The 115,343-nt window shown below is 38.7% G+C and carries 99 protein-coding genes, 1 tRNA gene and 2 pseudogenes (2 of these 102 running past the window's edge); 29 read left to right on the top strand and 73 right to left on the bottom strand.

Annotation, left to right across the window (positions count from 1 at the left end):
• Nucleotides 1-573 carry the 3' portion of a patatin-like phospholipase family protein gene (locus ABIB40_RS07040; protein WP_354357403.1) on the top strand. Its footprint begins 201 nt before the window's first position, so only the last 573 of its 774 coding nucleotides appear in the window; its start codon lies beyond the left edge, outside the window; its stop codon occupies nucleotides 571-573.
• Between the two features lie 163 nt (nucleotides 574-736).
• Here ABIB40_RS07040 and ABIB40_RS07035 read toward each other — a convergent pair whose 3' ends face one another.
• From ABIB40_RS07035 to rnhB, 4 genes are all read right to left on the bottom strand, one after another.
• A complete protein-coding gene (locus ABIB40_RS07035; protein ID WP_354357401.1) occupies nucleotides 737-1,459 on the bottom strand; it encodes a 2-phosphosulfolactate phosphatase in 723 nt (240 codons plus the stop codon).
• A 103-nt stretch (nucleotides 1,460-1,562) separates the two neighbouring features.
• Entirely contained in the window at nucleotides 1,563-2,645 is a 1,083-nt protein-coding gene (gcvT, locus tag ABIB40_RS07030) for a glycine cleavage system aminomethyltransferase GcvT (RefSeq protein WP_354357400.1), read from the bottom strand.
• Between the two features lie 102 nt (nucleotides 2,646-2,747).
• The gene (locus ABIB40_RS07025; protein WP_354357399.1) at nucleotides 2,748-3,968 is read right to left on the bottom strand and encodes a glycosyltransferase family 4 protein; all 1,221 of its coding nucleotides are present in this window, start codon (nucleotides 3,966-3,968) and stop codon (nucleotides 2,748-2,750) included.
• 20 nt (nucleotides 3,969-3,988) lie between these two features.
• Nucleotides 3,989-4,597, bottom strand: coding sequence for a ribonuclease HII (rnhB, locus tag ABIB40_RS07020; RefSeq protein WP_354357397.1), 609 nt, complete (start codon nucleotides 4,595-4,597; stop codon nucleotides 3,989-3,991).
• Nucleotides 4,598-4,736: 139 nt separating this feature from the next.
• Here rnhB and ABIB40_RS07015 point away from each other — a divergent pair, with 139 nt between their 5' ends.
• Nucleotides 4,737-5,876 (top strand): alpha/beta hydrolase, encoded by a 1,140-nt coding sequence (locus ABIB40_RS07015; protein ID WP_354357395.1) that lies wholly within the window; start codon nucleotides 4,737-4,739, stop codon nucleotides 5,874-5,876.
• A gap of 1 nt (nucleotide 5,877) precedes the next feature.
• Here ABIB40_RS07015 and ABIB40_RS07010 read toward each other — a convergent pair whose 3' ends face one another.
• The 5 genes and pseudogenes from ABIB40_RS07010 to ABIB40_RS06990 form a co-directional block, all read right to left on the bottom strand.
• Nucleotides 5,878-6,240 (bottom strand): ABC transporter permease, encoded by a 363-nt coding sequence (locus tag ABIB40_RS07010; RefSeq protein WP_354357393.1) that lies wholly within the window; start codon nucleotides 6,238-6,240, stop codon nucleotides 5,878-5,880.
• Nucleotides 6,221-6,625, bottom strand: coding sequence for an ABC transporter permease (locus ABIB40_RS07005; protein ID WP_354357391.1), 405 nt, complete (start codon nucleotides 6,623-6,625; stop codon nucleotides 6,221-6,223). The genes ABIB40_RS07010 and ABIB40_RS07005 overlap by 20 nt, the downstream gene beginning before the upstream one ends.
• 44 nt (nucleotides 6,626-6,669) lie before the next feature.
• Nucleotides 6,670-6,987, bottom strand: a pseudogene (locus tag ABIB40_RS07000) (ABC transporter permease); the annotation flags it as partial.
• A gap of 32 nt (nucleotides 6,988-7,019) precedes the next feature.
• The gene (locus ABIB40_RS06995; protein WP_354357389.1) at nucleotides 7,020-8,156 is read right to left on the bottom strand and encodes a glycosyltransferase family 2 protein; all 1,137 of its coding nucleotides are present in this window, start codon (nucleotides 8,154-8,156) and stop codon (nucleotides 7,020-7,022) included.
• Complete coding sequence (locus ABIB40_RS06990; protein WP_354357387.1) at nucleotides 8,134-9,111, bottom strand: hypothetical protein; 978 nt, start codon at nucleotides 9,109-9,111, stop codon at nucleotides 8,134-8,136. Before ABIB40_RS06990 ends, ABIB40_RS06995 begins: the two co-directional genes overlap by 23 nt.
• 40 nt (nucleotides 9,112-9,151) lie before the next feature.
• On the opposite strand from ABIB40_RS06990, the gene ruvC reads away from it, so the two are divergent.
• Complete coding sequence (ruvC, locus tag ABIB40_RS06985) at nucleotides 9,152-9,739, top strand: crossover junction endodeoxyribonuclease RuvC (RefSeq protein WP_354357496.1); 588 nt, start codon at nucleotides 9,152-9,154, stop codon at nucleotides 9,737-9,739.
• A gap of 66 nt (nucleotides 9,740-9,805) precedes the next feature.
• Here ruvC and ABIB40_RS06980 read toward each other — a convergent pair whose 3' ends face one another.
• The 3 genes from ABIB40_RS06980 to ABIB40_RS06970 form a co-directional block, all read right to left on the bottom strand.
• Entirely contained in the window at nucleotides 9,806-10,663 is an 858-nt protein-coding gene (locus tag ABIB40_RS06980; protein WP_354357385.1) for a DUF4349 domain-containing protein, read from the bottom strand.
• 262 nt (nucleotides 10,664-10,925) lie between these two features.
• Nucleotides 10,926-11,144, bottom strand: coding sequence for a hypothetical protein (locus tag ABIB40_RS06975; RefSeq protein ID WP_354357383.1), 219 nt, complete (start codon nucleotides 11,142-11,144; stop codon nucleotides 10,926-10,928).
• 57 nt (nucleotides 11,145-11,201) lie between these two features.
• Nucleotides 11,202-11,972, bottom strand: coding sequence for a 5'-nucleotidase, lipoprotein e(P4) family (locus ABIB40_RS06970; protein WP_354357381.1), 771 nt, complete (start codon nucleotides 11,970-11,972; stop codon nucleotides 11,202-11,204).
• A 293-nt stretch (nucleotides 11,973-12,265) separates the two neighbouring features.
• Here ABIB40_RS06970 and ABIB40_RS06965 point away from each other — a divergent pair, with 293 nt between their 5' ends.
• Entirely contained in the window at nucleotides 12,266-12,655 is a 390-nt protein-coding gene (locus tag ABIB40_RS06965; RefSeq protein WP_354357379.1) for a VOC family protein, read from the top strand.
• A 67-nt stretch (nucleotides 12,656-12,722) separates the two neighbouring features.
• Here the strand turns inward: ABIB40_RS06965 and ABIB40_RS06960 are convergent, their stop codons facing one another.
• The 3 genes from ABIB40_RS06960 to ABIB40_RS06950 are packed head-to-tail and all read right to left on the bottom strand — an operon-like array spanning nucleotide 12,723 to nucleotide 16,048.
• Nucleotides 12,723-14,111 carry a GH1 family beta-glucosidase gene (locus ABIB40_RS06960; protein WP_354357377.1) on the bottom strand — a complete coding sequence of 463 codons (1,389 nt, stop codon included), beginning with the start codon at nucleotides 14,109-14,111 and terminating at the stop codon, nucleotides 12,723-12,725.
• Nucleotides 14,112-14,120: 9 nt separating this feature from the next.
• Nucleotides 14,121-15,197, bottom strand: coding sequence for a glycosyltransferase family protein (locus ABIB40_RS06955; protein ID WP_354357375.1), 1,077 nt, complete (start codon nucleotides 15,195-15,197; stop codon nucleotides 14,121-14,123).
• A complete protein-coding gene (locus ABIB40_RS06950) occupies nucleotides 15,194-16,048 on the bottom strand; it encodes a UDP-2,3-diacylglucosamine diphosphatase (protein WP_354357373.1) in 855 nt (284 codons plus the stop codon). Before ABIB40_RS06950 ends, ABIB40_RS06955 begins: the two co-directional genes overlap by 4 nt.
• 334 nt (nucleotides 16,049-16,382) lie before the next feature.
• Here ABIB40_RS06950 and ABIB40_RS06945 point away from each other — a divergent pair, with 334 nt between their 5' ends.
• The 8 genes and pseudogenes from ABIB40_RS06945 (at nucleotide 16,383) to ABIB40_RS06910 (ending at nucleotide 21,855) form a co-directional block, all read left to right on the top strand.
• Nucleotides 16,383-17,177: a hypothetical protein gene (locus tag ABIB40_RS06945; RefSeq protein ID WP_354357371.1), complete on the top strand. Its 795-nt coding sequence runs from the start codon at nucleotides 16,383-16,385 to the stop codon at nucleotides 17,175-17,177.
• Nucleotides 17,164-17,394, top strand: coding sequence for a hypothetical protein (locus ABIB40_RS06940; RefSeq protein ID WP_354357369.1), 231 nt, complete (start codon nucleotides 17,164-17,166; stop codon nucleotides 17,392-17,394). Before ABIB40_RS06945 ends, ABIB40_RS06940 begins: the two co-directional genes overlap by 14 nt.
• A gap of 111 nt (nucleotides 17,395-17,505) precedes the next feature.
• A pseudogene (locus tag ABIB40_RS06935) lies at nucleotides 17,506-17,616 on the top strand (hypothetical protein); the annotation flags it as partial.
• Nucleotides 17,617-17,637: 21 nt separating this feature from the next.
• Complete coding sequence (locus ABIB40_RS06930) at nucleotides 17,638-18,156, top strand: class I SAM-dependent methyltransferase (RefSeq protein ID WP_354357367.1); 519 nt, start codon at nucleotides 17,638-17,640, stop codon at nucleotides 18,154-18,156.
• Nucleotides 18,157-18,443: 287 nt separating this feature from the next.
• Complete coding sequence (locus ABIB40_RS06925; RefSeq protein ID WP_354357365.1) at nucleotides 18,444-18,767, top strand: helix-turn-helix domain-containing protein; 324 nt, start codon at nucleotides 18,444-18,446, stop codon at nucleotides 18,765-18,767.
• A complete protein-coding gene (locus ABIB40_RS06920) occupies nucleotides 18,764-19,762 on the top strand; it encodes a DNA cytosine methyltransferase (RefSeq protein ID WP_354357363.1) in 999 nt (332 codons plus the stop codon). Before ABIB40_RS06925 ends, ABIB40_RS06920 begins: the two co-directional genes overlap by 4 nt.
• Nucleotides 19,755-20,804, top strand: coding sequence for a DNA adenine methylase (locus ABIB40_RS06915; protein ID WP_354357361.1), 1,050 nt, complete (start codon nucleotides 19,755-19,757; stop codon nucleotides 20,802-20,804). Before ABIB40_RS06920 ends, ABIB40_RS06915 begins: the two co-directional genes overlap by 8 nt.
• Complete coding sequence (locus ABIB40_RS06910) at nucleotides 20,785-21,855, top strand: HNH endonuclease (protein WP_354357359.1); 1,071 nt, start codon at nucleotides 20,785-20,787, stop codon at nucleotides 21,853-21,855. The genes ABIB40_RS06915 and ABIB40_RS06910 overlap by 20 nt, the downstream gene beginning before the upstream one ends.
• Before the next feature lie 277 nt (nucleotides 21,856-22,132).
• Here ABIB40_RS06910 and atpG read toward each other — a convergent pair whose 3' ends face one another.
• From atpG to ABIB40_RS06870, 8 genes are all read right to left on the bottom strand, one after another.
• A complete protein-coding gene (atpG, locus tag ABIB40_RS06905) occupies nucleotides 22,133-23,020 on the bottom strand; it encodes an ATP synthase F1 subunit gamma (RefSeq protein WP_354357357.1) in 888 nt (295 codons plus the stop codon).
• Nucleotides 23,021-23,200: 180 nt separating this feature from the next.
• Nucleotides 23,201-24,775 (bottom strand): F0F1 ATP synthase subunit alpha, encoded by a 1,575-nt coding sequence (gene atpA / locus ABIB40_RS06900; RefSeq protein WP_354357355.1) that lies wholly within the window; start codon nucleotides 24,773-24,775, stop codon nucleotides 23,201-23,203.
• Between the two features lie 194 nt (nucleotides 24,776-24,969).
• Entirely contained in the window at nucleotides 24,970-25,509 is a 540-nt protein-coding gene (atpH, locus tag ABIB40_RS06895) for an ATP synthase F1 subunit delta (RefSeq protein WP_354357353.1), read from the bottom strand.
• An 86-nt stretch (nucleotides 25,510-25,595) separates the two neighbouring features.
• Complete coding sequence (atpF, locus tag ABIB40_RS06890; RefSeq protein ID WP_354357351.1) at nucleotides 25,596-26,090, bottom strand: F0F1 ATP synthase subunit B; 495 nt, start codon at nucleotides 26,088-26,090, stop codon at nucleotides 25,596-25,598.
• Nucleotides 26,091-26,176: 86 nt separating this feature from the next.
• Nucleotides 26,177-26,392 (bottom strand): ATP synthase F0 subunit C, encoded by a 216-nt coding sequence (gene atpE / locus ABIB40_RS06885; protein ID WP_354357349.1) that lies wholly within the window; start codon nucleotides 26,390-26,392, stop codon nucleotides 26,177-26,179.
• A 42-nt stretch (nucleotides 26,393-26,434) separates the two neighbouring features.
• Nucleotides 26,435-27,601 carry a F0F1 ATP synthase subunit A gene (gene atpB, locus ABIB40_RS06880; RefSeq protein WP_354357347.1) on the bottom strand — a complete coding sequence of 389 codons (1,167 nt, stop codon included), beginning with the start codon at nucleotides 27,599-27,601 and terminating at the stop codon, nucleotides 26,435-26,437.
• Nucleotides 27,602-27,615: 14 nt separating this feature from the next.
• Complete coding sequence (locus ABIB40_RS06875) at nucleotides 27,616-28,005, bottom strand: hypothetical protein (RefSeq protein WP_354357345.1); 390 nt, start codon at nucleotides 28,003-28,005, stop codon at nucleotides 27,616-27,618.
• A gap of 228 nt (nucleotides 28,006-28,233) precedes the next feature.
• Nucleotides 28,234-28,458, bottom strand: coding sequence for an AtpZ/AtpI family protein (locus ABIB40_RS06870; protein ID WP_354357343.1), 225 nt, complete (start codon nucleotides 28,456-28,458; stop codon nucleotides 28,234-28,236).
• Between the two features lie 108 nt (nucleotides 28,459-28,566).
• Here ABIB40_RS06870 and porW point away from each other — a divergent pair, with 108 nt between their 5' ends.
• The gene (gene porW, locus ABIB40_RS06865; RefSeq protein ID WP_354357341.1) at nucleotides 28,567-31,371 is read left to right on the top strand and encodes a type IX secretion system periplasmic lipoprotein PorW/SprE; all 2,805 of its coding nucleotides are present in this window, start codon (nucleotides 28,567-28,569) and stop codon (nucleotides 31,369-31,371) included.
• A 54-nt stretch (nucleotides 31,372-31,425) separates the two neighbouring features.
• Nucleotides 31,426-33,663, top strand: a complete 2,238-nt coding sequence (locus ABIB40_RS06860) for a transglycosylase domain-containing protein (protein ID WP_354357339.1) — start codon at nucleotides 31,426-31,428, stop codon at nucleotides 33,661-33,663.
• Between the two features lie 217 nt (nucleotides 33,664-33,880).
• Here the strand turns inward: ABIB40_RS06860 and ABIB40_RS06855 are convergent, their stop codons facing one another.
• The 11 genes from ABIB40_RS06855 to ABIB40_RS06805 form a co-directional block, all read right to left on the bottom strand.
• Complete coding sequence (locus tag ABIB40_RS06855; RefSeq protein ID WP_354357337.1) at nucleotides 33,881-34,681, bottom strand: hypothetical protein; 801 nt, start codon at nucleotides 34,679-34,681, stop codon at nucleotides 33,881-33,883.
• 381 nt (nucleotides 34,682-35,062) lie between these two features.
• On the bottom strand, nucleotides 35,063-35,335 hold the full coding sequence (locus tag ABIB40_RS06850) for a hypothetical protein (protein WP_354357335.1): 273 nt from the start codon (nucleotides 35,333-35,335) through the stop codon (nucleotides 35,063-35,065).
• 517 nt (nucleotides 35,336-35,852) lie between these two features.
• A complete protein-coding gene (fabG, locus tag ABIB40_RS06845; protein ID WP_354357333.1) occupies nucleotides 35,853-36,596 on the bottom strand; it encodes a 3-oxoacyl-[acyl-carrier-protein] reductase in 744 nt (247 codons plus the stop codon).
• A gap of 177 nt (nucleotides 36,597-36,773) precedes the next feature.
• The gene (locus ABIB40_RS06840; protein ID WP_354357331.1) at nucleotides 36,774-36,938 is read right to left on the bottom strand and encodes a GIY-YIG nuclease family protein; all 165 of its coding nucleotides are present in this window, start codon (nucleotides 36,936-36,938) and stop codon (nucleotides 36,774-36,776) included.
• A gap of 195 nt (nucleotides 36,939-37,133) precedes the next feature.
• A complete protein-coding gene (locus ABIB40_RS06835) occupies nucleotides 37,134-38,213 on the bottom strand; it encodes an agmatine deiminase family protein (RefSeq protein ID WP_354357329.1) in 1,080 nt (359 codons plus the stop codon).
• 96 nt (nucleotides 38,214-38,309) lie between these two features.
• Nucleotides 38,310-38,561 (bottom strand): four helix bundle protein, encoded by a 252-nt coding sequence (locus ABIB40_RS06830; protein ID WP_354357494.1) that lies wholly within the window; start codon nucleotides 38,559-38,561, stop codon nucleotides 38,310-38,312.
• A gap of 245 nt (nucleotides 38,562-38,806) precedes the next feature.
• Nucleotides 38,807-39,682, bottom strand: coding sequence for a carbon-nitrogen hydrolase (locus tag ABIB40_RS06825; RefSeq protein WP_354357327.1), 876 nt, complete (start codon nucleotides 39,680-39,682; stop codon nucleotides 38,807-38,809).
• Between the two features lie 241 nt (nucleotides 39,683-39,923).
• Nucleotides 39,924-40,487, bottom strand: a complete 564-nt coding sequence (locus tag ABIB40_RS06820) for a methyltransferase family protein (RefSeq protein WP_354357326.1) — start codon at nucleotides 40,485-40,487, stop codon at nucleotides 39,924-39,926.
• 18 nt (nucleotides 40,488-40,505) lie between these two features.
• Nucleotides 40,506-40,721 (bottom strand): cysteine-rich CWC family protein, encoded by a 216-nt coding sequence (locus tag ABIB40_RS06815; RefSeq protein ID WP_354357324.1) that lies wholly within the window; start codon nucleotides 40,719-40,721, stop codon nucleotides 40,506-40,508.
• A 20-nt stretch (nucleotides 40,722-40,741) separates the two neighbouring features.
• A complete protein-coding gene (locus tag ABIB40_RS06810; RefSeq protein ID WP_354357322.1) occupies nucleotides 40,742-41,221 on the bottom strand; it encodes a hypothetical protein in 480 nt (159 codons plus the stop codon).
• A gap of 56 nt (nucleotides 41,222-41,277) precedes the next feature.
• The gene (locus tag ABIB40_RS06805) at nucleotides 41,278-41,529 is read right to left on the bottom strand and encodes a type II toxin-antitoxin system ParD family antitoxin (RefSeq protein ID WP_354357320.1); all 252 of its coding nucleotides are present in this window, start codon (nucleotides 41,527-41,529) and stop codon (nucleotides 41,278-41,280) included.
• A gap of 267 nt (nucleotides 41,530-41,796) precedes the next feature.
• On the opposite strand from ABIB40_RS06805, the gene ABIB40_RS06800 reads away from it, so the two are divergent.
• Both ABIB40_RS06800 and ABIB40_RS06795 read left to right on the top strand, forming a co-directional pair.
• Nucleotides 41,797-42,453 (top strand): Fic family protein, encoded by a 657-nt coding sequence (locus ABIB40_RS06800; protein ID WP_354357318.1) that lies wholly within the window; start codon nucleotides 41,797-41,799, stop codon nucleotides 42,451-42,453.
• The gene (locus ABIB40_RS06795; RefSeq protein ID WP_354357492.1) at nucleotides 42,408-42,896 is read left to right on the top strand and encodes a Fic family protein; all 489 of its coding nucleotides are present in this window, start codon (nucleotides 42,408-42,410) and stop codon (nucleotides 42,894-42,896) included. The genes ABIB40_RS06800 and ABIB40_RS06795 overlap by 46 nt, the downstream gene beginning before the upstream one ends.
• Nucleotides 42,897-43,026: 130 nt before the next feature.
• Here ABIB40_RS06795 and ABIB40_RS06790 read toward each other — a convergent pair whose 3' ends face one another.
• The 6 genes from ABIB40_RS06790 to ABIB40_RS06765 form a co-directional block, all read right to left on the bottom strand.
• A complete protein-coding gene (locus ABIB40_RS06790; RefSeq protein WP_354357316.1) occupies nucleotides 43,027-44,412 on the bottom strand; it encodes a TlpA family protein disulfide reductase in 1,386 nt (461 codons plus the stop codon).
• 279 nt (nucleotides 44,413-44,691) lie between these two features.
• Nucleotides 44,692-47,076 (bottom strand): ribonucleoside-diphosphate reductase subunit alpha, encoded by a 2,385-nt coding sequence (locus ABIB40_RS06785; RefSeq protein WP_354357314.1) that lies wholly within the window; start codon nucleotides 47,074-47,076, stop codon nucleotides 44,692-44,694.
• Nucleotides 47,077-47,278: 202 nt separating this feature from the next.
• Nucleotides 47,279-48,250, bottom strand: a complete 972-nt coding sequence (locus ABIB40_RS06780) for a ribonucleoside-diphosphate reductase small subunit (RefSeq protein ID WP_354357312.1) — start codon at nucleotides 48,248-48,250, stop codon at nucleotides 47,279-47,281.
• Between the two features lie 426 nt (nucleotides 48,251-48,676).
• The gene (locus tag ABIB40_RS06775; protein ID WP_354357310.1) at nucleotides 48,677-49,057 is read right to left on the bottom strand and encodes a septal ring lytic transglycosylase RlpA family protein; all 381 of its coding nucleotides are present in this window, start codon (nucleotides 49,055-49,057) and stop codon (nucleotides 48,677-48,679) included.
• Between the two features lie 139 nt (nucleotides 49,058-49,196).
• On the bottom strand, nucleotides 49,197-49,697 hold the full coding sequence (locus ABIB40_RS06770) for a methionine-R-sulfoxide reductase (RefSeq protein WP_354357308.1): 501 nt from the start codon (nucleotides 49,695-49,697) through the stop codon (nucleotides 49,197-49,199).
• An 18-nt stretch (nucleotides 49,698-49,715) separates the two neighbouring features.
• Nucleotides 49,716-50,192, bottom strand: a complete 477-nt coding sequence (locus ABIB40_RS06765; protein ID WP_354357306.1) for a peptide-methionine (R)-S-oxide reductase — start codon at nucleotides 50,190-50,192, stop codon at nucleotides 49,716-49,718.
• 494 nt (nucleotides 50,193-50,686) lie between these two features.
• On the opposite strand from ABIB40_RS06765, the gene ABIB40_RS06760 reads away from it, so the two are divergent.
• Nucleotides 50,687-52,693, top strand: coding sequence for a DEAD/DEAH box helicase (locus ABIB40_RS06760; RefSeq protein WP_354357304.1), 2,007 nt, complete (start codon nucleotides 50,687-50,689; stop codon nucleotides 52,691-52,693).
• Nucleotides 52,694-52,855: 162 nt separating this feature from the next.
• Here ABIB40_RS06760 and ABIB40_RS06755 read toward each other — a convergent pair whose 3' ends face one another.
• The 3 genes from ABIB40_RS06755 to ABIB40_RS06745 form a co-directional block, all read right to left on the bottom strand.
• Entirely contained in the window at nucleotides 52,856-54,067 is a 1,212-nt protein-coding gene (locus ABIB40_RS06755) for a bifunctional 3,4-dihydroxy-2-butanone-4-phosphate synthase/GTP cyclohydrolase II (protein ID WP_354357302.1), read from the bottom strand.
• 108 nt (nucleotides 54,068-54,175) lie between these two features.
• Entirely contained in the window at nucleotides 54,176-55,609 is a 1,434-nt protein-coding gene (locus ABIB40_RS06750; RefSeq protein ID WP_354357300.1) for an LptF/LptG family permease, read from the bottom strand.
• Nucleotides 55,610-55,638: 29 nt separating this feature from the next.
• A complete protein-coding gene (locus ABIB40_RS06745; protein ID WP_354357298.1) occupies nucleotides 55,639-56,019 on the bottom strand; it encodes an START-like domain-containing protein in 381 nt (126 codons plus the stop codon).
• 196 nt (nucleotides 56,020-56,215) lie between these two features.
• On the opposite strand from ABIB40_RS06745, the gene ABIB40_RS06740 reads away from it, so the two are divergent.
• A tRNA-Met gene (locus tag ABIB40_RS06740) sits at nucleotides 56,216-56,289 on the top strand.
• 388 nt (nucleotides 56,290-56,677) lie between these two features.
• Here the strand turns inward: ABIB40_RS06740 and ABIB40_RS06735 are convergent.
• From ABIB40_RS06735 to ABIB40_RS06715, 5 genes are all read right to left on the bottom strand, one after another.
• A complete protein-coding gene (locus tag ABIB40_RS06735; RefSeq protein WP_354357296.1) occupies nucleotides 56,678-56,905 on the bottom strand; it encodes a hypothetical protein in 228 nt (75 codons plus the stop codon).
• A gap of 195 nt (nucleotides 56,906-57,100) precedes the next feature.
• On the bottom strand, nucleotides 57,101-57,832 hold the full coding sequence (locus tag ABIB40_RS06730; protein ID WP_354357294.1) for a tetratricopeptide repeat protein: 732 nt from the start codon (nucleotides 57,830-57,832) through the stop codon (nucleotides 57,101-57,103).
• Between the two features lie 150 nt (nucleotides 57,833-57,982).
• Nucleotides 57,983-60,037: a 1,4-alpha-glucan branching protein GlgB gene (gene glgB / locus ABIB40_RS06725; RefSeq protein WP_354357292.1), complete on the bottom strand. Its 2,055-nt coding sequence runs from the start codon at nucleotides 60,035-60,037 to the stop codon at nucleotides 57,983-57,985.
• A gap of 154 nt (nucleotides 60,038-60,191) precedes the next feature.
• Nucleotides 60,192-62,648 (bottom strand): glycoside hydrolase family 31 protein, encoded by a 2,457-nt coding sequence (locus ABIB40_RS06720; protein WP_354357290.1) that lies wholly within the window; start codon nucleotides 62,646-62,648, stop codon nucleotides 60,192-60,194.
• Between the two features lie 159 nt (nucleotides 62,649-62,807).
• A complete protein-coding gene (locus ABIB40_RS06715; protein ID WP_354357288.1) occupies nucleotides 62,808-65,663 on the bottom strand; it encodes a TonB-dependent receptor domain-containing protein in 2,856 nt (951 codons plus the stop codon).
• 190 nt (nucleotides 65,664-65,853) lie between these two features.
• On the opposite strand from ABIB40_RS06715, the gene ABIB40_RS06710 reads away from it, so the two are divergent.
• The 3 genes from ABIB40_RS06710 to ABIB40_RS06700 are packed head-to-tail and all read left to right on the top strand — an operon-like array spanning nucleotide 65,854 to nucleotide 69,649.
• Nucleotides 65,854-68,286 carry a penicillin acylase family protein gene (locus tag ABIB40_RS06710; protein WP_354357286.1) on the top strand — a complete coding sequence of 811 codons (2,433 nt, stop codon included), beginning with the start codon at nucleotides 65,854-65,856 and terminating at the stop codon, nucleotides 68,284-68,286.
• Between the two features lie 2 nt (nucleotides 68,287-68,288).
• A complete protein-coding gene (locus ABIB40_RS06705) occupies nucleotides 68,289-68,642 on the top strand; it encodes a hypothetical protein (protein ID WP_354357284.1) in 354 nt (117 codons plus the stop codon).
• A 23-nt stretch (nucleotides 68,643-68,665) separates the two neighbouring features.
• Nucleotides 68,666-69,649, top strand: a complete 984-nt coding sequence (locus tag ABIB40_RS06700) for a LuxE/PaaK family acyltransferase (protein ID WP_354357282.1) — start codon at nucleotides 68,666-68,668, stop codon at nucleotides 69,647-69,649.
• Nucleotide 69,650: 1 nt separating this feature from the next.
• On the opposite strand, the gene ABIB40_RS06695 is transcribed toward ABIB40_RS06700, so the two are convergent.
• From ABIB40_RS06695 to tyrS, 3 genes are all read right to left on the bottom strand, one after another.
• Nucleotides 69,651-70,100, bottom strand: coding sequence for an RES family NAD+ phosphorylase (locus ABIB40_RS06695; protein WP_354357280.1), 450 nt, complete (start codon nucleotides 70,098-70,100; stop codon nucleotides 69,651-69,653).
• A gap of 5 nt (nucleotides 70,101-70,105) precedes the next feature.
• A complete protein-coding gene (locus tag ABIB40_RS06690; RefSeq protein ID WP_354357278.1) occupies nucleotides 70,106-70,582 on the bottom strand; it encodes an Xre family toxin-antitoxin system antitoxin in 477 nt (158 codons plus the stop codon).
• Nucleotides 70,583-70,660: 78 nt separating this feature from the next.
• Nucleotides 70,661-71,944, bottom strand: coding sequence for a tyrosine--tRNA ligase (gene tyrS / locus ABIB40_RS06685; RefSeq protein ID WP_354357490.1), 1,284 nt, complete (start codon nucleotides 71,942-71,944; stop codon nucleotides 70,661-70,663).
• Between the two features lie 368 nt (nucleotides 71,945-72,312).
• Between tyrS and ABIB40_RS06680 the strand changes: the two genes are divergently transcribed.
• From ABIB40_RS06680 to ABIB40_RS06665, 4 genes are all read left to right on the top strand, one after another.
• Nucleotides 72,313-72,990: a hypothetical protein gene (locus ABIB40_RS06680; protein WP_354357276.1), complete on the top strand. Its 678-nt coding sequence runs from the start codon at nucleotides 72,313-72,315 to the stop codon at nucleotides 72,988-72,990.
• 97 nt (nucleotides 72,991-73,087) lie between these two features.
• Nucleotides 73,088-75,103, top strand: coding sequence for an NAD-dependent DNA ligase LigA (ligA, locus tag ABIB40_RS06675; protein WP_354357274.1), 2,016 nt, complete (start codon nucleotides 73,088-73,090; stop codon nucleotides 75,101-75,103).
• A 79-nt stretch (nucleotides 75,104-75,182) separates the two neighbouring features.
• Complete coding sequence (gene dapA, locus ABIB40_RS06670; protein ID WP_354357272.1) at nucleotides 75,183-76,061, top strand: 4-hydroxy-tetrahydrodipicolinate synthase; 879 nt, start codon at nucleotides 75,183-75,185, stop codon at nucleotides 76,059-76,061.
• Nucleotides 76,062-76,276: 215 nt separating this feature from the next.
• Entirely contained in the window at nucleotides 76,277-77,458 is a 1,182-nt protein-coding gene (locus tag ABIB40_RS06665; RefSeq protein ID WP_354357270.1) for a multiheme c-type cytochrome, read from the top strand.
• Between the two features lie 59 nt (nucleotides 77,459-77,517).
• Here ABIB40_RS06665 and ABIB40_RS06660 read toward each other — a convergent pair whose 3' ends face one another.
• The 18 genes from ABIB40_RS06660 to mraZ all read right to left on the bottom strand — a co-directional run bounded on the left by ABIB40_RS06660 (nucleotide 77,518) and on the right by mraZ (nucleotide 104,593).
• Nucleotides 77,518-79,071 carry a RagB/SusD family nutrient uptake outer membrane protein gene (locus tag ABIB40_RS06660; protein WP_354357268.1) on the bottom strand — a complete coding sequence of 518 codons (1,554 nt, stop codon included), beginning with the start codon at nucleotides 79,069-79,071 and terminating at the stop codon, nucleotides 77,518-77,520.
• Between the two features lie 11 nt (nucleotides 79,072-79,082).
• Nucleotides 79,083-82,271 carry a SusC/RagA family TonB-linked outer membrane protein gene (locus ABIB40_RS06655; protein WP_354357266.1) on the bottom strand — a complete coding sequence of 1,063 codons (3,189 nt, stop codon included), beginning with the start codon at nucleotides 82,269-82,271 and terminating at the stop codon, nucleotides 79,083-79,085.
• A 665-nt stretch (nucleotides 82,272-82,936) separates the two neighbouring features.
• Complete coding sequence (locus ABIB40_RS06650; RefSeq protein ID WP_354357264.1) at nucleotides 82,937-86,512, bottom strand: VCBS repeat-containing protein; 3,576 nt, start codon at nucleotides 86,510-86,512, stop codon at nucleotides 82,937-82,939.
• 311 nt (nucleotides 86,513-86,823) lie between these two features.
• Nucleotides 86,824-86,994, bottom strand: coding sequence for a BF3379 family histone-like protein (locus ABIB40_RS06645; RefSeq protein ID WP_354357262.1), 171 nt, complete (start codon nucleotides 86,992-86,994; stop codon nucleotides 86,824-86,826).
• A gap of 100 nt (nucleotides 86,995-87,094) precedes the next feature.
• On the bottom strand, nucleotides 87,095-88,336 hold the full coding sequence (locus ABIB40_RS06640) for an aminotransferase class I/II-fold pyridoxal phosphate-dependent enzyme (RefSeq protein ID WP_354357260.1): 1,242 nt from the start codon (nucleotides 88,334-88,336) through the stop codon (nucleotides 87,095-87,097).
• Between the two features lie 222 nt (nucleotides 88,337-88,558).
• Nucleotides 88,559-90,199, bottom strand: a complete 1,641-nt coding sequence (gene ftsZ / locus ABIB40_RS06635; RefSeq protein ID WP_354357258.1) for a cell division protein FtsZ — start codon at nucleotides 90,197-90,199, stop codon at nucleotides 88,559-88,561.
• Between the two features lie 128 nt (nucleotides 90,200-90,327).
• Nucleotides 90,328-91,683, bottom strand: a complete 1,356-nt coding sequence (gene ftsA / locus ABIB40_RS06630; RefSeq protein WP_354357256.1) for a cell division protein FtsA — start codon at nucleotides 91,681-91,683, stop codon at nucleotides 90,328-90,330.
• A 102-nt stretch (nucleotides 91,684-91,785) separates the two neighbouring features.
• Nucleotides 91,786-92,799, bottom strand: a complete 1,014-nt coding sequence (locus tag ABIB40_RS06625; RefSeq protein WP_354357254.1) for a cell division protein FtsQ/DivIB — start codon at nucleotides 92,797-92,799, stop codon at nucleotides 91,786-91,788.
• Nucleotides 92,792-94,147 carry a UDP-N-acetylmuramate--L-alanine ligase gene (gene murC, locus ABIB40_RS06620; RefSeq protein ID WP_354357252.1) on the bottom strand — a complete coding sequence of 452 codons (1,356 nt, stop codon included), beginning with the start codon at nucleotides 94,145-94,147 and terminating at the stop codon, nucleotides 92,792-92,794. Before murC ends, ABIB40_RS06625 begins: the two co-directional genes overlap by 8 nt.
• A gap of 15 nt (nucleotides 94,148-94,162) precedes the next feature.
• Nucleotides 94,163-95,278 carry an undecaprenyldiphospho-muramoylpentapeptide beta-N-acetylglucosaminyltransferase gene (murG, locus tag ABIB40_RS06615; RefSeq protein WP_354357250.1) on the bottom strand — a complete coding sequence of 372 codons (1,116 nt, stop codon included), beginning with the start codon at nucleotides 95,276-95,278 and terminating at the stop codon, nucleotides 94,163-94,165.
• A 36-nt stretch (nucleotides 95,279-95,314) separates the two neighbouring features.
• Complete coding sequence (locus ABIB40_RS06610) at nucleotides 95,315-96,502, bottom strand: FtsW/RodA/SpoVE family cell cycle protein (RefSeq protein WP_354357248.1); 1,188 nt, start codon at nucleotides 96,500-96,502, stop codon at nucleotides 95,315-95,317.
• A 13-nt stretch (nucleotides 96,503-96,515) separates the two neighbouring features.
• Nucleotides 96,516-97,907, bottom strand: coding sequence for a UDP-N-acetylmuramoyl-L-alanine--D-glutamate ligase (murD, locus tag ABIB40_RS06605; protein ID WP_354357246.1), 1,392 nt, complete (start codon nucleotides 97,905-97,907; stop codon nucleotides 96,516-96,518).
• Between the two features lie 56 nt (nucleotides 97,908-97,963).
• Nucleotides 97,964-99,211, bottom strand: a complete 1,248-nt coding sequence (gene mraY / locus ABIB40_RS06600; RefSeq protein WP_354357244.1) for a phospho-N-acetylmuramoyl-pentapeptide-transferase — start codon at nucleotides 99,209-99,211, stop codon at nucleotides 97,964-97,966.
• Nucleotides 99,211-100,665, bottom strand: coding sequence for a UDP-N-acetylmuramoyl-L-alanyl-D-glutamate--2,6-diaminopimelate ligase (locus ABIB40_RS06595; RefSeq protein ID WP_354357242.1), 1,455 nt, complete (start codon nucleotides 100,663-100,665; stop codon nucleotides 99,211-99,213). The genes mraY and ABIB40_RS06595 overlap by 1 nt, the downstream gene beginning before the upstream one ends.
• Nucleotides 100,666-100,722: 57 nt before the next feature.
• Nucleotides 100,723-102,822, bottom strand: coding sequence for a PASTA domain-containing penicillin-binding protein (locus ABIB40_RS06590; RefSeq protein WP_354357240.1), 2,100 nt, complete (start codon nucleotides 102,820-102,822; stop codon nucleotides 100,723-100,725).
• Nucleotides 102,812-103,234, bottom strand: a complete 423-nt coding sequence (locus ABIB40_RS06585) for an FtsL-like putative cell division protein (protein ID WP_354357238.1) — start codon at nucleotides 103,232-103,234, stop codon at nucleotides 102,812-102,814. Before ABIB40_RS06585 ends, ABIB40_RS06590 begins: the two co-directional genes overlap by 11 nt.
• Nucleotides 103,231-104,136: a 16S rRNA (cytosine(1402)-N(4))-methyltransferase RsmH gene (gene rsmH / locus ABIB40_RS06580; RefSeq protein WP_354357236.1), complete on the bottom strand. Its 906-nt coding sequence runs from the start codon at nucleotides 104,134-104,136 to the stop codon at nucleotides 103,231-103,233. The genes ABIB40_RS06585 and rsmH overlap by 4 nt, the downstream gene beginning before the upstream one ends.
• Nucleotides 104,129-104,593: a division/cell wall cluster transcriptional repressor MraZ gene (mraZ, locus tag ABIB40_RS06575; protein WP_354357234.1), complete on the bottom strand. Its 465-nt coding sequence runs from the start codon at nucleotides 104,591-104,593 to the stop codon at nucleotides 104,129-104,131. The genes rsmH and mraZ overlap by 8 nt, the downstream gene beginning before the upstream one ends.
• Nucleotides 104,594-105,145: 552 nt before the next feature.
• On the opposite strand from mraZ, the gene ABIB40_RS06570 reads away from it, so the two are divergent.
• From ABIB40_RS06570 to porD, 4 genes are all read left to right on the top strand, one after another.
• Nucleotides 105,146-106,069 (top strand): outer membrane protein assembly factor BamD, encoded by a 924-nt coding sequence (locus ABIB40_RS06570; protein WP_354357232.1) that lies wholly within the window; start codon nucleotides 105,146-105,148, stop codon nucleotides 106,067-106,069.
• A gap of 4 nt (nucleotides 106,070-106,073) precedes the next feature.
• Nucleotides 106,074-106,403, top strand: a complete 330-nt coding sequence (locus tag ABIB40_RS06565) for a DNA-directed RNA polymerase subunit omega (RefSeq protein WP_354357230.1) — start codon at nucleotides 106,074-106,076, stop codon at nucleotides 106,401-106,403.
• A 72-nt stretch (nucleotides 106,404-106,475) separates the two neighbouring features.
• Nucleotides 106,476-107,669 carry a bifunctional phosphopantothenoylcysteine decarboxylase/phosphopantothenate--cysteine ligase CoaBC gene (gene coaBC, locus ABIB40_RS06560; protein ID WP_354357228.1) on the top strand — a complete coding sequence of 398 codons (1,194 nt, stop codon included), beginning with the start codon at nucleotides 106,476-106,478 and terminating at the stop codon, nucleotides 107,667-107,669.
• A complete protein-coding gene (porD, locus tag ABIB40_RS06555; RefSeq protein ID WP_354357226.1) occupies nucleotides 107,666-108,559 on the top strand; it encodes a type IX secretion system protein PorD in 894 nt (297 codons plus the stop codon). The genes coaBC and porD overlap by 4 nt, the downstream gene beginning before the upstream one ends.
• A 339-nt stretch (nucleotides 108,560-108,898) precedes the next feature.
• Here the strand turns inward: porD and ABIB40_RS06550 are convergent, their stop codons facing one another.
• From ABIB40_RS06550 to ABIB40_RS06535, 4 genes are all read right to left on the bottom strand, one after another.
• Complete coding sequence (locus tag ABIB40_RS06550) at nucleotides 108,899-110,893, bottom strand: OmpA family protein (protein ID WP_354357224.1); 1,995 nt, start codon at nucleotides 110,891-110,893, stop codon at nucleotides 108,899-108,901.
• Nucleotides 110,894-111,020: 127 nt separating this feature from the next.
• Complete coding sequence (locus tag ABIB40_RS06545) at nucleotides 111,021-111,989, bottom strand: PorP/SprF family type IX secretion system membrane protein (protein WP_354357222.1); 969 nt, start codon at nucleotides 111,987-111,989, stop codon at nucleotides 111,021-111,023.
• Nucleotides 111,990-112,084: 95 nt separating this feature from the next.
• The gene (locus ABIB40_RS06540) at nucleotides 112,085-113,374 is read right to left on the bottom strand and encodes a T9SS type B sorting domain-containing protein (protein ID WP_354357220.1); all 1,290 of its coding nucleotides are present in this window, start codon (nucleotides 113,372-113,374) and stop codon (nucleotides 112,085-112,087) included.
• An 8-nt stretch (nucleotides 113,375-113,382) separates the two neighbouring features.
• A protein-coding gene (locus ABIB40_RS06535) for a phage tail-like protein (protein WP_354357218.1) crosses the window boundary here: on the bottom strand, nucleotides 113,383-115,343 show its 3' portion. The gene runs 475 nt beyond the window's last position; only the last 1,961 of its 2,436 coding nucleotides appear in the window; its start codon lies off the right edge, out of view; the stop codon is at nucleotides 113,383-113,385.

Here is a 115,343-nt window from a genome sequence, read left to right as displayed (position 1 = left end):
TTTTTTAGGCCCGCGCTGGGATCTTTGGGATTGGTAAATATCGAATCCACCAGTCTACTTTTTAAAGAATACTTGTTAAAAGATAATATAGAAGATTTAGACATCCCGTTGATTATTACTGCCGTAAATTTTAGCGAAGGCAAAGCGGTCCAATTTACCAAAGGCCCATTAATTAAGGCAATACACGCCTCTTGCTGCATCCCTGGTATTTTTAAGCCCGTAATGATTAATGACCAAATGTACGTGGATGGTGGGATCATCAACAATTTTCCCATAGAGCCATTAATGAATAAATGCGATATCATCATTGGCTCTTCCTGCAATCACCTAAATAAAGTTGATAAAATTACAGGCATTAGAAACCTTTTGAGTAGAGCAAGTGTAATGTCTATAAATCATGATATGGAACGGAAGGCGAAATACTGTAACCTTCTTATAGAACCTAAAGGTTTGGGTGCCATTAGCACATTCGATTTAAAACGTGCAGAAGACATTTACTGGATTGCTTATGAGGAAACGCTTGGTGTTATAAAAAACAACCCAGAAATTTATGCGCAGATTAAAGGAAAGTAGGTGTTGGGGTATAGGCGTTAGGTTATAGCTAATGTGCGATTTTGAGCAAGGAGCAAAGCCTAGATGTAGTCGGAGGTCCGAGGTCGGAAGTCATACAACTTCGCAGAGGATAACTAGGCCCAGTTAACCGATAACCACTAAACACTCTCTAACCACTAACCATTTAATCATTAACAATTAATCGTACCAGCTTCTCTCCTTCCAATACCGGGATAGCTTCGCAAATGTTTTGTTGCAGACAAAAAACAACGTCATCTTCTATGTCTAGCGCAGCGAGCCTATAGCTGTGAGAAGATTTTTTCAGATAACCGCGAAGATCATTTTTGGCGATTAGATAGAGGTCTTGGGCCGCTATGCTAGCATCATCGTATATAGTGCCGTTTTTGCGTAAAGCATTTACCACTGCGCCAGCAAAGAGTGTGTCTTCCAAATTAAATTGATTTTTCCATCCAGCACAAAGCAATAGCACATTGCCATGTAGGCTTTCTAAGTAATTGCAAAGCGGTTGAAGGTTTAAAAAAGAACCTATTAACACTTGTTTGGCTCTAGCCGCCGCCAATTGCAAAGCTCCCGTTCCGTTTGTGGTGGTTAACACAATGGTTTTTCCAGCTACTTTTTCTTCGGTATAACTAAAAGGAGAGTTTCCGAAATCGTAGCCTTCTACAACTTCTCCATTTCGTTCGGCTGCCAACAGAAATCCCCGATCTGCATAAGCCAAACACTCTTCTACCATGGCTACAGGAATAATTGCCGCTGCGCCATTGTCTATTCCAACAGTAATAGATGATGAAGCTCTTAAAATATCAATAACCACTACGGTACTTTCTTCAATATCGTGTAGATCTATCAGGGCTGGTGTTAGGCAAACTTCAATTTTTTTAGGCATACGGGAGGAAGGTTAGAGGTTAGAGGGGATAGGGGATAGGGTATAGGTTAGAGGGGATAGCGCGGAATAAAACCCTTGAGCCTTTCGCCTCACACCCTAAACCCTATTTATAAAAAGGGAATTTAACTACCTTGGCTTTTATAGGTGTGTTGCGGATGAGAATAAAAATCTCTGAATCTTCTTTGGAAAAAGCCTTTTCTACATAGCCCATACCTATTGCCTTTTGCAAGGATGGCGATTGAGTTCCAGAGGTTACTTTTCCAATTACATTTCCTTGTGCGTCTAAAATTTGGTAATCATGTCTGGGTATGCCGCGTTCTACCATTTCGAAACCGATAAGTTTTTGGCTCACTCCAGCTTCCTTTTGTGCAAGCAATTTTTCGGAATTTGTAAACGATTTAGAGAATTTAGTAATCCAACCTAAACCAGCCTCTATTGGCGAAGTTGTGTCGTCTATATCATTTCCATACAAACAAAAACCCATTTCCAATCGCAAAGTATCTCTAGCACCCAAACCAATCGGTTTGATGTTAAAAGGTTTTCCAGCTTCAAAAATGGCGTCCCAAATTTTATCGGCTTGTTTATTTTCAAAATATATTTCGAAACCACCTGCGCCAGTATAACCCGTAGCAGAAATAAGCACATTATCTACACCCGCAAAAGTCCCCTTTTTAAACGTGTAATAATCCATCGACGAAAGATCTATGTCGGTTAAGGTTTGTAAAGCATCAATTGCCTTGGGGCCTTGAACGGCTAGTAGCGACGTTTCATCAGATATGTTGTGCATTTCTACATTTTTGGTGTTAAAACGCTTAATCCAGTTCCAATCTTTCTCTATATTGGAAGCATTAACCACCAACATATAACTTTTTTCATCCAAACGATATACCAACAAATCATCTACAATACCGCCCTCTTCGTTGGGTAAACAAGAATATTGAATTTTGCCATCATGCAATTTGGCAGCATCGTTGCTGGTAACGCGTTGTATTAGATCTAAAGCATCCACGCCTTTTAAAATAAACTCTCCCATGTGGCTTACATCAAACACACCAACACTTTTTCTTACGGTAGCGTGCTCTGCATTTATTCCCTCTGGATAACTTACTGGCATATTATAGCCAGCAAACGGAACCATTTTGGCACCTAAGGCAATGTGCTTATCTGTTAAGGCGGTATTGTTCATACAAAAATTTATTTGCGGCAAAAATAGCAAGAAAAAATTAATGTTCAGGCAGCAAAGATTTTTAAGCCGCGGGCGCCATAAATTTATTGGAATAAACGCAGGTTAATTGCCCTTCTTCGGGTAATTTTCACTCAAATCTTCGTAAATCTTCATAATCTCCGAACATACGGGTCTAATTCTATGATATTTCTCAACCGTTTGTCTCGCATGGTCACCAATTTCCATCCAACGCTTAGGATTTATCATACACTGTAGAATAGATCGGTAAAACTCATCGGCAGTATCTGCTATCAAAATATCATGTCCGTTGGTATATTTAATTCCCTCTGCGGCGATGGTAGTGGCTATGATGCACTTTTTCATGGCCATTCCCTCAATAATTTTTACGCGCATGCCGGTACCACAAAGCAAGGGAACTATCATAATGGCTTTAGAATTGATAAATTCAATTGCATCAAACACTTCTCCTTCTACTATTACATTTTCAGAATCGTAATCGAAAAAATGCTTTTGCATGTTCTTACCAGCGATGTAAAAGCGAAGATCTTTGTTCAGTTTTTCTATATCGGGCCAAATATCATCTAAAAACCATTCCAAACCTTCTTGGTTAGGTCGCCAGTCCATCGCACCTAGGTGAAATAATGTTGGATAGCTGGTTTTACTTCTATCGACCACGTAATGATCTAGGTTTAACGCTACCGGGAAAACGGCTATGGGCACTTCACATCCAAAGCGCAAAATATTGTGCCTATCGGGTTCGCTTATGGCAAAAATATAATCAAAACGGTTAATGTGTGCGGTTTCGAAAGCTCGCAATCGTTGTGTTAAAAACGACAAATATTTGCGTCTTAAAAAAAATCCAGGCTGACCCGACAAACGCTCCCAAAGCAAAAACTCTATGTTGTGTGCACGATAAATAACCTTAGCACTGCTGTATTGCTTAATTAAATCGAGATAAGGCACGGTAAATAAGCTTTCCAACTGAATTACATCAAACGCATTTTCTCTTAAAATAATTTCTAGCTTTTTGGCTGCCTCATCTGTATAAAATCTAGAAACATTATACGATGTTTTACCGAAGAGATTTACCAAAGCATCTAAGGCTTTTACCCGATTGTCTACCGTTTGGGTATAAAATTTTATCTGCTTAAACACCGGATCGTAAATGTCGTCTACCTCTATATTATTTCTAATTGGGTTTAAACTAAACAAAGAAATTTCTGCACCTAGATCTAGCAAGCCTTTTATGGTGTTGTACACCACAATTGGATAGCCGCTTCTAGGTGGAAATGGGATTTGCTTTGTTATAAAAAGTATTTTCACTTGTGCTCAAAATACAAATTTTATGGCATTTTTTCGAAAAGATTTAATTGTGGGTCGCTTACATTAAAAGTTTTACGGTGGTAAGGCGATAAACCGATTTCGATAACCGCCATTCTATGCGCAACCGTTGGGTATCCCTTGTTCTTTAGCCAATGATATTGCGGATAATCTTCTGCCAAGGCACACATATAAGCATCGCGATGCGTTTTGGCCAAAATAGAGGCTGCAGCAATGTTTAAATATTTTCCATCGCCCTTAACAATGCAAGTATGCTCAATTTGCCTGTAGGCTTTAAACCTGTTGCCATCTATAACCAAATGTTCTGGTTGAGTGCTCAATTTCTCTATCGCCCTATGCATGGCTAAAAAAGAGGCATTTAGAATATTTATCTCGTCTATCTCTTGGTGATCGCAAGATGCAACTGCCCACGCAAGGGCTTCCTTTTCTATAATAGGCCTGAGTTTTTCTCTTTGCGCATGGCTTAACTGCTTAGAATCGTTCAATCCCTCTAATTGGAAATCTTTAGGTAAAATTACGGCCGCAGCAAATACAGGACCGGCCAAGCAACCTCGCCCTGCTTCATCACAACCGGCTTCTATAAATTCTTCTTGATAACAATTTAGCAACATTAATACAAATTTATAAATTACTTAGGCTTATTTTCCTATAAGAAGAGAAAGTAATGTATAATGATAATTCTAAATACTGATGAACAATTTAAAAAACTGTCGATAGCCAATAAACGTAAATCAATTAAAAACCAACGCCATGTTCCGCCTAATTATCATCATTTTCCTATTCCTTCTTTCGCTTGTTAACTTCATTCCTGCCCAATCAAAAGAACTTTGGTATGTAAGTATCCTTATTCCAGAGTTTCCCTATTTCTTTTTCCTGGCGATGATTCCTCTTTTATTTTGGAGCTACAAGAAGGAAAAGTATCGCGCAGCGTGTTTAACTTTTGGCGTAGCTGCATTCTTAATCTTCTGTTCGCCGGTGGTTAGAGCGTATAATGTGGGCAAAAACCTAAATTCCGAATTGGTAAACGCTTGTGGAGAAAAAGTAAACAATCTTAATGGTTTTAGAGAACATCAGCCTTTTAGCTTTTGGCAGATGTTTTTTGGTAATGGAGCAAAGGAAATTCCTTTTAAAACCTACCAATATGCAGTAAATGGTGGCGAAAAACTCAGCTTAAATTTTACACCATCTGCCATGCCGGGCGTTAGGCCATGCTTGTTTGTGGTGCACGGTGGCTCCTGGAAACGCGGCGACAACAGCGAAATTGCCGCCATGAATAATTATTTTGCAAATGCTGGCTATCAGGTTTCTACCATGAATTACCGCCTTGCGCCAAAATTTCATAGTCCTGCTACGCAAGATGATGTTAAATCTGCCTTTAAGTGGCTAAAAGCGCATGCTGTTGAACTGAAAATAGATACCAATAACTTTGTAATGCTGGGGCGTTCTGCCGGTGGACAAATTGTGGCAACTTCTGCCTACGTAAATACCGAGCCGGGTGTAAAGGGTGTAATGATTTTTTATGGGCCAAATGATATGTTTTGGTCGTACAAACACCCAGACAATCCATTAATTATGGACTCTAAAATGGTGCAACGAGATTTTTTGGGTGGCAGTCCAACTCATGTTCCCGACAGATACAAAGCTGAGTCGGCTTATCTATTTATAAATCGCAAAACACTGCCGACTTTGCAGGTACACGGCATGATTGATGCACATGTGCATTACGAACAATCGCTTAGAATGGCAAAAAAGTTAGATCAATTTGGTGTAAAAAACTTTCTGCTAAGCTTACCTTGGGCAACGCATGGTTGCGAATATAATTTAAACGGCCCATCTGGACAGCTTTCTGTGTATAGCATGGAGCGTTTTGCGTACGCTGTAACCCATTAATTTAAACCGTAACGTTTTGTGTTTTCACATCAAAGGCATCGCGTAAGCCGATGTCCACCACATTAAAAGCATAAACGGTAAGCATAATGGCAATTCCCGGAAAAAACGCCAAATAGACGGCATCCATAATAATGTAGCCATAATATTCTTTAATCATGCTGCCCCAACTGGGCTTTGGCGGTTGCGCGCCGAAACCCAAAAAAATAAGTCCGGTTTCCAGCAAAATGGCCGGGGCAAAATTTGCTGAAGTTACCACTAAAATTAGTCCTGCAATGTTTGGTAAGATGTGTTTAATGATAATTCTGGCATCGCCGAAACCCAAAGCTTTTGCTGCCTCTACAAACTCAATATTTTTTAAGGCCATCCACTTGTCCGCGGCCTAATCTTGCAACATCTACCCAAGTAGACAAGCCAATAGCAATAAAAATCTGCCAAAACCCCTTACCAAGCGCAAAAGAAATTGCTATAACAAGCAACAAAGAAGGCAAAGACCAAAGCACAATCATATACCAAGAAATAGCTGTATCTATTTTGCCGCCGTAATAACCCGAAATAGCGCCGAGCGAAATACCTATGGAAGGCGAAACAAGTACTGCAATTAATCCAACAGAGAGCGAAATACGAATGCCCAAAATCATCCTGCTTAACAGATTGCGCCCGTAAATATCTGTTTCAAACCAAAAAGTTTTTTGATAGATGTTCTGTCTTTTAAACTCATTAGCTTTCGCTTGCTCTCCAGAAATGGCCACACATTCGTTGCAGAGCTTTGCAAGGTTAAATTTATTTTCTTCGGCTACTTCTTCATGCCAAGATACTCCCTAACAAAAACAATGCTGTTTGCAAACCTGTAAGAAGAAATGGGAATGCACTTAAAACTGGGCTCTTGGCCATATAGCATTTTGTGGAATATGTCTCGTTTTTTGACCAAAGCATTTCTGCTGGTGATCACAAAACTAAAGCTACTACCGGGCTTTTTATTGGTAATTTGCAGATGCATATTGTTGGCAAACGGAGAATCATCTGGCATAATCAAATATCCCAAAACGCTTGTTAACATTAGCAACACAATAAAAATCAAGCCGCCAAAGGCCAACTTATTTTTCTTTAACCTATGCCAAACTTGCTATGATGGGGTTTTATCCATTATTTAACCATCCTATCTTTCCAATTATATTTTCCGCTGTTTCCGGCAATGCCGATGTAAACCATGTAAAATATATGCAAGATAGTTAAAATCGGACTCAACAAAAGCAATTTTCTTCGCTTAGCAAAAGAGGTAACTGGCACTAAAAAACACAGTTCTAAGGCGAATTTGGCTAAAAGTTGATAGCCCGCAATTAGAAAAAATTGAGAGAAAAACAAACCTAACACCACATTTGCTAAAATACTAAGATTGAACGTCCAAATTAAAATGCCAAGCAAAATAATGGCCTTATTCTTATACTTGGTGCTTTTAGACGCCCAACGTTTTCGCTGTTGAATAAACTGGCCCAGATTGTCTTTTGCGTCTGTGTACACCATTGCATCGGTATTTTTTAAAAAGCCAATGCCGTTAGGATATTTGGCTGCTATTTTATGCAGCAACAACTCATCATCGCCAGAGGCAAGATCGTCTATTCCTTTAAAACCACCTACTTCTAAAAATACCTTTTTTTGATAGGCAAGGTTTGCGCCATTGCACGTAGAAGGCATTTTGTTTCCAATGGTCGATGCGCCCATTCCAATTAAATACAAAAACTCTAGTGTTTGCATGCGCTCAAACAAGTTCCTCTCTTCAAAAAACATCACTGGCGAAGAAATCATTTTGAAACCTTTTTCTTCGTAAAGCCCCACGATGGTAGACAGCCACCTAGAACCCATGCTGCAATCGGCATCGGTGGTTACAATTAAATCTCCACAACTTAAACCAATTGCTGTTTCAATCGCCTTTTTTTTATAGCTATTTAATCGCTTTCCTGGATTTAGCTTCAATAATTTAATTCCTTTCGAGGCATAGCCTTCGACGATTTCTGCCGTGCGGTCCGTAGATTGATCATCTACAATAATCACCTCTATCAACGCTTTAGGATAATTCTGCGTGAGTAGCGCTTTTATGGTTCTCTCGATGTTTATTTCTTCGTTTCTGGCAGCGATGATTATAGAAACTTTTGTTTTCGGACTGTGGCTTCTCAACTGAAACACGGGCAACTTTACCCAGCCGATAATAAAGCTAAGCACAAGTATTACATAAATGAAGGTTAGACCGTTCGATAAAAATTTAAGTAGGTTTAGTATTTCCAAAGAAGTTAAGTTTGAATACGAAATAAGTTCCCAGTATTGCGGGGATTATAATATTTATCAACCAAATGCTAGCTGTGCAGGCAATAACTGCTACATGTGCATCAGTTATGTGTTTAAATAATTCTACAGCAGTAACGCTTCTTACGCCAACATCAAAAAGATCCAACGAAGGCAACGCCGATTGAATAAAAAACAAAATGCAGATCATCATCAGTACGTCCAGGTAATGTAATCCTGGGATCAACCACATAAAAAGGATGAAATATTGGGAAGTAAAAACTAAATAACGCGCCAAGCAATAAAGTAGAATTTTCAACAGTTCTAGCTTTCGATACCGCGCTAGCACGCTGTAGAACTTGCTGTATTTCCTCGTAAATTTAATAGATAATAAAATTCTGTTTAGCCATTTTATGTTAAAATAGAAGACAAGGAAGAACATGCAGAATATCGCAACTATACTTACCAAGGCAAAAAACATCAGGCTGTTTGTGGGATAAAATCGGTAAACAAAAAAGCATCCGGCAATAGCCCCAAAAACATTTGTTAACACCATTTGGCCAATATTCCCCACCGCCATGGCTACTACACCAACAATTCGCCGTTTAGGCGATAAGAAAAAAACTCTGCCACCATATTCTCCCAAGCGATTTGGGGTAAAGATGGCCAAAGTCAATCCACAAAAAACAGATTCGATAGACTGCCAAAAACTTAAACGCTCTATGTGCCTTATTAATCTCTTCCATTTCGCCGCCTCCAGCAACCAATTTACGAACATTAAAAAAAACACCAGACCAATAAAAAACGCAATTTCTTTGGGCGAAATATTGTTGAGCAAGCTCCAAAAATCGCTTAAATTTCTATTTGCAACAAGTTTTTGGTAAATAAACCAAAAGGCAAAAAGTACAATGGCCGACTTAAGAATTAAGGAAAGGATTTTTTTGTTCTTTACAAGCAAAATGGTCGTTCTTTTTGCAAATATGCTTAATATTGCGTTAATGTTGGGCGAAAAAAAGGAAAGGATTATTTTAGGTATCGATCCGGGTACTGCGGTAATGGGTTACGGAGTTATTGTAGAAAAAGGAAATAAAGCAGAGCTTGTTAGCCTGGGCGCTGTTAAGATGACTCATCTCGATGATCCATTTTTAAAACTTCAACGCATTTTCGAAAAAACTTTGGTGCTGATCGACCAATATCATCCAGATGTTTTGGCTATTGAGGCGCCCTTTTATGGTAAAAACATTCAGGTGCTGCTAAAACTTGGCCGAGCACAAGGAACAGCAATTGCGGCAGCGCTCTCTAGAAACATATCGGTAACAGAATATGCACCTAGAAAAATAAAACAATCCATCACCGGGAACGGAAACGCAAGCAAAGAACAAGTGGCAGCCATGCTACAACGCTTACTAAATTTTAAGGAAACGCCAGAGTTTTTAGATGCAACCGATGGACTGGCCGTGGCGCTCTGCCATTCTTACCAAAAAGTTGGTTCTGGAAGCAGCGGGAAATCTTACTCTGGTTGGGAGGCTTTTGCAAGCGACAATAAATCCAAAATAAAAGGCTTAGCGCCAAAATTGAAGAAATAAATTTTTGTTTTTACAAAAAGCTAAATGAGCTCAATCATTCTCGAAAAAACAATTGAGCCCGTTCAATCAGGCAATTTTACTTAGCCGCCTCCTCGCATTGTAATATTTAATTCCAAACATAAGCCCAAGAGCCATTAATATAAATACCCAAATATTGGCCAAAACAAGAATAATCTCTTTAAAAATACCCCAACCATCTACCACATTCAACCAAAGCCTATTAAAGAACGACGGCCGATAATCGGCTAAATTATCGTTTGCAACCATCATTGTTTGGATGGTGTTGTCTTGATAGAAGGCCAATGTAATGGTACTAAACTTTACGAGTTGATTTATTTGCATGTTTTCTATTTTCCGATCTACAGAATTATCGTTTAACACCAAAGCAGATTGTACGTCTACTCTTTTCTTTTTGGTTAACGCATCTATTTTTGTGGTTGCGTTAGCGTTATTCTGTGCCTTAAGTTTATTGGCCAAATAATTTAAACTTTGGTCATCCATTTTTAGAGATTGGCTATTGATAAAAACCGCCAATTTCGCTACAGAGTTTGTAAACTCATCTAATTGATCGGCCGGAATTTTGGCCGTTAAACTTCCTTCTGTTCTGTAAGCGGTAATTTCTTTCAAAGAATCTAGAGACTGCCGCACTTTTTCGGTTTTTCTAATGCTACTTTGTATTTCAAACCCTACCAGCTGGCCTCCCGCAGCTCTAATATCTTTTGAAAGCGCAATTTTAGTGGCTTGCACATCTTTTACTCTAAAGTTCATGTCTGCCGTTTTAATAATTTTTGCGACAGCTGTGGTATCGTCAAGCGCAAGATTCGCACTTTCCAAAGATTGATCTTGAGATTGACTTCCTCTTTTAGCGTTTTGGCAGCCAAGAACAGTCAATAGCATAGCCAAAGCAATTAAATTCCTTTTCATAATTTTTGATTAGAAGATTAAAATTTTAAAGAATTTCCTTCAAATGGCCATTAGAAGATAAGCCGTTTTAAACAATTGGCTTTTTATGGTTTAATACCCGTTTTCGGGATTGGTAACCCAAAAGAAATTTAACGTGAAACCGTTATGTAAAATAAGACGAACATAAACCTGTGATTAAGAGCATCTTTCTAAAAAAAATCCACAAATAAAGCCGAGCAAGTATTAACAAGCTCGGCTGTATTTTTATGTTTAACGCTAGAAACTACTCCGCGTTCAAAATCTTAAATACACTACGTATGGCAATAGCTGCACCGATAAAAAGAAAAATCCAAGAAATAAGTGAGAAGGTAAAGCTATCATGCACAAACCTAAAAAATGCACCAAATAAGCCAACAATTGTACCTACGATCAACCAAACGTAAATGTTCGGATTGTTCGCTGTTTTCATACTTTCTTTTTCGTACTTTGTTTCTTCTCTCATTACTTAATAATTTTACTGCGGTAAAAGTAACACTTATTGCCGATATTTTATAAAAAGCTAATAAGTTTTTAAGTGCTCTTCGCGTTGTTTCGCCTTATCGGCATCTGTTAGTTTTTTACCCAGATACAATGCCGATTCCCAATCGCCGTACATTGGGTTGGGTAGCAAAATAAATTTGTTTCCAAATAACGCTTGGTTTTGATCTACCTGCTCTTTGGTGTCCTTTCCCTCTCGATAAAATATATTGCTAAAATCGCTTAAATTATCACCACACAAAAGCAAAATGTTATAGTTTTTAGCAATGGTTTGCCTACGCAATTCTTTGTTTGACGACCCGGTAGATACCATCAAGTGCGCATCATCTGCAAATGGAAAACCAAATTCTTGCAGATTTTTTAAAGTTGCGGCATAATCCTTTTGGTTGCGGTTGCTCACGTAAAAAGTTTCGATGTTTTTCGAAGCAGCAAATTTTATAAAAGCCAAGGCTCCCGCAACCGTATCTGCCTGAGCCAAGCTTGTCCATTCCGCCCAATCTGCCGAGGTATAACTCAAACCCTTTTTAATTTCATGCCCCTGAAAAGCCGAATTATCCAACACCGTTTCATCTATATCTACCACCACACAATTGGGCAACTTACTCGTATCTGCCCATAAAGCCTCTTTTAAAGAAAGTTTTGCAAAATTAAATGCTTGGAAACACAGCGCCCGGTATTCGCCAGAAGTCTGTTGCCAAAGCACCGCATTCGTAAAATCTCTGGCTGGACTTTGTGCAAATGCAAAGCATGGCAGTAGCCCAATCAAAACTAAAAATGAATATTTTTTCATCATAAAAAACTGTCGCGACAAAGATAGCTGAAAGCTAAAAAATTCTAGTAAATAACTTCTTGTAATCTTAAATTTGGTTTCGAAAAATATTTTTTTTTAAACAGTTTTTGGGCGTTTTTACACGCTATCCACTAAATCTTTTATCCTACTAAAAAAGTAGGATAAAAGTATATCGCTCCTATCGTTAACGCACCGCATCTACCAAAAAAACATCGAACAAAATTATAAACCCTTAAATTTACTCGTTAATTTTAAACCGTTAAAGGTATTTTACACATTATTTAAAAAGAAACGTAATGACAAAAATAGACCCAATTATTGCAGTTAAAAATGTGCAAGAAAGCGCTCTTTGGTACTGCCACCTATTTGACTGGATAAATGCGCATGGGGGCAATAATTTTGCTGTTTTGGTTGATAAAAGCAAAAACGTGATGTTATGTCTGCACGAATGGGGAACACACGAACACCCAACCATGGAGGACCAAACCATACAAGCTGGAAACGGCCTCATTTTGTATTTCAGAACAGATGATATGGGCCAGTTTATGGCAAACATAAAAAAGATAAACTATCTCGTTGAGCAAGAAATCCATCAAAACCCAAACTCTACCAAGAAAGAATTTTCATTGAGAGATTTAGATGGGTATTATTTGATTGTTAGTGAAATGCATGATTATAAGGGATAAATTTGAATTATTATCGCCTTATTTTACACCATCTGGCTACAATTTAAAAAGCCTTTAAAGGACAAAGCTATTCTGATTCGGTGCTCATTTTGGAAAGACTATTTAAAGCTGCAGCGTCTTTTTTTCTTAAGAAATCAGCATACCAGTTCCCAGAAGATTTTACAGTTCTTTTTTGCGTCTGAAAATCTACATGCACCAACCCAAAACGGGGGCGATAGCCTTCAGCCCACTCAAAGTTGTCGAGGAATGTCCAAATAAAGTAACCAGCAACATTTACGCCCTCTTGCTTTGCACGTAACAATTGAGAAATATTATCTTTAAGGTATTGGGTACGTTTTATGTCGTGTATTTGCCCATTTTGTATCGTATCAGTAAAAGCTGCCCCATTTTCAGTTACCATTAAAGGAGGCATATTTTTATAACTACTAAATTTTTTTAAGACGTGATAAATAGACTCAGGATATACTTCCCAATTCATCAACGTAGTTTCTACATTTCTTTTATTAGCCTTAATTAATTTTGCTTTTAAATAAGGGTTAAAAGAGCTATGCCTTACAACCTCTCTTGTATAATTTTGCACGCCGATAAAATCCATATTAAAGACAAGATTTTTTTCATCCTCTGGTTTGATGAATCTTTCGATACGCCGCAATAATCTTAACTCGTTGGTAGGATAGCCCAAACCCAACAGTGGTTCTATAAAAAAACGATTTAATAAGGCATCTACCTTTTTTGCTGCTAAAATATCCCGCGTTGTGTTTCTATGCGGCTCTATGTGCGAACACGAAAAAGTAGTGCCGACATTACTTTGCGGTTGGAGCGATTTTATCAGTGCAGCAGCCATAGACTGGCATAACGCGGCGTGATGTGCAGCCGCTAAAAAATTACTAAGCCCTTTCTTTCCGGGCGCATGCACACCCAAAAAATATCCGGCCCCGGTAAAAACCATTGGTTCGTTTAAAACCATCCAGTTTTTTACCCGGTCTCCAAAATATTCGACACAACATGCCGTAAATTCAGAAAACCAATTGATAATATCTCTGTTAACCCATCCTCCTTTTCTTTGCAGTTCTTGAGGTAAATCCCAATGATATAAAGTAATCCACGGGGTGATGTTAAGCGCCAAACAAAGATCAATTATGCGGTTATAAAACGTTATGCCATCTTGGCTTACGGAGCCGATGCCGAGCGGAAAAATGCGGCTCCACGAAATAGAAAAACGATAGTTAGAGATGTTGAGTTCAGCCATCAGACCAATATCTTCTGCATAACGGTTGTAAAAATCACAGGCAACATCTCCTGTATGATTTTTAAAGATTTTTCCCCGTTTTTTTACAAATACATCCCATATAGATTCCCCTGTAAAACTAGAATTGCCCTTACCTTCAATTTGGTAAGCGGCGGTAGAAACGCCCCAGGTAAAATCATTTCCGAAGGCTTCGTTTGAAAGCAACATGCTAGCTTATTATTTGATGCAAAAATTGCCAAGGTGTATTTTAGCAACCTTCGTTTCGTTATGCAAATTATGCTCGGGAACTAAAGGCTGAGCAATTTTATTGAAATGAGTGTCAAAAATAGAATCAATTATGCTATGCGTAATATTTGGATAATCAACCTGAATAACACAGGCTTCTTGCACCCAGGCCAATATATCCCCGAGCCTCTCTATTTTTAATTTTTTTAAAACCGGTACTCCCATCTTTTTTAAAGCCGCTGCATTACACTGCTGCTCATATTGTCCTTTCATTGGTATAACCATTAACTTCTTTTTTAAAAACAGTGCTTCGGCAGGAGTTTCAAAACCGGCGCCACAAAGTACTCCAGTACAGGTAAGCATACTTTTTATAAAAGCTTCGTTATTTATCGGGCTTATTTTAATATTTTCTTCGTTGTATGGCTTTTTGGTATGCTTCGAGAAAACCTCCCATTCAATTTCTTTTACTTCCTTCAGAACTTTAATAATCCTTTTATCATTATAAGCGGGTAGATAGACTGTATAATGAGGAAGTTGAATATTATCGGCATTTCTTATTTCTTCTCGGATAACTGGCGTAAAGATGTTTTCAGCATAAGCTTTAAAGTGAAATCCATACGCGTCTGTAACTGGTGCATACTTTTTTAAAATTGCCTTTCCAACCCTATCTTTTTTATCTGGCTGAGGTGCTTTTATATTTAACGCGGCAGCTTGGTGGCTAAGGCTTATGCATTGTTTACGGTTAAAAAAGCAAGCCCAAGCACTTACTGGCTCAAAATCGTTTATAACTAGGTCATAATTTCTAACAGGAAGGTTTTTAACTTCTTTGAAAAACCTTTTAAGTCTTGCTTTTTTATAAGTCGATACCAAATCAATACCACCTTTTTTACCAAAAACAAAGCTCAATCCCTTCAGTTTGTATTTTATTGGAAATCCAAGGAAAACATCTGCTTCCGTGCCACTTACCAAAATATCCACCTCACCTTTTTTTCGAAGCTCGGGAATGATGTCTCTTGCCCTGCTTATATGGCCATTGCCTGTGCCCTGTATTGCATATAAAATTTTCATGGCTGGCTCATCAAATTAAATTCATTAAGCATGGTGTTAAAAAGTTCCTTATCTCCGGGCTCATCCTCCTCTTCTTCTATGTCTTCGGGCAAATCTGCTTCGTTGTATTTATAAAGTGTCCATTTGCCTTCATTATACTCTAGTGCGGTAAGATTTTCTACCCAATCGCCAGAATTTAAATAAAGAATGGATCCATGTTCATTTTTAATCTCCCGCATTTCTGGATGATGAATATGGCCGCATACCACGTAATCGTAATTATTGGAGATGCCAATATTAGCCGCAGTGGTTTCAAAGTTGTTGATGAATTTAACAGCGCTTTTTACACTATTCTTAATTTTTTTAGAAAGAGATAACTTTCCCCTCTTAAATATCTTTTCTGAAATGAAATTTGCAAACGTATTAATAACTATCAACGTATCATAGCCAATAGCACCAAGTTTTGCCAACCATTTAGAATGCTGCATGGTTACGTCAAAAACATCGCCATGAAAAAACCATGCAATTTTATCGCCCGAGAGCGGCAGCACTACTTTGTTTACAATGCGAAACGACCCCATTTTAAACCCTGCGAATTTCCTAAGCATCTCATCGTGGTTGCCCGTTACATAATAAATCTTAACGCCTCTACCCATCCAAGCCATAATGTATTTCACAATCTTCATGTGGCTTTTGGGCCAATAGCGTTTACTAAATTGCCATATATCAATAATGTCTCCGTTAAGGATTACGGTTTTTGGCTTGATGGAACTGAGGTAAGAAAAAAGTTGCTTTGCCTGACAACCATAAGTGCCCAAATGCACATCACTAATTACTAGCAATTCGATTTTGCGTTTTCCTTTCTTTTGCATTAGAGGTGCAGGTTGAAAACTTTAACAGGAAAACAAAAAACCGATAATCGCGGGAGAAAGATTCGAACAATAATTCTCTGAGAGTAATAAGAAACTGTTTTCATAACATGGAGTTTATGGGTAAACAAAATATGCGTAACAGTATTTTTATGTAAAGTAAGGTTTTGTATATGATGAAAACGTTACCTCATTATTAAGCGATTGTTATGATTTTTTGAAGTTTATTAAAAACTGTCTCCTGTGAAAAACCAAGTGTAAAGTCCCGTAGACGCTTCTTCGAAGAAACGTGATGAAGACATTAATTTTTATACCTTTAATTATTCAAGTCCAACGCATGATTAACAAACTGTCAATTAACCGTAGCCTCCTCAATTATGGCTTGCCGTCAATTCTTTTTGCGGCCCTTATTCTCCTAACCAAAACAGCAATCTTTAAAGAAACCCATGTTTTAAGCTTAGCAGTTACGTTCGATTCATTAATCAGCGTTCCTCTTGTTTACTTTCTTCTCATTCGTAAATCTGAGATTAAGAAAGCAACAATTATCCCCGTAATCTTAATTGGCGTTTTAATTGGCTTCTACTTTTTACTAAAAGAAAGCCAAACCTATTTAACACTCTTTAGAACTTGGATATTTCCTCTTTTCGAACTTACCCTATTAGCGTTTGTGGCGGTTAAATTTGGTAATGTTATTAAAAGAAACAAAGCCTTACCTAACCCTAGCCTAGATTTTTTTAACATTTTGAAAAGTTGCTGCAACGAAGTGCTTCCAAAAAAACTCGCCCTGATATTCGCCACGGAAATCGCCGTTTTTTATTACGGATTTATAAATTGGAAGAAAGCACCAATAAAAGAAAACGAGTTTAGCTATCACAAAAACAGCGGAACACCAGCCTTAATCGGAGCATTTATTCTTGTTATTACAGTAGAAACAGTAGCCTTTCATTTTCTGCTTACGCGATGGAGCATAACCGCAGCGTGGGTATTAACTGCAATAAGTGCATATACCGCTGTTCAGGTGTTTGGCTTTGCAAAATCCCTCTCAAAAAGACCAATTGCAATTGATGGCGAACATTTGATCTTGAGGTATGGAATGATAAACGAAGTGGCTATTTTACTTGCCGATAGATAGCATCGAACTTTCGAGCAAGGATTTTGAAATAGATGATCTATCTAGAAAACTTTCGCCTCTTGGAAAAATGGAAGCTCATAACCTAATCATCAGCGTAAAAAAAGAATATGTGTTGACCGGATTGTATGGATTGAGAAAAAGATTTAAGACAATCGCTCTCCACGTAGATGAGCCAAAAGCCTTTAAGGAAAAAATGGAATTGGCACTAGAAAAATAGAATTGGAAAAATGAGTTTTTGGAAAAAAATATTTGGAGATAGGTGTGCAATATAGATTTAGGGAGAATCTACTCCAAAAGATAAAGAGGGAAATCCCATGAAAATCTATTTCAAATAGATTCAGAAGACAACGCGGGACTAATGTGGGGAGACATTGGTTTAGTTTATGTTTTTTATGATGAGAAATCTGAGCAGATTGAATTTACCTTGCAATGCCATTAATGAAATTAGAGCAAGCATAATATGAACAGGGATTTAGCAACGTATTATGAGCAAAGAGCCAAAGAATACGAAAGGGTTTACGCAAAGCCAGAACGGAAAGAAGACCTGAAACGTTCTACAATGATTTTACAAGAACTACTTGCAAACAAAACCGTTTTAGAAATTGCTTGTGGCACCGGCTATTGGACAGAAAAGATCGCTCAAACCGCAACTTCCATTCTTGCAACAGATGTTGGCAAAAAAGTTCTAGAAGTCGCCCGAGCAAAAAAAATTTCAACCAAGAAAGTAACATTTCTACTTTCAGATCTTTTCGAACTTAACTTTAAAAACGAATATGAAAGTTTATTTGGTGGTTTTATTTGGAGCCACATTCTGCTCCAAAACATTCAAGACCTTCTTAAGAAAGTGAATGAACTTGTATTGCCTGGTGGAACAGTTGTTTTTATGGATAACAACTTTGTTCAAGGCAGCAGTCGGCCAATTAGTCAAACCGACAAAGTCGGCAACACTTATCAAACAAGAAAGCTTGAGAACGGATAAACTCACCTTGTGTTGAAAAACTTTTCTACAGAATTTTTTTTGAGAGAAATCTTATCAAATATTGCGACTGATGTCCATTTTTTTAATCTGGAATATTTTTGGATATTGAGCTTTAAAACAACATCAGCTAAATTAAGAATCTAGACATGAACAACTTAGAACGATGTAGCAGAGCAACGTGTGTTTTAGCGGGGATAAACTGTCCGATAAAAAACTTGATGCAAAATTCGCAAATTATCATTACATTTGCTATATATGAATCAAACCTTTTTTTATAAACTTTAAAAATGTTAAACTTCGGAACCTTCTTAAAAAAAGAAAGAGAAAAACGAGAATGGACGCAGACTGAATTCGGAAGAAAAATTGGCATAAATTCCAGTGCAATTAGCAGAATTGAAAATGGTACTCAAAAATTCAGCAAATCTAAACTCAAGTCACTTTCCAACTTGTTTGAATTGGACGCGCAAACCGTAACCGATTTATTTTTTGCAGACAAATTTGCACAAGAAGCATTTAAATATAAATGTTCAGATTCCATTTTTTCAGTTGCCGAAGATGCAGCTAATTATTTGAAGAGTAAAAACGTTACCCAAGCCGAACTGGATTTATGAACAAAAAACTAAAATATATAGATCTGTTTTCCGGAGCAGGGGGATTTTCCCTCGGTTTTGAAAATAAAGGATTTCAAAATATTTTTTCAATTGATGTCGAACCTAGTTTTTGCCAAACCTACAAGTACAACTTCAAAAACCATCAGCTTATTCAGAAAGACATTTGTAAAATGACCGAGTCAGAAATAAAATACTTTAAAGAGTTTGATGAAATTGATGTAATTATTGGCGGTCCGCCATGTCAAGGCTTCAGCATTGCAGGCAATATTGGTAGAAAATTTATTGAAGATCCAAGAAACAGGTTATTCAAAGAATTTGCTAGAGTAGTGGGCATCATTCGGCCAAAGTTTTTTGTGATGGAAAATGTAGCGAGGTTATACAACCACAACAACGGTACAACCAGAAAGGAAATAATTAAAGACTTTGAACAACTCGGCTATAAGGTAGATTGCCAAATACTTAATTCAGCAGATTTCGGTGTTCCGCAAATAAGAAAAAGAGTAATTTTCATCGGAACAAAAACAGAACAAAAAATAATATTTCCAAAGAAAGAAGTAGAACAATATGTATCTGTTAAAGAAGCGCTATCAGAATACCCAAAGTTAAAATCTGGCGAAGAGTCTATAATCCCAAATCATATCGCCATGTCTCACTCAGAACAAATGTTGGCCAAAATGAGCTACGTGAGTGATGGAGGAGACAGGACTGAAATTCCTTTGGAATTTAGGCCAAAATCTGGTGATGTTAGAAAGTACATCAAATATGCAAGTGAAAAACCCGCAGTTTGCGTAACCGGCGATATGCGGAAGATATTTCATTATGAACAAAATAGAGCGCTAACCGTTCGAGAGCTTGCAAAATTACAGTCCTTTCCAGACGATTTTGTCTTTAAAGGAAATAGAATTTCTCAACAGCAACAGGTTGGCAATTCGGTTCCGCCAAAAATGGCAGAGGCAATTGCAGAGGTAATTTTTAAAATGAGCCAAAATGTTTAAGTATCCAAAAGTTAATTATATTGGCAATAAAGAGAAGATTGCAAAATGGATCTGTGATCAGTTTCCAACAGATGCAAAAACATTATTTGATGCTTTTTCTGGAGGTTGCTCATTAAGCTATGAGGCAAAATACAGGGGATTGGAAGTATATACCAATGATGTTTTACAAGTTAATTACCATATTGCAAATGCTTTGATAAAAAACAACCACATTTTATTGAATGCAGAAGATATAAAGTTGATTTTTTCGGGAAGTCCTTTTAAAGGCTTTATGTTTGCTAATTATTCTGAAGTATATTTTTATCCTGACGAATGTTGCCAACTTGATTTGTATCGTGAAAACATAAAAAAACTAGATTCTGATGAAAAGCAATCACTTGCCCTGTCGTTAATGAGACGCGCGATGATCAGAAAGATGCCATACTCTCGTTTTAATCTTAACTGGGATAAAATTGTACAGTTGAGAGACGAAGAATACAGTTATGAAAAATACAAGCGTAAACGAGCGTATCACAACCAAACTTTCAAACTTCATTTTCTCAAAAATCTTGATGATTATAACAATGCTGTTTTTAGCAATTCAAAAGATAACAGAGCTTATAATGAAGATGTTTTTGATTTATTGAACAAAGTCCAAGCAGATATAATTTATTTAGATCCACCGTATACAGGTACGATGAATAATTATTTCAGTTTTTATGGCTTGGTTGACAACTTTATTGCATCTAAAAAAACAGAGCCGTTCAAAAATAATTTTACAGATAAGAATAGCGCGGTTGCCTTATTTGATAAGCTATTTGCGAGGTTATCCAACTTCAAATACTGGTATTTAAGCTTCAATAATTCATCTTACCTTTCTAAACACGAACTTTTATATTTGTTGAATAAATATACGAGTGATGTTCAGGTTATGGAAAAAAAGCACGTTTATAAAATCACGGGGAAAGAGAAAAAAGAAAGGAATACAGAATATTTATTCATAGCAAAAAACCAATTCTATCAAGAACACTCCACAGAAAATTATGCAGCAGCAGAATTATGAAGAATATTGGAAACTGACAAATGCTTTTACAGACTATAACGGCAGGAAGTTTTTAGACACACTCAAAACATGTGTTAATTTCGTTGACAAATATTTAAAGGAAGAATATGCTGAGACAAAATATTCTCGCCTACAGCTCGCTGTAGCGAAAGTTAATCCAATAAGTTTAATATCGGTCAGAAAGTCAATCAATCAGCTTGTAAAGTTAGGATTTATCAATCCATTTTTACTTTCTTATCATCCACAAGTTCATGATTACATAAACGCAAAAACCAATAGGAAACGAGAAACCCTGCTCTCAAAAATTGTCTATTCAAATTCCAGCTTTAATCGGGCAGTCAATAAAAACTCTTCGATTAAGCAAATTAATTTCTTAATTCAAACTCTGATAGAACAGGGCAAATTATCCAAAGACGAAATCATTGCGCTTATGCTCGTTGATATCGAAGCGCGCACCGAACCATTTTTAACAGCTTACGAACTTCAAGAATATGTTAAAAAAGCAAAAGATGAAGATTTCGTCAGTCGAAAATATAATCAGGTGGCCTATTTATATAATCTTTTGGGCAAATTGGATGATTTGGTTTTTGTTAAAGATGACTTATATTTTAAAGAAGACGCACAACAAATTTTCGGCGAAGACCTAAAAGCAATCATAAAGCGAAGAGACCCCTATCTTCACAGGCTGTACAAAAATCAATTACAAGAAGAATGTGAGGAGCTATATGGCTATCCGATGTGCGTTTTAGAAAAACTCTGTTATCCGGTTTTAATTGCAAGTCATATCAAACCTTTTATCCAGTCAGACGAAAATGAAGCTTACGATCCAAACAACGGCCTGTTATTAAGCCGAACAGTCGATTCTCTTTTTGATTTAAAATACATTTCCTTTACCGATGACGGAGAAATGCTGTTTTCGAAAAGAGTTTCTGAAGACGTAAAAAGATTCTGGAAAAACTACAGGCTCGAAAAAACAGTATTAAATATTCACAGAACGAAATACTTAGCACACCATAGAAATTTGATGTTCACAATTGATAGTATCTCATAAAGCTCGAATCAGTTTGCGTATCGCCAGTTTCTCAATAAATCTTCGCGCTAACGACAGAAACGGCATCCTTTATTTGGCTCCTCCATCCAAATAAAAATACGGTAGATGGCGTGTGAGAACGTTGTAAAGCGCCCAAATAATTCGAAATCAAAAATCAACTCTACAAAAAAGCCCATCTCAATTAAGAAATGGGCTTTGTATTTTGTGTGAAATGTAATCAGAAATCAGACCCTACATGTGAAATGTTTCGCAGGCTCAACATAACGATTCCATTATTTTAATTACCCTGCAACGCTGCTGCGCCACTTACAATTTCTGTTAATTCTGTTGTAATTGCCGCCTGACGTGCTTGGTTGTACGCCAACTTTAACGATTTTAACAAATCTCCAGCATTTTCTGTTGCCTTATCCATCGATGTCATACGTGCGCCGTGCTCTGCCGCATGCGAATCTAACACTGCTTTGTACAATTGGATTTTAACCGATTTAGGAATCAATTCTTCAACAATTTCATCTTGCGAAGGTTCTAAAATATAATCTACCGTAGTGCCCTTGTTTTCGATGGCGTCGATATCGGCCTTTGGTAAAGGCAAAAGTTGCTCGGTCGTTATTACCTGTACCGCCGCATTTTTAAAGGCATTGTACACCAGCTCTACCCTATCAAATTTACCTTTTTCGAAACCGTCTAAAATTGTGTTGGTAATGGTAGTTACATTTTCGAAAGTCAAATCTGTATATACCTCGTTGTTGTTGCCAATAACGTTATATTTACGCTTCTCAAAGAAATCTTGTGTTTTCTTGCCGATAGAAATGATGCTTACATCGCCACGCTGAAACTGTTCATTGTATTTCTGGTTGATTAGCAAATTGGTTGCCTTAATTACGTTTAAGTTAAACGCACCAGCCAAGCCCCTGTTAGACGAAACGGTTACAATAAGCACCTTGTTTGGCACACGCTCTTGTATAAATGGCGATGCGAAATCTTCTAAAGTGATAGAAAGATTGGCTAAAATTTCTTTAAGCTTATTTGCATAAGGTCGCAAAGCGGTAATGGCATTGGTAGCGCGTTTCAACTTTGCGGCCGAAACCATTTTCATGGCTTTGGTGATCTGCTGTGTGGATTGCACCGATCCAATACGGTTTCTTACTTCTTTTAAATTTGCCATTGTTTATTGAGTATCAAGAAACAAGTATCAAGTAGCAAGACTTATGCATAACGCTTAGTCTAAATACTAAATACTTGATACTAATTTTACTTTTCCAAAACTTCTTTTTTGTGAGTAGCAAGTAGCAAGATTGTGCACAACGCCGGTCTTGATACTTGATACTAACTACTCGATACTATATTAATATTTCTCCGAAACTTCTTTCGCTACTTTTTCTAACACACCTGTAATCTCATCATCCAGCTTGCCGGCCTTAAGAGCCTTTAACGTATCTGGATAACGCATTTCCAATTGTGTTAAATATTCGTTCTCAAATTCTTTAACTTTAGCTACAGGCACCGCACGCATTAAATTCTTCGTTCCGGCGTACACAATAGCCACTTGCTTTTCTACAGGCACTGGCGAAAATTGTGCTTGTTTAAGAATCTGCACGTTACGTGCACCTTTATCTAACACAGATTTTGTTGCTGCATCTAAATCAGATCCGAATTTAGAGAATGCCTCTAACTCGCGGTATTGTGCTTGATCTAATTTTAACGTACCTGCAACTTTCTTCATCGACTTGATCTGCGCATTACCACCCACCCGAGATACCGAAATACCTACGTTAATGGCCGGACGAATACCTGCGTTAAACAAGTTAGACTCCAAGAAGATCTGTCCGTCGGTAATAGAAATTACGTTGGTTGGAATATAGGCCGAAACATCTCCAGCTTGGGTTTCTATAATCGGCAAAGCCGTTAACGAACCTCCACCTTTAACAATATTTTTTATAGATGGCGGCAAATCGTTCATTGCCTGCGCAATCTCATCGTTTTGGTTGATCTTTGCAGCGCGTTCTAATAAACGACTGTGTAGATAAAACACATCACCAGGATATGCTTCACGACCCGGAGGTCTACGCAATAATAATGAAACCTCTCTATAGGCAACTGCTTGTTTAGATAAATCATCATAAACAATCAATGCAGGCCTACCTGTATCTCTAAAGAATTCGCCAATGGCGGCACCCGCAAATGGAGCGTAAAACTGCAAAGGTGCTGGATCAGCTGCCGATGCCGCAACTACGACCGTGTACGGCATTGCGCCGTTTTCTTCTAAAGTACGCACAACGTTAGCTACGGTAGAGTTTTTCTGCCCGATGGCTACATAGATACAAAATACCGGTTGCCCAGCTTCGTAAAATTCTTTTTGGTTGATAATGGTATCGATACATACGGCCGATTTGCCGATCTGCCGATCGCCAATAACCAACTCACGTTGTCCACGGCCAATCGGAATCATTGCATCAATAGCTTTAATACCTGTTTGCAATGGCTCGGTAACCGGCTGACGATAAATTACACCTGGTGCTTTACGCTCCAACGGCATTTCATACGTCTGACCTAAAATCGGCCCTTTACCATCCATTGGCTCGCCAAGTGTGTTTACCACCCTGCCCAACATGCCTTCGCCTACGTTAATAGACGCAATTTTTTTGGTACGTTTAACGGTATCGCCTTCAGAAATTCCATCTGACGGGCCCAGTAAAACCACACCAACGTTGTCTTCTTCAAGATTTAGTACAATGCCCTGCAAGCCGTTCTCAAACTCCACCAACTCTCCAGATTGCACTGCCGACAAACCGAAAACACGCGCAATACCATCGCCTACTTGCAATACGGTACCCACTTCTTCCAGTTCGGTTTCTGATTTGAAGCCTGCCAATTGCTGTCTGATGATGGCCGATACTTCGTCTGGTCTTACCTCTACCATAATTATGTTTATATCTTTTTGTAAATGTTGTTCCTGTACTCTTATCTTATTTCAGTCCCGCTATCCGCTGCAAGGCCAAAAAAAATGGCGCTTTCCGCTGCTATCGGGTTTATGTTTTTAAGGCGCTGGTTCTTCGGTTAAACCTATCCAACGCTCTAAACGCTCTTAACGATTTAACGTTCTTAACGCAAAAACTATACACCAAGCTCTTTCCGCAATTTATCTAAACCGTGGCTAATGCTACCGTCAAATTGCCTATCTCCCACCCTCAAAATAAATCCGCCAATTAAATCTGCGTTTACTTTCTCTTCTACAATCACTTTGTTAGCTGCAAAGTCCTTTTTAACCAAATCAACTATTTCTTGCTTTGCGGTATTGCTTAATACAATTGCAGAGGTAACATGTGCTGTTACCACGCCCTTAATTTTATTGTACTGGCGAACAAACTGCTTAGAAGTTTCAAACAAAATTGCAGAACGTCCCTTATTTATCACAATGTTTAAAAACGAACCGCTCACCTTGCTTAATTGACCGCTAAAAATCTCCTGCACAATTCCCTTCTTTTTATCTAAGGGAATAATTGGGTTTTTCAAAACCGCTTCTAACACGGGGTTATCATCAACCACTTTTTCAAAAGCAACCATATCAGCATACGTAGCCTCTAAAGAATTGTTCTCTTGGGCTAAGTCTATTAAGGCTTTTGCGTATCTACTGGCAACTGTAATTTCTGACATTTATTTTAGTTGTGAAATGTGAGATGTGAGATGTGAGAAATTGGACATCGTCTCAAATCTCATATCTATTGTCTCAAATCTAATTTTTAGTTCATATTAACGTCTTTCAACAAGCTTTCTACCAAAGTTTCTTGTTTTCCCTTATCGTCTAATTGCTTGCGCAATACACGTTCGGCAATCTCTAAAGATAGCGCAGAAACCTGGTTTTTAACTTCAATTAACGCAGCTTTCTTTTGGTTCTCTATTTCTATTTTGGCTTTTGCGATAAGCTTTGCTCCTTCATCTTGCGCTTGCTTCTTGGCTTCATGCAGAATGTTGTCTTTCAATATTTTAGCTTCTTTCAAAATCTCATCGCGCTCTGCACGGGTTTGCAGCATCAGCTCTTGATTTTGGGCAGTTAACTTTGTCATTTGTAACTTAGCCAACTCAGCTTTATTCAAAGCCTCGTCTATGCTTTGTTCTCGGTCGTGTATGGCTCCCATAATCGGCTTCCATGCAAAAACTCGCAACAAAATTACTAAAAAGATAAAAGAAACCGTGGTCCAAATAACCAAACCAAAGGTTGGGGTAACTAATTCCATTTTATGTTGTGTTTTTTAAATGTTCTTTTAATTAAGGTCGGTATTCAGCCAATCGCTAAACACCGACCTAAAATTTAAGTTGCGAATTACGAAGGGTTATTACCCAATAATGCAACTACCACGCCGAATAAAGCAACACCCTCAATTAGAGCCGCTGCAATAATCATAGCAGTTTGAATTTTTGATGCAGCCTCTGGTTGACGAGCAATACCTTCCATTGCCTTACCACCTACTTGGCCGATACCGATACCTGCGCCAATTACTGCTAAACCAGCACCAAGTGCTGCGATTGAACCTACCATAACTAATTTATTTATATAATTTGTAAAAAATAGTTTAAAAATTTAATGATGCTCCTCCACCGCCATCCCAATAAAAAGGGCGGTAAGCAAGGTAAAAATAAAAGCCTGTAAAAACGCTACCAATATTTCTAACACATCCATAAAAATTACGAATGCCACTGAAACCGGCGCCATGGCAACAGTTTCGAAAATAAATATCAACGAAATTAAGCTCAACACAATAATGTGCCCTGCTGTAATGTTGGCAAACAGACGTATCATTAAGGCGAAAGGCTTAGAGATTACGCCAACCAGCTCTACAATGACCATAATTGGAAATAACCAAAAAGGAACATCGGGCATTAAAATATGTTTCCAATAATATTTGTTGCCGTTAATATTTACCAAAAGCAACGTGCCAACGGCCAACACAAAGGTAAGGGCAATGTTACCTGTTACGTTCGCACTGCCCGGAAAGATAGGCACCAAACCCATCAAATTGTTTACCAGAATAAAAAAGAACACCGTAAGCAGGTACGGCATAAATTTCGAGAAGTTATGGCCTATGTTTGGTTTAGCAATATCATCCCTCACAAATACAAAAACAGGCTCTAAGAAAGACTGTAAACCTCTGGGCGACTTGCCTACACGTTTCTTGTAAGAGTTTGCAACTGGAATAAATACTAATAAAAGCACCGCCATAGAAACAAACATGGCTGCAACATTCTTAGTAATGGAAAGATCAATCACCGAATCAGAAGTTGCTTCATCTATTTTGCCGTCTGCCCTAACCACCTTTATGTTTTTGTTAAACATATTTTTGTACAAACTCTGCTCCAAACCAGTAACCAAACGATATTTATTGTATTTCCCTTGATAATCTTCTTCTCCATGTTGGAAGTTCCCAGAAGAAAAAATCTCCATGCCCTGTGGTGTGTATAAAATTACAGGTAAGGGTAAAGTGATGTGTCCACCCAAATGCCAACCATGCGAATCGGCTATGTGCTCCATAATAACTTTGGTCGGCTCAAATTTTTCTTCGCCATGTTTGCCCTCTTTTTGTTCTCCAGCAGCAACGGCGCTAGTTAGGGCAACAGTACTATCCACAGGGTTTTGAGTTGGCTCATTTTGAGCAAAAGCATTAAATTGAAACGAAAAAAGTGCTATAAAAAGCGTAAATACGACAGTTTGCCTTTTAACTTTACATACAAAAACTCGGTTACAATCCATTTATTGGCAGTTTTTTACTTTAATTTTTGGTGGCGCAAGTTAAACAACAAACAGTAAATTTCAAAGACAGAAAACAATAAATATAAAGAAAAAAAGTTAGCGAGGAAAATAGTAGTATTTCCAGGTACTTTTAAAGTGTAAACAAGCACAAATCCCATGCAAAAAAGCAATTTCACGGCATTTGCACCCATAATGGCCATAACGCCCATTTGCGGGTCGCGTTTTATACCTACGGCTACCAATACATAAGCGATATACGTTATGCCCGCCAAAAACCCGAAAATTAGCCAAAATTTTGGCACAAATAGTTGCGTACGGGGAACAAATTGATCTAGTAAGAACACAACACCGAGTAAAATGCCGATTAAGATAAAATAATAACTGGTGAATTTGGATAGCGACATTTACTTTAATGGTTAGTTGTTTAGGGGGTCTGTTGGTTAGATGGTTAGGCGGTTAGTTGGTTAGGTGCTTGTGCGCTTAGTTGTTTAGGTGGCTAGTTGCATGCCTTTACCTTTACCTTTACTTAAAACTTACCACGTAAAACGTATCACTTTCTTTTTTACTCTTTGCTCTTGAACGCATCACACCTTCACTTAAAACTTACCACGTAAAACGTATCACTTTCTTTTTTATTCCTTGGTAGCTTGTTTAATGGACTGATAAAGAGAAATAGCAACGCCGACCAGTGCAAAGCCAGCCGTAATTATTGGTGTTCTGCTTTCTCGATGTTCGTCGATCTGGTAACCAATAAAAGTAAAAAGCCCAATAGTGGCAATCATTTGAAACCCTATCGCTGAAAATTTTGCTAGGTTACCCATTTTTTTGCCCTGCTCCTCCTCCTTTTTGTTTTCCATTTTTAAATTAAATATTTACGTTAACTTTGAAAATGTCTTATCTCGACAAAATTATTCTTTTAAAAGTATAAAAATCTACTTCAAGTAATTAAAAATCTGTTAAACCTCTTGAAAAAAGCCTCAGAAATAACTATTAACGTTCCTTGGTTTTTAATCTGCCTGATATTTTGCTCTGGATGTATTACGCCCAAAGATACCGCAGTTAGTAGGAAGTTGCAAAACTTAACTGCAAGATATAACTATATCTATAATGCAAAGGTATTGCTGGCTGATTATAATATCGGTTTACAGCAAAGCTATCGAGACAATTATCAAACCATCTTACCTATTTACTTAGATCCGCCGCCACAAAAAGAGCTCGTACTGCTTCCAGATGCACCAAATAAGCCGTTAGATGAGGTTATAAAAAAAGCTCAAGCCATTATTAATGAGAAAAGTTATAGCGACTATGTGGATGATGCATATTTGCTTCTAGGTAAGGCCAGTTATTTAAAAGGTAATTACTTTGCTGCATCTGCCTATTTCGATTATGCAGCAAAAACCTTCGCAAAAGATAAGAAAACAGTGATTACGGCGCTCGACTGGAAAGCGCGCAGCCAAATGGAACTGAACAATCTTGGCAACGCAGATAAAATTTTAGACACGTTGTTTCTTGTTTCAAAGGATTATAAAAAAAGTTTAGCAGAACCACAGGCAACATCTGCTCAACTGCGTATTTACCAAAACAGGTATAATGAGGCTGCCGTACTGCTGCAAGAAGCGCTGCGGAAAGGTAATGATCGGCTTCTTAAAATTAGGTGGCGGTTTATTTTGGCTCAACTGCAACAGAAACAAAACAACATACAAGATGCTTTTAAAAACTTCACCAACGTAGCGCGCAGTAATGGACCGTTTGAGATGTATTTCCAGGCAAATTTACAGCGCATTAAAATAAGGGCACAGATTAGCGGTAAACAAATTGACGAGGAAAAAGAACTGCTTCGATTGGTGAAGGATGATAAAAATGCAGACTACATTGACCAGATTTATGGCCAAATTGGAGAATTATTTGCCCAAAAAGGAGATTTTAGCAAAGCTGAATTTTATTTCGAAAAATCAGTTCAAAGTAGCACGAATAACATCAACCAAAAGGCTTTATCTTATTTAAACATCGCAAACGTAAATTTTGCCCAACTCAAAAACTATCGCAAAGCGAAACTCTATTACGATAGCGCGGTAAATATTCTACCAAAGAGTTTTAATGATTACAACAAAATCGCAAAAAAAGCAGCCAACTTGCAATATTTAACCGATAGGTATACGCTAATCGATGTACAAGACACCTTACAATTTATAGCGAAATTACCCTTGGAAGAGAGGAAACCAAACATCCATCGTTTCGTACAGAAAGAAATTGATACGTTGAATGGTAGAAACAACCTCGCACAAAACCCTGCAATAGCGAACAATGCCTTTCTCCTTCAAGATAACGATCTTCCAAATCCATCTGTGGGCAACGGCAGTACTTTTTATTTTAGTAATCCTGCGGCCGTAAGCAAAGGATTTACAGATTTTAAAATTAGATGGGGAAATAGAACTTTGCAAGACAATTGGCGCCAAAGCATTCAGTCTTCTGCACAACAAAACAATCAAATTTTAGCCGGTGGCGATGTAATATTAGCGGCGAAACCGTTAGCCGATTCTACCGATTTCGGCACCACCAAACCAAACGATTTGGAAACAGAATACCTATCGGCCCTGCCAACAACAGACAGTTTGCTGAAAGTTTCCAATCAGAAAATTATCGATGCCTATTATGAAATTGCAAGTTTTTATCAGCAGGAGCTAAACGATAAAGAAGAAGCAGCTAAAGTGTATCAGATTTTATTGGCGAGGTTCCCGAACAACAATCATCGACCAGCTATTTTATATAGTTTGTATTTAAGCAATAAGGGCAAAGATGAATTAAAAGCAAATGTATATAGGGATGAAGTTTTAACATCATTTCCAAATTCTGATTATGCCAAAACCATTAGAGATCCTTATTATGCGAGCAAGCAGGATGCTTTGTTAGATACTGCGAAAAAAACTTACGAAAACCTATATCACAAATTTATTGGCAAGAATTATAAAGGAGTAATTGATTCTGTTTCATTCTATTTTTTGGCACACCCAGAAAGTGAAATCGACCCTCAGTTTGCCTATTTAAAAGCTTTGTCTATCGGTCGAACTTCTAAAGTCCCGATGCTTATTGATGCATTTAATAAAATCGACCAAAAGTATCCAGATGATAAGGTTGTAGTTCCATTGGTTCGTAGTCAGCTAGAATATATAAATACCCATTTGGCAGATTTTGAACAGCGAACAGTTGCCTTGTTAGATTTCGATGAAAATGCGCGGGATCCTTTGTCTTCTGTCATAGATGGAAAACCGCGCCCTAGCAGCACTGCTAAACCAACAAAGATTGTTCAGCCACCTGCTGGTCAAATCGCCGATAAGGCAAATAATTCTAAAACAGCATTTTTGCCCAAAACAGATTCGGCAACAACAACTTTATCGATAAAGAAACCCAGTATATTCAGCACAGCTGTTTCTGCCGAATATTATTATGTAATAGATGTTAGAGATGCCACGCTAACGGTAAGTTCTTCGCGTTTTGGTATCGGGCAATTTAATAGAGGTAATTATCCCGACAATGATTTGGTGCATAAATTGATAGAGTTAGATGATGACCAACTGATCTATATAAATAGTTTTGTAGATTTGTCTGACGCAAAAATTTACGAAAGCAGCATCAAAAATCAATTGAATAAAATAATGAAAGTGCCCAATAATAACTACGAGACGTTTATCATCAGCAAGGAAAACTTCGAGAAACTACTAGATAGAAAGCGGATTGACAGCTACTTGGAGTTTTATAGGGAAAATTATTAACGCACATTTTCAGCACGACTTTACATTTATCGCCACTGGCAGATTTTATTAAAAATGATCAATAAAAATAGCAAAAATAATCTAACTTCCTCCGACACCAAAAGATACAACCTAAGAATTTGGAAGGTACTGCTTGGTTGCATTTCTATATTTGCACTTTTTATCACCTTGGTTGGCGTTGGCTCTTTCGGCGCTCTACCGTCTTTTAGAGATATAGAACACCCAAAAAGTAACCAAGCTTCAGAAATTTTAGCCGAAAATGGCAAGACTATCGGCACTTATTTTGTGCAAAACAGATCGAATGTATCTTATAAACAAATCTCTCCAAATGTAATCAATGCATTGATTGCAACAGAAGACACCAGATTTAAAGAGCATAGCGGAATTGATTTTAAGCGTACGTTTGCCATCATTTTTTATAATTTGATAGGCAAAAAACAAGGTGCCAGTACCATTACCCAACAACTGGCCCTAAATCTCTTCTCTGAAAAAGCCAGAGAACGAAATTTCTTTAAACGTGTGATGCAAAAGTTTAAAGAATGGATTGTTGCTGTTAAATTAGAACGTAATTATACCAAAGAAGAGATTATCACCATGTACCTAAATACGGTAGCTTTTGGTAACCAAGCCTACGGTATAAAATCTGCAGCACGGGTTTATTTTAACACATCAACCGATAAATTAACTGTCCCTCAAGCAGCTACGTTGGTAGGTATGCAAAAGGGCATTACTATGTATTCTCCAACTCGGCATCCAGAGCGGTCTTTGGCTCGCAGAAATACTGTTTTGTTTTTAATGGTAAAGAACGGTACGCTTACCCAACAGGATTACGATAAGAAAAAGCAACAACCTTTAAACTTAGACTTTAATGCGGCTACCGTAAACGACGGTGTTGCCCCTTATTTTAGAACGGTGTTAAAAGGAGATATTAAAAAGATTTTTCAAGAGCAAGCCATCAACAAGCCAGACGGGAGTGCTTATGACCTAGATAGAGATGGGTTGAAAATATATACTACGCTTAATTACGACATGCAGATATATGCAGAAGAGGCACAAAAAGAGTATATGAAAGTTTTACAGCAAGAATTTATAAAGAGCTGGAAAGGAAGAAATCCGTTTAAGGATAAAGAATTGCAAATTGAACAGGGCATAAAACGCTCTGACCGATATAAAGAAGCTAAGCTGAACGGTAAAACCGATGAGGAAATTAAAAAAGACTTTAACACGCCAACTGAGCTTAGTATTTTTACCTGGAAAGGGGATATTGACACCACCATGCGACCGATTGATTCTGTACGCTATTACAAGATGCTGTTGCGCAATGCAATGATGTCTATGGATCCAGAAAATGGCCATGTAAAAGCTTGGGTGGGAGGCATAAATTTCGAGCATTTTAAATACGATCAGGTGCAAATGGGAACCAGGCAAGTAGGTTCGACCGCTAAACCTTTTACTTATGCTGTAGCGGTTGAGAATGGTTTTTCTCCATGTTATACCGTACCAAATGTACCGGTAACTATAGATGGTTACGGCGCTCCGTGGACACCAAAATCATCTGGCACAATACAAGGTACGCTGACCATACAAAAAGCATTAGCCTTTTCACAAAACTACATTACTGCCTATCTTATGAAACAAGTTGGGCCGGTTGCAGTTTCTAACCTTGCAACAAAAATGGGTATTCCAAATGTGCCCGCATATCCTTCTATTGCTTTGGGCTCTTTTGATGCTTCCATTTTTAACATGGTTGGCGCTTATGGCACGTTTGCAAACAAGGGTTATTACACCAAACCCATTTACCTTTTAAAAGTGGAAGATAAAAATGGCGTGGTATTGTTTTCTCAAAAGGAAATTCCAAAACCGGTTATGAGCGAAGAAGTTGCCTACGTAATGACCCGGATGTTGCGTGGCGTAGTAACCAATGGAACCGGATCCAGGCTTAGCTATAAATACAAAGTAAATACACCAATCGGCGGAAAAACAGGGACCACACAAAATAATTCTGACGGTTGGTTTATGGCTATTACGCCACAATTGGTTACAGGAGTTTGGACCGGTTGCGAAGATCGAGCTTTCCATTTTATAAGCACTAGGCAGGGCGAAGGCGCAAATACTGCACTCCCAATTTTTGCCGGGTTTATAAAAAGGGTTTATGCAAATCCGGATTTAAAAATAAGTAAAGCCGATTTCGAACCACCAAAAAGCGGTGTGTCCATCATTTACGATTGCAGCGTTTACCAAAAACAAGAGGAAGCACCAACTAGCGATTTGGACGAGAGACTGGGGTTTTAGGGAACTGAACTAAAGAACAAAGAGCAAGGAATAAAGACCAAACGCCTACTTGAATCCCACAATCATTCAGTTCGTCACTGCGAGGAACGAACTAGTCTCGCCTGCGTGGAAGTTAAAAATTTGATTCCTAGGTCAATCGTTTTATAGGATAGGTTACAATTTTTTTCGATTAAAAAATTCTACTAAGTCCCAAAAGAATAATTCCCTGATAAAAATTTTATTCCCTGCTGCGTGCCGTTTTAAAATACCCATCCAAATAATCAGCTATGCTATGGTACATGGCTTCGAAAATATTGTCGTCGCTAATCTTTTCATCGCGCTTATCAATAATATGGCGACTAAATGCTCGGATAACATGACCGGTAGCATCCCTTAAACTATCGTTCTCATTATCAAAATCCACAATTACCACAGGTTTTTTTGTGGACTGCTCAACTAAAAAACTGTACAAATGGCTAAAGGAAACATCCGCATAAAGGCTTACGATGTCCGATGTAGCTCCAAGAATTCCGGCTATTTTGAGAGAAGAACCTGCAGACGCTAACACTCCACCTAAAAGCGGACCCGTGGAGCCCAAGGTAAAGGCATTGTCCACATACTTTTTACCATAGCCTTTCCTGTCATTATAATAATTTCCTCCATCGTCAAAATGCACCTTGTTGTAAGACTTTATGTTATATATTAGATTATTAAAATTCCGTACCCCTTGCGGAAATAGTCCTTGAACCATACTCAAATTCAAAAGTTCATTTTTTTGAGAACCTAAGTCTGTTGTTTTAAGCTTGCCAAAGACCTTACTAATCGTTCTGTCTGAACGTATAATTTCTCCGGTGTTAACGTTACCTTGAACTCCCCGTGCAGTTACGGTATCAATAAAACTGCACCTGTTCGCCTGCACATATAATGTGCTGCCTTTTTCTTCAAACTTGACCCAAAGGCCATTAAAAGTTAATGAATTTGTATTCGCGCCATCTCCAGATAGGAGAATATTATGCGATTTTACATGCCATGTTTTCATAGTTTAATCTTTAAAAAAATAATTGCAGAGGTTATCAAAATATAAAAAATACCAATACCAACAAGACAAAAATTACGTTCTTTTTGTCTCCTTCTTTATAACTTCTAAAAGACAATACTAGGATTGATATGGTTAATGCAAACGTTGCTAATCCAATTATAATTCCTCTTCGTTGATGCAAGTAATATGCGATAGGCGCCGACGCGTATATAGCTATTAAGATAGGGTTCAAATACCTATCAGGTTTATATTTTTTGTTGGTGGATACCTCTTTTTTATTTTGCATTTCGCCTTCACTTAGGTTAAACATTAAGTAGTTATTATAATGGTCTTCTTCTATAGTTCAATTTTACAACTACACATAACCTTAACGCTGTATCTTTATAACCAACCCTGTAAATAAATAATACTTAACAATATCAAAAGGTATGAAAAAACTAAAGCAACTGAGCTATAGGCTGCATTTTCCTTATCTTTTTCTCTAATAAACCTATAAATCATAACGCCAAAAATGATGGTAAGCCAAGATACAAGCAAAACTATTACCACACTTTTTTTATCGCTAAAATAGTTCACAAAAAAAATAACACCCACTAACAAAATTAAAAATGGTCTTAAAATTTTGTCAGATTTATATTTTTTATTCGTTAACATAAACAGAACATTTTTAAAAATTTAAAATACTTACAACTATTTGTATTTCTATAGCCTCTTCAATCAAACCTGTTAAGATTTTTACATTTAAGACATCAAAAGTTCAAAATCCGACCTTTGTAAAACAACTGCAACAGTCGCAAAGCAGAAGCCAACAAACGATAAATTCTACAAATTTATTTCTAAAAAAATAATTGCAGCAGTTATAAAAATAAAAAAACATCGATGCCGACAAAACCAAAATCACGTTCTTTTTGTCTCCCCCTTTATAACTTCTAAAAGCCAATACCAAAATCCCCATAGTTGCAGCAACAATTGCAATTCCAATTATAATTCCTTTTCGTTGATGAAAGTAATACGCCATAGGCATTAATGCATAAAGAGCAATTAAAATAGGATTCAAGTACCTATCAGACTTATATTTTTTTTTGGTGGATACCTCTTTTTTATTTTGCATTTCGCCTCCAGCTAGGAAAAACCTTACACCTTAAACCCTCCACCTTCAGCCTCTTTTTTTTTATAGCATTCCCCCGCAAACCGAAATCGTTTGTCCGGTTACGTAAGCACTCATATCAGAAGCTAGAAATACACAAACATTGGCCACATCTTCTGTCTCTCCTGCTCTTTTTAATGGAATGTCTTTTTCCCAACCTTCAACAACCTTCGGGTCTAAAACCTCTGTCATTTCGGTGCGAATAAAACCTGGTGCAACCACGTTTGCACGGATATTTCTAGAGCCAAGTTCTTTTGCAATAGATTTAGTAAAGCCAATAATGCCTGCTTTTGATGCCGCATAATTCGATTGACCAGCATTTCCGGTAACGCCAACCACCGAGCTCATATTAATAAAAACACCTTTACGTGCTTTCATCATCACTTTCGATGCCGCTTTGGTAATGTTAAAAACCGATTTAAGGTTTACATTGATCACATCATCCCATTGGTCTTCGCTCATACGCATCAACAAACCATCTTTGGTAATACCGGCATTGTTTACAATAATATCTATGCCACCAAAATCAGAAACAATATCAGCAATTAATTTTTCTGCCTGGTCTAATTTTGACGCATCAGAACGATACCCTTTTACCTTTGTACCTGCGCTTTGAAGCTCGGATTCTAAAGCCTCGCCCTTCTCTACTGACGACAGATAGGTAAAAGCCACGTTTGCGCCTTCCGCTGCAAATTTTTCTGCTATTTTCCGTCCGATACCTTTAGATGCGCCGGTTATTAATGCTGTTTTTCCTTGTAGTAAACCCATACTCTTAGTTCGTTTGTCAGTCTGAGCCTGTCGAAGACCCGATAAATATTTTATTCTATTTGATAATTTTACAATCTCTTTCCAATCTTCCGTAAACAAGGCTTCTTTCTTTTTTCTGCTCCAGCCTTCAACTTGTTTCTCAAAGGCTATCGCTTATTCTATATATTCAAAACGCATTTAATACTTTAAAACTAAAGGTCTGCGTTTGTGACTATAAGAATTTATAGCATATCCGTTGCAATGCTCCTCAAATCTAATTTCTAAATCGTTTGTTACCCCTCTGAAATAGCTTTTATCTGCACATTCCAAAAAATAAACAAAGCAGTTATGAATTTTTGGCATTATTGATTACTAGGAGAAGTAAACTTACAAATAAAAATTTCAGTTAAACCTTAGGAAAGCAAAAAAATATGACCGTTTTTTCAAAATAGTCGTGGCATTGAATCTGTCGAAATACAGATTAAGTCCTTCGACAGGCTCAGGATGACATCAGGCGGTAATTTACGATATTTGATTATCGAATTTTCTAACTTTCAACTAAATCCCTGGCTCTTGTTGACTCAAACAATGAAAGCTACCCAACCCCCAAATAATATCTACGGAGTTAATGCCTACCACCTTTCTTTCTGGAAAACAGTTTTGGATAATCTCCAAAGCTTTTTCATCGTTTGCATCGTTAAAAACGGGCACTATAACCGCAGCATTTGCAATATAAAAGTTGGCGTAAGATGCGGGTAAACGCGTATCTTCAAAAATAACTGGCGAAGGCATAGGCAATTCTATAATATTTAGAGACCTGCCATCTTTTAGCTTCATAGCTTTAAGTTTCTCTAAATTCTCTTGCAACAGTACGTAATTTTCATCCAATTGATCACTTTCAACTACCGTTAACACAGTGTCTTCATTTACAAAACGGGTGATGTCGTCTATATGGCCGTCGGTGTCGTCGCCAACAATTCCATCGCCCAACCAAAGCACTTGTTCCTGACAGTAAAACTCCAACAAATATTTTTCAATTTCTTCTTTAGTAAACCGCGGATTTCTATTTTTATTAAGCAGGCAAGCCGTGGTGGTTAAAATTGTTCCGGCTCCGTTAAATTCTACCGAGCCACCTTCCATCACAATATCAGGTAGAAATAAAGGCAAATCAAACGCTTTTGCTATTTTGGTCGGCACCATGTCATCCAAACCAAAAGGCGGATATTTATTACCCCAAGCGTTGTAGCCCCAATCTACTACTGCCTTTTGGTTCTCTTTTACTAAAAATGCAGGCCCATGATCCCGACACCAGGCATCATTGGTTTCGTTAAAGTAGAATTCAATTTGAGATAAATCGATACCAACTTTCTCGAGCTCTGCAAGCGCAAAAGCTTTCATTGTCTCATCTTTTACATTTATACGCACTTTCTCACCCTCGGCAACAATTTTTATAAATTGGCAATAAGGTTCGTATATTTTTTCGATTTTTCCAGGCCAACTCTCTTCCTTATGTGGCCAGCTTAGCCAGGTAGCTTCGTGCTTTGCCCATTCTGGCGGAAAAGTGTAGCCCTGTTGCTTCGGAGAATAATCGAATAAGTTGGGTTTGAACGTAAATTTACTTGGTGGGAATATTGACATAATAGTTGAGTCGGTAAGTCGTGGGTTGGAAAGTCGGAAGATATGAAAAAGTCCGGAAGTCGGAAGACCGAAGTCCGATGATAAAATGGTTAACATTTAATTTAGGGAATTGATTAAAGCCGAAATCATAATTAGAATTTCTTCGCAAGACTGATAGTGTTTATTGAAAATTTCTTCTGAAATGTAACCCCGCCTCTTGGAAAGATGCAAACAATTTACTACTTCTATATCTGACCTCAAAGCGTAGCCTAAAAACCTTTTAAATTCAGGATTACTTTGCCCCGTACTTCCTTCAGCAATATTCATCAAGACGGAATCTGCGGCTCGCTTCATTTGCGAAGTTAAAATATAAACCTATTCTCTCGGAAAAGTTCTGGTCATTTTATCTACTTCATCTGCAAGGTCTAAAGCTTTTTACCACACTTTCAGTTTTTCAAATTTAAAAGCCAATTTTAGTCAGGGGTTAGGAGACCGAAGTCTGATGATATGGTTATTCGCAAGTTATCTAATAATATCTAAAGCAATGCAAATTAGCGAGACGATATTTAGCCACCCAGACCTCTGACTTTCGGACTTCTGACTCCCGACTATTTTCAATCCTCATCAATATATCTTTTACTAATAGGTTGATAAGAATCAATCCGTCTATCCCGCAAAAATGGCCAATGCTTCCTAAAATAATCAGATTGGGTTAAATCTAAATCTACCACCTCAGTTTCTTCCTTATCGTGCGAAGCTAGGTAAAGCAATTTCCCTTGCGCATTGGTCGCGAAACTTCCGCCCCAAAACTTCATCGCTCCATCTTGCTCAAAACCTACCCTATTTACAGCAATAACCGGAACGCCGTTTGCTACCGCGTGCGAGCGCTGAATGGTTTGCCAAGCATCGTACTGGTCTTTGTTTGTTTCCTCATCTTGCTTGCTATCCCAGCCAATGGCGGTTGGATAAACAAGTAAATCTGCACCCATTAAGGCCGTAATTCGCGCAGCTTCTGGATACCACTGGTCCCAACAAATCAGCACACCTATTTTAGCAAATTTGGTTTCGAAAACTTTATAGCCTAAATCGCCGGGGGTAAAATAAAATTTCTCGTAAAAAGCAGGATCATCCGGAATGTGCATTTTCCGGTATTTGCCCAAATATTTTCCATCAGCATCCAATACAGCGGTGGTATTGTGGTATAAACCTGCTGCACGTTTCTCAAAAAGTGAGGCAACAATCACTACGTTCAGCTCGGCGGCCACTTTAGATAGCGCATCGGTAGATGGACCAGGAATGGCTTCGGCCAAATCAAAATTATCGTAATCTTCTACATCACAAAAATAAAGCGAGGTAAATAATTCTTGCAGGCATACAATCTGCGCCCCTTTTTTTGCCGCATCACGTATTTTTTCAATCGCCTTATCTAAGTTTTCTTGTTTGCTTTTGGTACAACTCATCTGCACCAAACCCACTTTTACATTCTTCATTTAAAATAATTATAAACTGCACAAAGGTAAAAAAAGAAGACAAAGTTTTAAGTGGTACGTTTTACGTTGTAAGTCGATTCCTATTAATGCAGTAAAATCTTAGTTCTTCGTCATACGATTAAGCGATACTAATGAAAACTTAGAACTTAAGACTTATAACGTATAACTCCTCTAATTATCCCGTTTAGGTATGCGGGCTGTTGCTAAAAACCTAGGTTGCAGTGTACCAAAAAACTTCGATTTAAAAAACAAAAGGAATAATAGCCGAAGTATGCTTTCTATAATCCTCATATTCAGACCCAAAATGCTCTATGAGCACCTTTTCTTCTATTTTAATGCGATATATAAAGACACTTATTATCCCAACGGCAATAAGCGCCAAGGAAAACCAATTGTTCAAGGTAATGCCCATTCCAAGAAACGAAAGCAACGAAGCAGCGTAAGATGGATGTCGAAGATATTTATACATGCCACCTGTTTTGAGCTTATGTTCCTCGCGAATGGTCACATCAACGGTAAAGAATCTTCCCAAAGAAAGGACCGCCCAATACCGAATTAAAATTCCTAGTATTAGTGCGGCAACCCCAATATATACGCCCAAAGAGGAGTGATAAATCGGGAGAAAAAAAACGTGCGACGTAAATACAGCTGTGAAAACGCAAACGCCGATGACTATCCAGATTAAGCGTAGAGAATTTTTATCTTGATCCTTTTTATCGGTACTTCCAGAACGCAACCTCCTGTTCAAATAAACTTCCGAAAGAATCCAGATGATGTAAATGATATTTAATGTGCTTTGAGACATCGTATTGGGCTTTTTTTTCTAGCTTAATTGTTCCTGATATTCGGTCTTTAGTTCTCTCAAACAATTGGCGCAAAGACAACCATCAAAGGTTTCGCTAATGTACTGCATTTCATTAATGGTTAGCTGCACCGTACTACATTGGCATTTGGTATACGCATTTGCCTTACACTCCACAGCAGTTCTGCATCGCTCGCAAGAGATGATTTCGTGTTTGGTTATGGAGGTGATAGGCATTAGGGGTTAGGGGTTAGGGGTTAGGGGTTAGGGTAAATTAAATTTTCCTTTAAAAGTTTATTCAGTAAACCACCTCCTAAAAAATCTTTGAAAGCTCCTTTAGATTGGTCTCTCGCATACAGATAGTCAAAGAAACTCCCTTCGCTGTTTTTACCATTTGAGAGATAATAACTTATAAAATGACTTGGAAATATTTCATGTCCATTCACAAGAATCTTACAGAAATAAAAATTTCTACCGATTTTCTCTTTTGAACTAAAGTAAGAACCAACCCACTTTCCGCCGAATAGTTTGCAAATTGTTTCGCCAACATAGGCGGTCAACCCTGCTGCTACAGACACTCTTTGTTCAGCTTTTAAATCTTTTAGAGTTTCCAAATATTTATCAACTTCACATTCTAAGCTTTTCAAGCTGAAATCAAATAGAAAACCTCCTCTTAATTTTTCATCCGAAAATTGTATTGCGCTTTGAACAGGATCTTCCTCATTTTTAAATTCCATTGCACTTAAATAGTAGAGTCTAATACTTTTGATATCGTGATATGGTTAACCATTAATTAAATCTCATTACTAACATATTTGTTATGCAGATTTCTTAGAAATATGTCTGGATTAAAGTCTTCAACGAACCCTGATTTCTCACCTTTCTCCAAAACTAAATTTAACTCGTATTTTTTATTCTCTTCTTCGAAAAACCGTAAAGCAGTTTCTACCACCTCACTCGCAGACGAAAACCGTCCAGTCTCAATCTGCTGATTAATAAACCAATCAAAATGTTCCTCCAATACAATTGATGTGTTCTTTGCCATTTTTTAATAGTTGAAATCAAATATACTAAATATTGAATTTAAAATAGTGTCGATTTCATGTGAAATAGAACAATCTATTTCTATGCAAATGTTATTATTCAACCTTTCTCAACAGCTCTTTTGTAATTTCGTCAACAGAGCATGTACTTTCTATGGAGAGATTTATATTGGCTTTTATTTAAATTATTTTTACTCTGAGCCGATTAAAACTTATAATCGGCTCATAATCTTACTATATTTGAGCCGATTAACGTAAATAATCGGCTCATGGCATATAATTGGCAACTAAAAGACTGGCCTAATTTCACATTTTCCATTGTTAAAATTCAAGAGATCTCAGTAGCATTTTCGCACGAGTTTGGTTTGATAAATGGAATTTCTATGGGTTTATCAGCATTGGCACAGCGAGAAATGCTATCAGAATTACTAATTGAGGAAGCGATAAAGACATCTGCGATCGAAGGCGAATATTTGAACGGGATAGATGTAATGTCGTCTATAAAAAACAACTTAGGATTTAAACCAGAAAAAAAAGTAAACGATAAACATGCAAAAGGCATCGCTAATGTGATGGTTGATGTTCAAAAAAACTTTAATCAAAAGCTGACTTTGAAGGTAATTTGTGACTGGCACAAGTTACTAATGGGGCATTATCCCAACGTCAACGCAGGTAAATGGCGACAAGGAAACGAAGCCATGCAGATTGTTTCAGGAACTTTTGGCAAAGAGATTGTCCATTTCGAAGCGCCTCCTTCCGCAAAAGTTCAGGCAGAGATGGATCATTTTATAAAATGGTATAACCATATCGATTTGCCTTTAAACGATGTCATTTCTAAAGCTTTGATAAAAGCTTCGATTACGCATTTATATTTTGAAGCATCCATCCTTTCGAAGATGGTAACGGCCGCATTGGGCGAACCTTAGCAGAATTTGCGCTCTCGCAAACTTTAGACACACCAATGCTTCTTTCGCTTTCTAAGATTATAGAAAAGAATAAATCAACCTATTATGAGCAATTAAAGACCTCGCAGCAAAGTTTGAATATTACCGAATGGATAAATTACTTTTCTGAAGTGTTTTTAGATGCGCAAATTGATGCCAAAGAGTTGATTCAATTTACCTTGAAAAAAGTAAAATTTTTCGACAAACATACTGACCAATTAAACGCGCGGCAGGCCAAAGCGATTAATAAAATGTTAGAAAATGGATTTGCAGATTTCGAAGGTGGCATGACCGCAAAAAAATATATCTCCATCAACAAAACTTCAAAAACAACAGCAACGAGAGATTTACAATTGCTAAACGAATTGGGTATTTTTAAGGTAGAAGGTTCTGGAAGATCTGTAAGGTATGAGTTGAATTTTTAGAGAAAATTCAGCAGTCCATTTCCTAGTCTATGAATCTGGCACAAGTCTCTAATGCTATACTCCTGCCACCCCTCTAACACAAGCCGACACTGGCGCTAGAGGCTTTAACAGCCTGTCTTTAGATAAAGTCCTATTTATCCTTTCTCCCAGCTATCTGTAATAATTCATCATAAACAAAGCTTGGTCGTTGTGCAGATTTCTCCAATACGGTGCCATCTTTATCTATAATGGCGTAATGCGGAATTCCTCCAATCTCGAATAATTCCTTGGCCTCTTTTATTAACTTAGGACTCAACAAATAATGATCGCCTTCTATTCCTATTTCCTTCCTAGCGGCCAACCAACTTTCCTTTCGATCTTGAAACCCAAAGTACAAAAACACTACATCTTTCCCCTTAAGCCTATCTTTAAGTTTGACAGCATTTGGCATTTCTATTTTACAAGGTGCGCACCAACTTGCCCAAAAATCCAGATAAATCACCTTGCCCTTGTATTTTTTAAAAATCTCATTTAATGAAGCACTTTCACTCACATTCTCTTTAGAGTGATTACCGTCGGCCAAAATGGTCAGATATTTTTCCCTTTCTTTATCAACGAAGCTTATTAAATCTTTATCGGCAACTTCGTTTGCAAATTTTTCGTACATAGAATTGTAAGTGCTGTCGTTCGGAGTTTTACAAAATATAGCCATCTGCCTGGTTAAGAACATCTGTTTTGTCACACCCCTAAGGTCGCTATTAATACCAAAATTAAAGTAATCTAACCCTGAAAATGGAAATTTTGAACCATTGAAATGATAATGCATATATAGGTTAATAAGATCGTTATACTCAAGCGAATTTCTTGCTGCATAGTCATCATTAATTCCATTTTCCAATAGCATAGCCACCATCGTCGAATCGCTTCTCAGCTTCCATTTTTCCCCACTTTCAACCAAAGTCCGTTCATAAGGTTGATACTTGAAATATGTTTTAAGCCATTTATCATAATCATTATTTATTGGATGACTCTTTTTATAATCTTCCAATACAGTCAATTCGAAGGCTGCCTGTTCTTTACGTAGTTTTAATGCGTCCTTTGGTGCCGAGCTATTAACCCGCTGATAAAAGTCATTTTTATATAGATTATCTCTTTGTGCAATTAAATAATTTTCAAAATTAGCCTCTGCGGAATTTGCCCCAACAGCAAATATGGGATATTCATCTTTCGTCATGTCAATAGTTAAATTTACATCATGTCCCGGCTGCAAGTCAAGAAAGGCGTGTTTATCTCCGAATTTTAAAATCCAACCGGTAATAGCATCGTTTGGTAGCACGATCTCAAAACCGCCCTTATTGTTTAGCTTTGCTTCATAAGCTTTGCTGAAACTTTCTCTGGTAATAATTTCCTGCCCCATTTTAGAAAATTCAATTATACTATCCGTGCCGTTTTTAACGACACCTGTCACTTTTACGTTTTGGGCAAATACGGTCAATTGAATAAATACTAGGGAAACTAGAAGAAAAGTTCTATTCATGATTTTGATATTTAACTGACTTAAAACTAAGAAATAAATTTCAGCACAATAGATGTTTAACGATTTTTAACACAAAAAAGGTTCTGAATTTAACATCCAGAACCTAATCATTTTTTTTAAAGAATTGGACTTCTCATTTGAGAGTACTTTCCCGAAGAACAAATCGGGCTGAACAGTGTCTCGCTAAGACGATAACCCGGCAATATTTGGCCGTCCAATCTTTGCTCCTTATTCTTTGCTCCATTCAACACCTCGCTATTCAAAGTCCCCTTTAGGGGTTTATCCCGAGCAACTAATACAGCCTTCTTCCATGCTACAAACTGGGCCATCTACAATTTCTTCTGCTACTTGGTCTTGGGTCATTTCTGCAGGAATTACTGCTTCTATGGCTTTGCCTGCTTGGCTTTCTACCGTAAACTTAACCGCTTGAGATGCTGCTTGCGTACGTAAGTAATACATGCCAGTCTTTAAGCCTTTTTCCCATGCGTAAAAATGCATAGAAGTTAGTTTAGAAGTATTTGGGGCATTTATAAACAAGTTTAACGATTGCGATTGACAGATATAAGCACCACGATCGGCAGCCATATCTATAATGTTACGCATTTTGATTTCCCAAACTGTTTTATACAGTTCCTTAATATAATCTGGAATGGATGGAATGGCTTGAACAGAACCATTTGCCAAAATGATTTTGTTTTTCATGTCGGTGTTCCATAATCCTAAGGCTACCAAATCTTTTAACAAGTGTTTGTTTACCACCACGAATTCGCCACTCAAAACCCTACGTGTGTAAATGTTAGAGGTATATGGTTCGAAACATTCGTTGTTACCTAAAATTTGCGAAGTAGAGGCTGTTGGCATCGGTGCTACCAATAAAGAGTTGTACACACCTTCTTCTACTACTTTTTCGCGCAAAGCATCCCAATCCCAACGGTTGCTTTCTGGTTTAACATTCCAAAGATCAAACTGAAATTTTCCTTTAGATAATGGAGAACCTTTAAAGCTTTGGTAAGGGCCGTTTTCTCTAGCAAGATCGTTAGAGGCAGTCATCGACGCAAAATAAATGGTTTCGAAGATCTCTTTATTCAAAATTTTTGCTTCATCGCTTTCAAAAGGTAAACGCAACAAAATAAAGGCATCTGCCAACCCTTGTACACCTAATCCCACCGGACGATGGCGCATGTTAGAGTTTTCTGCTTCTGGAACTGGGTAATAGTTATGATCGATGATTTTATTCAAATTCAAAGTAGCCTGATAAGTTACCTCGTACAATTTCTGATGATCAAATTGTTTGTTGATTACAAATCGCGGTAACGCTAAAGAAGCTAAATTACATACCGCAACCTCATCTTTAGCCGTGTACTCTATAATTTCTGTACACAGGTTAGAGCTTTTTATCGTACCCAAATTCTGCTGATTAGATTTTGCATTTGCAGCATCTTTAAACAACATGTAAGGCGTACCAGTTTCTATCTGAGAATCTAAAATGGCAAACCAAAGTTCTTGCGCCTTTATGGTTTTACGTCCGCGTTTCTCTGCTTCGTATTTGGTGTATAAAGCTTCAAATGCTGCACCGTGGCAATCTGCCAAACCTGGTGCTTCATGCGGACAAAACAGCGTCCATTCACCATTGTCTTTTACACGTTGCATAAACAAATCGTTTATCCAAAGGGCGTAGAATAAATCGCGTGCACGCATTTCTTCCTTACCATGGTTTTTACGCAGGTCTAAAAACTGGAACACATCTGCATGCCAAGGCTCTAAGTATATTGCAAAAGCACCTTTACGTTTACCTCCACCTTGATCTACATACCGCGCAGTATCGTTAAACACACGTAACATTGGTATAATTCCATTGCTTGTTCCGTTTGTGCCACCAATGTATGAACCAGTTGCACGGATGTTGTGAATACTCAACCCAATACCGCCAGCGCTTTGCGATATTTTTGCAGTTTGCTTTAAGGTATCGTAAATGCCCTCGATGCTGTCGTCTTGCATGGTTAACAAGAAACAAGAAGACATTTGTGGTTTTGGCGTAGCTGCATTAAAAAGCGTTGGCGTAGCATGTGTAAACCAGCGTTCGCTCATTAAATGATATGTTTTTATTGCGCTATTTATATCTGCTTTATGGATGCCCATCGCAACACGCATAAAAAGATGCTGCGGACGCTCTACTATTTCGCCGTTTACCTTTAGCAGGTATGATTTTTCTAAGGTTTTAAATCCGAAGTAATCGAAACCAAAATCCCGATCGTAAATAATCGTACTGTCTAAAATATCTGCATTTGCATTGATGATTTCCATTACATCGTCAGCAATAAGCGGAGCTGATTTTTGTGCTTTTGGATCAAAGTACTCATGCAACATCTTCATCGTACCCGAAAACGACTTTGTGGTGTTTTTATGCAAGTTGGAAACGGCTATACGCGAAGCTAACAAGGCATAATCTGGATGTTTCGTTGTGAGTGACGCAGCTGTTTCGGCAGCAAGATTATCTAGTTCTGAGGTAGTTACTCCGTCGTACAAACCCTCGATTACCTTTTTTGCAACATCAATAGAATCTACCAAATCTGCATTTAGACCATAGCACAACTTTTGTATCCTAGCTGTGATCTTGTCGAATTTAACCGCCTCGCTGCGGCCATCTCTTTTAAGTACGAACATATTGTTTCTTTATTTTAGTAGCCCCTCCCAACCCTCCCCAAAAGGAAGGACTTTTAAAAGCTTATTTTTTATCTTAGTATCAAGTAGTGAGTATCAAGACCAACTCTATAATTCACTAGTATTTAATATTTAGTATCTACTGTTTAGTTGAAATCGGCGGTTTGGCATCCGACTTCTGCCCTCCGACTTCCGACTTCTTATCTTAAAAATCTTCGTCTAAAGAAAAGGCCTGCGCTTTATTGTCGGCCGATGTCAACACGCCACTTTTTTGATAATCGCCCACACGCTTTTCGAAAAAATTGGTTTTGCCCTGAAGCGAAATCATTTCCATAAAATCGAAAGGATTGGTTGAGTTGTATATTTTTTTGTAACCCAATTCTTGCAACCATCTGTCGGCCACAAATTCTATGTATTGGCTCATCAGTTTTGCATTCATTCCAATTAATGCAACCGGCAAGGCATCGGTAACAAATTCTTTTTCGATTACCACTGCATCGCTTATGATTCCATGCACCTGCTCTTCGCTCAATTTATTACTCAACATGCTGTATAACAAACAAGCAAATTCGCAATGCGAACCTTCGTCTCTAGAAATCAATTCGTTGCTAAAGGTTAAGCCAGGCATCAACCCACGTTTCTTTAACCAGAAAAGGGAGCAGAAGCTTCCGCTAAAAAATATGCCTTCTACCGCTGCAAAAGCAACCAATCGCTCAGCAAAAGAGCCGTTTTCTATCCATCGTAACGCCCATTCTGCTTTTCTCTTTACGGCAGGTACGGTTTCGATGGCATGGAAAAGTCTATCTTTTTCCTCTGGATCTTTAATGTAAGTATCGATTAATAATGCATAAGTTTCTGCGTGTATGTTTTCCATCATAATCTGGAAACCATAAAAACAGCGTGCCTCTGGTAGTTGCACCTCGCTCATAAAGTTTACGGCAAGGTTTTCGTTCACTATACCATCGCTAGCAGAGAAAAACGCTAAGATGTTGGAGATGAAATGTCTCTCGCCATCGTTTAAATTATCCCAATGTTTTTGATCGTCTGAAAGATCTATCTCCTCTGCGGTCCAAAAACTGGCTTCGGATTTCTTATACATCTCCCAAATTGCCGGATATTTAATCGGCAATAACACAAATCTGTCTTTGTTTTCTCGTAATAGTAATTCCTGTTCCATTAGCTGATATTTTATTTTTTATTCAATTTTCAAAGCGGACGAATCTTCGCATCTGCCGATTTTTATCGACGATGGTCATTTCTTCAAATGAAAATATGTAATGCAAGTATTAACTTTTGATTTCACACAACAACTTAGCTTTTAGTTTTTGAAATTTGATTTTTCAAAGCGGGAGAACCACTTGATATATCACTAAAAATTAAGCTTTTACAATGGTTGTGAAACCCATTTCGTTAAAGAACTTTGTTAAACAAATATAAAGGAAGGAGGTCTTTTTTTGTTTGAAAGTTGTTAACACCAGAAAAGTATTGGTGGATAAAGAGGCCTTGAAAATTGATTTCTCTAACAAAAAAATGCTAATCAGTTCTATTTTAGCGATTAGGAAAGGGGTATTAATGTGGATAAGTTAAATACGCCCCTAAAAACTTATGGGAGCACATATTTAATTCTGACTTTTGCAATGCCCTCATTAAAGATCCCTATAAGTTTTGCTGCCCTTTCTGAAAGATCTATTGCGATGCGTTTTACAAATGGGCCACGGTCGGTAATTTTTACCTTTACTGATTTTCCATTGTCGGGGTTGGTAACCGTTACAATGGTTCCAAACGGTAAACTGCGATGTGCTGCGGTAAGTTTTTTAGCGTGATACCTCGTTCCGCTTGAGGTACGCCTACCCTCAAACTTTGGATGGTAATAGGTTGCCAAAGCTGCTTTCCGTACAGTGTCTTGATCTTCAGAACCTTCGTTAGTTTGGGCGCTGCTTTTAAAGAAGCAAAACAGAACAACCACAATTAGCACATACTTCATAGGCAAATTATTTTAACAGGGCCTGCAAATATAGGTATTTCAAATTTGCCGTAGTTCCGAGCCACTTTATTATGCTGCTTGCACAAAAAAAACGTGAAGCTTTCGCCTCACGCCCTTACTCAACTCTTCTATATCTCGCTTATTTTTTATCAGGCACAAAACTCATCGAAACCGAATTTACACAATGCCTAGTATTTTTGGCGGTAAGCCCTTCTCCCGTAAATACGTGACCAAGGTGCGCGCCACAGTTGGCACAAACAATTTCAGTCCGCTGTCCATCCGCATCAGGAATTTTTTTAACTGCACCTTTTATCTCATCATCAAAAGACGGCCAACCGCAATGTGCATCAAACTTGCTATCCGACTTATAAAGCGGCGCGTTACAACGCTTGCAAACGTAAGTACCTTTTTCATCAAAATTGTCGTATTTTCCGGTACCCGGATATTCGGTGCCTTTATCTACAATTACGCGTTCTTCTTCGGGGGTTAGCTTATTCCAGTTCATATTCTTTTTTACTGCAGTTTCCTTTATCGGCGTTTTGTCTTCTGTTTTCTTTTGGGCGCAAGCAGATAAACAAGTAGCAATTGCTACAATACCAACCAATGAAATTCTACTAATTACATTCTTAAAATTTAACATTTAACATTTTTTAAAGTTTTATTTATCTGCCACAAAGTTCAAAGCTACCGAATTGATGCAATTTCTGGTATTCTTCTTTGTAAAATGCTCGCCATAAAAAACATGGCCAAGGTGTGCTCCACAATTGGCGCAAACATCCTCTTTTCGCTGCCCATCTGCATCAGTTTTATATATTACCCCACCCTTAATCACGTCGTCAAAACTTGGCCAACCTGTATGAGATTCAAATTTTGTTTCAGATCGGAAAAGCGGTTCATTACATTGTTTACAGATGTAAGTTCCTTTTTTCTTATTGTGCAACAAATTACCAGAGCCCGGGGCTTCCGTTCCTTCGTGCAACATGCTCTGTGTGGAGGCAGCATTTAACTTATTATAGTGGGCTTTATTTTTGATTACTGCTGGCAGCTTTCCAGTTGGATTTTGTGCACAGGCAGAAAAGGTACCAATAACCAAAACTCCTCCAAACACAATTAGTCTTTTTAAAATCGCTTTCATATTTTAACATACGTTAATACAGTTAGCTTGGTTTAAAAAAGTAAAGTAATAAAGCTTTGTTTACAAAAAAAGGAGAAAAAAAGTTTCTCAATGTTTACCCAAAATATAAATGACTTAAACAGCACTAAGTTTTAGCATAAGCACCAACTAGGTAAACCTAATTTTAAAGCACAGAAATTTACAACCCTAAACCCGATTAAAACGAAAATACTTTATAAAAGCTGTTTTAAGCTTTTAGATAGATTGGAGTGGAAAGCGGGATTGAACTGTGAAAAAGCTATGTCCTGTCGTTTTCTTAAAAATTAAAAAAATATAACCGTAATGCAAAATACGGCACCTAAAAACTCTGTTGGGAGCAATACAAGCAAAATACCGAAGGTAATATTTCGTTATCTGCTTATTTACAACAGCTTAATTTAACAATGTAGTTAGCTAACTTACTGTGATATACAAATTAAAAACCATACCTTTGCGGCTTAATTAAAAAAAGACTAATGACAAACCCATTTAAAGAATTGGGGATAAGTGATGACGTCGTTAATGCCGTAAAAGACCTTGGATTTGAAACTCCAACGCCCATTCAGGAACAAAGTATTCCTGTACTGTTAGAAGGCACTAATGATTTTGTTGGTTTGGCCCAAACAGGAACAGGAAAAACAGCCGCATTCGGATTGCCGCTGTTAGAATTAATTGATTTCGACATAAATAAGCCACAGGCTTTGATTTTATGTCCGACTAGAGAACTTTGTTTACAAATTACGAACGACCTTAAGAGCTTTGCCAAAAACAAGCCGCGTGCCCATGTAGTTGCCGTTTACGGTGGCGCAAGCATTACCACGCAGTTGCGAGAAATTCGCCAAGGTGTACAAATTGTAGTGGCCACGCCAGGCCGTATGTTAGACATTCTTGGCCGTAAGGCGATAGATTTTTCTAGCGTAAAATTTGTTGTGCTAGATGAAGCAGATGAAATGTTAAATATGGGCTTCCAAGAAGACATAAATGACATTTTAGCTACTACCCCAGATGACAAGAAAACATGGTTATTTTCTGCAACTATGCCAAGCGAGGTTCGCCGCATTGCCAAGAAATACATGACCGATCCAGTGGAACTTACCATGGGTACAAAAAACTCTGGTAACGTTAACATAGAGCACGAATATTACATGGTGCGTGCCCGCGATAAATATGCAGCCCTTAAACGAATTGTAGATTTTAACCCGGATATTTTTGCGGTGGTATTTTGCAAAACCAAAATGGATACGCAAGATGTTGCCGAAAAATTGATAAAAGACGGTTACAATGCAGATGCGCTTCATGGCGATTTATCGCAACAACAACGCGATAAGGTAATGCAGCGTTTCCGCGAACAAAATATGCAGTTGTTAATTGCAACAGATGTTGCCGCACGCGGTATAGATGTTAAAGAAATTACACACGTAATTAATTTTTCTTTACCTGATGAGATAGAGAGTTATACCCACCGTTCTGGCCGTACTGGCCGTGCTGGTAAACAAGGTATCTCTATTTGTATTATCAACTCTAAAGAAACTGGTAAAATCCGTCAGTTGGAACGCATTATTGGCAAACAGTTTACAAAAGCAGAATTACCTACAGGCTTTGATGTTTGCGAAAAACAGTTGTTTTCTTTAATCCACAAAGTTAATAATGTGGAAGTTAACGAAGAGCAGATTGCGCAATATGTTCCACGTATAATGGACGAATTTGGTGAATTGAGCAAAGAAGATGTCATTAAACGTTTTGCCTCTTTAGAGTTTAACCGCTTTTTGGATTATTATTCTAAAGCACCAGACTTAAATGCTTCCGCAGATGATCGCGGAAGAGACAGAGATTCAGACCGTGGAGAACGTGGAGAACGTGGAGAACGTGGCGAGCGCAGTGGTCGCAGTAGAGGAAGTGAAGGTTTTACACGTTTGTTTATTAATTTAGGTTCGGTAGATGAATTTAGCAGAGGCAACATGCTTGGCTTTATTTGCAACCAAACCAACATTAGCGGAAAAGAAGTTGGCAGAATTGACTTAAAGGGTGTTTTCTCTTTCTTTGAAGTAGAAGACGCAGTTGTTGATCAGGTTTTTGAAGGTTTTAAAAATGCAGAATATAACGGTAGAAGCGTACGTATAGAGAAAAGCGGCGATGCGCCTGCTGGTGGTGGAGACCGTGGAGAACGTGATGGCGGCGGACGTAGAGAAAGAGGTGGATTTGGTGGTGGAGAGCGCAGAAGCGGCGGTGGCGACCGTAGAGGTGGATTTAGTGGTGGTGGAAATCGTGGCGACCGCGGCGGTGGTTTTGGCGGTAGCGGAAGAAGAAGTTCTTCTTCTGACGGTAACAAATCTGGCGGCGGCGAATTTAGAGATTTCTCTGGTCGCAAGCGCGAAGAACGTTCAGACAATGGAAGTAGCAGCGGAGAACGTTCATCAGATCGCTCGAGCAGCGCTGATAGATCTGGCGGCGGCGAACGTAAAGAACGTAGAAAAAGGTGGTAAACCCTCTAACAAATAATTAAACTGGCCGATTTTGCTAACGCAAAATCGGCCAGTTTTTTATGGTATATTTCAAACATCAGGTTCATTAATGTCGTGGATTCTTTGGTTCTATCCACAATCCCAAAGATTTAAGAAAGCATCTGTAAAATTATTTTATGAAAGTTATCCTTTCATAATAGAATGCCCCATCTTATCTCTTTTTGTCGATAAATATCGTTCATTATGAATGTTACTTTGTATTTCAATTGGGATATTTTCAACAGCCTCTAGCCCGTAGCCAATTAAACCTGCACGTTTGGTTGGGTTATTGGTCATCAGTTTCATTTTAGAAACCCCCTGCGACCTTAATATTTGCGCACCAACGCCATAATCGCGCTCGTCCTCTTTAAAGCCTAACTTTATATTGGCCTCGACTGTATCAAACCCCTCATCTTGCAAATTATAAGAACGCAACTTATTTACAAGCCCAATGCCTCTGCCCTCTTGATTCATGTACACGACAATGCCTTTTCCTTCTTGTTCTATCATTTCTAAGGCTTTGTGCAACTGCGGGCCACAATCACATCTGCAACTGCCAAAAATATCGCCAGTTACGCAAGAGCTATGCACACGCACCAAAATAGCTTCGTCTGGAGTCCACTCGCCTTTAGAAATGGCCAAATGGGTGGCACCGCTGTCAAGCTGTGTGTAGGCAGTCATTTTAAACGTTCCCCAATTGGTTGGCAAATCTACCGTAACCTCCTGTCTTATTAAACTTTCTACTTTTAAACGGTAGGCGATCAAATCTTCAATGGAAATGATTTTAAGCTTATGTTGAGTGGCTATCTTAAACAAATCGGGCAAACGTGCCATTTCTCCATCTTCTTTTAAGATCTCTACCAATACGCCTGCAGACTTCATACCTGCCAAACGTGCCAAATCTACCGCAGCCTCTGTATGGCCTGCCCTACGTAGCACGCCACCATCTTTTGCAATTAAAGGAAAAATATGTCCTGGTCTACCCAATTCTTGGGGCTCCGTTTTGTCATCGATCAGCGCAAAAATTGTTTTAGATCTGTCGCTGGCAGAAATACCGGTGGTACAACCGTGGCCAGTTAAATCTACCGAAACCGTAAAATTAGTTTCGTAGGCGGCAGTGTTTTTACCGACCATTAAATTTAAATCTAGAGCTTTGCAACGGTCTTCGGTTAGCGGTGCACAGATTAATCCACGACCATAAGTAGCCATAAAATTGATTACTTCTGGTGTTGCATTCTCTGCGGCTGTTAAAAAATCGCCCTCGTTTTCCCTGGCCTCATCGTCTACCACAATAATAACCTTACCAGCTTTTATATCGGCAATTGCCTCTTCGATGGTGTTTAGCTTGCTTTGCATGTGCCTTATCTAAAAATAAAGAAAATATGAATGCCCCTAAAAGGCGCGCTATAAAGGTACAACCTAAAAAAACAATTAAATGAAATTTATATCATTTGGAAGTAAATGCTATTGTTGGTTAGATGGCCGCTTTTTGTTGAATAACTTTAAAAGCAACTCTTTATAATAATTTATATCGAATAGCGCGGAATCTCTTGACGCCTTGTAGGTTAAAAATGTAGCCAAAGGCGAAAGCATAATTACGGCTATCCACATGGCAACAACAGGATCTAAATCTCCCTGTTTAGCGGCTTTTTCTGCCACAGTAATTAGAATATGGTAAATGAGAAAGAAGGCAACTGCCACCACTACGGGCAAACCCATTCCTCCCTTTCTAATAATGGCGCCCAATGGCGCACCAATAAAAAACAACAAAATACAAGAAGCCGCAAGGGTAAACTTGCGCTGATATTCTATTCTCGTAACAATAATTTCATTGGTTAGTTCGGTTTGCCTTGTACCACCGTTTGCCAGGCTTTGCTCAATACCGGCAACCATGTTCGATGCATTTTGGATGCTTTGTTTTCTAGAACCGTTTGGAATGTTAGCCAAGATGAGCTTGTCTATTTTTTTCGGTGTAGTTTTTAGCCCGTTATAGCCTTTGGCAACGGTGTATGTCTTAAAACTATTCTTTAAGCTTAAATTTTGGTTTCTATTTAAGGTATCGAGCTGCTTCTTTAGGGAGTCTGATTTTCGACTTATTCCTTTTAAATTAAGCATAATGGTGTTTTGCCCAAATGCATTTGGATCTGTATTTTGCATTTGAAAAGAAGAGAGATCGAAAGTTGGCTGTGCCTCTTTAAACCGGCTGCGGGTAAAAACCTGCCTCGGATTGTAAGCACCCGATTTACCTGCAGATTCTTCATACTGTACACCGTCTTTTAATTTAAAAATCAAAAACTTACCATCACTGGTCTTTTCCATAACGCCCTCTTTGGCCATTATAATTTTAGGAATTCCTAGCGTTCCATCTGTTTGATACATTAAAATTCCGAACAATTTATCGCCGTCTTTACGGTCTACCCTGATGGAATAACTTGGTAAGCTGTTGTTAAATATACCTGGCTTTATTAAGAAAGCCAATTTTTTGTTTGTTACGTCCCATAGCAAGGAATTGAATTTTAAATTGGCTTTTGGCAAGATAAAATTAGAGAAAACCAGCGAACTAGCGCTTAACAGCAAGATAATGAAAAACAGCGGCCGCATGGCTTTTTGGAGCGAAATACCTGCCGCTTTTATTGCAACGAGCTCATAATTTTCGCCGAGGTTACCAAATGTCATGATTGAGGAAAGCAGTACCGAGAGTGGCAATGCCATAGAAATTTGAACCAATGATTGATAATACATCAATTCTAAAATGGTGTACCATTCAAATCCTTTTCCAATCAAATCATCTACATACTTAAATAGAAAAAACATAATTAAAATAAACATCACCACAAAAAAAGTGGCCATGAATGGTTTTAAAAACGACTTTAAAATTAAGATGTATAATTTTTTCACCTTACAAAGATACGCAAAGCGCTAAAAATTTAAGCACCAATAACGCCAACCAAATAATCTATTTGATTATCCCATATAGATTTCTTTTCGGCCAAGGTCTCATCTGTGGCAAAATCTGTAATAGACAAAGCTACATCATTGGTAAGTTCGTCTTGAACAATCTCCATTTCGAAATAGCAATGCGGATCATCTTCCAACCATTTAAACTTAACCAGCTTATTTTCCTTAATGGAAACCAGCTTTGCTTTCTGTTCCTCATCATCCCAAGTGAAGGTGTACACCTGATCTCTAAAGTTTACATCATCTGCAAACCATTGCGATAATCCATTGGGCTCGCTAATAAACGTGTACAATATTCTAGGTGAAGACTTTACTTCGTATTCAATCGTAAATTTCTTTTTTTCTGCCATGCTAATTTAGTCACAAGGTCGCTATCTGATTATTTTTTTTCCTTTATTTTTCTAAAGAAAGGTAATTTATTCTATATTTGCAACTCTAAAAAATAGCCACACTACAGAACTTGTAAGATAACTATTTTTTGGATTATTGGTAGGAATAAATACGCAATTGACTTATTTCTATTTTTTTTATTAACACCGACTCCTTGGCGGGGTAGCTCAGATGGTTAGAGCGCAGGATTCATAACCCTGAGGTCGGCAGTTCGATCCTGCTCCCCGCTACAAGAATTAAAAGCCTTTAGATGAAAATCTGAAGGCTTTTTTTTTCTGCATAAATAAATGTAAAATAAAAGATTGGCTTTATCGAGGATTGTCCTAAAAAACCAAAAACACTAGACATTTGGTCGCAAAATTATTTTCATAACCTGATAGGTAATGTCAAAATTGAGGTGCGAACTTCGCTGAGATTTCGTCTTATAATTTAATTTTTCGTTGCTAGATAGCTAAAACCACACCTAAAAAACAAATTTTAGAAAACTTATTCTATTAACTTATCGAGATTTATTAAAAAGCAAATTAGCTTATGGCCCATATTTGAACATGGCAGTTTTTTTATGGAGATTTTTATAATGACGCTTGTATCAGCGGGCCAAAAGTGTCTACAAAAACATCAGTTTACCAAATGCCTTTTACTAAACCGCTCGGCAATTAGGTGAAGTTGAGAAAATGGTTTCAGTTGAAGAAACAGCAATGAAGCCCCGTTTTTCCAAACCTGTGTAAAAGTATCTTCTAAAATTTGCTTCTCTGCTTCCCCATTACCAACCCATTTTAAAATAACACCATATAAAGGTGCAGCGTAAGTTTTGTACATTAGAATAAAAGAACTTTGATTGTCCATCAATTTATACCCATTTTATGAAGAGCCGCCATAATGAAAATTAAATCAGAAAAATAGATTTAGAAATACTGAGGTTAATTGGGTGTAACAACCTAAACAACTAGATAATTGTCCGCTAAAATGCTTAAAAAAGCAATTCAATTTGGAATATTTAAAACGTGCGAAGAATTTTTTTCTGCATGCCTGCCGATCTTTTTACAAATGACTTCTTAGCTCTGCGGCCACGGGATAAGCTTTAGTCAGTTTTGGGATCTTGTCCAGCCAAATCTTTGCCTCTGTGGCATTATCCTCCCTTACATAGCTTAAAGCCATAGAATACTCGGCAAAATACTTTACATCGGCATTTCTGGCAACAACCGTTTCCAATATTTCACGTGCTTCGAGTAAATGGGCGGTTTCTATTAATGTATTGCTATAGGCGTATGCCAGTTCTGCGTTATCAGGATTTTTAATATGTTGTGCCGCAAGCAAATGGCTGGACAACAAATAACTGCCATTATTATACAGGTACACCGCTTTGTGCATCGCAACGGTATCGCCTAAAAAGCTTTTGGGCACACCAATTTTTTCGTAATATGCGTAACTCCTGTACAAATTCGTATTCCAAGGCGCCCATATTAAAAAAACGGTCATAATACCAGCCGCAATTGCTAAAAACCATTTTAAAATAGATTTAACGGGCAAAACATCGGGTTCTTCTACCCGATAATGTTTTGTGTTTTGCGTACGTGGTGGAAAAAACGACTGCTGACTTGCGATAAGGGGTAATTGCAGTCGAAAATTTTCATGAATTTCTTTGTAATCTTTTAAGTGCTCATTTAAATCGGGCTCGTTTTTTAAACGCAGTTCATACTCATACTGTTCAAAAGAATTCATATCTCCCTCTACGTAGCGTGCGGTCAATAAAATTTTGTCTTCTTTTGTCATGTATCGAAAAAAAATCACTTGGGTAATTTACACCGAATGAACAGATTCTAAACGTAAATGCAAAATAAATGTTCTGTATTCTTAAAATATTCTTTTGGCAAAAATTTTAAAATTTGAGCAACACAGATTCTTAAAGCTAAACGTAAAATTCTATTTACTCTTAAAAATAGCCACTCCAAGTGGCGGCAAATCTACCGTAATACAAAACTCTTGATTGTTGTAATGCTCTTCTCTTGTCTCTAAATCACCAACGTTCAGTCGTCCGCTTCCGTAGAACTTTTCAGCATCTGTATTAAATAATTCCTTCCATTTATTTTTGAATGGCACACCAATTTTATAATTTTCTCTAACTACCGGCGTAAAATTACACGCCACAATTAGGGTATCATTTGGCTTTTTACCTTTACGCATATACACAAAAACGGAATCGTTGGTGTTATCTGCATCTAACCACTCAAAACCTTCGTAAGAGTAATTTAGCTCATACAAGGCTGGTTCGTTTCTATATAAAAAATTTAAGGCCTTTACCGTTTCCTGAATACCTTTATGAGGTGCAAATTTCAGCAAATCCCAGTTGAGCGATTTCCATAGATCCCATTCACTCGTATCGCCAAACTCGTTGCCCATAAACAACAGCTTTGCACCGGGATGCGTAAACATATACCCATACAATGCCCTAACATTAGCTGCTTTTTGCCACTCATCACCGGGCATTTTAAAGAGCATCGGAGATTTACCATGTACTACTTCATCGTGAGAAAAAGGTAGCATAAAGTTTTCAGAAAACGCATAACCTATGCTAAAAGCTAAGCTATAATGATGATGTTTCCGTTCGATTGGGTCTAACTTGAAATATTTGAGGGTGTCGTTCATCCAGCCCATCATCCACTTCATTCCAAAGCCTAACCCACCAGCGTAAACCGGCGAAGTAACACCAGGATAGGTACTACTTTCTTCTGCAATGGTTTGTACGCCTTCGAAGTTGCCATAAACTGATTCGTTTAAATCTTGAAGAAACTTAATCGCGCCTAAATTTTCGCACCCACCAAATTCGTTGGTACCAAAATCGCCGTCCTCTCTAGAGAAATTAAAGTAAAGCATAGAAGCAACCGCATCAACCCGCAACCCATCGGCATGGAATTGATCCATCCAAAACATGGCATTACTGATTAGAAAAGACCTGACTTCGTTTCTATCATAATTGAAAATATACGATTTCCAATCGGGATGAAATCCTTTGCGCATATCGGCATGTTCGTACAAATGAGTTCCGTCAAATTCATAAAGCCCGTGTCTATCTCCTGGGAAATGCGAAGGCACCCAATCTAAAATAACTGCAATATCGGCACGATGAAGTTCATCGATCAAAAACTTTAAATCTTCGGGACTGCCATACCTAGAGCTAGCACCAAAATAGCCGGTAATTTGATAACCCCAGCTTGGATAGTAAGGGTATTCCATTACAGGCATAAGCTCTACGTGCGTAAAGCCCATTTCTTTAACATACGGCACCAAGGTTTTGGCAATTTCTCTACAATTTAAAACGAGTTCTGGGTTTTCTGGACTTCTTTGCCAAGAACCGAGGTGAATTTCATAAACAGAACATGGCTGATCCAATGCATTTAACTTTGGGCGTTTTTTTAGCCAAGATGCATCTTTCCAGCTATAATCACTCTGCCAAACAATAGAAGCTGTTCTTGGCGGATGCTCCCAACGACGTGCATACGGGTCGCCCTTTTCGTACTCGGAACCATCAAAGCCCTTTACAAAATATTTATAAATTTCTCCTTGCCCCACATGAGGTATAAATCCTTCCCAAATACCAGATTTATCCCAACGTTTGTACAACGCATGCGTTTCTCTATCCCAGCCGTTAAAATCTCCTACTACACTTAAAAAAGTTGCGTTCGGCGCCCAAACGGCAAAGTAAGTTCCGGCTACAGACTCAATGGTTTGCAGTTGAGCACCCATTTTCTCATATAAACGAAAATGTTTACCCATCAAAAATAGGTCGATGTCGAAATCGGTAAATAAACTAAAAATCCAAACAGGCTTGTTCTTATCAATCTGATCCACAGCTATTTTTTTGACTGTAGATTTTTTAATAACCGCTTTTTTTTCAGGCGCCTTTTCTGCTTTTGCTCTACTTTTTACCTCAACCTTTTGTTCGCCCACATTGGATGAAGACATTTTCTTTGCAGCCATAATTTAACGCTTTTTATAAAGGCTGAAAGCAAAATGCACAAAGCATAAAGCTAAAACCTATATTTGAGATATTGTTTTTATTACTTGTGATAATTAATTCTAGATAAAGTAAAAAATCAGACCTTTTTGCCACCAAGATTAAAAGAGATGGTTATCAATTGATGATAATTTTTGAAAAGTTTTTATTGCATTTAAAATGCAACGTTTTTTCATCATCTATAAAAAAATTCTTAATTTCCTCATCATCTACTATAATTTTATTTATCGCAAACATTACACCCACCACATTACAATTATATGCCTCATAATTAGGCGTATATAAACCTTCTATACCCTGTTGTATTGTTAAACTTTCTAAATTGCCCTTTAAAACAAACTTCTTTTCCATGTAAATGTCTTGCTCATAGGCAAAGGTATCGCCATGGTCTTCGAACAAGAAAGAATTTACTTCGTAGCTGCTGTAATAAATGTTCAATTCTAACTCTGTAATCGGGGTTTCATTAACATATTGCATAACCGGATACTGCGGCAAAACCGTTCCGGCCCTAACAAATATAGGCATGCTATCTATTTGGGCCTCTACAACATGCTCCGTTTCTCCTTCAAGCACTTCGTGAGTCCAGAAATTATACCAAGTTCCCTTAGGCAAATAGACCGTTCTAGCCGTTGCTCCTTGCTCTAATACCGGGCAAATAAGGAGTTTATCGCCATAGCAAAACTCATCTTGCCTGTAATGATTGCCAATATTTTCTTGATCCAACATTACCAACGGGCGCAAAATTGGAAATCCGTAGCGGTGATGTTCCCAAAAAACAGAGTACAGATAAGGCATCATTTTATAACGAAGCTCGATAAATTTTCTGTTGATGTCTTCGTAAAATTGTCCGAAACTCCAAGGTTCTCTTTCTGCTGTATCTCCTGCAGAATGCGCCCGCATAAAGGGAGAAAATACGCCAAGTTGTATCCAACGGCTAAACAATTCGCCATCTGGCTCGCCACTAAATCCACCAATATCTGTTCCGCAAAAAGAAACGCCAGAAACTGCCAATCGTTGGCACTGAATATTTCCAATTTTTAAATGCTCCCAAGATGCAATGTTATCTCCGGTCCAAACGCTTGCAAAACGCTGCACACCAGCATACCCCGCACGGGTTATGGTAAAAGGCCTTTTGTTGCGCATTATTTTTTTCAAACCTTCGTATGTGGCCCTAACCATTTGCATACCATAAACATTGTGCGCCTTACGGTGAGAACCGCGATGACCATCGTAGTTGTGCCTCACGTCATTTGGGAAAGTGCCCGAACCAAATACCGCTGGTTCGTTCATGTCGTTCCAAAACCCGGCAACACCCATATCTACCAATTCTTTATACAAATTGCCCCACCAGCTGCGCACTTCCGGATTTGTAAAATCTGGAAATTGGCATCGCCCAGGCCAAACATGCCCCTCCATAAAATAATCATCGCTTCTTCTACAGAAATATTTGTTTTCTTTTCCTTCTTTAAAAACCCAATAATCATCATCTACCTTTATGCCGGGATCTATCATCACAACGGTTTTAAAACCGTCATCTGCCAACTCCTTGATCATCCGTTTAGGGTCCGGAAAATATTTTTTATTCCAGGTAAAACAGCGATAACCATCCATGTAATCAATGTCAAGATAAATGGCATCGCAAGGAATTTTCCTATCTCTAAATTGCTTTGCAATATCCTTTATTTTCTCTTCTGGATAATAGCTCCAACGACATTGTTGATAGCCTAATGTCCACTTTGGTGGCATTGGATGCGTACCTGTAAGGAGGGCGTAGCGTTTAACTACATCCATCATGTGTGGGCCGTGTATGTAATAGTATTGCAATTCACCTCCGTCTGACCAAAAACTGGTTTTATTGGAATCTTCTTTTCCGAAATCGAAATACGATTTAAACGTATTATCGAAAAAGATACCGTACGCGGCACCACTATGTACGCCAATATAAAACGGAATGGTTCGGTACAAAGGGTCTTGATCCCAGCCATAAGAATAAGCATCAGTGTTCCAGTTCTCAAAACGACGTCCACGCAAATTAAAATTCCCTGATTTATCACCAAGGCCGAAAAAGTTTTCTTCGGTATTACATTTTTTGGTTGCATAAACATAGTAGCCCCCAAACTCTATATTCTCTTCCCAATGCATAGAATTTGGTTCATCTACCATAACAAGGTTGCTCAAGTTATCTAGAAAAGAGATGTGAAAAGTTGCCTTTTCTATTTTACAGGTTACCGCATGAGTAGAGATGGTATAATAATCTTCATACTCTTCCATTTTAAAAACAGACACTTTTTGGTCTACCTCTGGAACAGCATAAGAAAAATCATCTAAAAAAACGCTGTGAGGTGCCAAGCGCACCCTAATTATTTCGTCGCTAACTACCCTTACCTCTACCGAAGCATTTCCATCAGAGAAATAATACTTATTACCGTCTTTCTTAACATCTATCACAGCGCCCAAATATTGTTTAACGATGGGCTTTACAGATATATCTACCGGATTATTTAAGTGTTGAATCTCCTTTTCTTTCTCAATTAATTCGTCTACTTCTTCCGGTTTGTTGTCTTCCAATTTCATCTAAATTAAGTGTAATGTTTTATAGAATTGAGAGCTTTAAAATACTATAATACAAATATTTTACAAAAATGCAGTATTAAATCCAAAAATATCGCCTTTGTAAAAAAAATACAAAGGCGATGAATGCTGTGCAGTAAGTAATTTTGTTTGATGAATTTGTTATGGATTAAAACTTACCGAAACATAATAAACCGCGCCTGCATCTGGATTTCCATAAGATGTGATGTAATATTTATTTAGAATATTAGATCCACCAATTTTGAATACAGAATTTATCGAAGGCACTTTTAAGTTCAGTTGTGCATCGGCAGTTGAAAATGCTGGTACTTCGCCAGATACGAATGTAGAATTCCAATAGAATTTATCTTGCCAACGATATTGAACGTTGAAACCAACATTTTTGAAAATCTCCTTACTACCGATACCCAAATTGTATCTAATTTCTGGTGTATTGAAGGTATTGATGATGTTTTCTGGCAACTGGCTAAGTTTATTGTAAGAAACGTTTCCACTAAGGTTAAGCTTGCGAATAAGATATTCTAGTCCGAATGCACCTCCATAACTTTTTACGTTTCCAGGTGTATTGGTCGCCACACTAAACTTTACCGCATTGGTAGTGGGGTTTTGATATAAATCTACTCCGCCAATAAAATCTTTGTAAATGTTATAATATCCATAGGTATCTATCAACAAATTTTTAACAATTAAACCTTTATATCCCAGTTCCAACGCTTGCACACTTTCGGGTTTTAACGCTTGCGCAGAAAAAGAATATTCTTCCAATACGCCAGGATTCGGCGTGCCAGCTGCAACAGTTGCTAGAAACGCTCTATAACTTTGTGCCGTAACACCTTTATTATCATAAAGATTGTATTTGTTTAACAATTCTGGCAATCCACCAATTAGCCTTGTGGAACCGCCGCCAACTGCCAAATCTATGTATTGATCTTGTGTAGTAGGATTTCTAAAGGCCGTTTGATAAGAGACCCGTATGTTATTATTTTTGGCAACGGTAAAAACACCGGTTACCCTAGGCGTAAACCTACCCTCGAAGTTTTTGCTCTTGTCATATCTTCCAGAAACGGTAAGCTTAAATAGGTCGCTAAACTTACGGCCCACTTGGGCGAAAGCTCCGTACTCAGAAATCACAATCGATCTAGTTGCATCGTCAAAAATAGTTCCATCAGAGTGCAAAAAGTAATCGCGATAAGAAGCGCCAACCTGAACATCGACCACATTGTTTAGTAAACTTGTAAAATTGTACAGCCCTTCGTAGTGGTAAAGATTTGTTTTATCGTTAAACTTTGCTCCGTTTTGCGGCCCGATTGATTTGCTAGTAATGTTGTCTTTCGCCGTTTCAAAACTCGGGCTTCCTGGCAAAAACCTACCTTGATCTGCTGCAGCTCGTGCAGTTGCGTAGGAGCCGGTAGCTAGGTAGGTCCCGATGTATTGCGGAAACCACGTGGTGGAGGGCTTCCAAGCCTCGTTAATGAAAGTACCTAAAATGGTTGCGTTATAAGCTTTACCAGAACGCTCTTGAGTAGTGTAAGCTCTCAAGAAAAAATCATCTCCGCGCAGTTCTAATTTATATTGGCCAATGCTAAAATCTCTTAAAGAATACCTATCTGTGCCGGTGTAAACCGAAGTTCCTGTACCATAATTTACCTGAGCAATGGCTTGGATGGTAGGCGTAAATTTATAATAAACAGCACTAGATGTTTTTAGGGATTTGGTATCATAATCTACCAAATCTCGCTCTGCATACCCAGTTCTAGAGACAAACTGATTTGGAATTAGGTTATTTTTTAGACCATAGTAAAACGGAAGATAACCATTTAAAACCGTTGGCCTAAGGGCAGCCGGAATATTTGCATTTACAAAACCAACGTAGCTTGCGTAAGGTGTATTTGCTGGCAATAAATTTAGCGTGTTCTGAATATTTAGGGCGCCACCTGTAGCAGCCAAAATACCTGCCCTTGTTTTTGCCTCCACACTTTGAGATACGTTGATCATGTTCTGGCTAATTTCATCACCGTATACATTTATCCCGTCATAGTTTGGATCAGAATTTCTGTCTCCAGGTTTTGCAGTTCTTCCAATTCTATCGAAATTACTGGTGTTGCTTGCCGACCAATCTCTGGCCTGCAAAAACGAGAAAGATGTTTTTACCCCAAACTTATTGTTCCAAGATTTTGCCAAGCGAACATCTAACTGGTTGTACGGCTTTGTACTCGTATTGCCGTCATTTACATGGTTAATGCCTGTTTTATATTGAAAGCTTGCACCTTGGTAACGAAAAGGATCTTTCGAAGTCATTAACAACGTACCACTAATGCCACCTGCGCCATAAAGCGCAGAAGACGCACCGGGCAATAATTCTACATTATCTACATCAAGCTCTGTCATGCCCACAATGTTTCCAACAGAAAAATTTAGGCCTGGCGCTTGATTGTCCATACCGTCTACGTATTGATTGAAACGGGTATTGCCGTTGCTATTAAAGCCGCGAGTATTTATAGATTTAAACGTCAAACTTTGTGTACTTACCTCCACTCCTTTTAAGTTGGCCAAACCATCGTAAAAAGAGGGCGCAGGAATTTCCTTAAGTGCTTCTGCATTGATACGCTCTATGGTAACCGGCGATTCTAAAATTCTCTCTGGTGTTCTCGAAGCAGAAATCACTACGTCTCCGCCCAGCGTAATAGCCGTTCCAAGCTCAAAGAAAATGCCAGTAGTGCTTCCGGTAATTTGCTTCTCTTCTCGGCCAAACCCAACGCTACTTGCCACTAATGGAAAGGGCAATTTTGCAGACGTTGTAAATGTAAACTCACCTGCACTGTTGGTAGAAGTGCCGCCAGATTGCCCAACAATAACCACACTAGCGCCAACTACTGGTTCTTTGGTATCCTTATCGGTTACCGTACCGCTTACCCTATGGGTTTGCGCATGCAGCGTTAAAGCTGCGCTGAATAGCATTAATGCTACACAGCCTAATCGGGTAAACATTCTGCTCATAAATTTAAGATTTTGGTTAGAACTTATTTGGTCTTATAAACTTAGTGGGTTTTATCCAATTAAACAAATTATGCATGCATAATATTTTATAAATATTTTAATTTTGATTGCTGTCTTGATTGTAGTAATTTGCAACATAATGCTAGCCAATATCTTCAAACTAATTTAAATTATTTTCACCTCAATTCGAATGAATAAGATTAAAGCCGTATTTTGCATTATCGTACCCATTGTTTTGGCAGTCTTGTTAAATACAGGTTTGGGACCGCTACCCCCGTTGTTAAAATTTTTGAACCCTTTTATGGGCTTTTGGCAAAATGCAGAGAACAATCATTTCAGTTTTAACCACACCATAAAAATAAAGGGCGCGAGAGAAGAAATTAAAATCTCTTTTGACGATAGGATGATTCCTCACATTTTCGCTAAAAATGACCATGATCTTTATCTTGCTCAAGGTTACGTTACCGCCATGCATCGCCTTTGGCAAATGGATTTCCAAACCATGTATGCAGCAGGTCGACTGTCGGAAATTGTTGGAAAAAAAGCAATAGAGGTAGATCGTTATCAGCGGCGCATGGGCATGGTTTACGGAGCAGAAAACACTTTAAAAGGCATGATGGCTAACCCAAAATCGAAAGAAATGGTATTGGCTTATACCGATGGCATTAACGCTTATATCCAAAAACTTTCTAAGGCCAACTACCCTATAGAATACAAAATTTTAGATTACAAACCAGAACCCTGGACGCCCATAAAGTGCGCTTTGCTGCTAAAGCAAATGTCTTCGGTATTGGCTATGGGCTCTGACGAGTTTTACATGACCAATATTTTAAAAAAATACGGTCCAGACGTGGTGAAAAATCTTTTTCCAGACTACCCATATAAGGAAGATCCGATTATCCCGGTAGGTACGCCATGGGATTTTAACCCCTTAGCTATTCCAAAAACACCACAATCTTTTATAAACGCCACAACCGGCGATGTAAAACAAACGCAAAAAATTGACGGAATTGGCAGCAACAACTGGGCACTTTCTGGATCTAAAACGGCATCGGGTTACCCAATTTTAGCCAATGATCCACACTTAGATTTAACACTACCTTCTATTTGGTACCAGATACAACTTTCTGCACCCGGTATTAACACCTACGGCGTTTCATTGCCAGGCGCACCAGGAATTGTTATTGGCTTTAACAAAGATATTGCTTGGGGCGTTACCAATGTTGCAGCAGATGTGCTAGATTTTTATCAGACTAAATTTAAAGACAGCACGCATCAGCAGTTCTGGTACAACAATAAGTGGAATAATACAACCACTCGTTTTGAGAAAATAAAAATTCGAGGAGCAAAAGACGAAGTTGATACCGTTTATTACACCAACCAAGGCCCCGTTGTGTATTTCCAAAAACCGGACTTTGCCCGCGCAAATAATGTGCCTGTGGGCGATGCTTTGCGTTGGATTGCGCACGATGAATCGGATGAACTGATGACCTTTTACTATTTAAACAGGGGAAAAAACTACGAAGACTATCGGAAAGCACTAACGTATTACACCGCGCCTGCGCAAAATTTTGCATTTGCTAGTGTAAAAGGCGACATCTCCATTACCCCGAATGGAAAATTTCCGTTGAAATGGCCGGATCAGGGGAAATTTATTTTAGATGGTAGCGACCCTGCATACGATTGGCACGGATTTATTCCTGCAGACCAAAACCCAACGGTAAAAAACCCACCTCGTGGATTTGTGAGTTCGGCCAACCAATCTTCTACAGATAAAACTTACCCATACTTTATTAATTGGGAATTTGGAAGTTACGAACGCGGCAAACGCATTAATGACAAGTTAACCGCCATGAAAAACGCTACGCTGGATAGCATAAGGTTAATGCAAGGAGATAGTTACAGCATTTTGGCCCAAAACATTTTGCCAAAGCTTTTAAGCCTTGTCTCCATAGAGAAACTAAATGGAACCCAAAAAGAGGCATTCGATGATTTAAGCAAATGGAACAAGCGGTATAATGCGGATGAAATTGCAGCGAGTGTTTTCGAAATTTGGAACCAGCGCCTAATGTACAATATATGGAATGATGACTTTACCATTGCGGGCATCCCGATGCGTTATCCATCCAGAGACCGAACAGTAGAAATGATTTTGAACGAACCCAATTCTAAATGGTTCGACAATGTAAACACGCCTCAAAAAGAAACCCTTACCGATTTGGTAAACGAATCTCTAAAATACGCATGCGACAGCTTGGAAAAAAGGTTTGGCCCAATAGGCAAAAAATGGGATTGGGCTAACGTTAAAGAAACCCATGTGCCACATTTGGCTAAAATACCTGGATTTGGTTCTAAAACCCTATACATTGGTGGAGCAAAAAGCACTATCGATGCCATTAGCGAAACCAACGGCCCATCGTGGCGTATGGTAGTAGAACTTGGCAAAACACCAAAAGGGCATGGCGTTTTTCCGGGCGGGCAATCTGGCAATCCAGGCAGTAAATTCTACGACGATATGATAGACACTTGGGCCAATAATCAGCTCTATGATCTTTATTTAATGAAATCTGCCGACGATAAATCTGCAAAAATCATCACCAAATTAACCATCCTATCTAAATAACTATGGTCTTCATCGCAATTATCATTGTATGTTTCCTACTTCAACTCATATTACCCTGGTGGATTATTGTTGTCATCTCTTTTGCAACCTGTGGTATTATCGGAAAAACTGGAAGGATAGCCTTTTGGCAGTCTTTTTTTGCCATCTTCTTGCTTTGGATAGGTTATGCACTTTTTAAGACCATCCCAAACGACAATATTTTAGCAAGTAGAGTTGCCATAATGTTGCAGGTAAATATTTGGTGGCTGCTCTTACTCATAACTGGTTTTTTGGGAGGTTTAGTTGCAGGAATTAGCGGCTACTGTGGCTATCAGTTTAGAATTTCGATGTTGGTTAAAAAAAATCAGAAAACTTAATTTACGCTTCGTATTTTTGCTGGGTGAATTTTAAACCCGACAGGATTTTCGAGATTAAAAGTACCAAAGGCTTTAACGAGTATGCAATACAGGTATTTCGACACCAAGCAATTGCCTGCACCACCTATGCAAATTACCTTTCTATCTTAGGGTGTAATGTAAATAGCATTCAAACGCCCAAGGAAATCCCGTTTCTTCCAATCGAGTTTTTTAAAAACCAAAACATTGTAAGTTCTCACAAACCAGCCGACATCCTATTTACCAGCTCTGGAACCACCGGAATGACGCAAAGTAAACATGCTGTAACAGATGTTGGCCTATATGAAAAAAGTTACCTAAACGCCTTTGATCATTTCTACGGAAACATTACCGAATTTTGCTTTTTAGCGCTGTTGCCCTCGTACCAAGAAAGAAATGGATCCTCTCTTATTTATATGGTAGATGATTTAATCGCAAAAAGTAATAACTCGCAAAGCGGCTATTTTTTAAATGACGATGCAGGTTTATTTGATGTACTGATGCGATTAAAAGCAGCTAAACAAAAAACATTATTGATAGGCGTAACTTATGCGCTATTAGATTTTATAGACAAGTACGATGTAAATTTCCCAGAACTTATTGTTATGGAAACAGGGGGCATGAAAGGAAAGCGAATGGAAATGGTAAGAGAAGCATTACACCAGCAGCTTACTGAGGGCTTTGGCGTAGAAAAGATACACAGCGAATACGGAATGACCGAACTGCTATCTCAAGCTTACTCTTTGGGCGATGGAGTATTTGTTTGTCCGCCTTGGATGAAAATTTTTGTTAGAGATGTTAATGACCCTTTTAGCTATGTAAAAAGAGGAAAAACAGGAGGGATAAATGTAGTAGATTTAGCCAATATAAACAGTTGTTCTTTTATTGCCACGCAAGATTTAGGCAGACTAAACGAAGACGACAGCTTTGAAGTGCTAGGCAGGTTTGATCATTCTGATGTTCGAGGCTGCAATTTGCTGGTGCAGTAAGCTAACCTTTAAAACGTCTGTCAAATTTAAACGGACGGCGATCAACAAGTTTTACATTTTTGGCTAAAGGATGAGCAGGATTTAACAGGATGTTATATTCTTCCTCTAAAATGGCAGAGGGGGCACGCATGGTTAAATATTTCTGGCCCTTGATAAATCGATTTCCAATCTTCTTTAACTCATCTGCTTGTTCCAAAAGCTTCCAATCTTTCGGCAAATCTTCAATATTTACCGTAAAAATATCGGTATCTGGCAATTCGAAAACTGCCAATACAAATTCCTTTGCGATCTGCTCTGGCCTTACATGTACCAAAACCTCCATTACCGCCATTGCTCTTGCTGCCGCAAAATAAACCATGGCTGTTCCTTTTTCGTTCCATCTACCTCCAAATTGCTTAGAGCCCGCACCACTTAAATCTTCAATATAAGTAGGGGAAGAAATTCGATACACCAGCATTAGCTAAAAATGCCATGTTCTATGCGGCCAAGCACATCAAAAACCATTGTAAAACCTATGTGTGTATCTAGTAAATGTAAAGGAATTTCGTTGCCAAGTGCATAGTTTGGCGTTTTTAACCAGCTATTAAACGCCTCTTGACTACCTAAAACATCTATGCCTCGCTCGTATAAACGGGCTAATTCTATGGCCCTATCTGCATATTCTGTTTTCACCAAAGTTGTTGGCTCGTAACGTTGCAAGGTACGTTCAGAAATATGCAAAACTTTAGCTATTTCTTCTAAAGTTAATGCAATTTGCTTGGCCAAGGTGGTTAAAGCTTTTTTTGATATGCCTTTACGCGCCAGTACTAAGAGATCAAAATCTGTAGCATTGGCATAACCAGCCCCAAAAATTACCGACATTGGATTGTAAACCAAACTTGCGTATGCAGCTACTGGTTCTTTTGCACTTGGTGTTTCTGTTTTGTTTTTCATAAATCAGACAATCATACACAAATATATACTTTTTGTCTGATTAAAAAAATCAAATCAATACTTTTAACATTATCGCACTTAAACAGCAGAAATCAGGAAATAATTCTTTTTCCCTTTTTGTATGATGATGAATTTTTGATTGATTAAATCCATCTTTTCAAATACATGCGCAACATCCAACACTTTTTCCTTATTTACCGACAATCCTCCTCCTTGAATAAATTTCTTAGCTTCTCCCTTAGAAGAAAACACCGAAGATTTTTCTGCCAATAACGTTACCGCATCTATGCCTGTGCCAAAATCACTTAAAGACACATCAAACTGTGGTATTCCTTCAAAAATCTCTAACACTTGCTGATCATTGAACGTGCTTAAAAAACTTAATGGCTCATTACCAAACAAGAAATTAGATGTTTTAATAGCCGTCTCCAGCGCTTCAGCAGAGTGAGCCTTTACCGTAATGTCTTCTGCTAGCGCCTTCTGCAAAACACGCAAATGTGGCGCAATATTGTGCTCTTCCTCTAGCTTTTCTATTTCAATCTGGTCTTTAAGCGTAAATATTCTAATCCACTTTTTCACATCATCGTCTGATGCATTTAACCAAAACTGATAAAACTTATAGGGTGATGTTTTTTCTGCATCTAACCAAACCGCTCCACTTTCTGTCTTGCCAAATTTTGTTCCATCGGCTTTTTTAATAAGCTGAGTAGTTAAGGCATAAGCTGTACCAGCATCTTTTTTACGAATCAACTCGGTACCAGTAACAATATTGCCCCACTGATCTGAGCCACCCATTTGCAAACTACAATTGTGGTGTTTCCATAAATAATAGAAATCGTAACCTTGTACCAGTTGGTAAGTAAATTCTGTAAAAGACATTCCGGTCTCGCCATCCAGGCGCTTTCTAACGCTATCTTTGGCCATCATGTAATTAACGGTAATGTGTTTCCCAATATCTCTAACAAATTCTAAAAAGCCGATATTCTTAAACCAATCGGCATTGTTTACCATCATTGCGCCGTTTCCTTCCTCCTCAAAAGTTAGAAACTTTGCCAATTGCTTTTTTAATTGGGTTAAGTTATGGTTTAGCGTCTCGTCGTCGAGTAAATTTCGTTCGGCAGATTTGCCAGATGGGTCTCCTACCATACCCGTGGCGCCACCTACTAAAGCATAAGGCTTATGGCCAGCTTTTTGAAAATGAATCAACGTCATTATTTGGGTCAAATGGCCAACATGCAAAGAATCTGCAGTGGGATCAAACCCAATATAACCAGATGCCATACCCTGCATTAGTTTTTCTTCGGTTTCTGGCATAATATCATGCAACATTCCTCGCCACCTTAACTCCTCAACAAAATTTATCATTTTAAAACGCTTTTTATATTAGGCAGCAAAGATAAAATTTTACTCGCGTTTATGGCAAGCTTTCGGGGCTATTTGAAAACCAAGATTTAAAATCGGCCGCAGCCTCCAGAAAATTTGCGTGACCAATTAACGTGTTAAGCTTACCATCATTTCTTTCCGCCAGGTTCGAAATTAGCCACTACAGCTGTAAATTGCCCAAGAACTACCACCATCAAGAGAAAGTATTTTGTGAATTTTATTTTGTGGCATATTGTTTAATCTTACCTTAAATATATAAAGACTTGAAGTACAAAACAATAGTTAACAACAGCAATCCAACTTATTCAACTTCTCCATAATCAGCGATAAAAATATTATCTTGCAAGATGAACTTTCTATCACATTACTACTTTGATAGAGCTAGCGATAATAATTTTCTGATCATTGGCTCTGTTTTACCAGACCTGGTTAAAAATGCTGTACCAGATGCAAACTTGTTTCCAAACAAAGTGAAACAAGAATATAATGGCAATGAAATGCAAATTTTAAACGGGTGGAACAAACATTTGCTTGTTGATAAAACTTTCCACTCGTCCATTTTTTTTCAAGAAGAAACGGCTAAACTCAAACCGCTCTTAATTCCGCTTTTAAGCGATACGGAAATCCGTCCATCGTTCTTAGCACACATTGGTCTAGAACTTTTGTTAGATCATATTTTAATGGAGCAGAAAATAGTAAGCGTAAAAAAATTCTATACCTCGTTATACAATGTTGACCACGCCGACCTGAAGTCTTTTTTAATTAAAGTAGGATTAAAACATGTAGACACTTTTTTTATTTTTTTAGACAAGTTTTTAGATAGCCAATATCTGTTTACCTACCAAAAATTAGAAAGTATAAGTTATGCGTTAAATCAAATTTGTTTACGGCTTTGGCCCATCGGGCTAGACAGCATTCAAAGAGAAAAGCTTACAGAAGTTTTAGCGCTATTTAAGAAAGAATTGAGCACTAACTTCCATCAAATATTCGATCAAATCAAAACCAAATTAATATTACTGAGCTAGAATAAATGAGCATCTCAACAAAGATGTTTTAATCCAAACAGCCAATTATTAGCCACAATTTCATTGCAATGGTTCGCCAAATGCCTAAGTTTGCACCATGTCTTCCAACAACATAAAAGAACAAATGGATGCGCTGGTTACCGAATTAAATCAGCACAATTACAACTACTACGTGTTGGCTATGCCCAGCATTGGGGATTTCGAGTTTGACCAAAAACTTGCACAGCTCGCAAAACTCGAAAAAGAAAACCCAAATTTTATGGCTGCTAATTCTCCCACCGTGCATGTGGGTGGAGAAATTACCAAAAATTTTGAAACCGTAAAACACAAATATCCAATGTTATCGTTGGGCAATACCTACAACGAACAGGATCTTCGTGATTTTGATGAACGTATAAGAAAAGCTATCGGAGACAATTTTGAATACGTTTGTGAGCTAAAATTTGATGGTCTGTCTATTAGCCTTACCTACCAAGATGGTAAGCTTGTTCGCGGTGTTACGCGCGGCGACGGCAAGCAGGGCGATGATGTTACGGCCAACGTAAAAACCATTAGAACTATTCCGCATTTTATTAAGGCTACAGATGCTCCAGCACATTTTGAGATACGTGGAGAGATTTTTATGCATAAGGCCGCATTTTTACGCCTAAATGCGCAACGTGAAGAAATAGGCGAAATAGCTTATGCAAATCCACGTAACTTTGCGTCGGGCACCGTTAAAATGCAAGACAGCGCTGAGGTGGCAAAAAGGCCATTAGATGGGTTTATTTATTTTCTTTACACAGACCATCACAAATTTAAAAGCCACTGGGATAGTTTAAATGCAGTTAAAAGTTGGGGATTTCATGTTTGCGAGCATACCAAATTAGCAAAAAACATAGAGGAAGTTTATGATTTTATACACTTTTGGGAAAGCGAGCGCCATAAACTCAGTTACGATATTGATGGCATCGTATTAAAGGTAAACAGTTTTGCGCAACAAGAAGAGCTTGGTTTTACTGCAAAATCGCCTCGTTGGGCAATAAGCTACAAATACAAAGCCGCAGAAGTAGAGACTATTTTAGAAAAAGTAACTTACCAAGTGGGGCGAACCGGAGCGGTAACACCCGTGGCAAATTTAAAACCAGTTCAGTTAGCAGGAACAACCGTTAAGAGGGCTACTTTACACAATGCCAACGAAATCGAAAGACTAGACTTGCACGAAGGCGATACTGTTTTTGTAGAGAAAGGCGGCGAAATAATTCCAAAGATTATTAAAGTAAATTTAGAAAAGCGTAAGCCAAATACTCTTGGCATCATCTATCCAACGCACTGCCCAGAATGCGGCACAGAACTCATTAGAGCAGAAGGAGAAGCCGTCCATTATTGCCCGAATGACGAAGGTTGTCCGCCGCAAATAGTTGGCAGAATCCAACATTTTATTTCGCGTAAAGCTATGAACATTGATGGTTTGGGCGACGAAACCATAGAAGCTTTTTATCGCAATGGGCTGGTGAGGCACATCAGCGATCTTTACTCCATACACAACCAGGCAGAAGCGCTAAAAGAGTTGGATAGATTTGGCGAGAAATCGATAGAAAACATGCTACTTGGGATAGAAAAATCAAAAGAAATGCCATTCGAAAAGGTATTGTTTGGTTTGGGTATACGTTATGTGGGCGAAACCGTAGCTAAAAAAGTGGCTTTTGGAGTTAAGAATATCGAAAATTTAGCATCAGCTACCGCAGACGACCTTATTCTTATTGATGAGATTGGCGAAAGGATTGCAGAGAGTATTGTTCTTTATTTTAGTAATTCAGAACATTTGCATCAAATAGAACTCCTAAAAACTGCTGGCTTGCAATTCGAAGTGATCGAAACAATAATTTCGTTGGATAGCGATAAATTAATTGGAAAAACATTTGTAATTTCGGGCGTTTTCGAAAAGTTTAGTCGCGATGACTTAAAAAACTTAATTGAAGCAAACGGAGGAAAGATTTTGAGCGGAATTTCGGGCAAATTAGATTACCTAGTGGCAGGAGACAACATGGGACCATCCAAGTTAGAAAAGGCCACGAAGTTAAAAGTGCCCATCATTACCGACGAAGAACTTTTGAGCTTGATAAAAGCATAAAAAATTGGATTAAGGAAAAATTGATTGAATGAAAAAGGGTATTATTTTTCAAATTTCACTCAATCAAAAATGATAGATAATGAACAAATTTAATGGCAGTGGTGTTGCATTGGTTACTCCTTTTGATAAAAATGGAGCAGTAGATTTTGACGCCTTAAAAAAAATAGTTAACCACGTAATTGATGAAGGCATAAACTACCTTGTGGTTTTAGGCACAACCGGCGAAACTGCTACCATGACTACCGAAGAAAAAAGCAAGGTTTTTGCTTCGGTTGCCGAGTTTAACAATAATCGGGTACCATTGGTGGCGGGCATTGGTGGCAATGATACCTTGGCCATTGCAGCGTATATAAAAAACTTTGACACAAACGGTTACGAAGCCATTCTTTCTGTTAGCCCATATTATAATAGACCAACCCAAGAGGGCATTTATCAGCACTATAAAATGTTGGCCGAGATCTCTCCCCTCGATTTAATTTTGTACAACGTACCCGGCCGTACAGCTAGTAACATGAGTGCTGAAACAATTTGCAGGCTGGCAAAAGATTTTAAAAACATTATCGGCGTAAAAGATGCTTGTGGCAATTTTGATCAGTTTAACCAGATTATGAGAGACAAACCAGAAGATTTTTTGTTGATCTCTGGCGATGATCCAATTACATTGCCCATGATGGCGGTCGGCGCTTCTGGTATTATATCGGTTATTGGCAACGCACTACCAAAGCAAGTGGCAAATATGGTAGATCTTTGCAACCAAGGCGATTTCAAAAATGCTATAAAAGTACATTTATCGCTTATCGAGTTTTCCCGACTTGCTTTTTTAGAAGGAAATCCGGCAGGGGTAAAAGCTGCCCTTCAATACTTGGGTATTTGCGAAAATGTTTTAAGGCTTCCGTTGGTAAAAGTATCATCGAGTTTGGAAAGCGATATAATTAAAGAGTTGAAAAAGCTAAATTAGATTGCACCATTAGACCTGAGAGATAAGATAGTTGATCAATTCAATTAACATTTTTTTCTGCGTAGAATTTTGTTTTGAAAAAAGGAAACACGCTTAATTTTAAATTATTGGTTAACTTTAAGCAATTGTAGGCAGAAAAAGAAATGCCTTTCGGCAAGCTCTTAATTGGTGCCTGAAGAACAGACCTTGACTGCAATTAATTCTTATTCTTAGCGATGAACCAAATAAAACGTTTACTGCTTATTGTTATCACTTTGAGCGCAATAGTAGTGCTATGTGCACAATGTTTAAACACAAACCGTAACGATGACGCCGCCGAAAAATCTTACGTAAAAGAAACAACATGTATAAAATGCCATAAATCTATAACAGATTCCTACGCCCTTAATGCCCACCACAATACCTCACAACTAGTTACTCCAAGTTTTCTGATAAATCGGCCTGACTCAAAAAATAAAGATTTTATTTTCGAAAATCATACGCGGGTATCAGTAGAAACAAAAAATGGCATCGCATATCAGGTTGCTTATGTTGATGGCAAGGAAGTGCTGGCTAAACGATTTGACATTGCTATTGGTTCTAGTTTAAAAACATACAGTTTCGCTTACTGGGAAAACAATAAGCTTTTCCAATTGCCGCTATCTTACCTTCGGGAAACAAATCAATGGGTAAACAGCCCTGGTTTTTCCGCCAATACAGGCAACTTCTCTAGGCCGATAAAAAGCCGGTGTTTACAGTGTCACAGTTCTGGGGTAGAAACGGTAACTGTAAATCCTGGATCATTTAAACAGGATGAACAAATGAAACCCAATTCTTTAATCTTTGGCATCAACTGCCAGCGCTGCCATGGGCCGGCGAGTAAGCATGTGGAGTTCCAACTGCAAAACCCAAATTCAAAGGAGGGAAAATACATCACATTATACACTTCGTTAACCAGGAAACAGAAAATGGAAGCTTGTGGTGTATGCCATTCTGGAAATGATGTTTTAGTTTTAAAACCTACGTTTAAATTTAAACCAGGAGACAAGCTATCCGACTACTACTTACCCAATTCTTCTGATGCTTCTGCTCAACCAGATGTACACGGCAACCAACTCGGCTTACTTATGCAGAGCAAGTGTTACCTTTCTAGCAATAACCTGACCTGCAACAGTTGTCACAACATTCACGAACCACGAAAAGCAAGTTTAGCTATTTACTCGCAAAGGTGCATGAGTTGTCATAAAACCCCCAAACACAGTGCAGCCACTTTAGCAAAGGGATTAATTAAAACCAACTGCATTGATTGCCACATGCCAAAAAAACCTTCTCAACTTATTTCATTTCAAACTGCCATAGGTAAAAAGCCAATCCCATATTTGATGAGAACCCACCGCGTAGCGATCTATAAAGATTAACGCAAAAAAAGAGGCTGCCTCTTTCGAGACAGCCTCTTGACTAATAAAATTATAATTAATTAATAACCAGGGTTTTGAGTAATTGTTGAATTAGTTGAAATTACTGCTTGAGGAATTGGCATTAAATCCTTTCCAGTAGGCACGCTGATTCCGTAAGTATCCTTTACAAATTTAATTTGATCTCCAGATCTTCTGTATAAAAACCAAGTTGAGAATTCTCCACCAAGTTCATGGCGATATTCGCTTAGAATATTTGTAAGCAAATCTCCAGTAAGTGCTGGTGCAGTGCCTCCAAATGCTCTATTTCTAACAATTTGCATGGTAGCTAAAGCTCCTGCAGAATCACCAGTTCTAAACTGGCACTCGGCTTTACTCAACAACACTTCAGCATAACGCATCATGATCGCATTTTGATCACCAAATATGGTGTTCGGGCTGTCATAACCGCCGCTTACATTCGGATCGCGCCAAAACTTAACTCCATAGTAGCCCGAGCGCTGTCCATCTGCACCTTTCCAAGGTTTTGCAACAGTACCACAAGTATTCATCGTAACGCCATTGACAGTATAATTTTTTATCACTTTTTCATACATCGAAATTTTAATGGCTGGGCTAGGGTGGGTTTCTCCAGGACCTATTACCGTTGCTCTTCTTCTGGTATCACCGGTCTCAAAAGAGTTAAAATATTTAGGATCTGCGTAGTCGTATCCAAAATTAGAAACCTCTTCTGGCATACCGAAGGTAGAAAGCCAAACCGAATCATTTGAGTGTCCCCAACTTTGATCCGAACCGTTAGGAACCTTAAATTGAATTTCGAAGATAGATTCCACTCCATTCTTATTGTTGTATTCGTTGACGTCAAGAAACTTTGGTGTCAATTGATATTTTCCGTTTAATTGATTGAAAACACCCAAGGCTTCAGTATACTTCTTTACCCACATTAATGCACTGCCTTCATAAGCTAGCGCAGCTCCTTTTGACGCTCTACCAAGTTCAGCTGCTGGGAGATCTTCTTTCCAAGGCAGCAATCCTGCTGCTGTATTCATATCTGCCGCGACGGATGCAAAAACTTCATCTTGTGTGTTTCTAGGATGGCGTCCATCATCTGTCACAGTTTTAAGCTCTAGCGGAACACCACCAAAATTACAAGCTAAATAGTAATAGAAAACGCCTCTTAAGAAATAAGCTTCTCCAGTTAATCTATCTGCTAGCGCCTTGTCTATCACACCTTCACTTAACATTCTTGCAACAATAGGTATGGCAGAGTTAGCACGGGCAATTCCGGCATAAGATCTAACCCAAACGGTGTTCAATGGATCGAAAGTAGTCGGCACCTCATAGGTAGTAAAAAAAGTATCGGCGCCATAGTTCTTAAAATCTTGGGTTAAAAAGTTTGCCTGATACCAAAGCCCCTTAGTCATAAAATCTACGTTGTCAAATGTATCATAGATTGCGTTTACTAGCGCTACGCCATCACTTGGAATTTTAAAAAGTACATCCTCTGAAATTTTAGAGGAATCCTTCTCATCCAAAAATCCTTTTTTACATGCAAATGGAAGAGACATTGCTATCCCCAAGGCAACCATGCATAAGTTTTTTTTATTTATTTTCATAATAAGTTATATTAAAAAGTAACATTTAATCCCAACGTATAAAGCCTAGAAGAAGGGTAAGTACCTACGTCTACACCTGCAGCAGTTACGTTTCTAGCTCCATTATCACCTGCTGGCAAACCTATTTCTGGATCTAAACCTGAATATTTGGTAATGGTAAATAAATTTTGCGCGCTAACGTATATACGAGCTCTAGAAACAGCAAATTTTGAAGAAATAAGTGAAGGCAATGTATAACCAATTTGCATATTTCTTAATCTAAGATAATCACCATTTTCCACATATACATCAGATGGACGTGTATTGCCGTTCAGATCTGCTTTTGTTACACGTGCGTAACGGTTTGAAGGTCTATCTGGTGTCCAGCTGTTTAAATAATATTCTGTGCCAACATTCTCTATGCCTATACCACCCTGTGTAGCACCAAATGTCTCTTGTGTTCTCGCTGCGTAATTGAAAATTTTTCCGCCAACAGAAGCATAGAAAAACAGATTAACATCAAAGTTTTTATAAGAAGCGTCTAATGTTAATCCAGAGAATAATGTTGGTATTGGGCTACCAAGAGCTTCTCTATCTGCATCAGTTACTTTTCCGTCGCCATTCAGATCCTTAAATTTTCGATCACCAGGAACTGTTTTCTCAAATTGATAGAATGATCCGGCTCCCGCCTTCGCATTTAAAGCATCTATTTCAGCTTGACTTTGGAAAATACCATCTGAACGGAAACCGTAGAATTCACCAACCGGGCCGCCAATTCTAGAATTGCTAAACGTTACCCAAGTATTGCCACCCACATTCGGAAAGCCCAAACCACTAAGATTTGTAATCGCATCTTGACCTGTAGCTAAACTCAACAACTTATTGTTTACGGTGGTTACATTTAAGTTGATGCCATATTTAAAGGGCTTGGCAGACTCTCTATATTCGGCACTAAATTCAAATCCACTATTTTTAATGGCGCCTACATTTCTATCCGCCCGAGTATACCCAGTTTGAGGAGGTACTGGAACCGGTAATAAAAAGTCTTTAGATTCTTTTGAGTAATAATCTACTGTCAAATTTATCTTTCCTCCTAAAAACCCAGCATCTAAACCTATATCGGTTTGTCTAGATGTTTCCCACTTTAAATTTGGATTTGGCAATGCTGCCAATACAATACCCGGTTGGTATACGCCCCCAAACGGATAACCAACGTTGTCTGCACTTAAAACAGATCCGCCGGTACTGTACTGAGAGAGATATTTAAACAATCCAATACCCCCTTGATTACCTACTTCTCCATAACCGACCCTAAACTTCAAATCTGAAATCGCATCAACATCTTTCAAGAAATCCTCGCTTTTAACCCTCCAAGCAGCAGACACAGAAGGGAACACGCCATACTGATGGTCTTTCGCGAATTTAGAAGACCCATCTCGTCTAACAGTTCCAGTAATTAGATATTTGTCTTTGTATTTGTAATTCAGTCTTGCAAACTGAGAGGCTAACGCATATGTTTGCTCATTGCCTGTAACGCTAGTGATTGTAGTAACACTGCCTAAATCTCTAAGTTGGTTACTTATTGAGCCATTACCTTGTGCTCCAATTTGACGGTAAGTAGTTTCCTGTTGAGAAATACCACCCACAAAATCGATGCTATGATCTCCAAACGTTTTGGTGTAAGAAAGGGTATTTTCCCAAAGGTATTCAAAGGTATTATTTGCGCTTTGAGAATAATAAGATAAAGACGTGTTGCCGCCATAAGCAGTGGTACGACTATCGGCAGGCGTAAAATAATAGCCTGAATAATCATTGGTATTGATTCCATAATTCGTCTTGATTTTTAATCCAGGAAGAATTGTCGCTTCTAATGAGACGTTACCTAAAAAATAGTTCGTCAAATTCTTTTGGTCTTGTGTCTCTACCGCGTACAAGGGGTTTGCTAGGTAATTGGTCGTCAGATCTGTCGGATCGTAAAAACCATAGTTTCCGTTAGCATCTTTGGCAAAGCCATTTGCGGGGTTACCCGGAAGGTTTGGAATCAATTTTGTTAAAGAACCTATTCCTAAGCCAGAATTTTGTCCGCCCGTGCCAAAAGGCACTTTATTATTTCCTCTTGTATATTTTAAATTTGCAGAGCCCTTTAGCCATTTAAAAGGCGTATAGTCTGAATTTAAACTTGCATTTACGCGTTTAAAATAAGCTTCCTTTACAATGCCTGTTTGATCTAAATAGCCAATAGACAAAGCAGATTGTAATTTTTCACTACCACCACGGATAGCAACATTGTAATTTTGCCTAGAGCCAGTTTGGTACATTACATCTTGCCAATTCACATTTTGAATCGCAGCCGGATTTGCCCATTCTGGTCTGTTTAAGAAACCATCTATTGTTGCGCGCGACGCTGCTAACGTAGCAAATTGTTGTGCATCTAAAACATCATATTTTTTTGGCTCTGATTGGACGGAACCAACTGCATCTACAGAAACCTTAACCTGACCAATCTTTCCTCTTTTTGTAGTGATTATTACCACGCCATTGGCTGCTCTGTTTCCATAAATAGCTGTTGCAGATGCATCCTTCAAAATGTCGATAGAGGCAACATCATTTGGATTTATAGTGTTAAGTCCGCCAGTAATTGGATACCCATCGACAACATATAATGGACTGTTGTCTCCAAAAGATCCAACTCCACGAATTTGAACTTGGATACCAGCACCAGGCGAACCATCATTATTGGTGATTTGCACACCGGCAGACCTTCCTTGAAGAGCTTGATCTAACGTGGTTACGGGTACTTTTTCAATTTGATCTGCACTTACAGAGCTTACCGAACCTGTTAAATCTTTCCGCTTAACGCTTCCGTATCCAATTACTACCACCTGATCTAAAGTCTTAACATCAGAACTTAGTGTTACGTTTATAATTGTTTTACCGGCAACTGCTACTTCTTTTGTGGTATAGCTAATGTAACTAATAACTAAGATTGCGTTTGATGCGGCAGAAATGGTATAATTTCCATTAGGGTCGGTTGAGGTTGCCTTGGTAGTTCCCTTAATCAAAACACTAGCACCAGGAATTCCAGCTCCATCAGAACCAGTTACTTTTCCCTTGATTTGAACATTTTGGGCTTGCGCCTGACTAATAAAAATGGTTAATAAAAAAGCCATCAAAAGCTTTTTGTAACCATTCCATTTGTCGATTCGTAATTGTTTTTTCATTTTTTGGATTTGATTTTAAGATTTAAAATTTCTAGGCATAATACGCTTCATTCTTGCTTGTATGCAAGAAACTGCCTCCTATAATTAAAAGATTATAATTTGATTTTTTTGTTGTAAACTTTATTGGCTGAAACGCTATTGCAGCATTTAGAGGAGCTTTTACACATGTTTTTTTTGGTTAGTTATTCTAACACTAAAATAAAGTATCTGCTCTGTGCAAACTAATACTATTTAAACAAAAAATAACTTGTATTTACCTAAATTTTAAAATTTCAGGCATTAATATATATGGGACACACAAATATAATCTTATAAAATATTGATAATGACTAAATAACAAAGTTAAATCGACAGCCACTTAGATTGATAATTTAGTTCAAAAATAAAATATAATGCACTACGATTTTATCTTGAAGTTATCCATAAACGCACATAAATTAGAACTTATTGACCGTATCAGCCTCGCTAAGAAAAACAAATGCTATATATAACCTGTTTACTATCCGAGGGGTAAATAGGAGATTGATTGTTACTTAATCATGCTTTCGTTATTATGGATTACATGGACTTAATCTACCGTGAGTATAAGCTTGCTTTTTTCGGCGAGACATAAAACTTGAGCGCGATAAGTAGGAATAGTAATGTTTGTTTAATTCCATTCATAGTTATTTCATTATATTTAATTTTCTGACAGTGTCTTTTGAATTGGTAATCTCTACACTAACCACATTATCACCGATTTGTAAATACCTGCCAGACTGAGAAAGAAAGCTCGATCCATAGTAAAATTCTTGTTTGGCAATTGAGCCGTTCTTATATTTTATCATTGCCTTCACATCGAACGGTGTAACCGGAATAATATTCACCTTGTGTTTGAGCTGAAAAATCTTTACGTCTCCCTTATTTTGGCTTGCAGCAAGCATATATTGTCCCTTACTGCCTTGAAAACCAACCAAGGCCTTGCCGTTTCCTGGAAGATAGATACCGCTTTGTAAGATAGATTCTGGTTTAAAATTGCCCTTTCCATCTCCCTTGAGCATTAATCCGTTTAGCGCATCATATCTCCCTGTAGAAACGTCGGTACCATAATCGTTGCCGTTCATCACCACATCTAAATTCCCGTCTCCATCAAAATCGCCAGTCACCATCCCGTTCAACATAGAAAACTGGGCTTGTTTAGGCAACGGAGTGATGCTAAATTTTCCATTTCCCAAATTTTTCAAATAGCAAGACTGCAACATATTTGCTTTTAATCTTAATGCTCCATTTAGCTGTTCTGGAGTTAAAATATCCTGCATGGTGGCGTTAGCAAAAGATTTGTAGTTCGTAAATTTCTTTTTCATACTAATCATCTGTTTCAACAAGTCATCGCGTCCGTAAACAGGGTATTCTCGCTTCACTCCTTTCGCGTCGGAAAAGAAAACCGAAGGTATTGCAGCATAGCTTCCATTGTTATCGAAATCTTTGGCGGTAACGTATGCAGGATATTTATCGCTTACTTGAAAAATAGTGTTTAACCCCGTATTTCCAACAATGTAATCGGTTAAACCCTTATGCCTAAAATCGCCAGCAACAATAGAATTCCACCAACCAAGGTCATCCTTCAGCCCTGTATCATTAGTTACGTTCTTAAACTTGCCCTTTTCATTTTTTAAAAATGTAATTGGCATCCACTCACCTGCTAATATTAGATCCGGCCAGCTGTCATTATCGAAATCGGTAAACAGCGCATCGCACACAAGCCCAACGTTACGTAAAGCCGGGGCTAGAGAGGCTGTAACATCAGTAAATTTAGCCTTTCCGTTTTTGCTATCATTGCGCAACAGTGTGCTAGAGACTGCTTTTGGATACGCCCAAGGTTCTACTCTGCCAGATATAAAGAGATCTAATTTCCCATCTTTATTAAAATCTATTGCTTTTACACAAAGCTTGCTTGTAAAATTTTTGGGTATCGCGTTTGTGTCTAACTTAAAACTGCCCTTACCCTTGTTTATATATAGTCTATCTTGGTAGGCGCTGGTATTTGGTGCACTGCGGTAGCCTCCGCTTGCAATATATAAATCAGGAAATCCATCGCCATTGGCATCAAACAATACCATGCCTTCATCTTTAGAATCAATTGGCACAGTAGCTTCTGGCCCTAAACCTCGTTGTATAAATCGGCCATTCTTTTGCTGCAAAAATATTTGAGCTGGATCATGCCCGTTTCCACCCACTACCACATCATCCAGGCCATCTCCATTTACATCTGCAACTGATAAACCCGGACTGTATTCAGATAGCTTGTGGGGGAGCAGCTTCTGTATTTCAAAATCTGTAAAAGGAAACTCCTTGTGGGTATAATGGAATTTGAGCGAATCGGTCACCTCCTTAAACAAAGCCTTTTTGGCAATAATAGGTTTTGGCCAGAAATAACGAATCTTCGCATCTTTATAAACCACCTTCAATATCTGGTTTACTTTTACCTTTCTTAATGTCTGTTTAAACCCCTCTGGCCATTTTATCACAACAGAATCTAAGACTGCGACATGGTTTAAACCAAAATGCGCAACCGCCTGCTGGGTAGAAACATAACCCCTGTATGGCGTATTCTCAAAAACCTGTTGTTTATTGCCTTCGTAAAAGATTTCTACCATTGCGCCAAGCCCTTGTCTGTTCTTTTCGGAGCCAGCAAAATTTATTTCTAAGAAATTTGAAGAGGCCTTATTCTTATCTCGTGTCGTATTTCTATAAATTAAGGCTTTGTCGTTAATGTTGTTTACAATTAAGTCCATTGCGCCGTCGTTATCTAAATCTGCATAAGCTGCACCATTAGAAAATGTTGGATCATCCAGGCCCCAACTTTTTGTTGCATCGCTAAACGAAAGGTCTCCATTGTTACGAAATCCATAGTTTGGGATTTTAATTTTCGGAATTTGCGCCAGTGTTTCACTTTTAGTAGAAACTGAATAGGCTTGTTCTCGATAGGTAATGAAATCATGATCGGTAACATCTCTGGGATAACCGTTCGCAACTACAACATCTCTATACCCATCATTATCAAAATCGGCCACTAGCGGGCTCCAGCTCCAATCTGTTTGGGCCACGCCACTCAAAAAACCAATCTCGCTAAAAACAGGGTGTTTTATAGAATCTAGCTGACCTAAACTGTTGCCCTGGTTTAGCTGCAGTGTATTACGCACGTACTGATATTGGGAGTGGAAGTAATCGAAATTGGTGTAGGTAACATCGCTGTTGGAGCTCAGCATCATCTTTTTGCGGTAATTATCTTGCGGGTTCATGTCCAACTCATAGAAATCTGCCAGCCCATCGTTATTCAAATCCACAATATCGTGCCCCATTGCGTTAAATGAGGTATGTTTAAAATAATCCTCAGTTCTGTCGGTAAAAGTTCCATCTTGGTTGTTGATGTATAAGATGTTCGAAGAAATATAGTCGTTGGATACACTGATGTCTTTCCACCCATCTAAATTTACATCTGCAATAACCGTAGAAAGCCCATACCCGGGCACATTAATACTTGCTTCTTTAGATACATTGTGAAAAACAGGGTGACCTTTAGCGGCATCCCAATCGTTACGATACAGCTGGCCAACACTAGCAGCAGCCTTACCAGAATTAGAGGATCGGAATATATTTGGATTTTGATTGGCATCAGATTCGTTCACGGTGAGGTACATATCTAAATCACCATCGTTATCATAATCGAAAAAGTTTGCCATAGTAGATTGGCCGCCAATATTCAGTCCATATTCAGCAGCCATATCCTTAAAAATGGGAACACCGTTTTTATCTAAACCTTGATTAATGTAAAGGATATTGGTCGGATTAACACCTTCGTTAGAGGTGGTGTTGGAAATATAAATATCCATTAATCCGTCGTTATTTATATCCACAACTGCTACGCCCCTTCCCCATCTACCCATGCCACCAACGCCAGCTTCCTTTGTTATGTCCTCAAATTTAAAATTGCCCTTGTTAAGGTATAATTCGTTCGAGACACGGTTGCCCGTAAAATAAATATCTTGTAAGCCATCGTTGTTAAAATCGCCCACCCCGACTCCACCTCCATGATATAGGTTTATCATATCCAACGGATTTATTTTATCATCTTCGATAATCCTGTTATCAAAATTAATATTTGAATGTGATGAGGAGATACGCTCGAACAACGTACTCTTTTTACAAGATGAAAACAAGCAGACAAATACAATAAAAAGAAAACCTACTATTCTATTCATAAATTAAAGAAACAGCAATTGGCAAACACGATGAAACGGGGCAACTATGTTTTGCGCATCAAACTTATCTAAAATTTAATAAGTGTGTTAGTACTTTTGCATCGTAATGTAATACAAAAGATACATAAAATTAATAATTAGAAACGGTTTGCTTGGCTTTACAACTGTTGGCTCTATAAGATAGAGAAATGGGATTTCGAAACCACTATCGCCACACCAAATCATTAAAACTATAAAATAAAATCTATTTCAAACTGTAGAATAATAGTCTAAAAAGTGGCTATATAAGTTAACTCGATTTATACAACACATTAATTCATCAAATTCCCGATGTCAAACGAAACCGCTTGAGCCAAATTCCTCAGCTCTTGCATGTGTACCCTTAATCTATGGCCTGCAGCTATGTTATTCGACAGATAAAATTTCTCCGCATCAACTTCTGCCCTGAGCAGCAATACTTTTATCTTCTGAAATTTTTCCATTCTTCGCTTTTTAAAACTTGCTGGCGACGCCGCCTTTCTCAAAACTAAAAAAGCCTTTTGAAAAATCAAAAGGCTTCGCAATTATGTATATATTTTCAGGCTATGCAGGCTGAAATAGATTCTCCTCGTAATATCCCGCCTTCAATTTAGCAGAAACCTCGCCAAATGCGTGCAATGTTTGTTGTACATCTTCCATACTATGCATGGCTGTTGGAATAAGGCGCAACATAATTAATCCTTTAGGTATTACAGGATAAATAACGATAGAGCAGAAAATGCCATAATTTTCGCGAAGATCAAAGGTAATGGCAGTTGCATCTGATAGTTCTCCTTTAAGGAAGACCGGTGTGACAACAGAATTGGTAATACCAATATCCAAGCCCCTTTCGCGCAAACCATTTTGCAAGGCTGTAGCAATTTCCCAAAGCCTGTCTTTAAGTGCTGGATTACTCTTTAAAAGTTCTAAGCGTTTTAAAAGCCCCATCACCATTGGCATAGGCAACGCTTTCGCGAACGTTTGAGAACGCATATTATAGCGCAAAAAATTAGTGATTTCTTCTGAGGAAGCTACGAAAGCCCCAATACCCGCCATTGATTTTGCAAAAGTCCCGAAATAAACATCTACGCCGTCAATACAATCTTGTTCTTCGTGCGTACCGGCACCGGTTTTTCCCATAGTACCAAATCCATGCGCATCATCAACCAAAATTCTAAAATTAAATTTAGATTTCATGGCGATGAGTTTTTTAAGCTTCCCTTGTGCTCCGCTCATTCCAAATACGCCTTCGGTAATCAATAATATGCCACCACCCGTACCTTCTACCAATTTGGTTGCGCGCTCCAACTGTTTCTGGGCGCTTTCCATATCGTTATGCTTGTAAACAAAACGCTTGCCGATGTGCAACCGTAATCCGTCTAAAATGCAGGCATGAGATTCAGCATCGTAAACAATCACATCGTTTCTATCTACCAGTGCATCGATAATACTAACCATGCCTTGATAACCGTAATTTAATAAGAATGCATCGGGCTTGCCAACAAACGCTGCCAATAACTGCTCTAACTGCTCGTGATATTTGGTGTTTCCACTCATCATCCGTGCTCCCATTGGGTATGCCATTCCAAATTGTGCTGCCGCTTCCGCATCGGCCTTTCTCACTTCTGGATGATTTGCCAAACCCAAATAATTGTTTAAACTCCAAACCAGATGATCTTTCCCCTTAAACTGCATGTGAGGAGCAATTTCCCCCTCCAATTTTGGAAAAGAAAAATATCCGTGAGACCATTTTTGATGTTGCCCAAGCGGCCCCATGTGTTTTGCTATCTTATCAAATATATCCAATGTACTGTGTGTTTATGTACTTAAAAATTGCTGCAAATTTACTTTTAATTTATTTTAATATCAATAAATTTAATCGGGTTGACGTAAAATATACTGTATGTCAACCATTTGAGAGAGATAACTTAACGTGCGGTGGATTATATAGACTAATAATCAACAAAAGGAAATAACCCTACACAAAAAAGCCCCAGAATTAACCGGGGCCTATATATTTTTTAAATCTTAATCTACATTATCATGTAGAAACGAATTATTGGGTCTAATTTCTGTAGTGCCATCCTTATCATTGCTTAAGGTGAAACGGCTAACCTGAGACTCTGAAGAATGTTGAACTTCTTGCAGCTGCATTTGCTTGCGCTTATAAGCTGGTTCATTTTCTAGCTCTTGCAGGCCGTTACTAGTTCTAAGTTTCATGCTCAAATCTTTTAAGCGCATAATGCGTTCTTTAGACTTCCGCAACTGCTCTTCCATAGAAGCGTCGTCTTTATCGTCGTCTAAGCCAGCAACTGGTTCTTCTACGCTAGGTATTTCTGCCACCGGCTCTTCTTCCTCTTCTTGTTTACCTATTGGCGTATCGAATACATATTCTGTTTCTGCCACTTTTACCTCAAACTGGAACTCATCAACCGTAGGCTCAGCTTCTTCTTCAATCTTTTCCTCTTCTTGCAGCATATGCCTCACTTCTTCGTTTTCTTTGGCCTTTACAGGTTTTACCTTGTTAAAAAAGCCACCAAATAAATCTTGTTGTGGAACTTCTTCTTTGGCCTTTAAAACAGGCTCATAACTTGGCACTTCCTTCGGTTGGATAAAGGAGTTTACAGGCTCTACTGGTTTTACCAGTGGCGCCTCTTCTGGTGTTAAAAGAATAATCTTCTTTTTACTTGTTTCTTCCTTAACACGTTGGTCTGATGTTTGAAAACCTGTGGCAATAATGGTTACAGAAAGACTGTCTCCTAAAGCTTCATCAGAACAATTTCCCCAAATTAAATCTGCAGAAAGACCTGCCTTATCTTGTATAAAGTCTGTAATGATAGAAACCTCGTCCATGGTTACTTCGCGCAATCCAGAACTTATATTTAAAAGGATGTAACGCGCACCTTCTATCTCATTGTCTTTTAATAAAGGCGAAGCTAATGCACCTTCTACCGCTGTTAATGCCCTGTTTTCTCCATCGGCAGCAAAACTACCCATAATGGCAACGCCGCTATCTTGCATAACGGTTCTAACATCTTTAAAATCTACGTTTATATAGCCGGCAACAGTTATAATCTCTGCTATGCCCTTGGCCGCAGTGGTTAAAATATCATCTGCCTGTCCAAACGCGGAACCTAATGTTAGGTTTCCAAATATCTCTCTAAGCCTGTCGTTAGATATAACTAAATAAGAATCTACATATTTCTTCAGTTCTTCGAGGCCGTCTTCAGCTTGTTGCTTACGGCGCTTCCCTTCGAAAGAAAAAGGTGTAGTTATAATGGCAACTGTTAAAATATCTAATTCTTTTGCTGCTTTCGCGATAATGGGGCTAGCTCCCGTGCCAGTTCCACCACCCATTCCGGCAGTGATGAAAAGCATTTTTGTGGTGCTGCCAAGCATTTCTTTAATATCTTCTATATTTTCTATCGCAGAGTTTTTGCCAACTTCTGGTATAGATCCGGCCCCCATACCTTCAGTTAAGCTTGCACCCAGCTGTACTTTGTTGGGGATTGGACTGCTCTCCAATGCCTGTGCATCAGTATTACAGATAATAAAATCTACCCCGTTTATACCCGACAGGTACATGTGGTTAACTGCGTTGCCGCCACCGCCCCCAACACCAATAACTTTGATGATTGACGACTTATCCTTTAACATTTCGAATTGCATAATACTATGAATCAGTTAGTTGAAAATTTTTATTCCGGTTCATTACTCTTTGTAATATTAACACTTTTTCCACACACGTTTTCCACAAGTGTTAATATTGTGGAAAAAAACCCATTTGTTGAAAAAATTTAGCTTTTTAAATAATCTTCGTTGCTTACATCCATATCATCTTGGATAAAGATTTTGGTTTTAGCCAACAACTTATCAAACAAACCGCCTGTTTTTACTTTTTCAACAGGTTTGGGCTTTCCTGCAATAGTTGCAGGCTTGCTCATTTCTTTAATGCGCTCTTCCTCTCTTTGAATGCCTTTGATTAATAAACCAACACTTGTGGCATACATGGGGCTCTTTAGGTCATCGTAAATTGCCTTTGGCATTTCCTCATATTTCGACAAATGCTCATTTGGGTAACCAATTCTACAATCTAACCCGGTAACATATTCTACCGCCTGGCTTAAATGTTTAAGCAATGCGCCACCGCCAGTAATTACAACGCCACCAATAAGCTTTTTCTCGTAACCTGATGATTTTATCTCGTAATAAACATGCTCGATGATTTCTTCCATACGGGCTTGAATAACATACGCTAGGTTTTTAACAGAGATTTCTTTTGGCTCACGACCACGCAATCCTGGTACACAGATGATTTCGTTTTCCTTGTTTTCTTCTGCCAAGGCAGACCCAAAACGAGTTTTTAGCAACTCTGCCTGGTTGCGCATTACAGAACAGCCTTCTCTAATATCCTCTGTTACACTATTACCACCAAAGGGAATTACTGCTGTATGCCTAATAATACCCTCGTGAAAAATTGCAATATCAGTTGTGCCACCACCTATATCAACTAAAGCAATTCCAGCTTCCTTTTCTTCGTCGCTCAACACCGACTCTGAAGAAGCCAAAGGCTCTAAAATTAAATCTTGGGTCTGTAATCCTGCGTTAACAACACATTTCATAATGTTTTTTACCGCAGTAACCTGCCCAGAAATGATGTGGAAGTTTGCTTCTAAGCGAACTCCAGCCATCCCGATGGGATCTTTTATACCAGGTTCGTTATCAATGGTAAACTCTTGTGGCAACACATGTATAATTTCTTCGCCTGGAGGCATAACCAGTTTAAACATATCGTCTATAAGCTTATCGATGTCCTTTTTGCTAATTTCGTTGTTAAGTTCCCTACGTGTTAAGATACCTCTATGCTGTAAACTTTTAATATGTTGGCCGGCAATGCCCACATTTACCACTTGGATCTCTACGTTAGATTGGCCGCTCGCCACCTCTACCGCCGCTGCAATGCCCTGTACGGTTTTCTGGATATTGCTTACAACGCCCCGAGTTACACCCGCCGATTCTGCCTTGCCAATACCTAGAATTTCGATTTTACCATGCTGCGTTCTGCGGCCTACAATTACGCAAATTTTTGTAGTACCGATATCTAAACCTACTACAATGGGCGACTGGCTGGTGGTAACTTTTGTCTTGTCCATATTTATATTTTGTTGAGTTTGGCAAACGTTCTTGTGTTTGCCTTAATGTTGTTTTCTTTGCTAATTAAATTTCTTTCGATTTTGGGCTTTGGCTTTTTCATACTAGTTGCCCTTAGTCATCTTCACTTCCATCCTAACCATTCCGGACTTCGGCGGCGATTTCTCTTTTGGCTTTTGTTCTTTCTTTGGCGCTGGAGGCGATGTGCTTTTTGTTTCTGTTTTGTTATTTTTCATCGCTTCTGCAATTACATCTCTCACCAAAGAATCGGTCACTTTTTTCTGTATGATTAGACTGTCTGGTTTATGAACAACCTCCTGTCTTGTTGAAGATTTCTCTGATGAATCTCTTTTTACACAAACTATTTGATTGGTGTACTTCACGTTGATGGTCTTATAAGTATTCCAACCTACTTGTGGCATGGCTTTTTTATAGAACAACAACAGGTTATTCATTTTCCTGTCTAAAGAATCTGCATCGCCCAAAATAATACGTTGATTACCTACGCGGGGCACTAGTTCTATATCGCCCTTTTCATCTACATAAACCTGCTCCATCTGCGCATTCCAAAGGCTATCTTTTTGAATGTACATGGCTGTTTTATACAGATCCTTTGCAAGTTGGGTACGCAAAGTATCTACCTTACTTCCAAAAAACTCCTTAATATTTCCAGAGGCCACCAAAACATCTGCCGTAAAATTAGACGAGATTGGCATTTTCAGGCCTTTATTGTCTATGTAAAAATCTTGCCCTACATCATTTAGCACCCTTAAAATTGGCTTACGTTGACTTACATTTATGTGCAAAGTACCATCCATGTCTACAAAAACCTTGGCAAAAGCAATGTATGGGTTAGCCTGCAGCCTCTTCTCTATTTTATGAATGTTTATTTGTTCTAAGTTTCTACCAACAAGCATTCCTTCGCTCTGCCTTAAGATGGCATCTATCTCATCGCGCTCTATAAAATTATCAGCGCCTGGAATCAATATTTTAACGTTGCTGCATTTTACAGATTGCTTTTTTACATTGATAAAACTCAAAAGCAGCACCACGCCCGCAAGGCTAACAAGCCAAGCAAATCCAGTTAATATTGCCCTAAAATTTATCTTTTTAAGCATGTTTCAAAATATCTTTTAAAGAATCTCTAAGCGTATCTATATCACCTGCCCCAACAGTTAAAAGTAGTTCGGGTTTTGCTTTTTTTACTTCATCACGCACAAAATCTTTTCCACAAATTTTTTTGTTCTCCAAAGTAATTTTATTCAACAAAAACGTCGAATCGATTCCCTCAATAGGTTTTTCCCTAGCGGGATAAATTTCTAGCAACAATAGTTCATCTACCGTGCTTAAAACTTTTGCAAAATCATCTCCGAAATCCCTGGTTCGCGAGAACAAATGCGGCTGAAAAACAACGGTTAATTTTTTATTGGGATACAACTGCCTCACTGCCGCAAAACAAGCTTTCAATTCTTCTGGGTGGTGGGCATAATCATCTATATAAATATGATTTTCGTTGTTGACCAAATATTCAAACCTTCTCTTTACACCTTTGAAACTCGCAATCGCCTCTCTAATTTTTTCTTTATCTATGCCAAGCTTTAAGGCAATGGCAATCGCTGCTGTTGCATTCTCTACGTTGTGTTTGCCTGGCAACATCAAATGGATGTCTTTGATCACCTCGGCTTCACTTCTATAATCGAAAACAAATTTGTGTCCGCTAACCTGAATATTTTCCGCTTGGATATCAGCTTCCTCTTCTGCTGCATAGCTAATTCCTTTTGAGAGTGCCAAACCATTATGAAAGAACAGCGTTCCGTCTTCTTTTAACTGTCTTGCAAAAAGATTAAAAGATTCATCTAAATGGCTTTTATCCCCATAAATATCCAAGTGGTCAGCATCCATAGAGGTAATTACCGCAATGTTTGGATGAAGGGTTAAGAAAGACCGATCAAACTCATCTGCCTCTACTACCATTACGTTGTTATTTCCATAAAGCACATTGCTGTTGTAGTTGGTTGCAATGCCACCCAAAAATGCAGTACAATCATAACCTGTCGCCTTTAACACATGGGCTACCATTGCAGAAGTTGTAGTTTTTCCGTGTGTACCCGCTATAGCGATGCAGAACATGCTTTCGCTGATGAGACCTAGCACTTCTGATCGCTTTTTTAATTCGAAACCGTTTTCTTTAAAATGATTCAAAATTTGAGTATCTTTTGGAATTGCCGGCGTGTAGACTATCAGCGTATCGTCTTTTGGCTTGGCAAAAACGCCATGTATTAGGTTCTTATCATCTACATAATCTATGTAAACACCCTCTTTTTCTAATTCTTCTGTAAGCTTGGTTTTAGTTTTATCGTAACCGGCCACTAGGCAACCAATGTGGGCAAAGTAACGTGCAAGCGCGCTCATTCCGATTCCTCCGATGCCTACAAAATACACTTGTTTTATATTGCCTAATCTCATGCTAAGTTTTACGTTTTAACTGCTACGTTTTGTTGTAGTTACTAATTTCAATACTTGGTTTGCTATAATTTCATCTGCATTTGGTAAAGCCATCTTACCTATATTTGCTGATAACTCTTCGCATTTACTTTTGTTTTTCATCAATTTAATGGCCTCTGCAATAAGCGTATCTTCTGCAGATCTATCTGCAATAACGATGGCTGCATTATTTTTAGCCAAAGCCATGGCATTTTTAGTTTGATGGTCTTCGGCAACATTGGGTGATGGCACTAAAATAACGGGCTTCTTAATAAGACAAAGCTCGGCGATGGTTCCTGCACCCGCTCTACTGATGATCAAATCTGCTGCCGCATAAGGCAAATCCATTCTATTTAAAAATTCCAATATTCTAAAATTTGGATGTTGGGTTATCCGCTCTGTTATAGATTTGAAGTAAAACTTACCTGTTTGCCATATTACCTGTATGTCTGCAGCAATCAATTCATCCAAATGCTTTTCTACACTTGCATTTAATGTTCTAGCCCCCAAACTTCCGCCTATTACCAAAATAGTTTTCTTCTGAGGGTCTAGCTTCAAAAGCTCAGCCCCGGCAAAATGCTTTCCCTTAATATCTACAGCCTCTTTCCGAACCGGATTTCCTGTCAGCAACAATTTCTCGGCGGGGAAAAACCGTTCCATGTTTTCGAAGGCAACGCAAATTTTTTGAGCTTTCTTGCCTAAATACTTATTGGTAATGCCTGCATAAGAATTTTGCTCTTGTATGAGGTATGGAATATTTTTTAGAGAAGCTGCGTAAAGCATCGGGCCCGAAGCATAACCACCAACCCCTACCACTACATCGGGTTTAAAGTCTCTTATAATCCTAATCGCTTTGCGAACACTTCCCAACAATCTAAAAGGCAAGCCCAGGTTTTTAAATATAGAACCACGTTGTATGCCCCTAATATTTAAACCCACAATTTTATATCCAGCTGCAGGAACCTTTTCCATTTCCATGCGGCCATTTGCTCCCACAAATAAAATATCACACCGAGGCATTAACTGCTTTAGCGCGTTGGCTATGGCTATGGCGGGAAAAATATGCCCGCCTGTGCCACCGCCTGATATGATAATTTTTGGGAAATTATTCATGTTTTATTAATTATCTCTTTAAACTTCTTTTGTAATTCAAGCCATTGCCGGTATCTCGCCGATAATTACTTTGTTTTTTATTTTTTCTTCTGTTTCTTTACCCGCCGTGGTTTCTTCTATGTCTTTGCTTACACTTAATATAATGCCAAATGCAATACTTGTAAAAATCATTGATGTACCGCCCATGCTTACCAAAGGCAGAGGTACACCGGTTACCGGGCCTAAACCAACGGCAACAGCCATATTTGCGAACGCCTGTATGGTTAAACTAAAGCTCAATCCGGCGGCAAGTAGCGCGCCAAAAGCTTTCGGTGCCTTCGTGACAATCTTAATACATCGATACAAGAGAATGAGGTAAAGCATCATTACCACAATTCCACCCAAAGTGCCCCACTCTTCGATGATAATGGCAAAAATAAAATCTGAATATGGGTGCGGAAGAAAGTTGCGTTGCGTACTATTTCCAGGTCCCTTGCCAAAAAAACCGCCTGTAGCTAATGCAATTTTAGATTGATCTGCCTGGAATGTTTTATCAGAATTCTGCAATTCTGGATGTAGGAATGAGTTTACCCTAGAAGCATACGTGGCACGCCTTGGCCCAAGAAAAACAACTAGCAGAAGCAACACCGCCCCGCCCGCACAAACTATAGAGATTTGCTTAATGCTGATTCTACCGATAATTAAAAGCAAGATGCTTACTCCAAATAACATTAAGGCCGTAGACAAATTGGCTAAAGCGATCAGTACAAACACCACGCAAACAGAGCCCATTATTGGGATGAATGATTCCTTAACATTCTTAATATGTTCTTGCTTTTTGGTAAGCATACGCGCCAAGAAAGTAATGAGCGCAAGTTTCGCCAAATCGGATGTTTGAAAGGTTAAGCCAATTACGGGAATCTTTACCCACCTCGAAGCATCGTTTAAGTTGGTTCCGAAAATAAGCGTATAAACCAATAGAGGGATGGTAATTACCATTAATATTTTAGAGATTCCGGCATAATAACGGTAATCTAGCAAATGGGCTACATAAATCATTGCAATACCAAGCAACACAAATATTAAATGCTTGGTAATCAAAAGCTTTTCTACCGCCTCACCTTTTCTATAAGCCAATGCACCTGTAGCGCTGTACACCGCCATAATAGAGATGAGCGAAAGCAAGATGATAATCAGCCAGATCCATCTATCGCCTTTGGTTTTATTTAAAAATGCTTGCAACATAATTATTTTCTTTTTAAAGTTCTCTAACAGCCTCCTTAAATTGGTTTCCGCGATCTTCGTAATTGCTAAACAAATCAAAACTCGCACAAGCGGGAGAAAGAAGCACAGTATCGCCACGTTTTGCCAAATGGTAGGCTATTTGAGCTGCTTCTGACGCTGAGAATGTGTTTACAATAATCTCCACTTCATCTTCAAAAGCGTCGTGTATTCTTCGGTTATCTTTACCCAAACATACAATTGCCTTTACCTTACTTTTCACCATGTCGCGGAGCATTTCATAATCGTTCCCTTTATCTACGCCCCCCATAATAAGCACTATATCTGTGTTGATGCTTTCAAGCGCATACCATGTAGAGTTTACATTGGTAGCCTTACTATCGTTGATAAAATCTATCCCAGAAATTTTTGCCACGTGCTCTAACCTGTGGCCTACATTCTTAAAATCCCCCATACTTTCTCTAATAGACTCGTTTCTGAGTTCTAAAACCTTGCCCACAATGCCAGAGGCCATAGAGTTGTAAAGGTTGTGTTTGCCCTGAAGGGCTAGATCTGTTATAGACATAATAAACTGGGTATTAGGAGATATTTGTATGTAAATGTTTTCGTTTTCTAGGTACGCACCTTCGGTCAACTTTTCTTCAATAGAGAAAGGGACCATTCTCGCCTTCGGCGTAACTTTTTGGAGCGCTTTTAGCGTCTCAGGGTCGTCTGCACAATAGATAAAATAATCTGCGGGGGTTTGATTTTGTATAATGCGCATTTTCGATGCGGCATAATTCTCTAATTTATAGTCGTACCTATCTAAGTGATCGGGGGTAATATTTAAGAGCACCGCTATGTCTGCTTTAAACTCATACATATCATCCAACATAAAACTAGATAGTTCCAACACGTACCAATCAAATTCTTCTGTGGCAACGAGAGCCGCAAAACTATTGCCTATGTTCCCCCCAAGCGCAACATTTAAGCCTGCTTGTTTTAGTATATGAAAAGTAAGAAGGCTCGTGGTTGTTTTGCCATTAGAACCAGTTATGCCGACTACTTTAGCTTTGGTGTAGCGTTTGGCAAATTCTATCTCAGAAACTATTGGCACCTGCTTTTCAATAAGTTTTTTTACAATTGGCGCGCTAGCTGGTATTCCTGGGCTTTTAATAACCTCTGTGGCATTTAAAATTAGCGACTCTGTGTGCTGTTCGGCTTCGAAGGATATGGCTAAGTTGTTCAACTTATCAACATATTTATCTGAAATTTTCCCAAAATCGGACACGAAGACATCAAATCCCATTTTTTGGGCTAACATTGCGGCTCCTACACCACTCTCGCCTGCGCCTAAAATAACAACACGCCCAAGGCCAGCGCCCAAAGGCGTTGATTGGTTTGATAGCATATTGTTTTGATTAATCATGTGTTGCTTTAAATTAGTTTGCTGATGATTTCTATGTATTATAAGTTCAATTAATTCTACCTTAATTTTAGGGTAACTACTGTGATAATGGCCAACAAAACCCCGATAATCCAAAACCTGATTACAATTTTGGCTTCGTGATATCCTTTCTTTTGATAGTGATGGTGCAATGGCGACATGAGGAATATCCTTCGCCCTTCGCCCCATTTTTTCTTTGTATATTTAAAATATGATACCTGCATAATCACCGAGACGAGTTCGATCAAGAACACGCCACATAATATCGGGATAAGCAGTTCTTTGCGGGTCATAATGGCGAACGATGCGATAATACCACCAATCGCCAAACTCCCGGTATCACCCATAAATACCTGAGCGGGATAAGAATTGTACCACAAAAAGCCCACGCATGCGCCCACAAATGCTCCAGCAAAAATCATCAACTCGCCAGAGTTAGGGATGTACATAATGTTTAGGTAATCTGCAATAACTGTGTTTCCAGAAACATAAGCCAAAATGCCCAGAGTTGTACCAATAATGGCCGACGTTCCCGTAGCGAGCCCATCTATCCCATCGGTAATATTTGCGCCATTACTTACAGCGGTAATAATAAAGACCGCAAATAATATAAAAACCAGACCTGCGTATTTTTGGTAATCGCTGCCTAAAAACTTTAAAACCTTCGCATAATCAAACTCGTTATTCTTATAAAAAGGCATATTAGTTTTGGTAGATTTTACATCTTGTGTATAATAAAAAATATTACCCTTTTGGCGAAGTACCATTGGCGCTGTAGAAGTAACCGGTACATTGTCTTGCACCGTTTCTCTAACCACAATATTTGGATTGGCGTACATGGTATAACCAACAATAAGCCCCAATCCAATTTGGCCAACCACTTTAAACCTACCAGCAAGCCCTTCTTTATTCTTTTTAAAAACCTTAATGTAATCATCCAAAAAACCGATGGCGCCCATCCATACAGTGGTAACTATCATCAATATAACATAGACGTTGGTAATATTGGCAAATAACAACGTGGGAACTAAAATCCCGAGGAGGATAATAATACCGCCCATAGTTGGCGTACCTTGTTTTTGCATTTGCCCTTCCAGGCCTAAATTTCTAACGGTTTCTCCAACCTGCATTTTTTGAAGATAATTGATCAACCTGCGCCCGAAAACGGTAGTAATAATCAGCGATAAGATGATGGAAATGGCCGCCCGGAAAGTTATATACTGGAATAACCTTAATCCCGGCACATCATAATGTTTGTGTAAATATTCGAATAACAAGTATAACATTAGCCGTTCGGGTTTAGTTGTTCGAGTAAAATTTCCTTGTCGTCAAAATGATTTCTAACGCCATTTATTTCTTGATATTTCTCATGTCCTTTTCCTGCAACCAAAATTATATCACCAGAACTGGCCAACATATAAGCCGTTTTTATCGCTTCTCTCCTATCTAAAACAGAAATTGCTTTTCGCTGATTTGAAGGAGAAACGCCAGCTTGCATTTCTTCTAAAATTGTCTGCGGGTTCTCGCTCCGCGGATTATCTGACGTCAAAATCACTTTATCGCTCCAATCGCAGGCAATCTGGGCCATAATTGGTCTTTTTGCTTTGTCTCTATCGCCGCCACAACCTACTACCGTAATGATTTTTTCCGTTCCCTTACGGATGTTATGGATGGTACTCAATACATTTTGCAGCGCATCTGGCGTGTGTGCATAATCTACAATGCCAATGATCTTATCTGCAGAAGTAATGTAATCAAACCTGCCCTCTGCACCTGTCAGCCGACTAAGCAATGTTAGCACTCTAAGTCTATCTTGCTCTAAAAGCATTGCCGTACCATAAACGGCTAATAAGTTGTACGCATTAAAAGTACCAACGAGTTTAAAGAACACATCTTCGTGATCAATATCTAAATGAAGACCTTCAAATTGGTTCTCTATTATTCTGCCCTTAAAATCTGCGAGTTGTTTTAGGGCGTAGGTTTTTTTATGAGCATTGGTATTCTGCAGCATTACCATCCCATTTTTATCATCGAGATTGGTCAATGCAAAAGCACTTCGGGGCAAAGCATCAAAGAAAGCTTTCTTAGCTGTAATGTAGGCTGCAAACGTTTTATGAAAATCTAAATGATCATGCGAAATGTTGGAAAAAACGCCGCCAGAAAAACTTAGGCCTGCAGTACGATTTTGTACAATTGCGTGTGAACTCACTTCCATAAAGCAAAATTCGCAGCCGGCATTAACCATGTCGTTTAGCAAGGCATTTAGCGCTAGTGGATTTGGCGTGGTATGCGTCGCATCAACTTTTACATCGTTAACAAAGTTTTCTATCGTTGATATTAAACCTGTTTTAAAACCTAAATCTTTAAACAACTTAAACAATAGGGTAGCGATGGTGGTTTTTCCATTGGTGCCCGTAATGCCTACCAACTTTAAATTCGCCGAAGGATTTTCATAGAAATTTGCGGCTAAAACGCCCAGCACAAAAGACGCATCCTCTACTTTAACATAGGTAATGTTCTGCATCAGCTCGGGTAATTCCTCGCAAACAATAGCTGATGCTCCTTTTTCGATTACTTGATCTATGAAATCGTGTCCATCGCTTAGCGTCCCCTTAATCGCCACGAACACATCATTTTTGCCAACATGGCGAGAATCGAAGTTTAAAGCATTGATTGTTATATCGGTAGACCCTACCAATTGTACTATCTTAACGCCATAAAGTAATTCTTGCAACTGCATTTAATATATTTTTAATGAGTGATTGGGTATTCTTAAATTGTTCTAAATGTTTCCTGTCTATTCTAATAAGATTTGAACGCCCAGACCGTTTCTTACCTTGGTTCCCGCCGCAATAGATTGGCTAACTACTTTTCCAAAACCAGCTACTTTTGTCTTTAACCCAGCATTTCCCAGCAGGTATAATGCATCTTTCAATCCCATACCCTCCACATTCGGCATAAAACCTTTTCTTTCATTGTTTTCTTGAAAAACAGTACCGGCACTTGTATCAACTATATTATAATACTCAGACTTGGAAGCGAATAATGGTTTAAATCCGAATGCGTGGTACACCTCTTGGGTTGCTTTACTCTGTCCGGCTTTTGTTGGTGGATTTATAGTATTGCCTACCAATCTCACAGGAACATCATCATACATGCTCATGTCGCTCGCATAAATTCTATCTGCAACCTCGCGAAAGACTGGACCAGAAACTAGGGCGCCATAATAGGCTCCCTTTGGGTCGTTGATTACCACAATCATCGAATACTTAGGCTTATCAGCAGGGAAATAGCCTACAAAAGATGCTTGATATTGCTTATTTACTTTGTAACCCCTATTTCCATCCGCAACTTGTGCAGTTCCGGTTTTTCCGGCAATTTTATAAAGTGGGTTATATACCACGGATCTTCCACTTCCTTCTAAAACGACACCTTCCAAAAGCTTTTTCATTTTCCCTAGCGTTTCATCAGAACACATTTTTTCGTCTATCACCCTCGCATGAAACTGCTCTATTGGATTGCCCAATCGCCTAATTTCCTTAACGAAAAGTGGCGCAATCATTTTTCCATTATTGGCAACGCCATTGTAAAGCGTAAGAATTTTTAACGGAGTTAACTGCATCTCATACCCATAAGCCATCTGCGGCAACGTCATGTTTTTATTCCAACTTTTAAAGCTTGGATTTTTTACAACTGGCCTTGCCTCGCCAGGTATTTGCAGACCTAACTTTTTATTTAATTCCCATTTATAAAGGTGATCTGTAAATTTTTTTGGATTATCGCCATATTTTGTATTGATCATTTTGGCGACAGCAGCGTTAGAAGACTCTTCGAACGCTTTTTTAACCGTAACAATTTCTACTTTGGGGTGCGAATCTTTTATCATGTGCCCAGGTATTTGATAATAACCAGTTCCTATTAGCGTGTTGGTATCTACCAACTTGTCATCCAGCAGCGACATGTAAGAAGCCAATTTAAACGTAGAGCCAGGATCTTGATTGCCTGCAATTGCATAATTAAATTGCTCTGCATACACCCCTTCACTCACTTTAGAAAAATTTGAGATTGCGCGTATTTCGCCCGTGGCAACTTCCATTACAATTACAGTACCGTGATCGGCCTGAGATTTAATCAGTTGCTTCTCTAGCGCACTTTGAGCCAAATCTTGCATGTTTACATCGATGGTAGAAATAATATCTGCGCCATCTTTCGGCGCAATTTCTGCTTCATCATTAACCGGAATATAAACACCTCCAGCTATTCTCTGCATCAACCTTTTACCACTTTCTCCGTTGATGTACTGATTATAAGCCCCTTCTAAGCCTACGCCGTTTTTTACATTTTCATTTTTATAGCCAATGGTACGAGCTGCAAGTCGTTTAAAAGGCAAAATTCTCTTATTCTGCTCTACCGCAATTAAACCTCCGGTATACTTCCCAACATTAAAAAGAGGAAAGGTTCTCACCGTCTTTAAATCAGAATAACCTACTCTACGCTGTATTAGTAAATAGCGTTTATTGGTTTGCCTAGCTTTGCGCAAGTAACGAGAATATTCCTTTGCCGTTTTATCTTTAAAAAACTCGGCAAGCTTCATACCCAAAGAATCTACTTTTTCATAAAACAAATCTTTGTCTGCTATGCCTCCTGCCTTCGTGTCCATGTGCAGCTCATACTCAGGCACAGAAGTGGCGAGTAGACTACCATCGTTGCTGTAAATATTGCCACGAACAGCATCTACCGTACGGTATTGGGTAGACAAACTGTCTGCCATTGCCTTCCATTTTTTACCTTGAACGTACTGCACTTGCCCCAAACGCAGAAAAACTGCGGCAGCAAACAGCACAATTAAGCCAAAAGCCAGGTAAACACGAAGAAGAATGACTGCCCTAATATTCATTGTTCTTAACAATTATTTTTTTTGGTGGTTCTATTAATTCCTTTATTCCCAAAGTATCTACCTTTTTGGCTACTTCAGTCATTTTGCTTTTAAACATTAAATCTGCTTTTAAAGACTTGTACTCCCAACGCAACTCCTTTACTTCGGCATTTAACTTATTAATTCGCCGTAAATTGTTCATTGCAAAATGGCTATTGCCAATGTAAATCATTCCTAAAAAGGCCAAGTAACACAAAAACGGAAGCGCCCTTGTCGCCGCTTCTTTACTTACCAGGCCATCATTAAAAAGTTTACTAATAGCAGAGCTGCTGTCCATTTTTTCCTCTGCGGTCTTTCTTTTTTTAGGCGCAGGCTTAAGCACAGGTTCTGGCCCTATCTCCTCTTCTTCTATATCAGCTCTAAACCTATTCATATCTTCTCTGCCACTCTTAATTTTGCGCTTCGCGCTCTATTATTTCGAGCAATCTCCTCCTCATTTGCAGTAATCGCCTTACGATTAATGGCGGCTAATGGCTTCTGCTGATTGCCAAAAAAGTCTTTTTCTACTTCCCCACTAAACTTGCCTTTAGCTATATAATTTTTAACAGGTCTATCTTCTAAACTATGATAAGACATAACCACTAACCTACCGCCTGGCTTTAACACTTCTGCTGCCTGCACCAAAAAATCTTCTAATGCAGCTATTTCTGCATTTACCTCTATACGCAAGCCTTGAAAAACCTGCGCTAAATATTTATGTTCTTTACCTTTCGGGATGTATGATTTTATAACTTCCTTAAATTGGTCTATCGTTTTAATTTGCTGTTCTAACCTAGAAGTAGCAATAGCGCAAGCCAAAGATTTGGCATTCTTAACTTCACCATAAAGACCAAAAATTTTATGTAATTTTTCTTCCGGATAAGAATTTAGCACTTTCCCTGCGGTAAGAGGAGCGTTTGCGTCCATTCGCATATCTAAGTCGGCGTTAAAACGGGTAGAGAAACCGCGCTCGGGCACGTCGAACTGGTGAGAGGAAACACCTAAATCTGCCAAAATCCCATCGACGTGTTTAAACCCTTTTAGCCTAAGGTTGTTTTTTAAAAATCTAAAATTCTGGTCGATAAACACAAAGCGCGCATCTTCTAACAAATTTTGTTGCGCATCAAGATCTTGGTCAAAAGCCACAAGTGTTCCATTTGGACCAAGTTTATTTAAAATTTCCTTAGAATGGCCGCCACCGCCGAAAGTAACATCTACATACACCCCATCGGCTTTAATATTTAAGCCATCTATACATTCCTTAAGCATTACTGGAACATGGTAGTTTTTATGCATCTTCTCCCCTTCCCTTTTTACCCATAACCTCTTCTGCTAGATTCGCAAAATTTTCGGGCACATTATCAAATATACCCTCGTAAGCAGTTTTATCCCACACTTCAATCCTATCTAACTGGCAAGCCAACACTACTTCGCCACCCAAACCCGCATAATCTGCTAAAGATTTCGGCAACAATACCCTGCCTGTGGCATCTAAAGAAAGAATAGTTGCACCTCGGGTAAAAGACCTAATGAACTCCCTATTCTTCGCTTCGTAAGCATTCAGCTTTCCGAGTTCAACCACAATGCCATCCCAAATATTTTTTGGGTAAATGATAAGATTCTTTTCAAAACCCCTATTAACCACCAATCCATCTTGCTCTGCCATAGGCAATTGTTTCTTAAGTACCGAAGGAACCATTAGGCGGCCTTTGGCATCAAGTTTACAATCGAACTCTCCTATAAGCTGTGTCATTTGGGATTTATGCTTAATTTGTAGTGTAAAAGTAAACAGTTTTACCACTTTTTACCACTTTTTACCACAAAAAAGTTTTCAACAGGTATTTTACCCCACCTGCAATCTAGTTTTTAAGAAAAATGGAAGGTAGGCGTGACGCAACTTATCTAGGCTCGGCTTGTATGGTGGCATACCCATCTAAAAAAAGTCGCCATTATGAGATTTAAAAATTGGAAAAAAAATTTCAAGAGAGGGGAGGTAACCAAACATGGGATTTATTATCAAGAACTTACGGAAATTTATTACTGTGAGGCGCAAAGCCATATAGACGCATTTTCAGTAAGCGATTGCATCGGTAAAAGCCTCGCAACAGACGACTTAAAAATTTACAGAAGTTGAAAATCTAGCACTGATTGCATGCTTTAACTAAGGGATAGAGCCAACGACTTACAAAAAGTTTATCTGTTTGTTAAAAGTTGTTAATGCTTTAGGTGCAATGGTTTGCAATATCTAGCTTAGTGCCCAATTGTTTTTATTGATGTTATGGTAATATTATTTTATCTTTGCAGGATGTTTAAAGCTAAACACCTAATCTTATTAATCTTTATTGCTTCTTTGGGGCTAGCGGGTTGCAAAAGCCGTTTTGAGAAACTAAAGGCAAGTAACGATGTGGCGAAAAAATACCAGGAGGCCTTGCGTTTGTACAATAAGGGAGATTATAGCAAAGCTTTAATTCTTTTTGAAGACTTGTCTCAAAAATATAGAGGACGTGCAGAAGCTGAAGATCTTAATTATTATTACGCCTATACCTTATATAGGTTGAAGGATTATACTACCGCCAGATACCAGTTTAAGAGCTTTGCAGAAACATACCCATCTAGTAGAAATGCAGAAGAGGCTAGATTTATGGGCGCCTATTGCTATTATTTGGAATCGCCAATCTTTTCGCTAGATCAGGCCAACACCTATAAAGCCATCGATGCACTGCAGTTATTTATAAATCTCTATCCCACAAGCGAGCGTGCGGCAACTGCAGGAAAATATATTGCCGATTTAAGAGGAAAACTAGAGAAGAAGGCTTTTGAAAATGCAAAGCTTTATCTAACCACTGGCCCTTCAAACCCTGATAATTATCGAGCTGCCGTTATTGCCTTTAAAAATGCCCAACGCGACTTTCCCGACATCAAATATTCTGAAGAGATGGATTATTTGATTATTGAGGCCCAATATCTTTATGCCAAAAACAGCGTTGTATTTAGACAAAATGAAAGGTATACCGAAGCGCTTGGGTTTTATGATGATTTTATGGAAAATCATCCAGAAAGCAAATTTACAAAAGATGCAAACGGACTTAAACAAAACATTAAGAACGGTATATCCACGGTAGAAGCCGAAATGGCCGACTATGCCACACAACAAGCCAAGTATAAGAAAATGCTTATTAGAACTGGCAGATTAAAAGACACTACACTTACAGACATCAAAAATAACTAAAGACATGACTACTACAAACAAACCTGTTGTACCGAATACTACGGTTACCAGAAATGTAAGAGAACTAGATAAAACTACTGATAATATATACGAAAGTTTGGTAATAATTGCTAAAAGAGCAAACCAAATTTCTAACAATGTAAAGGAAGAGTTGCACGGAAAACTTGCAGAATTTGCTTCGAGCAACGATAATTTAGAAGAAATTTTCGAAAATAGAGAACAGATAGAAATTAGCAAACATTACGAACGTATGCCTAAACCAGTACTGGTAGCTATCGATGAGTTTTTGAACGAAAAAATTTATTATAGAAATCCTGCTAAAGAGCAGAAATAGGTTTTTGTAGCGCAATGCGCTTAGCGTAATTTCTTGGCTGCTTTGTGCTATGGCAAAATAGCAAGCTTTGATATGCTTAAAAATAAAAACATTATCCTTGGCGTTTGCGGAAGCATAGCCGCTTATAAGGCAGCCATTTTAATAAGGTTGTTGGTTAAAGCAGGTGCAAACGTTAAGGTAATTCTTACCAAAAATGGGGCCCATTTTATAACCCCGCTAACCTTAGCCACACTTTCTAAAAACCCCGTATTAAGCGAGTATTTCGATACAAAAACTGGTGTATGGAATAACCACGTAGCACTTGGGCTTTGGGCCGATGCCATTTTAATTGCTCCGGCTACCGCAAATACATTGGCCGAACTAGCCAATGGAGTATGCAATAGCCTTTTGGCCGCTGTTTATCTTTCTGCAAAATGCGATGTTTACGTAGCGCCAGCTATGGATCTCGACATGTGGAAACATGGTGCTACTCAAAAAAATATAAGTGCTTTAACGGGCTACGGAAATAAAATTATTTCTCCAGGTTTCGGAGAATTGGCAAGCGGCCTAGTTGGTGAAGGCCGCATGGCAGAACCAGAACAAATTGTTTCCTTTTTAGCTTCTATATTTTCTATCAATTTACCCTTAAAAGGCAAAAAAATATTGGTTTCCGCTGGCCCTACCTTCGAAGCCATTGATCCCGTTCGTTTTATTGGCAATCATTCTTCTGGCAAAATGGGATTTGCCCTTGCCGAAGAATTATATCATTTAGGAGCTGAAGTTACCTTAGTTACTGGACCTACAGCAATGCAAACCGATTTACCTATTCTTAGAATTGATGTTACAACGGCCCGGGAAATGCTGGAGGTCTGTGTAGCTAATTTCTCAAAAAGCTACATTACGATTATGAGTGCGGCCGTAGCCGACTATAGACCAAAAACGGTTGCCATTCAGAAGATTAAGAAAGCAGCTGCCGATTTGAATCTAGAACTCGAGAAAACAGTTGATATTTTGGAAACACTTGGGCAACAGAAAACAAAGGGTCAAATTCTGGTTGGCTTTGCCCTAGAAACCCATGACGAGGAGAATTATGCAAAGCAGAAAATAGCGAAAAAAAATCTAGATTTTGTGGTGTTGAACTCGCTAAATGAACCGGGCGCAGGCTTTAAAACAGATACAAATAAGGTTATCATTTTCGATAAAAATCTGCATAAATTCGTGTTTGAACTAAAAACTAAAAAAGAAGTTGCAAAAGACATCTGCAAAACCATTTTAGCTGCGCTATGAAAACTACAAGCTTATTTGCTTTTTTATTGATGTTGATTTTTTTTGATGCTTCAGCGCAAGAACTAAATGCAAGCGTGCAGATTTTGGCGCCAAGAGTATCTAACTTAAATAAGGCAGGAATTGAGGAGTTGAAAGGTGCCATACGTAATTTCTTGAACAACAATAAGTTTGACAATGAAGTTTATTTGCCTCAAGAACGAATAAATTGCAGCTTTGTAATTACTATAAACTCTTGGGATGGTGGGTCTGGATATACCGCTGAAGCACAAATTCAAAGTAGCAGACCTGTTTTTAATACCTCATATAATACCACGCTGTTAAACATCAACGACAAAAACTTCGATTTTAGCTACAACGATGGGTCTGCCATCGATTTTTCTGAACAGACCTACACCTCTAATTTAAGCGCATTATTAACCTATTATGCCTATACCATTATTGGTTTAGACAAAGACAGCTTCGTTGAATTAGGAGGCACTTCATCTTTTAAAAAGGCTCAAAAAATTGTAAATCTAGCACAAGTTTCTGGCACTGCTGGCTGGAAAGCATCAGACGGATTGAGGAATAGATTTTGGTTTAACGAAAATGTACTTAATCCAATATTTTTAGACTTGAGAAAGTTTATTTACACCTACCATTTAAAAGGACTAGATGCGCTTGCCGAAGGAACACAAGGATTGAACGCAATAAATGATGCTTTACCTGACTTAGAAAAATTAGACAAACAAAAAACAGGCTCCATTTTTCCCAACGTTTATTTTGCAGGCAAAGCCGATGAAATTGCAAATGTACTATCTAAATTAAATCTTCAGCAAAGGGTTAAAGCTTATAATAGGCTTGCTGAGGTTGATCCTGCAAATGTTGGAAAGTATGAGGTTCTTAAGAAATAGTGTTATTTTAGTTAACAGGTAATTGCATAAAGCAATATTAAATCTCTGGGTTGTGTAGGCTTAAAATCCCAAAATTTATAAAAAAAATGCTTTTAAAACAATAATAATTTGGGCGCCTATACACGCCTTCCGCTGTATTTTTTTGGTGAAAAAGCCAAAAAAGATGCCGCTCCAGTCGTTGGCGCGCTATCCCTTGTAGAAAACAACATTTCAAAAAATAAAATTTCAATTTCTAAAAATCGGTTGTTGAATCCACCAGCATCGTCCTACAGAATAAAAGAAACTATATAATCTGATACAGTTCTTTTTTTATTCTGAACTTGGTCTAGCCTGTCTTGCCTACTGCTTGGTTATCTTAAATTCTGTCCTGCGATTCAACTGATAGTCTGCTGCGCTACATTTAACGCCATTTACGCAACCATTAACAGGTTTGGTTTCTCCGTAACCTTTTGCCTCGATTCTGTTTTTATTGATTCCTCGGCTAATGATATACTGAACAGCCGCATCTGCCCTACGTTGAGAAAGCTTTAGATTATAAGCATCACTTCCTCTGCTATCTGTGTGAGACCCAAGTTCTACGAAAATGGTTGGGCTATCTTGCATAATTTTTACCAGCTTATCCAGTTCCTTCACGGCATCTGGCCTAATAGTAGCTTTATCAAAATCGTAATAAATGTTATCCAATTTTACAGGCTCGTTTATGGCAATCTGATCTAGATACAGGTTTTGTGTAAGCACGGTAGATGAATCTAACCCCTTTGTACTTAAATTGATGCCGCCACTTTTATAGCCAGTTTTTTCTGCCAACAACCTATATTCTGACGAATCGGCCAGCTTCAGTTTAAAATCACCACGGTCATCAGTCTCTGCTTTTAAAACCTGTCCGGTAGTTTGGCTTAAAGTTATACTTACATTCGATAAAGGCTCATTTGTTTTTTTATTTAAAACTTTACCGATTAAGCTTAGTGCAATTGCTTTTTTTATCGAAAAACGATAAATATCGTCGCTTCCTAGACCATCTATACGATTAGAGGATAGAAATCCATCGGATTCCGTGGTCATATTGAAAGCAAAATCGTCTTGCGGAGAGTTTACAGGATAATGCATGTTTACCGGAATGCCGAATTTCCCACCAGACTGAACACTTTTATAGATGTCCAAACCGCCCATACCTATTCTCCCATCGCTGCTAAAATATAGAGCTCCGTCAGTTCCAATGTTGGGACTTCGGTCATTCCCATCACTATTAACTTCCCGTAAATTAATGGGCTCGCTCCACTCGCCTGCATCAGTTTTCGTACAAAGGTACAAGTCCATTCCGCCCAATCCTCCAGGGATGTTAGAGCTGAAATAGAGCTGATTACCATTGCTTCTAATAAATGGATCGCCCACAGAATAACCATCATTGCTATTATATTTAAACGGTATTGGCGCAGACCATTTTCCGGAATTATCTTTACTACTTGTGTAAATCCCGACAGCCAGCGTATCAAATTTACTTTGCCTTTTCTTTATTTTACGTTGGGTCGTTTCTTTAAGCGTTTGCGAACGTGCAAAATACATAGTCAAGCCATCGTTTGTAAAACTAGCCGGGCCGATGTGATATTCGGTTGCCTCGTGCATTGGAAAAAACAAGATGCTATCTGATTCTCCGTCCTGCTCATACAGTCTAAGGTAAGAATTCCCAGTACTCAAATTTATATTTTTGTTTGGTTTACGAGCTCTATCAAATTTAAAAAACGGTCTAGCTTTCTGTTGTTGGTCTGCCCCAACAATTGTCCTATCTGAAGCAAACACCGTAATTCCTAACTCTTTTACGGCGGCCCAATCAGATTGGGGAGAATTTAATGTTTTTTCGTTGACTATGGTCACGCTAATCGGGCTTCGCATCCAGATCATGGCAGAATCACAACTAGATGTAAAGAGCTTTTCTTCTGCACTGCCGACACTATTTTTTAGTTGTGCATATTTTTTATATTGTTCTTTCGCCTCGGCATACTTGCTGTTATTCTGCAACGCCTTGGCATATTGCAAGGTGTTATTGGCATCACCTTCTGGCATTGTCGATGCAATTGCATACCAACTCTCTGCCAAACGAAAATCACGCTGCGCGGCGTAACTTTCTGCGGCACGCTCTGCAGCATGTAAAGTCGGCTTTTTGCGATACGCTTGCTCATATAGACTTGCCGCTTTTTGATAACTATTTAATCCAAACTGTGCATCTGCCTCTTTAATTACATACTGTGCTTTCGCGGTTCCGAAACCTGCCAACAATACAATTGCGGAGAATAATGCAAGGCACCGAATTACTTTTTGGTATATTTTTTTTTCCATGTTTATAATGGTTGGTCGTTTGTAGTCTTTCGTTGGTCGTATTTTCGTCTATAGTCTTGCGTCTGTTGTTATTGTTTTTAATTCAGCCCACGTTGAACTTATAAATGTTAACTGTTTATTTCTAGCTTTAAAAATATCGTGGCGAAACAACTTTAACATCCTTTCTTTTAAACATATAAGTTACTGAAATTTCGTGTGTGCCCCCACTGTATCCTTGCAAAGAACCAAGTGAAAAATCGTACGCATAACCAATTCTGAGCGCGGTAGTAGGAAATACCTGTATTGCTGCCACCGCAGAGTTTAATTTGCTGAGATCTTTTTGCAAATAATCCTTATTGTACAGCTTTACTCCTGTTCTGTACGACCCTCCAAGCCAAAGCTTTTCTCCTAGAATAAAGAATGCATTCAAATCTAAATCGGTTGGACCGCCCCTATTGTCCTTTAATAAAAATGAAGGCTTTAACAGTACATCTGTTGATAGGGGCAACAACATACCAGCGGTTAAATAATAATGAATTTTTGGCTGAGGAATAAATGCATACCGATCTATATCAACATATTGAGAAACAATGTTGTCTGCGCTAAAACCAGCATAAAAGCGATTGTCTGAATAATAAATGCCTGCACGCGCATCTGGCACAATGTTGCTTTGAAAGCCAGTGGGTTGGGTTGGTTCTGGGTCATTTGGATTCAGCAATGCGCCATCTATCCCCAATTGCACTGCTCCAACACCCAGTCCAAAAGCAAGTCTTGCGCTTCCATCCGCATTCATGGGAATTCTATAGGCATAGTTGGCATAAATCGATTGGTTTTTTTGCGCACCAATTCGGTCACTAGACACTTGAAGCGCCAAACCCACGTTTCCTTCATTTGCGATGGCATCTATCGCCACCGAGAGCGTGGTTGGAGAACCTTTAATTCCAGTCCATTGATTTCGATAGAAGGCATGAAGGTTCAATTGCTCCTTATAACCTGCATAAGCGGGGTTAATGTAAATTCCGTTGAACATGTACTGGCTAAATTGCGCATCTTGCTGTGCAACGGAAATTTTCGTCAGCAAACTAAAAAACAATAGTAAGGGTAAAAGTTGTTTCATGTATCTTAAACTTTGTACCTGCCTACCGGCATGCACCAAATAATAATCATATTCATTCTTTCTTTGAAAGATTCGACTCTTTAACGAGTTTCTTATTAGTTTTTAAATTTCCGAACCAAGGTAATATAACCTGTAAAAGTTGTCCACTTGCTATCCGCGGCTTCTTTTACGTTAAGTTTGTAAAAATAGGTACCCTCGTTTAATCCTTCTCCTGTCCAGTCGTTGTGGTAGCTGTTAGATTTATACACCTCGTTACCCCACCTATTTACGATAACGAGATTGTTGCCATAAAATAAGCTAAGTCCTCGAATTTCGAAGGCGTCGTTATTTCCATCGCCATTTGGGGTAAAAAGATTTGGAACAAACAAATTAGTTCCTGATACAGAAAGCTTAGTAAAATAGGCACTGTTGGCGGTCATGTTTGTTGGTAATAAAATGTCATTTCGACCATGTAGACCGACCGTAGGATTGCTCCCTTTCTCCAAACTGTAGTTTGAATTGCCTAAATATTGTCCAATGCCCGCGTTTTGGTCGTTAAAGAGCGCACCATTGGTTACAGCATTGTGTTGAAGCAGCATATTTATTTTTGTAGTCACAGATCCATAAATATTCCACATTCTATCCATCCCTAATGCTTTGTTTTTTAAAGCTGTGTTTGATGCGTTATAATCTTGCACGCTAACGTATATTTTCCCGGCTGTGTTAGGTGTTATTGTTGCAGGCGTATAGTCTTGCAGAGCGATGCCAACAGGAAACACAAAACCGTCTGACCCTGCATAATCTTTTACCACATGTCCTGATATGCTATTCCCAGTTACCACCATTCTAGCTCTCGAATAGCCCGTAACCTTCCCTGTTGAATTAAATGCCAAGTTATGTCCGTTAAGAATGATGTTTGCACCATCAACAGCTAAGTTTAAGGTATTCGCAATATTTAAGGTTGCGGACGCTACACCAGAAGGGTTGGCTGTAGCATAACCGGGATCCGAAATATCGTTTAAATCTAAGTTCTTATCATTTCGATTTTCGATGAGTAAGTTTATAAACCCACCATTATTGCCATCTATTACCGTAGAACCCGATGCCATCGCATTATAAAAAGGATTGTCACCTGGATTAAAAATAACAATTTTGCCATTCCCATTAAATGTTGCACCAGGGGCAATCCAAACATTTTTGCTGTAAATCTCTAACGTGCCATCGATGTTCCAGTTGGCATTTGGACCAAAATAGGTGTTTTCTGAAAAACGCTGTTCTACTGTGCCTGTTGTTATTGTTACGAGACTGTTATCTACGGTGCTGCTCCCAATACCAGTTTGTGCCATAGATTTTCTCGCGACCAGAACGCAAAACAGCAATAGGAATATATGTCTTAAAGTTCTCATAGATTCGTCTATTTAACCATGATTGCACCGTTCAAGATATAGAGTGCTCCAGCTGGTAAAGAATTGTCTGCTGTAACTTTTGCAGCTGTCGAATATTTGGGCAAAGATGGCGCAATTACCACAAGTCCGTCTACACTCGCGCCAGTAGTCTGCGCTCCAGTAGCGATAAAAACTTGATTGGTAGTTTTCAGAATTCCCGCCGCGTCTACAACTACCTGCTTGTCTAATATTGCCCCAGGCTGTAATCCTGTTATTGCAAAAGTATTATCCGGGCTTGTTGCAATAGTAGTTGGTTTTATTAGCGTTCCCCCTAATTGGGTTGTGCCTGGCATACTTTCTGTAAGCCCGTTGTCTGCCTTAAATAAAGGTAAAAAATCAGTTGCAGGGATAGTTTTAAGCAAACCAGCTGCATCGGCCACAACTAGGTTATCGGCTATATCTCCATCCTGAAGGCCGGTTAAGGTTAAGGTATTGGCGGCTGTTGTGCCAATAACAGTGGGTTTAATCAGGTTTCCCCCTAATTGAGAATTACCAGGTGCGTTCTCCGTAAGGCCATTATCGGCTGTAAAAAGAGGCAGGAATGCCATAGCAGGCAACATCTTTATCACACCAGAAGCATTAGCAATAAGCAGTTGGTCTTTGATGGTACCAGTTTGCAAACCCGTAAGTGAAAGTGTACTCGCGGCGGTGGTTTCAATTGCTGTGTTTTTGATTAAGGCGCCACCTAGCTGAACATTATCTCCGTTTTTTGTTAAGCCGTTATCTGAAGTAATTACAGCTGCATCTCCTTTTGGACCTTGAGGGCCTGTTGGTCCTTGCACCCCTTGCAACCCTATAGCTCCCGCAGGACCAAGGTCTCCTTTCGGACCCGGCGCACCCGTCGCACCAACTGGCCCCTGCGGACCAAAAGGACCGTCGTCTCCTTTCGCTCCCTTATCTCCTTTAATTCCCTGTGCTCCTTGAGGACCAGCTGCACCAGTATTGCCTTGTGGACCCGTAGGCCCTGGTAACCCATTTAAACCAATCGGGCCTTTCTGACCAGCCGCCCCAGTATCTCCTTTATCGCCCTTTGCGCCAACAGCGCCCGTCAGACCGATTGCACCCTGAGGACCGACCGATCCGGCATTTCCTTTATCTCCTTTATCGCCCTTTGCACCAATAGGACCCGTCAAACCGACCGCACCCTGTGGACCAACCGATCCGGCATTTCCTTTATCTCCTTTATCGCCCTTTGCTCCAACAGCACCAACAGGGCCCGTCAAACCGATTGCACCCTGTGGGCCAACAGATCCGGCATTTCCTTTATCGCCCTTTGCTCCAGCAGCACCGACAGGGCCCGTCAAACCGATCGCACCCTGTGGACCAACAGATCCGGTATTTCCTTTATCGCCCTTTGCTCCAGCAGCACCAACAGGGCCTGTCAAACCGATTGCACCCTGTGGACCAACCGATCCGGCATTTCCTTTATCGCCCTTTGCTCCAGCAGCACCCCCAGGGCCCGTCAAACCGATCGCACCCTGTGGACCAATAGATCCGGTATTTCCTTTATCGCCCTTTGCTCCAGCAGCACCAACAGAACCGGTTAAACCGATTGCACCCTGTGGACCAACCGATCCGGCATTTCCTTTATCGCCTTTATCGCCCTTTGGACCAACTGCACCTGGCAAACCGATTGCACCTTGTGGGCCAACAGACCCGGTTAAACCGATTACACCCTGAGGACCAACCGACCCGGCATTTCCTTTATCTCCTTTATCGCCCTTTGCACCAACAGGACCCGTTAAGCCGACCGCACCTTGTGGGCCAACAAGTCCTGCATTTCCTTTAGGGCCTTTTAAACTACCGATAGTTGTAGAAGTAGATTTATCGGTATAGGTAAACGTTAGAGTTCCATCAGCATTCACAACGCTGGTGGATATCCCATTCCCAGTAGCGCCGACATGCCCAATAGCACCTGCTGCACCAGTTT

The sequence above is a fragment of the Pedobacter sp. UYP30 genome, assembly GCF_040547165.1.
GTDB lineage: Bacteria > Bacteroidota > Bacteroidia > Sphingobacteriales > Sphingobacteriaceae > Pedobacter.
The sequence above is the reverse complement of the archived record's forward strand: the minus strand, read 5'-3'. Positions and strand labels throughout refer to the sequence as shown.

Bases quoted from the DNA above. Each gene is read 5' to 3' on its own strand.
- ABIB40_RS07035 (WP_354357401.1), bottom strand. From the start codon at position 1,459: ATGCCTAAAAAAATTGAAGTTTGCCTAACACCAGCCCTGATAGATCTA.
- gcvT (WP_354357400.1), bottom strand. From the start codon at position 2,645: ATGAACAATACCGCCTTAACAGATAAGCACATTGCCTTAGGTGCCAAA.
- rnhB (WP_354357397.1), bottom strand. From the start codon at position 4,597: ATGTTGCTAAATTGTTATCAAGAAGAATTTATAGAAGCCGGTTGTGAT.
- ABIB40_RS07015 (WP_354357395.1), top strand. From the start codon at position 4,737: ATGTTCCGCCTAATTATCATCATTTTCCTATTCCTTCTTTCGCTTGTT.
- ABIB40_RS07010 (WP_354357393.1), bottom strand. From the start codon at position 6,240: ATGGCCTTAAAAAATATTGAGTTTGTAGAGGCAGCAAAAGCTTTGGGT.
- ruvC (WP_354357496.1), top strand. From the start codon at position 9,152: ATGTTGGGCGAAAAAAAGGAAAGGATTATTTTAGGTATCGATCCGGGT.
- ABIB40_RS06980 (WP_354357385.1), bottom strand. From the start codon at position 10,663: ATGAAAAGGAATTTAATTGCTTTGGCTATGCTATTGACTGTTCTTGGC.
- ABIB40_RS06975 (WP_354357383.1), bottom strand. From the start codon at position 11,144: ATGAGAGAAGAAACAAAGTACGAAAAAGAAAGTATGAAAACAGCGAAC.
- ABIB40_RS06970 (WP_354357381.1), bottom strand. From the start codon at position 11,972: ATGATGAAAAAATATTCATTTTTAGTTTTGATTGGGCTACTGCCATGC.
- ABIB40_RS06965 (WP_354357379.1), top strand. From the start codon at position 12,266: ATGACAAAAATAGACCCAATTATTGCAGTTAAAAATGTGCAAGAAAGC.
- ABIB40_RS06960 (WP_354357377.1), bottom strand. From the start codon at position 14,111: ATGTTGCTTTCAAACGAAGCCTTCGGAAATGATTTTACCTGGGGCGTT.
- ABIB40_RS06955 (WP_354357375.1), bottom strand. From the start codon at position 15,197: ATGAAAATTTTATATGCAATACAGGGCACAGGCAATGGCCATATAAGC.
- ABIB40_RS06950 (WP_354357373.1), bottom strand. From the start codon at position 16,048: ATGCAAAAGAAAGGAAAACGCAAAATCGAATTGCTAGTAATTAGTGAT.
- ABIB40_RS06945 (WP_354357371.1), top strand. From the start codon at position 16,383: ATGATTAACAAACTGTCAATTAACCGTAGCCTCCTCAATTATGGCTTG.
- ABIB40_RS06930 (WP_354357367.1), top strand. From the start codon at position 17,638: ATGAACAGGGATTTAGCAACGTATTATGAGCAAAGAGCCAAAGAATAC.
- ABIB40_RS06925 (WP_354357365.1), top strand. From the start codon at position 18,444: ATGTTAAACTTCGGAACCTTCTTAAAAAAAGAAAGAGAAAAACGAGAA.
- ABIB40_RS06920 (WP_354357363.1), top strand. From the start codon at position 18,764: ATGAACAAAAAACTAAAATATATAGATCTGTTTTCCGGAGCAGGGGGA.
- ABIB40_RS06915 (WP_354357361.1), top strand. From the start codon at position 19,755: ATGTTTAAGTATCCAAAAGTTAATTATATTGGCAATAAAGAGAAGATT.
- ABIB40_RS06910 (WP_354357359.1), top strand. From the start codon at position 20,785: ATGCAGCAGCAGAATTATGAAGAATATTGGAAACTGACAAATGCTTTT.
- atpG (WP_354357357.1), bottom strand. From the start codon at position 23,020: ATGGCAAATTTAAAAGAAGTAAGAAACCGTATTGGATCGGTGCAATCC.
- atpA (WP_354357355.1), bottom strand. From the start codon at position 24,775: ATGGTAGAGGTAAGACCAGACGAAGTATCGGCCATCATCAGACAGCAA.
- atpH (WP_354357353.1), bottom strand. From the start codon at position 25,509: ATGTCAGAAATTACAGTTGCCAGTAGATACGCAAAAGCCTTAATAGAC.
- atpF (WP_354357351.1), bottom strand. From the start codon at position 26,090: ATGGAATTAGTTACCCCAACCTTTGGTTTGGTTATTTGGACCACGGTT.
- atpE (WP_354357349.1), bottom strand. From the start codon at position 26,392: ATGGTAGGTTCAATCGCAGCACTTGGTGCTGGTTTAGCAGTAATTGGC.
- atpB (WP_354357347.1), bottom strand. From the start codon at position 27,601: ATGGATTGTAACCGAGTTTTTGTATGTAAAGTTAAAAGGCAAACTGTC.
- ABIB40_RS06875 (WP_354357345.1), bottom strand. From the start codon at position 28,005: ATGTCGCTATCCAAATTCACCAGTTATTATTTTATCTTAATCGGCATT.
- ABIB40_RS06870 (WP_354357343.1), bottom strand. From the start codon at position 28,458: ATGGAAAACAAAAAGGAGGAGGAGCAGGGCAAAAAAATGGGTAACCTA.
- ABIB40_RS06860 (WP_354357339.1), top strand. From the start codon at position 31,426: ATGATCAATAAAAATAGCAAAAATAATCTAACTTCCTCCGACACCAAA.
- ABIB40_RS06855 (WP_354357337.1), bottom strand. From the start codon at position 34,681: ATGAAAACATGGCATGTAAAATCGCATAATATTCTCCTATCTGGAGAT.
- ABIB40_RS06850 (WP_354357335.1), bottom strand. From the start codon at position 35,335: ATGTTAACGAATAAAAAATATAAATCTGACAAAATTTTAAGACCATTT.
- fabG (WP_354357333.1), bottom strand. From the start codon at position 36,596: ATGGGTTTACTACAAGGAAAAACAGCATTAATAACCGGCGCATCTAAA.
- ABIB40_RS06840 (WP_354357331.1), bottom strand. From the start codon at position 36,938: ATGCCAAAAATTCATAACTGCTTTGTTTATTTTTTGGAATGTGCAGAT.
- ABIB40_RS06835 (WP_354357329.1), bottom strand. From the start codon at position 38,213: ATGTCAATATTCCCACCAAGTAAATTTACGTTCAAACCCAACTTATTC.
- ABIB40_RS06825 (WP_354357327.1), bottom strand. From the start codon at position 39,682: ATGAAGAATGTAAAAGTGGGTTTGGTGCAGATGAGTTGTACCAAAAGC.
- ABIB40_RS06820 (WP_354357326.1), bottom strand. From the start codon at position 40,487: ATGTCTCAAAGCACATTAAATATCATTTACATCATCTGGATTCTTTCG.
- ABIB40_RS06815 (WP_354357324.1), bottom strand. From the start codon at position 40,721: ATGCCTATCACCTCCATAACCAAACACGAAATCATCTCTTGCGAGCGA.
- ABIB40_RS06810 (WP_354357322.1), bottom strand. From the start codon at position 41,221: ATGGAATTTAAAAATGAGGAAGATCCTGTTCAAAGCGCAATACAATTT.
- ABIB40_RS06805 (WP_354357320.1), bottom strand. From the start codon at position 41,529: ATGGCAAAGAACACATCAATTGTATTGGAGGAACATTTTGATTGGTTT.
- ABIB40_RS06800 (WP_354357318.1), top strand. From the start codon at position 41,797: ATGGCATATAATTGGCAACTAAAAGACTGGCCTAATTTCACATTTTCC.
- ABIB40_RS06790 (WP_354357316.1), bottom strand. From the start codon at position 44,412: ATGAATAGAACTTTTCTTCTAGTTTCCCTAGTATTTATTCAATTGACC.
- ABIB40_RS06785 (WP_354357314.1), bottom strand. From the start codon at position 47,076: ATGTTCGTACTTAAAAGAGATGGCCGCAGCGAGGCGGTTAAATTCGAC.
- ABIB40_RS06780 (WP_354357312.1), bottom strand. From the start codon at position 48,250: ATGGAACAGGAATTACTATTACGAGAAAACAAAGACAGATTTGTGTTA.
- ABIB40_RS06775 (WP_354357310.1), bottom strand. From the start codon at position 49,057: ATGAAGTATGTGCTAATTGTGGTTGTTCTGTTTTGCTTCTTTAAAAGC.
- ABIB40_RS06770 (WP_354357308.1), bottom strand. From the start codon at position 49,697: ATGTTAAATTTTAAGAATGTAATTAGTAGAATTTCATTGGTTGGTATT.
- ABIB40_RS06765 (WP_354357306.1), bottom strand. From the start codon at position 50,192: ATGAAAGCGATTTTAAAAAGACTAATTGTGTTTGGAGGAGTTTTGGTT.
- ABIB40_RS06760 (WP_354357304.1), top strand. From the start codon at position 50,687: ATGACAAACCCATTTAAAGAATTGGGGATAAGTGATGACGTCGTTAAT.
- ABIB40_RS06755 (WP_354357302.1), bottom strand. From the start codon at position 54,067: ATGCAAAGCAAGCTAAACACCATCGAAGAGGCAATTGCCGATATAAAA.
- ABIB40_RS06745 (WP_354357298.1), bottom strand. From the start codon at position 56,019: ATGGCAGAAAAAAAGAAATTTACGATTGAATACGAAGTAAAGTCTTCA.
- ABIB40_RS06735 (WP_354357296.1), bottom strand. From the start codon at position 56,905: ATGGACAATCAAAGTTCTTTTATTCTAATGTACAAAACTTACGCTGCA.
- ABIB40_RS06730 (WP_354357294.1), bottom strand. From the start codon at position 57,832: ATGACAAAAGAAGACAAAATTTTATTGACCGCACGCTACGTAGAGGGA.
- glgB (WP_354357292.1), bottom strand. From the start codon at position 60,037: ATGGCTGCAAAGAAAATGTCTTCATCCAATGTGGGCGAACAAAAGGTT.
- ABIB40_RS06720 (WP_354357290.1), bottom strand. From the start codon at position 62,648: ATGAAATTGGAAGACAACAAACCGGAAGAAGTAGACGAATTAATTGAG.
- ABIB40_RS06715 (WP_354357288.1), bottom strand. From the start codon at position 65,663: ATGAGCAGAATGTTTACCCGATTAGGCTGTGTAGCATTAATGCTATTC.
- ABIB40_RS06710 (WP_354357286.1), top strand. From the start codon at position 65,854: ATGAATAAGATTAAAGCCGTATTTTGCATTATCGTACCCATTGTTTTG.
- ABIB40_RS06705 (WP_354357284.1), top strand. From the start codon at position 68,289: ATGGTCTTCATCGCAATTATCATTGTATGTTTCCTACTTCAACTCATA.
- ABIB40_RS06690 (WP_354357278.1), bottom strand. From the start codon at position 70,582: ATGAAAAACAAAACAGAAACACCAAGTGCAAAAGAACCAGTAGCTGCA.
- ABIB40_RS06680 (WP_354357276.1), top strand. From the start codon at position 72,313: ATGAACTTTCTATCACATTACTACTTTGATAGAGCTAGCGATAATAAT.
- ligA (WP_354357274.1), top strand. From the start codon at position 73,088: ATGTCTTCCAACAACATAAAAGAACAAATGGATGCGCTGGTTACCGAA.
- dapA (WP_354357272.1), top strand. From the start codon at position 75,183: ATGAACAAATTTAATGGCAGTGGTGTTGCATTGGTTACTCCTTTTGAT.
- ABIB40_RS06665 (WP_354357270.1), top strand. From the start codon at position 76,277: ATGAACCAAATAAAACGTTTACTGCTTATTGTTATCACTTTGAGCGCA.
- ABIB40_RS06660 (WP_354357268.1), bottom strand. From the start codon at position 79,071: ATGAAAATAAATAAAAAAAACTTATGCATGGTTGCCTTGGGGATAGCA.
- ABIB40_RS06655 (WP_354357266.1), bottom strand. From the start codon at position 82,271: ATGAAAAAACAATTACGAATCGACAAATGGAATGGTTACAAAAAGCTT.
- ABIB40_RS06650 (WP_354357264.1), bottom strand. From the start codon at position 86,512: ATGAATAGAATAGTAGGTTTTCTTTTTATTGTATTTGTCTGCTTGTTT.
- ABIB40_RS06645 (WP_354357262.1), bottom strand. From the start codon at position 86,994: ATGGAAAAATTTCAGAAGATAAAAGTATTGCTGCTCAGGGCAGAAGTT.
- ftsZ (WP_354357258.1), bottom strand. From the start codon at position 90,199: ATGCAATTCGAAATGTTAAAGGATAAGTCGTCAATCATCAAAGTTATT.
- ftsA (WP_354357256.1), bottom strand. From the start codon at position 91,683: ATGGACAAGACAAAAGTTACCACCAGCCAGTCGCCCATTGTAGTAGGT.
- ABIB40_RS06625 (WP_354357254.1), bottom strand. From the start codon at position 92,799: ATGCTTAAAAAGATAAATTTTAGGGCAATATTAACTGGATTTGCTTGG.
- murC (WP_354357252.1), bottom strand. From the start codon at position 94,147: ATGAGATTAGGCAATATAAAACAAGTGTATTTTGTAGGCATCGGAGGA.
- murG (WP_354357250.1), bottom strand. From the start codon at position 95,278: ATGAATAATTTCCCAAAAATTATCATATCAGGCGGTGGCACAGGCGGG.
- ABIB40_RS06610 (WP_354357248.1), bottom strand. From the start codon at position 96,502: ATGTTGCAAGCATTTTTAAATAAAACCAAAGGCGATAGATGGATCTGG.
- murD (WP_354357246.1), bottom strand. From the start codon at position 97,907: ATGATTAATCAAAACAATATGCTATCAAACCAATCAACGCCTTTGGGC.
- mraY (WP_354357244.1), bottom strand. From the start codon at position 99,211: ATGTTATACTTGTTATTCGAATATTTACACAAACATTATGATGTGCCG.
- ABIB40_RS06595 (WP_354357242.1), bottom strand. From the start codon at position 100,665: ATGCAGTTGCAAGAATTACTTTATGGCGTTAAGATAGTACAATTGGTA.
- ABIB40_RS06590 (WP_354357240.1), bottom strand. From the start codon at position 102,822: ATGAATATTAGGGCAGTCATTCTTCTTCGTGTTTACCTGGCTTTTGGC.
- ABIB40_RS06585 (WP_354357238.1), bottom strand. From the start codon at position 103,234: ATGAATAGGTTTAGAGCTGATATAGAAGAAGAGGAGATAGGGCCAGAA.
- rsmH (WP_354357236.1), bottom strand. From the start codon at position 104,136: ATGCATAAAAACTACCATGTTCCAGTAATGCTTAAGGAATGTATAGAT.
- mraZ (WP_354357234.1), bottom strand. From the start codon at position 104,593: ATGACACAGCTTATAGGAGAGTTCGATTGTAAACTTGATGCCAAAGGC.
- ABIB40_RS06570 (WP_354357232.1), top strand. From the start codon at position 105,146: ATGTTTAAAGCTAAACACCTAATCTTATTAATCTTTATTGCTTCTTTG.
- ABIB40_RS06565 (WP_354357230.1), top strand. From the start codon at position 106,074: ATGACTACTACAAACAAACCTGTTGTACCGAATACTACGGTTACCAGA.
- coaBC (WP_354357228.1), top strand. From the start codon at position 106,476: ATGCTTAAAAATAAAAACATTATCCTTGGCGTTTGCGGAAGCATAGCC.
- porD (WP_354357226.1), top strand. From the start codon at position 107,666: ATGAAAACTACAAGCTTATTTGCTTTTTTATTGATGTTGATTTTTTTT.
- ABIB40_RS06550 (WP_354357224.1), bottom strand. From the start codon at position 110,893: ATGGAAAAAAAAATATACCAAAAAGTAATTCGGTGCCTTGCATTATTC.
- ABIB40_RS06545 (WP_354357222.1), bottom strand. From the start codon at position 111,989: ATGAAACAACTTTTACCCTTACTATTGTTTTTTAGTTTGCTGACGAAA.
- ABIB40_RS06540 (WP_354357220.1), bottom strand. From the start codon at position 113,374: ATGAGAACTTTAAGACATATATTCCTATTGCTGTTTTGCGTTCTGGTC.